The 111,407-nt window shown below is 57.7% G+C and carries 98 protein-coding genes, 1 tRNA gene and 2 pseudogenes; 42 read left to right on the forward strand and 59 right to left on the reverse strand.

Features of this window, described 5'->3' with window-relative positions; translation table 11 throughout:
• A partial coding sequence (locus ACR0J8_RS17935) for a DUF3604 domain-containing protein (RefSeq protein ID WP_480523828.1) occupies positions 1-98 on the forward strand: 98 nt, incomplete at its 5' end.
• Positions 99-404: 306 nt separating this feature from the next.
• Here ACR0J8_RS17935 and ACR0J8_RS17940 read toward each other — a convergent pair.
• Complete coding sequence (locus ACR0J8_RS17940) at positions 405-1,439, reverse strand: LacI family DNA-binding transcriptional regulator (protein ID WP_480891488.1); 1,035 nt, start codon at positions 1,437-1,439, stop codon at positions 405-407.
• Positions 1,440-1,544: 105 nt separating this feature from the next.
• On the opposite strand from ACR0J8_RS17940, the gene ACR0J8_RS17945 reads away from it, so the two are divergent.
• The 5 genes from ACR0J8_RS17945 (at position 1,545) to ACR0J8_RS17965 (ending at position 9,605) form a co-directional block, all read left to right on the forward strand.
• Complete coding sequence (locus ACR0J8_RS17945) at positions 1,545-3,869, forward strand: DUF1989 domain-containing protein (RefSeq protein WP_480523817.1); 2,325 nt, start codon at positions 1,545-1,547, stop codon at positions 3,867-3,869.
• A gap of 35 nt (positions 3,870-3,904) precedes the next feature.
• Complete coding sequence (locus ACR0J8_RS17950) at positions 3,905-4,876, forward strand: ABC transporter substrate-binding protein (protein ID WP_480523815.1); 972 nt, start codon at positions 3,905-3,907, stop codon at positions 4,874-4,876.
• Between the two features lie 65 nt (positions 4,877-4,941).
• On the forward strand, positions 4,942-5,991 hold the full coding sequence (locus ACR0J8_RS17955) for a quaternary amine ABC transporter ATP-binding protein (protein WP_170806960.1): 1,050 nt from the start codon (positions 4,942-4,944) through the stop codon (positions 5,989-5,991).
• A 10-nt stretch (positions 5,992-6,001) separates the two neighbouring features.
• The gene (locus ACR0J8_RS17960) at positions 6,002-7,519 is read left to right on the forward strand and encodes an ABC transporter permease (protein ID WP_480523813.1); all 1,518 of its coding nucleotides are present in this window, start codon (positions 6,002-6,004) and stop codon (positions 7,517-7,519) included.
• A 331-nt stretch (positions 7,520-7,850) separates the two neighbouring features.
• Entirely contained in the window at positions 7,851-9,605 is a 1,755-nt protein-coding gene (locus tag ACR0J8_RS17965; RefSeq protein ID WP_480891493.1) for a caspase family protein, read from the forward strand.
• Between the two features lie 121 nt (positions 9,606-9,726).
• Here the strand turns inward: ACR0J8_RS17965 and ACR0J8_RS17970 are convergent, their stop codons facing one another.
• The 8 genes from ACR0J8_RS17970 to ACR0J8_RS18005 form a co-directional block, all read right to left on the reverse strand.
• Positions 9,727-10,347 (reverse strand): 2OG-Fe(II) oxygenase family protein, encoded by a 621-nt coding sequence (locus ACR0J8_RS17970; RefSeq protein ID WP_480523809.1) that lies wholly within the window; start codon positions 10,345-10,347, stop codon positions 9,727-9,729.
• Positions 10,348-10,398: 51 nt separating this feature from the next.
• The gene (locus ACR0J8_RS17975; RefSeq protein ID WP_480523807.1) at positions 10,399-10,947 is read right to left on the reverse strand and encodes an amino acid synthesis family protein; all 549 of its coding nucleotides are present in this window, start codon (positions 10,945-10,947) and stop codon (positions 10,399-10,401) included.
• Between the two features lie 159 nt (positions 10,948-11,106).
• Complete coding sequence (rplP, locus tag ACR0J8_RS17980) at positions 11,107-11,520, reverse strand: 50S ribosomal protein L16 (protein ID WP_170615802.1); 414 nt, start codon at positions 11,518-11,520, stop codon at positions 11,107-11,109.
• 12 nt (positions 11,521-11,532) lie between these two features.
• The gene (gene rpsC, locus ACR0J8_RS17985; protein WP_008758042.1) at positions 11,533-12,243 is read right to left on the reverse strand and encodes a 30S ribosomal protein S3; all 711 of its coding nucleotides are present in this window, start codon (positions 12,241-12,243) and stop codon (positions 11,533-11,535) included.
• Positions 12,243-12,623, reverse strand: a complete 381-nt coding sequence (rplV, locus tag ACR0J8_RS17990) for a 50S ribosomal protein L22 (protein ID WP_039538267.1) — start codon at positions 12,621-12,623, stop codon at positions 12,243-12,245. The genes rpsC and rplV overlap by 1 nt, the downstream gene beginning before the upstream one ends.
• A gap of 3 nt (positions 12,624-12,626) precedes the next feature.
• Positions 12,627-12,905, reverse strand: coding sequence for a 30S ribosomal protein S19 (rpsS, locus tag ACR0J8_RS17995; protein WP_005980699.1), 279 nt, complete (start codon positions 12,903-12,905; stop codon positions 12,627-12,629).
• Between the two features lie 3 nt (positions 12,906-12,908).
• Entirely contained in the window at positions 12,909-13,751 is an 843-nt protein-coding gene (rplB, locus tag ACR0J8_RS18000) for a 50S ribosomal protein L2 (protein WP_008757664.1), read from the reverse strand.
• A gap of 277 nt (positions 13,752-14,028) precedes the next feature.
• Positions 14,029-14,529 (reverse strand): DUF6647 family protein, encoded by a 501-nt coding sequence (locus tag ACR0J8_RS18005; RefSeq protein WP_480523805.1) that lies wholly within the window; start codon positions 14,527-14,529, stop codon positions 14,029-14,031.
• A gap of 103 nt (positions 14,530-14,632) precedes the next feature.
• Here ACR0J8_RS18005 and ACR0J8_RS18010 point away from each other — a divergent pair, with 103 nt between their 5' ends.
• The gene (locus ACR0J8_RS18010; RefSeq protein ID WP_480523803.1) at positions 14,633-15,550 is read left to right on the forward strand and encodes a LysR substrate-binding domain-containing protein; all 918 of its coding nucleotides are present in this window, start codon (positions 14,633-14,635) and stop codon (positions 15,548-15,550) included.
• A 254-nt stretch (positions 15,551-15,804) separates the two neighbouring features.
• On the opposite strand, the gene ACR0J8_RS18015 is transcribed toward ACR0J8_RS18010, so the two are convergent.
• From ACR0J8_RS18015 to rpsJ, 5 genes are all read right to left on the reverse strand, one after another.
• The gene (locus ACR0J8_RS18015) at positions 15,805-16,839 is read right to left on the reverse strand and encodes a fatty acid desaturase (protein WP_480523801.1); all 1,035 of its coding nucleotides are present in this window, start codon (positions 16,837-16,839) and stop codon (positions 15,805-15,807) included.
• A gap of 170 nt (positions 16,840-17,009) precedes the next feature.
• Entirely contained in the window at positions 17,010-17,306 is a 297-nt protein-coding gene (locus tag ACR0J8_RS18020) for a 50S ribosomal protein L23 (RefSeq protein WP_170806952.1), read from the reverse strand.
• Complete coding sequence (rplD, locus tag ACR0J8_RS18025) at positions 17,303-17,920, reverse strand: 50S ribosomal protein L4 (RefSeq protein ID WP_155148664.1); 618 nt, start codon at positions 17,918-17,920, stop codon at positions 17,303-17,305. The genes ACR0J8_RS18020 and rplD overlap by 4 nt, the downstream gene beginning before the upstream one ends.
• Positions 17,917-18,642, reverse strand: coding sequence for a 50S ribosomal protein L3 (gene rplC, locus ACR0J8_RS18030; RefSeq protein ID WP_170351686.1), 726 nt, complete (start codon positions 18,640-18,642; stop codon positions 17,917-17,919). Before rplC ends, rplD begins: the two co-directional genes overlap by 4 nt.
• 15 nt (positions 18,643-18,657) lie before the next feature.
• Positions 18,658-18,972 carry a 30S ribosomal protein S10 gene (gene rpsJ / locus ACR0J8_RS18035; protein ID WP_008756422.1) on the reverse strand — a complete coding sequence of 105 codons (315 nt, stop codon included), beginning with the start codon at positions 18,970-18,972 and terminating at the stop codon, positions 18,658-18,660.
• Positions 18,973-19,250: 278 nt separating this feature from the next.
• Between rpsJ and ACR0J8_RS18040 the strand changes: the two genes are divergently transcribed.
• Positions 19,251-20,972 carry an amidohydrolase gene (locus ACR0J8_RS18040; RefSeq protein WP_480891498.1) on the forward strand — a complete coding sequence of 574 codons (1,722 nt, stop codon included), beginning with the start codon at positions 19,251-19,253 and terminating at the stop codon, positions 20,970-20,972.
• A gap of 196 nt (positions 20,973-21,168) precedes the next feature.
• Here ACR0J8_RS18040 and ACR0J8_RS18045 read toward each other — a convergent pair whose 3' ends face one another.
• Positions 21,169-21,831: a hypothetical protein gene (locus tag ACR0J8_RS18045; protein ID WP_480523797.1), complete on the reverse strand. Its 663-nt coding sequence runs from the start codon at positions 21,829-21,831 to the stop codon at positions 21,169-21,171.
• A gap of 204 nt (positions 21,832-22,035) precedes the next feature.
• On the opposite strand from ACR0J8_RS18045, the gene ACR0J8_RS18050 reads away from it, so the two are divergent.
• Entirely contained in the window at positions 22,036-22,899 is an 864-nt protein-coding gene (locus ACR0J8_RS18050) for a hypothetical protein (protein ID WP_480891501.1), read from the forward strand.
• On the opposite strand, the gene ACR0J8_RS18055 is transcribed toward ACR0J8_RS18050, so the two are convergent.
• The 9 genes from ACR0J8_RS18055 to ACR0J8_RS18095 are packed head-to-tail and all read right to left on the reverse strand — an operon-like array spanning position 22,900 to position 37,585.
• The gene (locus ACR0J8_RS18055; RefSeq protein WP_480891503.1) at positions 22,900-24,102 is read right to left on the reverse strand and encodes an ABC transporter permease family protein; all 1,203 of its coding nucleotides are present in this window, start codon (positions 24,100-24,102) and stop codon (positions 22,900-22,902) included.
• Complete coding sequence (locus ACR0J8_RS18060) at positions 24,099-24,851, reverse strand: ATP-binding cassette domain-containing protein (RefSeq protein ID WP_480891505.1); 753 nt, start codon at positions 24,849-24,851, stop codon at positions 24,099-24,101. The genes ACR0J8_RS18055 and ACR0J8_RS18060 overlap by 4 nt, the downstream gene beginning before the upstream one ends.
• A gap of 3 nt (positions 24,852-24,854) precedes the next feature.
• Positions 24,855-26,810: a vWA domain-containing protein gene (locus ACR0J8_RS18065; protein ID WP_480523789.1), complete on the reverse strand. Its 1,956-nt coding sequence runs from the start codon at positions 26,808-26,810 to the stop codon at positions 24,855-24,857.
• Positions 26,807-27,871: a hypothetical protein gene (locus ACR0J8_RS18070; RefSeq protein WP_480523787.1), complete on the reverse strand. Its 1,065-nt coding sequence runs from the start codon at positions 27,869-27,871 to the stop codon at positions 26,807-26,809. The genes ACR0J8_RS18065 and ACR0J8_RS18070 overlap by 4 nt, the downstream gene beginning before the upstream one ends.
• Complete coding sequence (locus ACR0J8_RS18075; protein ID WP_480523785.1) at positions 27,868-30,591, reverse strand: virulence factor SrfC family protein; 2,724 nt, start codon at positions 30,589-30,591, stop codon at positions 27,868-27,870. Before ACR0J8_RS18075 ends, ACR0J8_RS18070 begins: the two co-directional genes overlap by 4 nt.
• A 27-nt stretch (positions 30,592-30,618) precedes the next feature.
• Positions 30,619-33,771: a virulence factor SrfB gene (locus ACR0J8_RS18080; protein ID WP_480523784.1), complete on the reverse strand. Its 3,153-nt coding sequence runs from the start codon at positions 33,769-33,771 to the stop codon at positions 30,619-30,621.
• Positions 33,771-35,057, reverse strand: a complete 1,287-nt coding sequence (locus ACR0J8_RS18085; RefSeq protein WP_480523782.1) for a hypothetical protein — start codon at positions 35,055-35,057, stop codon at positions 33,771-33,773. Before ACR0J8_RS18085 ends, ACR0J8_RS18080 begins: the two co-directional genes overlap by 1 nt.
• A 9-nt stretch (positions 35,058-35,066) precedes the next feature.
• On the reverse strand, positions 35,067-36,929 hold the full coding sequence (locus tag ACR0J8_RS18090; protein ID WP_480523780.1) for a S1C family serine protease: 1,863 nt from the start codon (positions 36,927-36,929) through the stop codon (positions 35,067-35,069).
• Positions 36,929-37,585 carry a hypothetical protein gene (locus tag ACR0J8_RS18095; protein ID WP_480523779.1) on the reverse strand — a complete coding sequence of 219 codons (657 nt, stop codon included), beginning with the start codon at positions 37,583-37,585 and terminating at the stop codon, positions 36,929-36,931. Before ACR0J8_RS18095 ends, ACR0J8_RS18090 begins: the two co-directional genes overlap by 1 nt.
• 228 nt (positions 37,586-37,813) lie before the next feature.
• Between ACR0J8_RS18095 and ACR0J8_RS18100 the strand changes: the two genes are divergently transcribed.
• From ACR0J8_RS18100 to ACR0J8_RS18130, 7 genes are read left to right on the forward strand one after another with little or no spacing between them, the layout of a single operon-like run.
• Complete coding sequence (locus tag ACR0J8_RS18100; protein WP_480523777.1) at positions 37,814-38,863, forward strand: patatin-like phospholipase family protein; 1,050 nt, start codon at positions 37,814-37,816, stop codon at positions 38,861-38,863.
• Between the two features lie 55 nt (positions 38,864-38,918).
• The gene (locus tag ACR0J8_RS18105; RefSeq protein WP_170615836.1) at positions 38,919-39,986 is read left to right on the forward strand and encodes a response regulator transcription factor; all 1,068 of its coding nucleotides are present in this window, start codon (positions 38,919-38,921) and stop codon (positions 39,984-39,986) included.
• The gene (locus ACR0J8_RS18110; protein WP_480523775.1) at positions 39,983-41,392 is read left to right on the forward strand and encodes a sensor histidine kinase; all 1,410 of its coding nucleotides are present in this window, start codon (positions 39,983-39,985) and stop codon (positions 41,390-41,392) included. Before ACR0J8_RS18105 ends, ACR0J8_RS18110 begins: the two co-directional genes overlap by 4 nt.
• Before the next feature lie 3 nt (positions 41,393-41,395).
• Entirely contained in the window at positions 41,396-41,953 is a 558-nt protein-coding gene (locus tag ACR0J8_RS18115) for a hypothetical protein (protein WP_480523774.1), read from the forward strand.
• On the forward strand, positions 41,950-44,061 hold the full coding sequence (locus ACR0J8_RS18120; RefSeq protein WP_480523772.1) for a caspase family protein: 2,112 nt from the start codon (positions 41,950-41,952) through the stop codon (positions 44,059-44,061). Before ACR0J8_RS18115 ends, ACR0J8_RS18120 begins: the two co-directional genes overlap by 4 nt.
• Positions 44,051-44,689, forward strand: coding sequence for a hypothetical protein (locus ACR0J8_RS18125; RefSeq protein ID WP_480891510.1), 639 nt, complete (start codon positions 44,051-44,053; stop codon positions 44,687-44,689). Before ACR0J8_RS18120 ends, ACR0J8_RS18125 begins: the two co-directional genes overlap by 11 nt.
• Positions 44,686-48,060, forward strand: coding sequence for a CHAT domain-containing tetratricopeptide repeat protein (locus tag ACR0J8_RS18130; protein WP_480891513.1), 3,375 nt, complete (start codon positions 44,686-44,688; stop codon positions 48,058-48,060). Before ACR0J8_RS18125 ends, ACR0J8_RS18130 begins: the two co-directional genes overlap by 4 nt.
• 74 nt (positions 48,061-48,134) lie before the next feature.
• On the opposite strand, the gene ACR0J8_RS18135 is transcribed toward ACR0J8_RS18130, so the two are convergent.
• From ACR0J8_RS18135 to ACR0J8_RS18145, 3 genes are all read right to left on the reverse strand, one after another.
• Positions 48,135-49,583 carry a peptidoglycan-binding domain-containing protein gene (locus tag ACR0J8_RS18135; RefSeq protein ID WP_480523768.1) on the reverse strand — a complete coding sequence of 483 codons (1,449 nt, stop codon included), beginning with the start codon at positions 49,581-49,583 and terminating at the stop codon, positions 48,135-48,137.
• A 214-nt stretch (positions 49,584-49,797) separates the two neighbouring features.
• Entirely contained in the window at positions 49,798-51,087 is a 1,290-nt protein-coding gene (locus ACR0J8_RS18140; protein ID WP_480523766.1) for a peptidoglycan-binding domain-containing protein, read from the reverse strand.
• Positions 51,088-51,391: 304 nt separating this feature from the next.
• Positions 51,392-52,927: a formylglycine-generating enzyme family protein gene (locus ACR0J8_RS18145; protein WP_480523764.1), complete on the reverse strand. Its 1,536-nt coding sequence runs from the start codon at positions 52,925-52,927 to the stop codon at positions 51,392-51,394.
• A gap of 239 nt (positions 52,928-53,166) precedes the next feature.
• On the opposite strand from ACR0J8_RS18145, the gene rfbC reads away from it, so the two are divergent.
• From rfbC to rfbA, 4 genes are read left to right on the forward strand one after another with little or no spacing between them, the layout of a single operon-like run.
• Positions 53,167-53,733, forward strand: a complete 567-nt coding sequence (rfbC, locus tag ACR0J8_RS18150; protein ID WP_480523762.1) for a dTDP-4-dehydrorhamnose 3,5-epimerase — start codon at positions 53,167-53,169, stop codon at positions 53,731-53,733.
• Entirely contained in the window at positions 53,730-54,779 is a 1,050-nt protein-coding gene (gene rfbB / locus ACR0J8_RS18155; protein WP_480523760.1) for a dTDP-glucose 4,6-dehydratase, read from the forward strand. Before rfbC ends, rfbB begins: the two co-directional genes overlap by 4 nt.
• Complete coding sequence (gene rfbD / locus ACR0J8_RS18160; protein ID WP_480523758.1) at positions 54,776-55,630, forward strand: dTDP-4-dehydrorhamnose reductase; 855 nt, start codon at positions 54,776-54,778, stop codon at positions 55,628-55,630. Before rfbB ends, rfbD begins: the two co-directional genes overlap by 4 nt.
• On the forward strand, positions 55,627-56,499 hold the full coding sequence (rfbA, locus tag ACR0J8_RS18165; protein ID WP_480523756.1) for a glucose-1-phosphate thymidylyltransferase RfbA: 873 nt from the start codon (positions 55,627-55,629) through the stop codon (positions 56,497-56,499). The genes rfbD and rfbA overlap by 4 nt, the downstream gene beginning before the upstream one ends.
• Before the next feature lie 59 nt (positions 56,500-56,558).
• Here the strand turns inward: rfbA and ACR0J8_RS18170 are convergent, their stop codons facing one another.
• On the reverse strand, positions 56,559-57,419 hold the full coding sequence (locus ACR0J8_RS18170; RefSeq protein ID WP_480891519.1) for a DUF5672 family protein: 861 nt from the start codon (positions 57,417-57,419) through the stop codon (positions 56,559-56,561).
• A gap of 536 nt (positions 57,420-57,955) precedes the next feature.
• Entirely contained in the window at positions 57,956-58,630 is a 675-nt protein-coding gene (gph, locus tag ACR0J8_RS18175) for a phosphoglycolate phosphatase (RefSeq protein ID WP_480523752.1), read from the reverse strand.
• A 223-nt stretch (positions 58,631-58,853) separates the two neighbouring features.
• Here gph and hemP point away from each other — a divergent pair, with 223 nt between their 5' ends.
• On the forward strand, positions 58,854-59,021 hold the full coding sequence (gene hemP / locus ACR0J8_RS18180) for a hemin uptake protein HemP (RefSeq protein WP_170615874.1): 168 nt from the start codon (positions 58,854-58,856) through the stop codon (positions 59,019-59,021).
• Positions 59,018-59,434 (forward strand): hypothetical protein, encoded by a 417-nt coding sequence (locus tag ACR0J8_RS18185; protein ID WP_480891521.1) that lies wholly within the window; start codon positions 59,018-59,020, stop codon positions 59,432-59,434. The genes hemP and ACR0J8_RS18185 overlap by 4 nt, the downstream gene beginning before the upstream one ends.
• 112 nt (positions 59,435-59,546) lie before the next feature.
• Here ACR0J8_RS18185 and ACR0J8_RS18190 read toward each other — a convergent pair whose 3' ends face one another.
• The 8 genes from ACR0J8_RS18190 to ACR0J8_RS18225 form a co-directional block, all read right to left on the reverse strand.
• The gene (locus ACR0J8_RS18190) at positions 59,547-62,609 is read right to left on the reverse strand and encodes an aminotransferase class III-fold pyridoxal phosphate-dependent enzyme (protein ID WP_480891524.1); all 3,063 of its coding nucleotides are present in this window, start codon (positions 62,607-62,609) and stop codon (positions 59,547-59,549) included.
• A gap of 99 nt (positions 62,610-62,708) precedes the next feature.
• The gene (locus ACR0J8_RS18195; RefSeq protein WP_480523826.1) at positions 62,709-63,581 is read right to left on the reverse strand and encodes an NAD(P)-dependent oxidoreductase; all 873 of its coding nucleotides are present in this window, start codon (positions 63,579-63,581) and stop codon (positions 62,709-62,711) included.
• Between the two features lie 100 nt (positions 63,582-63,681).
• Positions 63,682-64,071 (reverse strand): Cu(I)-responsive transcriptional regulator, encoded by a 390-nt coding sequence (gene cueR / locus ACR0J8_RS18200; protein ID WP_480523746.1) that lies wholly within the window; start codon positions 64,069-64,071, stop codon positions 63,682-63,684.
• Positions 64,068-66,548, reverse strand: a complete 2,481-nt coding sequence (locus ACR0J8_RS18205; RefSeq protein ID WP_480891528.1) for a heavy metal translocating P-type ATPase — start codon at positions 66,546-66,548, stop codon at positions 64,068-64,070. The genes cueR and ACR0J8_RS18205 overlap by 4 nt, the downstream gene beginning before the upstream one ends.
• 88 nt (positions 66,549-66,636) lie before the next feature.
• A complete protein-coding gene (locus ACR0J8_RS18210) occupies positions 66,637-67,395 on the reverse strand; it encodes an SDR family NAD(P)-dependent oxidoreductase (protein ID WP_480523742.1) in 759 nt (252 codons plus the stop codon).
• Positions 67,392-68,324 (reverse strand): SDR family oxidoreductase, encoded by a 933-nt coding sequence (locus ACR0J8_RS18215; RefSeq protein ID WP_480523740.1) that lies wholly within the window; start codon positions 68,322-68,324, stop codon positions 67,392-67,394. The genes ACR0J8_RS18210 and ACR0J8_RS18215 overlap by 4 nt, the downstream gene beginning before the upstream one ends.
• Positions 68,321-69,223 carry a bile acid:sodium symporter family protein gene (locus tag ACR0J8_RS18220; protein ID WP_480523738.1) on the reverse strand — a complete coding sequence of 301 codons (903 nt, stop codon included), beginning with the start codon at positions 69,221-69,223 and terminating at the stop codon, positions 68,321-68,323. The genes ACR0J8_RS18215 and ACR0J8_RS18220 overlap by 4 nt, the downstream gene beginning before the upstream one ends.
• Positions 69,220-70,536, reverse strand: coding sequence for a flavin-containing monooxygenase (locus tag ACR0J8_RS18225; protein ID WP_480891532.1), 1,317 nt, complete (start codon positions 70,534-70,536; stop codon positions 69,220-69,222). Before ACR0J8_RS18225 ends, ACR0J8_RS18220 begins: the two co-directional genes overlap by 4 nt.
• Positions 70,537-70,600: 64 nt before the next feature.
• On the opposite strand from ACR0J8_RS18225, the gene ACR0J8_RS18230 reads away from it, so the two are divergent.
• Complete coding sequence (locus ACR0J8_RS18230; protein WP_480523734.1) at positions 70,601-71,263, forward strand: TetR/AcrR family transcriptional regulator; 663 nt, start codon at positions 70,601-70,603, stop codon at positions 71,261-71,263.
• A gap of 226 nt (positions 71,264-71,489) precedes the next feature.
• Here the strand turns inward: ACR0J8_RS18230 and ACR0J8_RS18235 are convergent, their stop codons facing one another.
• Both ACR0J8_RS18235 and ACR0J8_RS18240 read right to left on the reverse strand, forming a co-directional pair.
• Positions 71,490-72,110: a pyridoxamine 5'-phosphate oxidase family protein gene (locus ACR0J8_RS18235; protein WP_480523732.1), complete on the reverse strand. Its 621-nt coding sequence runs from the start codon at positions 72,108-72,110 to the stop codon at positions 71,490-71,492.
• An 11-nt stretch (positions 72,111-72,121) separates the two neighbouring features.
• Complete coding sequence (locus ACR0J8_RS18240) at positions 72,122-72,586, reverse strand: nuclear transport factor 2 family protein (RefSeq protein ID WP_480523731.1); 465 nt, start codon at positions 72,584-72,586, stop codon at positions 72,122-72,124.
• 300 nt (positions 72,587-72,886) lie between these two features.
• On the opposite strand from ACR0J8_RS18240, the gene ACR0J8_RS18245 reads away from it, so the two are divergent.
• Together ACR0J8_RS18245 and ACR0J8_RS18250 are read left to right on the forward strand one after the other, a co-directional pair.
• Positions 72,887-73,450: a TetR family transcriptional regulator gene (locus ACR0J8_RS18245; protein WP_170682180.1), complete on the forward strand. Its 564-nt coding sequence runs from the start codon at positions 72,887-72,889 to the stop codon at positions 73,448-73,450.
• 139 nt (positions 73,451-73,589) lie between these two features.
• The gene (locus ACR0J8_RS18250; protein WP_170682179.1) at positions 73,590-74,747 is read left to right on the forward strand and encodes an acyl-CoA dehydrogenase family protein; all 1,158 of its coding nucleotides are present in this window, start codon (positions 73,590-73,592) and stop codon (positions 74,745-74,747) included.
• A 103-nt stretch (positions 74,748-74,850) separates the two neighbouring features.
• On the opposite strand, the gene ACR0J8_RS18255 is transcribed toward ACR0J8_RS18250, so the two are convergent.
• Together ACR0J8_RS18255 and ACR0J8_RS18260 are read right to left on the reverse strand one after the other, a co-directional pair.
• On the reverse strand, positions 74,851-75,375 hold the full coding sequence (locus ACR0J8_RS18255; protein ID WP_480523728.1) for a GNAT family N-acetyltransferase: 525 nt from the start codon (positions 75,373-75,375) through the stop codon (positions 74,851-74,853).
• Between the two features lie 30 nt (positions 75,376-75,405).
• Positions 75,406-76,302, reverse strand: coding sequence for a LysR substrate-binding domain-containing protein (locus ACR0J8_RS18260; RefSeq protein ID WP_480523726.1), 897 nt, complete (start codon positions 76,300-76,302; stop codon positions 75,406-75,408).
• A 97-nt stretch (positions 76,303-76,399) separates the two neighbouring features.
• Between ACR0J8_RS18260 and ACR0J8_RS18265 the strand changes: the two genes are divergently transcribed.
• The 4 genes from ACR0J8_RS18265 to ACR0J8_RS18280 are packed head-to-tail and all read left to right on the forward strand — an operon-like array spanning position 76,400 to position 82,123.
• Entirely contained in the window at positions 76,400-77,566 is a 1,167-nt protein-coding gene (locus ACR0J8_RS18265) for a pyridoxal phosphate-dependent aminotransferase (protein ID WP_480523724.1), read from the forward strand.
• 22 nt (positions 77,567-77,588) lie between these two features.
• A complete protein-coding gene (locus ACR0J8_RS18270) occupies positions 77,589-79,781 on the forward strand; it encodes a dehydrogenase E1 component subunit alpha/beta (protein WP_480523723.1) in 2,193 nt (730 codons plus the stop codon).
• Positions 79,778-80,812: an ACP S-malonyltransferase gene (locus tag ACR0J8_RS18275; RefSeq protein ID WP_480891540.1), complete on the forward strand. Its 1,035-nt coding sequence runs from the start codon at positions 79,778-79,780 to the stop codon at positions 80,810-80,812. The genes ACR0J8_RS18270 and ACR0J8_RS18275 overlap by 4 nt, the downstream gene beginning before the upstream one ends.
• Before the next feature lie 39 nt (positions 80,813-80,851).
• Complete coding sequence (locus ACR0J8_RS18280; protein WP_480891543.1) at positions 80,852-82,123, forward strand: NAD(P)/FAD-dependent oxidoreductase; 1,272 nt, start codon at positions 80,852-80,854, stop codon at positions 82,121-82,123.
• A 2-nt stretch (positions 82,124-82,125) separates the two neighbouring features.
• Here ACR0J8_RS18280 and ACR0J8_RS18285 read toward each other — a convergent pair whose 3' ends face one another.
• A complete protein-coding gene (locus ACR0J8_RS18285; protein WP_170824707.1) occupies positions 82,126-82,827 on the reverse strand; it encodes an SDR family oxidoreductase in 702 nt (233 codons plus the stop codon).
• A gap of 105 nt (positions 82,828-82,932) precedes the next feature.
• On the opposite strand from ACR0J8_RS18285, the gene ACR0J8_RS18290 reads away from it, so the two are divergent.
• Positions 82,933-83,784 carry a LysR substrate-binding domain-containing protein gene (locus ACR0J8_RS18290; protein ID WP_480523717.1) on the forward strand — a complete coding sequence of 284 codons (852 nt, stop codon included), beginning with the start codon at positions 82,933-82,935 and terminating at the stop codon, positions 83,782-83,784.
• Here ACR0J8_RS18290 and ACR0J8_RS18295 read toward each other — a convergent pair.
• Entirely contained in the window at positions 83,775-84,677 is a 903-nt protein-coding gene (locus tag ACR0J8_RS18295; protein WP_480523715.1) for a LysR family transcriptional regulator, read from the reverse strand. The two genes, ACR0J8_RS18290 and ACR0J8_RS18295, sit on opposite strands and share 10 nt — an antisense overlap.
• 73 nt (positions 84,678-84,750) lie before the next feature.
• On the opposite strand from ACR0J8_RS18295, the gene ACR0J8_RS18300 reads away from it, so the two are divergent.
• The 5 genes from ACR0J8_RS18300 (at position 84,751) to ACR0J8_RS18320 (ending at position 91,927) form a co-directional block, all read left to right on the forward strand.
• Entirely contained in the window at positions 84,751-87,963 is a 3,213-nt protein-coding gene (locus ACR0J8_RS18300; RefSeq protein WP_480891548.1) for a reductive dehalogenase, read from the forward strand.
• 128 nt (positions 87,964-88,091) lie between these two features.
• Positions 88,092-88,958 (forward strand): FAD binding domain-containing protein, encoded by an 867-nt coding sequence (locus tag ACR0J8_RS18305; RefSeq protein ID WP_170682170.1) that lies wholly within the window; start codon positions 88,092-88,094, stop codon positions 88,956-88,958.
• Positions 88,955-89,434, forward strand: coding sequence for a (2Fe-2S)-binding protein (locus ACR0J8_RS18310; RefSeq protein ID WP_170615926.1), 480 nt, complete (start codon positions 88,955-88,957; stop codon positions 89,432-89,434). Before ACR0J8_RS18305 ends, ACR0J8_RS18310 begins: the two co-directional genes overlap by 4 nt.
• Positions 89,434-91,689 carry a xanthine dehydrogenase family protein molybdopterin-binding subunit gene (locus tag ACR0J8_RS18315; RefSeq protein ID WP_480523708.1) on the forward strand — a complete coding sequence of 752 codons (2,256 nt, stop codon included), beginning with the start codon at positions 89,434-89,436 and terminating at the stop codon, positions 91,687-91,689. Before ACR0J8_RS18310 ends, ACR0J8_RS18315 begins: the two co-directional genes overlap by 1 nt.
• Entirely contained in the window at positions 91,682-91,927 is a 246-nt protein-coding gene (locus ACR0J8_RS18320; protein WP_480523706.1) for a MoaD/ThiS family protein, read from the forward strand. Before ACR0J8_RS18315 ends, ACR0J8_RS18320 begins: the two co-directional genes overlap by 8 nt.
• Positions 91,928-91,954: 27 nt before the next feature.
• Here the strand turns inward: ACR0J8_RS18320 and ACR0J8_RS18325 are convergent, their stop codons facing one another.
• The 4 genes from ACR0J8_RS18325 to ACR0J8_RS18340 all read right to left on the reverse strand — a co-directional run bounded on the left by ACR0J8_RS18325 (position 91,955) and on the right by ACR0J8_RS18340 (position 94,881).
• Positions 91,955-92,491, reverse strand: a complete 537-nt coding sequence (locus tag ACR0J8_RS18325) for a hypothetical protein (RefSeq protein ID WP_480523705.1) — start codon at positions 92,489-92,491, stop codon at positions 91,955-91,957.
• Positions 92,492-92,752, reverse strand: a complete 261-nt coding sequence (locus tag ACR0J8_RS18330) for a hypothetical protein (RefSeq protein ID WP_480523703.1) — start codon at positions 92,750-92,752, stop codon at positions 92,492-92,494.
• Positions 92,749-93,864, reverse strand: coding sequence for a hypothetical protein (locus tag ACR0J8_RS18335; RefSeq protein ID WP_480891552.1), 1,116 nt, complete (start codon positions 93,862-93,864; stop codon positions 92,749-92,751). The genes ACR0J8_RS18330 and ACR0J8_RS18335 overlap by 4 nt, the downstream gene beginning before the upstream one ends.
• A 318-nt stretch (positions 93,865-94,182) precedes the next feature.
• On the reverse strand, positions 94,183-94,881 hold the full coding sequence (locus tag ACR0J8_RS18340) for a lysophospholipid acyltransferase family protein (protein ID WP_480523699.1): 699 nt from the start codon (positions 94,879-94,881) through the stop codon (positions 94,183-94,185).
• A 143-nt stretch (positions 94,882-95,024) separates the two neighbouring features.
• Here ACR0J8_RS18340 and ACR0J8_RS18345 point away from each other — a divergent pair.
• Positions 95,025-95,100, forward strand: a tRNA-Trp gene (locus tag ACR0J8_RS18345).
• Between the two features lie 224 nt (positions 95,101-95,324).
• Here ACR0J8_RS18345 and ACR0J8_RS18350 read toward each other — a convergent pair.
• Together ACR0J8_RS18350 and ACR0J8_RS18355 are read right to left on the reverse strand one after the other, a co-directional pair.
• Positions 95,325-96,560: a hypothetical protein gene (locus tag ACR0J8_RS18350; RefSeq protein WP_480891555.1), complete on the reverse strand. Its 1,236-nt coding sequence runs from the start codon at positions 96,558-96,560 to the stop codon at positions 95,325-95,327.
• Entirely contained in the window at positions 96,557-96,964 is a 408-nt protein-coding gene (locus ACR0J8_RS18355) for a plasmid mobilization protein (protein WP_480891558.1), read from the reverse strand. Before ACR0J8_RS18355 ends, ACR0J8_RS18350 begins: the two co-directional genes overlap by 4 nt.
• Before the next feature lie 224 nt (positions 96,965-97,188).
• Here ACR0J8_RS18355 and ACR0J8_RS18360 point away from each other — a divergent pair, with 224 nt between their 5' ends.
• The 3 genes and pseudogenes from ACR0J8_RS18360 to ACR0J8_RS18370 form a co-directional block, all read left to right on the forward strand.
• On the forward strand, positions 97,189-97,587 hold the full coding sequence (locus tag ACR0J8_RS18360) for a hypothetical protein (protein ID WP_480891561.1): 399 nt from the start codon (positions 97,189-97,191) through the stop codon (positions 97,585-97,587).
• 1 nt (position 97,588) lies between these two features.
• Entirely contained in the window at positions 97,589-98,638 is a 1,050-nt protein-coding gene (locus ACR0J8_RS18365) for a hypothetical protein (protein ID WP_480891563.1), read from the forward strand.
• 87 nt (positions 98,639-98,725) lie between these two features.
• Positions 98,726-99,198: pseudogene (locus tag ACR0J8_RS18370) on the forward strand (transposase); the annotation flags it as partial.
• A 368-nt stretch (positions 99,199-99,566) separates the two neighbouring features.
• On the opposite strand, the gene ACR0J8_RS18375 reads toward ACR0J8_RS18370, so the two are convergent.
• From ACR0J8_RS18375 to ACR0J8_RS18405, 7 genes are all read right to left on the reverse strand, one after another.
• Positions 99,567-100,586 (reverse strand): hypothetical protein, encoded by a 1,020-nt coding sequence (locus ACR0J8_RS18375; RefSeq protein ID WP_480891566.1) that lies wholly within the window; start codon positions 100,584-100,586, stop codon positions 99,567-99,569.
• Between the two features lie 8 nt (positions 100,587-100,594).
• Positions 100,595-101,812, reverse strand: coding sequence for a radical SAM protein (locus ACR0J8_RS18380; protein ID WP_480891569.1), 1,218 nt, complete (start codon positions 101,810-101,812; stop codon positions 100,595-100,597).
• Between the two features lie 635 nt (positions 101,813-102,447).
• On the reverse strand, positions 102,448-102,639 hold the full coding sequence (locus ACR0J8_RS18385) for a hypothetical protein (RefSeq protein ID WP_480891572.1): 192 nt from the start codon (positions 102,637-102,639) through the stop codon (positions 102,448-102,450).
• A 275-nt stretch (positions 102,640-102,914) separates the two neighbouring features.
• Entirely contained in the window at positions 102,915-103,199 is a 285-nt protein-coding gene (locus ACR0J8_RS18390; RefSeq protein ID WP_480891574.1) for a hypothetical protein, read from the reverse strand.
• Between the two features lie 19 nt (positions 103,200-103,218).
• On the reverse strand, positions 103,219-104,079 hold the full coding sequence (locus ACR0J8_RS18395) for a DUF6895 family protein (protein ID WP_480891576.1): 861 nt from the start codon (positions 104,077-104,079) through the stop codon (positions 103,219-103,221).
• A gap of 43 nt (positions 104,080-104,122) precedes the next feature.
• Entirely contained in the window at positions 104,123-104,683 is a 561-nt protein-coding gene (locus tag ACR0J8_RS18400; RefSeq protein WP_480891579.1) for a hypothetical protein, read from the reverse strand.
• Positions 104,684-105,136: 453 nt separating this feature from the next.
• Complete coding sequence (locus tag ACR0J8_RS18405) at positions 105,137-105,571, reverse strand: hypothetical protein (RefSeq protein WP_480891581.1); 435 nt, start codon at positions 105,569-105,571, stop codon at positions 105,137-105,139.
• Positions 105,572-105,610: 39 nt separating this feature from the next.
• Here ACR0J8_RS18405 and ACR0J8_RS18410 point away from each other — a divergent pair.
• Both ACR0J8_RS18410 and lptF read left to right on the forward strand, forming a co-directional pair.
• A pseudogene (locus ACR0J8_RS18410) lies at positions 105,611-105,883 on the forward strand (integrase core domain-containing protein); the annotation flags it as partial.
• A gap of 695 nt (positions 105,884-106,578) precedes the next feature.
• The gene (gene lptF, locus ACR0J8_RS18415; protein WP_480523697.1) at positions 106,579-107,721 is read left to right on the forward strand and encodes an LPS export ABC transporter permease LptF; all 1,143 of its coding nucleotides are present in this window, start codon (positions 106,579-106,581) and stop codon (positions 107,719-107,721) included.
• A 2-nt stretch (positions 107,722-107,723) separates the two neighbouring features.
• Here lptF and ACR0J8_RS18420 read toward each other — a convergent pair whose 3' ends face one another.
• A complete protein-coding gene (locus tag ACR0J8_RS18420) occupies positions 107,724-108,557 on the reverse strand; it encodes a LysR family transcriptional regulator (RefSeq protein WP_480523696.1) in 834 nt (277 codons plus the stop codon).
• 99 nt (positions 108,558-108,656) lie between these two features.
• Here ACR0J8_RS18420 and ACR0J8_RS18425 point away from each other — a divergent pair, with 99 nt between their 5' ends.
• Positions 108,657-109,259: an HD domain-containing protein gene (locus ACR0J8_RS18425; RefSeq protein ID WP_170806902.1), complete on the forward strand. Its 603-nt coding sequence runs from the start codon at positions 108,657-108,659 to the stop codon at positions 109,257-109,259.
• 40 nt (positions 109,260-109,299) lie between these two features.
• On the opposite strand, the gene speB is transcribed toward ACR0J8_RS18425, so the two are convergent.
• Both speB and nspC read right to left on the reverse strand, forming a co-directional pair.
• A complete protein-coding gene (speB, locus tag ACR0J8_RS18430; RefSeq protein ID WP_480523694.1) occupies positions 109,300-110,142 on the reverse strand; it encodes an agmatinase in 843 nt (280 codons plus the stop codon).
• Positions 110,139-111,308 (reverse strand): carboxynorspermidine decarboxylase, encoded by a 1,170-nt coding sequence (gene nspC / locus ACR0J8_RS18435; RefSeq protein WP_480891587.1) that lies wholly within the window; start codon positions 111,306-111,308, stop codon positions 110,139-110,141. Before nspC ends, speB begins: the two co-directional genes overlap by 4 nt.
• Positions 111,309-111,407: the final 99 nt, after the last annotated feature.

Genomic DNA, 111,407 nt, shown 5'->3' on the forward strand with positions numbered 1-111,407 from the left:
ATGCCGTTCGGTTCGGGGACGAACTGCCCGCAGATGTGCCTACCTCAACACAGGAGCGCGCTTACACTTCGCCAATCTGGTATACTCCAGAGGGCTGAGATGTCCGGCAGCCGAGTTTGACTGTGACCGAAGCCCCCTAGCTCCTAAGGCAGCGTCACAAAGCGAAATCCGTCCTTTCAGGCGGTTACTTGGGGCTCGAAGTTGATTGTGGATTGAGCTGCTTTCGGCCAAGACGGTCAGACACAAAGACCGGAGGTGCGAGAAAGGCTCAATCAGCCTCTCTCGGTGGATTGTATCGCTTGTAGGAATAAGTCCAATGCCACCAACCTCGAACTTCGTCAGGTTTCGTATTTAGAGCGTTGCGGAGGCCAGCGAATGGGTATTCGCGGACGGTTTTTCGAAAGTCAGCCGTATTCGTCGAAAGCGCCCTTTCGAATGGTCGAACTTCTTTCAACCAGGTCTGCCTCTAACCTTTCAGGCTCAGGTCTCTCTTGAGTGGAAATCCAACGCGCCAATGCGATCGCTGCCCTTTCACCCATTGTTGAAACTGGAAGATGAACTGTTGTGATGGAAGGTACAGCCACGGCAGAGCTCGGCAGGTCATCCAGGCCCATTAGAGACACCTCGTCCGGGACACTGATGCCGTTGGATTGAAGACCAAACAAAACCCCTAGTGCCACAACGTCCGACAGACACAGGATCGCATCTGGTTTGACCGACATGTTGACGATGCGTGCAGTAGCCTCGGCGCCGCCCCGGAGGCTTATTTCGGTTTCGGCTGTCGTTATCTCGCCATCCCAATTCAGCTCGTGCAGCCCGGAAAGTCGGGCCTGTGTTCGGTCATTGTTGTGAACAGGGCCGTGAACAACTGCAATCCGCCGGTGTCCAAGCTTAATCAGATGCCGTAGGGCCAATTGTGCCGCGGCCTTGTTATCGTACCCAATCGTTGGAAAAGGGTTGGAGACGTCAAAGTATGATGTGACGATCGTGGGGATTCTTGTGCGCTCGATCAGGTCGTGAAATTCAGCGGCGTGTGTTGCGCCAGTAATGATCAGCCCTTCAGCCCCGATATCAACCAGCCCCTTCGCCTTTTCGGCTTCAACCTCCAGGTCTGACTCAGTTGTGGCTACGATCAGTGAAAGCCCATCTTGGGACAGTCTGCGTTCGAGCGCGGCAAGAAACCGAGCGAAAATGGCATTGTCCAACGTTGGTACCAGCGCACCCACGAAACGGGTCCGACCAGAGTTGATTGCTCTGGCGGCCGCGCTGGGGACGAATCGAAGATCCGCAATTGCTTTCTGAACTTTCTCCAGAGTTTCCTTTTTCACAACACCCGGTTCGTTCAGCACCCGGGATACGGTTGCGACCGATACGCCCGCTGCTTTCGCAACATCTCTGAGATTTGCGCGTTTTTTCAACGTCGGGTCTTTTTGTGTCACGTGGTATCGCGCCTATTTTTTCTACCTTCAACGAAAGTATTGACATATGTAACCAGTTTCATCAACCTCTGTAACTAGTTTCATAAATGAGAATCCTACGGCAACATGCATGGTTCAGCTGTCCTACACGAGTTCACGAATGCCGGGTTTGTTGGCCCGGGACGCAGATTCCCGGGCTTTCCGAAGGCCTCGGGTGTCCGAGAATATGTGCTGGCACCACGCGACGCGCACCGTGTTGAAGCCGCCGAGGGCGACCTGCTGTCATTTGAGGCGACATCGCAGGGTTATCCGCTGGACATTGTTGCGTTTGCCGATGGGAGGCCTGCGCTTGCTCGACTGAAACTGCAAGCGAACGGAACGGTTGATCAAGGTGCATTCAACAGCGACCCTTTTACAGGTTGGATTGGTGCAAATGGCGGAGATCCAAGGCAGGAAGTCGCGTGTTTCAGGCTAATGGCCTCATCAGAACCGCTGGTGTTGCGTGTCGAAAAACGCGTGACATTTTGGTTGATCAGGCCAACGCTCATTTCTGGCTTGGTTGAGGGAACCGATACCGGATGCGTTACGGTCTCCCATCAATGTGCAGTCTCGGACCAGCCTCAGCTGCCGCCACTTCTGGGAGATGTCCGGGACGAGTTTACTGTACCGCGAGGAACGGCGCTGGCTTACGAATTGAAAGCGGGCGAATTCGTTCAGATCATCGACGTGGAAGGGCAGCAGTGCTCGGACTTCATGGTGCTTCGTTCCGATGAGCTGAAACATGGAGTCGAATGGATGATCGACTCGACGGCGACGCGATCAATGGTGCGACGCGCCTATCCTGGCCCGGGGTTGCTGGACAAGTTCTACGATCGTGAGATGCGACCACTTCTCAATGTGGTGCAGGACACCTGTGGGCGCCACGACACTTTCGGTCTGGCTTGCACCGCCCGAGGTTATGAAGAGCGCGGCTTTCCCGGCCACGTGAACTGTTCCGATAACATGTCCAATGCGCTGGCGCCTTACGGTGTCGCGCGTCGTTCGGCCTGGCCCGCGATCAATTTTTTCTGGAACACATGGGTTGATCCGGCGACGCATCACATTCTGACCGAGGAGTCCTATTCCCGCCCCGGTGACTATGTCGCCATGCGCGCTATGGAGGACCTGGTGTGCGTTTCGACCGCTTGCCCGGACGATATTGACCCGATCAATGGCTGGAACCCGACGGATGTTCACGTCCGCATCTACCGCCCAGAAACGCCGATCCGCCGTGCGGTTGCCTATCGTGAAAAGGAAGATGCCCCGATGTCGATCAGTCAGGAATCCGCATTTCATGATCGGCTGGCCCCGTTGACCCAACAATTCGCGCCTGCACGTGATCTATGGGCACCAGTCAGCTTTCCGGCGCACGGCACCTTGGGTGAATACTGGGCCTGTCGTGAGGCCGTGACAGTTCAGGACATGAGCGGGTTGCGCAAATTCGATATTGTTGGCCCGGACGCCGAGAAACTGCTGCAGCAGGCAACAACTCGCAACGTGGCGAAGCTGCCGGTCTGGCGTGGGTCCTACACGTTGATGTGTGACGAAAGCGGCTCGGTTATCGATGACGGCACGCTTTTCCGTCTTGCGCCCGAAATCTTCCGTTGGTGCTGCGGATCCGAGGAAAGTGGTCGTTCGCTGCAGGCATTGGCGATGGATATGGGCCTGCAGGTTCGGGTGCACGCGATGCGGAACGCGATGCCAAACCTTGCCATTCAGGGGCCAAAATCCCGCGACTTGCTGCGCAAGATTGCCTTCACTCAGCCACATGTGCCTTCGCTGGATCACCTGAAGTGGTTCGGGGTCACAATTGCCCGGCTCAATGATCGCGATGGTGCGCCATTCATGCTCTCACGCTCGGGTTATACCGGGGAACTGGGTTACGAAGTCTTCTGTTCCAAGACCGACGCGCTAGCGATCTGGGATGCGGTGATGGAGGCGGGTGAAGAGTTTGGGATCACACCCATGGGCTCGGCTGCGCTGGACATCATCCGGATCGAAGCCGGATTGGCCGCGGCAAATGCCGAGTTTGCGCCGGGCGTCGACGCGTTCGAGGCCGGTTTGGACTTCGCGGTCGATCTGAACAAGGCGAGCTTTACGGGCAAATCTGCGCTTGAGCGAAACGCGCGAGAGCCGCGCCGCGTGCTCAAGGGATTGTTGATCGGGTGCGATGATGTGCCTGCTCATGGCGCTTCGGTCTTTGCTGGCGAACGGCAGGTGGGCGTGGTCACTTCGGCCATCCGATCACCGATGCTTGAACACGCGATCGCCATGGCGCGGCTGTCGGTCGAGCATGCCGAGAACGGCACGCAACTTGAAATTGGGCAACTCGACGGGCGGATGAAACGCCTGGGGGCAACGGTATCGGACATTCCATTCATAGACCCGCAACGCAAGCGGGCGCGCGTCTGATGCGCATCCAACACAACGCAACGGGAGAATTTGATATGAAGAAACTGACAACACTTACGGCAACACTGGCTTTCGCCTTGGGTGCTACTTCAGCGTTGGCGCAAGACAAGGTCATGGTGGGCGAACCCAGCTGGCCCGGCGCCAAAATCATGAGCCGCGTCATCGGGCAGGTTATCGAAACGCGTTTGGGCGGAGAGGTGGGCTATGCGCCGGGCGCCAACGCCGTGATTTTTGCCGCAATGGATGGCGGGCGAGGGGACATTGATGTGCACCCCGATGTCTGGTTGCCGAACCAGTCTTCCTTCACCGATGAATACGTCGACCAGAAAGGCACCGTCGCGCTGTCTTCAAGCAGCTACGAGGGCCGGGCCGGGATTTGCGTTCCCAACTACATGGTCGATGATCACAGCATCAAGTCGATCTATGATCTGGCCACGCCTATGGCCCAGGAATTGTTCGACTCTGACGGCGATGGCATGGGCGAAGTTTGGGTCGGCGCGTCGGGCTGGGCCTCAACCAACACCTTTAAGGTGCGTGTGCGCGACTATGGTATCGAAACGTTCCTGACTCCGACAACCGAAGATGAGACGGTGTTCTATTCCCGTCTCAAAGATCAAATCGACCAGAAAAAAGGCGCCGCTTTCTACTGCTACGCGCCGCATTATGTGCACGCGCTGTATGATGTGACAATCCTTGAAGAACCCGCACACGACGCGGCCACATACAAGATGGTTCAGCCGGATCAGGACGCGGATTGGTACAACAAATCGCATGTCAGCACAGGCGAGCCTGTGAAAACCGTGACGGTTGCCCACTCCAAATCTTTGGAGCAGCGCAATCCGGCCGCAGCTTCTTTCCTGAGCAACATCAACATGAATGCTGATCAACTCAGCGGCCTAACCTACGAAGTTGTCGTTAAAGGGCGCGAAACGGATGAAGTTGTGGCCGAATGGATCGCCGCGAACGGCGATACCGTCGACGGCTGGCTGGGCCTGAAAACCAACTGATACCCAGTGCCCCCGGCCAGGTTGTCGGGGGCACATTCTGAAAGCTAGACCAAGGTGGGGCCAGTATGACAGCGGATATCGCAATCGATGCACGCGGCGTGTGGAAAGTGTTCGGAGCACGCGCGCGGGACGCACTGAAAGCCATTCACAGTGAAGGGTTGAGCAAGGCCGAGGTGCTGGAGCAGTTCAACTGTGTTGTCGGCGTCGCTGATGCCAGCTTTGAGATCGAGCGCGGCGAGCTGTTTTGCGTCATGGGCCTTTCCGGGTCGGGTAAATCGACCCTAGTGCGCCACGTGAATCGCCTGCTGGAACCCACCGATGGCCACATCTACCTGGACGGCGATGACGTGATGGGTCTGAACGATGACGGGCTTCGCGATTTGCGGAACCGCCGCGTCGCCATGGTGTTCCAGAACTTCGGCCTGATGCCCCACCGCACTGTCCGCGACAACGTGGCCATGCCTCTGGAAATTCGCGGCACCGGCAAGGCGCGTCGCTGGGAAGAGGCAGATCGCGTTCTCGAACTGGTAGAGCTCAATGGCTGGGAAGACAAATATGCACATGAGTTGTCCGGCGGCATGCAGCAGCGTGTCGGCCTTGCCCGGGCGATCGCTGCAGACCCTGAAATCCTGCTGATGGACGAACCATTCTCGGCCCTCGATCCGCTGATCAGGAAGCAATTGCAAGACCAGTTCATGGAACTCAGCCACAAGCTCAACAAGACCACGATGTTTATCACCCATGACCTTGATGAGGCGATCCGTATCGGCCACCGCATCGCGATCATGAAGGATGGGCGCATCGTTCAGATCGGCACGCCGGAAGAAATCATCCTCAATCCCGCCGACGATTATGTCGCCGATTTCGTCGCCGGGATTTCCAAGCTCAACATGATCTTTGCGCACTCGGTGATGAAACCGGTCGACGAATTCGAGGCCCATCACGGCGAAGTTCCCAATGACGCCAAAGAGGCCCATCCCGACATGGATCTGTCCGACCTGATGAACCTTTGTGTCGAAGGGCACGGAGTGGTCGCAGTCACCCAAGACGGCAAGACCGTGGGCGTGATCAACCGCGCAGGGCTTATCCGCGCCATTCAGAACAGTCAGGCCTAAGGGGACAACGATGAAACACGTTGATGCGCAGCAGGTCAAACCCGAAACTGCCGACCGTCTGGAAGGTTTGATCGCTGATTTTGTCGGGCAAAGCCAAGCATATTATCAAAAGACCTTTGCCTATATGATGCAGGCGCCGGGTTATCGGTTCACCCTGAACAAGGCTGCCGCCGTTCTCGGCCCGATCTGGTTCGGCGCGCGAGGTCTCTGGTCCTGGTTCCTGGGCTTTCTGGTGCTTGAAACACTCGCTTACATTCAGATCGGCTTGGGTCTTTTCGGTGATCTGGGTCGGGAGTTTCGCGAACGGGCCGATCAGATCGAACAAACTCTGGCGCTGCGTCGACAGCAGATCGAGGCGGCGGAACAATCCGGCGCTGCGTCGCTGGAGTCCCTAAAACGCGCGGCAGAGTCGCTGGAAGGCGCCCTGGCCGGAGCGCAGGAAGCCGCACAGAGCGCAGACTCTACCGGTATCACCTATCTGGCGGTCGGGCTTTTCCTGCTGCTAGCCGTCAAACTCCTCGCGGCGTCGTTGGCCAACTGGACGCTGGAAGGTCAGTTCGCGCGCTGGCGATCGGATTCCAGCGTGGCTAATGGATGGTCCGTGACCCGGATGGTCGTTGCGTCCCTGCTGACCGTAGTTGTTGTTGTTCTTTCTGCCATCAAGTTTGCGCAACCTGATGCACTGTCTGTTCTAAAGACCTTTCCGACAAACCGGGATTGGCGGCTCAACGTGGGTGACGGCGTACAGGCCGTATTCGAGTGGACCAAAACAGCCGGACGCGGTTTCTTCGATGGGTTGACCTACGGAATGCGCACCCTTCTGGACTGGATCGAAGTGGTTCTGGTCGACACCCCGTGGCCGGTCGTGGGGCTGGTCATAATCATGCTGGCTTATCTTTCCGCTGGCCCGCGCGTGGCAATTTTCACCGGCGCGGCATTGGCTTATCTCGGCCTGCTGGATTTCTGGGAGAAGGCGATGACAACTATTGCCCTGCTGGGGGCCGCTGCGCTGATCTCGATCACGCTGGGTATTCCGCTTGGCATTTACTGTGCACGCCGCCCCCGAGCGTTTGCCATCGTGCGGCCAATCCTGGACTTCATGCAATCGATGCCGTCCTTCGTGTATCTAATCCCAGTTGTCGCCTTCATCGGGTCCGGCAAACCCGCCGGAGTCGTCGCGACAATGATCTTTGGAAGCCCACCGGTGATCCGCTTTACCGTCCTGGGTCTGCAGCAAGTGCCGGAAACCGTGCGCGAGGCTGCCCTCGCATTTGGCGCAACGCCGCGCTATCTGTTGTGGAAAGTAGATCTGCCGCTGGCGCACAAGACCATCATGGCTGGCGTCAACCAGACCATACTTATGTCACTTGCCATGGTCGTTGTTGCATCACTGATTGGTGCGAAAGGTCTGGGCGAAGATGTGCTGGAGGCTCTGCAATATGCTGCCGCTGGGCAAGGCATACTGGCGGGTCTGGCAATCCTCTTCTGTGCTCTCATTCTGGACCGCATTGTGGCAGGCAAGAAATGACCACGGCTTTCCGGTAGCACCGGTTTGGCTGCTTCCAGTTTTCGGATCTGGTGGTTCGGCATGTAGGAACAGTGATCGGTTCAGGCATTTACGGCAAGATGCTTGGTCATGTGAAAACGGACCGGTCACCGATGAGCGGCAAAATATTGGTTTGTCGTTGATATTTTCTGTTCTTCGTCAAAACCAGAAGCCGTGAAATCCTTCTAAGTACCGCGTGCGCCAGCTTGACGTCGCGGGGCAGGCCAGGGTGTGATAGAGTATACTCAGGTTAAAAAATCTGCTGCTACTTATGCTTAGATGCCAAACTCATCAATTCCGTCGCGGCTTGCGGATGGGTCTTTGCTTTTTCTGGGGCCTGGCACTTTGCCTGAGTATTGCGACATCAGCCGAGGCAAAGCGTGTGGCGCTTGTAATCGGCAACGCACAGTATGACCACGTTTCGGACATTCCCAACTCGGCCAACGACGCCAGGGACGTAGCCGCCGCGCTTGGGCGGATCGGGTTTGTTGTCACCGAAAAATACAACCTCGATTACCGAGACATGCGGCTTACCCTTCGGGATTTTTCCGAGGAAACAGACGACGCAGATATGGTGCTGGTCTACTTTGCGGGCCACGGAATCGAAATCGACAATACAAACTATCTGATACCCACAAACGCGGAACTCAGAAGTGACAAGGATGTAGAGTTCGAGGCCATCCGGTTGGAGACAATGCTGAATTCAGTTTCAACGGCCAAGGGCCTGAAACTGGTTCTTGTGGACGCCTGCCGGAACAATCCGTTCGTGTCGCAAATGGTCCGAACCACGGCGACCCGGTCGATTGGCCGGGGATTGGGACGTATCGACCCGGGCGGCGTACTTGTCGGGTATTCCGCGCGCAGTGGGACGCTGGCATTGGATGGCGTGGGCCGCAACAGCCCTTACGCGCAGGCTTTGCTGGAGCATATCGAAGTGCCCGGTCTGGAATTGGGAAAGCTTTTCCGCAAAGTGCGGGACACAGTTTTTGACCTGACTGAGGGCTATCAGGAGCCGTTCACCTATGGCTCACTGCCCGGGCGCGACATCTTCCTTGTTCCTGCAGCAATCAAGGCTCCTTCAACCGAATTAGACCAAAACTCTGCAACCGCAGAACCCCTCCCTGCTGACGAACGCGAAGACGCGGCTCAACGCGTCCTGCGCGAAGCACTGAAGCTGGAAGATGACAGTGTGAAGAAGGGCGCATTGGAAATGATCGCGCAACTCTATCCGAACACAAGGGCCGGACAGTACGCTGGCGAGGTCGCTGGCGCGATTGGCAATCAGGCTCAGCCAAAAACGAAGGCCTCGGATGACCAAAGGAATGCAGGCGACCTGTCCTTGATTTCGAAGAATACAGCCGACCAGGGGGGTCGGGAGAATGCGCAACAAGACATGGCGCTGGAAACCGAAACTGCGTTGAACTTAAGCCGAAGCGACTATCGAAGTATTCAGCGCGGTCTGAATGCTCTGGGCTATTCCGCCGGGCCAGTTGACGGGATATTCGGTGCGCGGTCTCGCGCGGCCTTGCGTCGATTTCAGGGGCAAAGCGGTTCAGAGGGAACCGGATACCTGACCGAGAAAAGCTATGCTGTTCTGAAAAACATCGCGAAACCCGAACCGCCACTTGATAGCAATGTGCAGCCTGACAGCCGCGTTTCAGTGGCGTTGCCAAATCCCCGTGCCGATGCGTCCAGCCCGCTATATGGGGATTATGTCATCGATATCAGCCGACGGGCGAACCCCAATGGCAAAGACGCGGGTTCAGGCACAAAGCTGGTCTTGCGATTACACTACCGCAAGTCCGCCAACGGGTTTCAGTTGATCAGTGCTCAGGAATTCGCCAAGGGCGGAGCGTCGCGGCCCAAGAGCTATAGCGCATCGCTTTCTGATAGCGGTCAATTGCGCGTGTCCGGCCGCACGAATTACTTGTTCAAGAGTTCGATTGTTGTCGGATTCTCGATAAGTCAGAACCTGCCACCTGATTTTTCGGCGGGAAGGTCGCTGACCAGCACGCAGGGCAGATTTGACAAAAACTGGTTTGTGGACGTCAGGATTACGAAAAGATAACGCTCATCATGGCTGGTCGACTTTATTTTCAGGCCTCACGGCCTGCACTGTCGGAAGACGTATGCAACCGCAGTTGATACGCGGACGGGAAGGCTTTGGTGCCCCGCTATGACCAGGTTTGTTAATCCCAACGGTAATTGAAGCTGACGCTGATCCGTTCGTCCTCGGCCATGTTCATCGGAACCTCATGGCGCAGCCAGCTTTCCCACAGCAACACGTCCCCCACCTTCGGCTTTACATAGATGAACGGCTGCAAGTTACGCCGACCACCCTTGAGGCGCGTGGGCGCGGCCATCATGCGGCCGGACCGAGGGTCTTCCAGTTTCAGCGCGCTGGCGCCTTCTGGCATCGCGACGTAAGTTGTGCCTGAGATCACGCTGTGAGGGTGCAGGTGGCTGGAATGCATCCCGCCTTCGGGCAGGATGTTGATCCACAGATCCTCAAGCTTCAGTTCTCCTTCGCCCAGGTCAAACTCAAGATCCGTGGCAAACGCGGCCACGTGCTGATCCAGAACCTTGACCAGATCGGCAAATATTGGGAACCGCCACGGCAGATCGGTCAGAGAGGCGTAGCTGGTATAACCGGGATAACCGTTTTCCTCACACCAGTCCTGTCCGGCCTCATCATCCTCGGCGATGACGATGCATGAATTTTCCAGCTCTTCCGGGTCGATCTTCGGATCGAATTCAGAAAGGGCAGCGCGGTAGAGGCGGGTGACGAAGAGTGAATCAATCTGTGGCATGGGCCGGGCATAACCCAGCCCTTGCACCAAGGCCAGTTAATGTTTCCAGGGTTAGGTCTTAAGGGGTCCTTTGCCACAGCGCGGGATAGGGCGGCCACCATCCGCATAGGCAAGGCACAATACAATCTCGTCCGGTTTCGGCGCATCGGGTACATTCAGTGTCATAGTGTCGAAATGATCGAAGGACCACGGGTTGTCCTTGTGTCCCAGCGGCAGATCAATTGTGCAACCCGGCGCACCCAGTTTTGCATTTGATGGGATCACAGCCTCACCCCCGCCGGCCGCCGCGCGCATCGGGGCACCAAGCTTGGGATGGATCACAGCCCCGCCTTGTTCAAGATCTCCGTTTATACCGACGATGGCCGCCTTGCCGTATGAAACCGGATCTCCGTCCAGCTGCTCAATTGCCTCGTCAGCCAGATCGGCACCAAGCGCTCCGCCGATCTCGAACAAGTCCGATAAGTCTTCTGTAAACTTGCCTGCCAGTGGGTTTTGAAAGACGGCCATAGCTGCCACGCGAACGATGGGTGGGCATGGCTGGCCCAGTTGATCAGTGGTGATCACTTCTTTGATAAGCACTTTCTTGCGCAACTGAACCATGGGAACCTCCGGCTAACTGACTGACAGCCTAGGGCTGCCTTCGTATTTCGTCGAATCCAATCACGCGACCGCGAATGCAGCGCATCGTTGAAACAGAAAACCCCCGCCGGTGTCCCGGCGGGGGTCTTTTCAGTCACGAACGGGGTTGCCCCCTATCGCTTACCAGTCTTCGCGAACCACGACGCGGGTCTTGATTGGCAGCTTCATCGCGGCCAGGCGCAGGGCCTCGCGGGCGATGTCGTCATTGACGCCGTCGATCTCGAACATCACGCGACCGGGCTTGACCTTGCAAACCCAACGGTCAACGGAACCTTTACCTTTACCCATACGAACTTCGATCGGCTTTGCAGTGACCGGAGTGTCGGGGAAGATGCGGATCCAGACACGACCCTGACGCTTCATGTGGCGGGTCATGGCACGACGCGCAGCTTCGATCTGACGTGCAGTCACACGCTCAGGCTCGATGGCTTTCAGGCCGTAGGTGCCAAAGTTCAGATCAGAGCCGCCCTTGGCTTCGCCCTTGATCCGGCCTTTGTGCATCTTGCGGAATTTTGTACGCTTTGGTTGAAGCATATCTTTCCCTCCTTAGCGACGACCGCCACCAGCACCACGAGGTGCAGGGCCGTCCTGGAGTTCCTGTGCTTTACGGTCACGTGCCTGCGGATCGTGCTCCATGATCTCACCTTTGAAGATCCAGACCTTGATCCCGATGATCCCGTAGGGGGTCATCGCTTCGGCATGTGCGTAATCGATGTCGGCACGCAGGGTGTGCAGAGGCACGCGGCCTTCGCGGTACCACTCGGTCCGTGCGATTTCGGCGCCGCCCAGACGACCAGCGACGTTCACCCGGATACCCAGGGCGCCCATGCGCATGGCGTTCTGAACCGACCGCTTCATCGCGCGACGGAACGAGACGCGGCGCTCCAGCTGCTGAGCGATGGACTCGGCAACCAACTGCGCGTCAAGCTCGGGCTTGCGCACTTCGACGATGTTCAGGTGCAGTTCGCTGTCGGTCATGCGAGCAAGCTTTTTGCGCAGAACTTCGATGTCTGCACCTTTCTTGCCGATGATGACACCGGGGCGTGCAGTGTGGATCGTGACGCGGCACTTCTTGTGCGGACGTTCGATGATCACACGGGCAACACCGGCCTGCTTGCACTCTTTGTTGATGAACTCACGGATTTTGAGGTCTTCCAGCAGAAGATCACCGTAGTCCTTGGTGTCGGCGTACCAGCGGCTATCCCAGGTGCGGTTGACCTGCAGGCGCATGCCGATCGGATTTACTTTATGACCCATTAGGCTTGCTCCTCAACTTGACGCACCTTGATGGTGATCTCCGAGAACGGCTTCATGATCTTGCCGAAACGGCCACGGGCACGCGGACGACCGCGCTTCATGACCAGGTTCTTGCCAACCCATGCTTCGGCGACGATCAGTTCGTCAACGTCCAGGTTGTGGTTGTTTTCGGCATTCGCGATTGCGGACTGCAGGCACTTCTTGACATCCTGCGCGACGCGCTTGTTCGAGAAAGTCAGGTCGGTCAGAGCCTTCTCAACTTTCTTGCCGCGGATCATTTGCGCAACCAGGTTCAGTTTCTGCGGGCTGGTGCGAAGCATGCGCGTTTTCGCCATTGCTTCGTTTTCAGCCACGCGGCGGGGGTTCTTTTCCTTGCCCATGACTTACTTCCGCTTCGCTTTTTTGTCTGCGGCGTGGCCATAATAGGTACGGGTCGGCGAGTATTCACCGAACTTCTGACCGATCATGTCTTCCGAGACGTTTACCGGGATATGCTTCTGGCCGTTGTACACACCAAAGGTCAGACCCACGAACTGGGGCAGAATGGTGGAACGACGCGACCAGATTTTGATGACTTCGTTGCGGCCCGACTCGCGCGCTGCTTCGGCTTTTTTCAGCACGTAAGCATCGACGAAAGGACCCTTCCAAACAGAGCGAGACATGGATTAACGTCCCTTCTTCTTGGCGTGCCGCGAGCGGATGATCAGCTTCTGGGACGCTTTGTTCTTGTTGCGGGTACGCTTACCCTTGGTGTCCTTACCCCACGGAGTAACCGGCGTACGGCCACCCGAGGTACGACCTTCACCACCACCATGCGGGTGATCGATCGGGTTCATTGCAACACCACGAACCGAGGGACGAACGCCCTTGTGGCGCATACGACCGGCTTTACCGAGGTTCTGGTTGCTGTTGTCGGGGTTGGACACGGCACCAACGGTGGCCATGCATTCCTGACGGACCATGCGCAGCTCGCCCGAGCTCAGACGGATCTGAGCGTAGCCGCCATCGCGACCAACGAACTGAGCGTAAGTACCAGCCGCACGTGCGATCTGACCGCCTTTGCCAGGCTTCATCTCGATGTTGTGGACGATGGTACCAATGGGCATGCCCGAGAACGGCATTGCGTTGCCCGGCTTGATGTCAGCCTTGGCGGATGCCACGACTTTGTCACCAACAGCCAGACGCTGCGGAGCCAGGATATATGCCTGCTCGCCGTCTTCGTATTTTACCAGTGCGATGAATGCGGTCCGGTTCGGGTCATATTCGATCCGCTCGACGGTTGCCGCGACATCAAATTTGTTCCGTTTGAAGTCAACGATCCGGTAGAGACGCTTTGCGCCACCGCCGCGGCGGCGTGAAGTGATCCGTCCGGTGTTGTTCCGGCCGCCCGATTTGGTCAAACCCTCAGTGAGAGACTTGACCGGACGTCCTTTCCAAAGCTCCGAACGGTCGATCAGCACCAGCCCGCGCTGGCCCGGCGTCGTCGGCTTGTACGACTTAAGTGCCATGCTTTCTGTCTTCCGTTTAGCAAGTGCAGGGGATTTCCCTGCTATGTGATAGGCCCCCGTAGGTGCCAAGGGTATAGGGCCCCGAAGGTCCCCGGTTACAAATATCAGAGGCCCCGGAACGAATCCGAGGCCGTAAGATTGGGTGCATGTAGCAGTGTTGGGGGTAGGTGTCTATAGGGCCCTGCTGATTTTCTGGCACTCAAATTCGGAACCAACTCAGCAGTCAGGGGGCACAGTAAAAACGACGCCGTTGTTTCGCGAGACCAACAATCTCTCATTATGGATGAATGTCGCGTGCCGTACAACTTGAAGCCAGGACAACCGCGATCCAATTGACGTCCAGCGAAAGGTCGCGCTCGGCCAGCCAGGCCTGCTGCAAACCATAGGCGACCTGTTCCTTGGCGGCCTCACAGTAATAATGCTTACCCTCCTGACGATGATGAATAAGTTCGTGCAGCAGGACAGAAATGTCCTGCGGGTCTTCTGCGCTCCAAGGAAGGACCAGCGTTATCCTCTTCGTTTCAGGATCATAGATCCCGCGGGGCGTGCCGCCAATCATCGAAGCCATCTCACTCGGTTCAGCCAAATCCTTGGTATCAGCAAAAAAGATGCTTGCTGGTGAAGGCGCCCTTGGGAGGTCCGTGGCAGTATCTATCCAGCGGTGAAGCTCTTCCGTCAAATCGTCTGGAACCGTCGGGGTCTCTGCCGCGACCGCGAAGGAAAAGGCAAAAAGAAACTGTGCGGCCACGGCGAGCGTGACACGTCTGAGGAACAGCATTGTTCCCTCCTTCCGAAAGATGAGGAATTGCCCCGAGCCTAGCCGACAGGTATTATTGACCGCAAAAGATCGTTTTTCATTGCTTGATGAGGGAAATTCACGCGTGAAGAAACGGCAATTACCCCCGTTCTCGGCCGTGAAAGCATTTGAGGCCGCAGCCCGGCATCTGAGCTTCAAAGATGCTGCGGACGAACTTTGCTTAAGCCCTTCAGCAATTTCGCACCAAATCCGCGCATTGGAGGATTATCTCGCAACCGCTCTTTTTCGCCGGGAAGGTAACAGGATCAGTTTGACCGGCACCGGTCGAGACTACGCAGGCCGACTGACGCAACTGCTGGACAACCTCGAAGACGGCACCAGCGCGGCGAAGGCTGACGCACATGGTCAAACATTGCGGGTATTGTCCACTCCGGGATTTGCCGCCCGATGGCTTGTGCCAAGGATGGGGCGATTTGAGCACGCGAAAGCGATCAGGCTGCGCATTGCCGAGGGCGCGCCCTCAACAGATTTTGCAACCAACGATGCCGATGTTGTAATCAAGTGGCGCGATGACCCCGAGGTAGGGGTCGATGTCGTGCCATTCCTGAACTCGGCGCGTTATCCGGTCGCTTCACCATCGCTGTTGGAACGCGAAAACATCTCTCATCCAAGGGACCTGTTGCGCTTGACGCTGTTTCGTGACGAAGTTGACGATCAATGGGCTGAATGGTTCCGTGCCGCAGGCGTTGTTGCCGAGCTTCCGTGTGGTGACCCGATTTATCCAAACTGCGAATATGCTTCCACTGCGGCAGAGGCTGGTCTTGGGGTATCGCTTGCCTATGAAGCCGTCATAGGCAGTTCGGTCAACGATGGTCGCCTCGTACGATTGTTCGGGGCCACAACGATTCCATTCACCATCTATGCTATTGCAACGCAAAAAGAAAAACGCGACGACCCACTCGTCAACAGTTTCCGCGAATGGCTGCTCTCTGAGGCCAGGGAAAACGTCGCAAGATCACAACCGATCGAAGCTGCTGAGTAAGAATCCGAGCTCAAGACTTTTTCATTTATTCAGCGTTTTGCCCCATTGTGCAAATTCACAAAGATGACTGCAGCTCTGCAAACTTCCCGTAAACCAGAAAACAATACCTCCGCTTTGGCGGGGGCTTTCACCTCTCTCCAAAAACCGGTTCGATCAGAGACCGGAGGGCACGACGATGGTGTTACCTATTACCAGGGTCACACAGGCTATCTTAAGTCTTTCCGCTTGCCCAACTGTCCGCGGTAACTACCCGCTCACCCATACAGCGCCCGCGCCTCGGCAAAGGACAACAGGCGACGGCTTTGCTCGTCCCACAAATGCAAGCGCGCGTTGGCGAGGCTCTCACGGATGGTCATCCGGTTGCTATTTGCCAGTTCATCATGGTCGCGCAGCACTTCGGTCAGGCGGTAGAACGGGATGCGGCTGTACAGGTGGTGGACGTGGTGGATGCCAATATTGGCCGTGAACCACTGCAATATGGATGGCAGGATGTAATGCGAACTGCCGTGCAGGGCGGCCTCGTGCAATTGCCAGTCCTTGTCGGGATCCCATTGCGTCTCTTCAAACTGGTGCTGAACGTAAAATAGCCAAACGCCAGCCGCAGCGGCAACCAGCGTTGACGGCAGAAAGATCAGCACCATCGGCATCAGGCCACCAAAATAGTAGATCGCCCCCAGCACGGTCAGAATGGCAAGGTTTGTCACCATCGCGCTGACCCAGAATTTCGGAATTCCTGTCAGGCCTAGCGGCAGGCGGTTCTGCAACAGGAACAAATAGCCAGGACCAAAGCCAAACAGGGTGATCGGATGACGATACACGCGGTACCAAAACTGGCTCATCGGCTTCAGTGCGCGGTATTCGTCCACCGTCAGCGTATGGACGTCGCCCATCCCGCGCTTGTCCAGATTACCGGAAGAGTTGTGATGCGTGGAATGCGTACGACGCCAGACGTCATAGGGTGTCAGGGTCAGCACGCCGATCCCCCGCCCGACCCAGTCACTGACCGTCCGGTTCGTGAAAAACGCCCCGTGCCCGCAATCATGCTGTATGGCAAACAGGCGTAGCAGGAACGCCGCATTTATAACCGAGATTGCAAAAGCCAGCCAATAGCTGACCGACAAAGACGCCCACGCCAACGCCCAAAGCGCGATGAAAGGGATTATGGTGGCTCCAAGCTCGAACCAACTGCGCGGCTGGCTCGGCTCCCGATATTTTGCCAGCGTCGACACCCAATCCCGCGCAACGGTCATATCCGGGTTGGCCCGGGTCGAGAAAGAGGATTGGGTCATGCGCCTGCCATATCTTTTGTTTGTTGCATCCCAGATAGACGACCCTACCGGCATAGCAATCCATTTCTTGTCGAGGCGCTGGGTATGGCGCTCAATTTTTGGTGTCGCCACCTAAAGAAAAACCCCCGCTTTCGCGGGGGTCTTATTGGTTTGTCCAAAGACAGTTCCGATCAGAGACCGGTAGAGATGTCGATGGTGTTGCCCTCTTCCAGGGTCACGTATGCTTTCTTGACGTCTTTCCGACGGCCCAACTGGCCGCGGAACCGCTTGACCTTGCCTTTGGTCACGGTGGTGTTCACCGCCTTGACCTTCACACCAAACAGCGCCTCGACGGCCTCTTTGATCTGCGGCTTGTTGCTGTCGATCGCCACTTCAAAGACAACCGCGCCGTTTTCGGACGCCATGGTCGACTTTTCGGTGATGATCGGCTTGCGGATCACGTCGTAGTGTTCTGCCTTCGCGCTCATTTCAGACGAGCCTCCAGTGCTTCGACAGCCGCTTTGGTGAGCACCAGGGTGTCACGCTTGAGGATGTCATAAACGTTTGCACCCATCGACGGCAGAATATCCAGACCTTCGATGTTGCGCGACGCCTTCAGGAACCCTTCGTTCACGGTCGCGCCGTCGATGACCAGAGCGCGTTTCCAGCCCAGGTTTGCAACCTGTTTGGCCAGAGCGGCGGTCTTGCCTTCGGCTTCGGCGTTCTCGATCACAACCAGTTCACCTGCCTTGGCTTTTGCCGACAAAGCGTGGCGCAGGCCAAGCTTGCGGAACTTCTTCGGCAGGTCGTGGCCGTGCGAACGAGGGGTCGGGCCCTTGTAGATACCACCCTTGCGGAAGATCGGCGCGTTACGGTCACCATGGCGTGCGCCACCGGTGCCCTTCTGGCGATAGATCTTCTTGGTCGAGTAGCTGGTTTCCGAGCGGGTCTTCACCTTGTGGGTGCCGGCCTGCGCGTTGTTGCGCTGCCAACGGACCACACGGTGCAGGATGTCCGCACGTGGCTCGAGACCGAACAGATCGGCGTTCAGCTCGATGTCGCCGGCTTTGCCGCCGTCCAGTTTGATTACATCAAGTTTCATGCTTCACCACCTTCCGCGGGAGCTTCTTCCGCGGGTGCTTCGGTTGCAGCCGATTTCACAGCAGCCGGGAAAGGCAGGCCTTCCGGAGCTTTCTTCTTCACGGCGTCCTTGACGGTGACCCAGCCCGATTTCGGTCCGGGAACGGCGCCTTTGATGAAGACCAGACCACGGTCGGCGTCAGTTTTGACGACTTCCAGGTTCTGGGTGGTAACACGAGCAGCACCCATGTGACCGGCCATCTTCTTGCCTTTGAAAACCTTGCCCGGGTCCTGACACTGACCGGTCGAGCCGTGCGAACGGTGGCTGATCGAAACACCGTGCGAGGCGCGAAGACCACCGAAGTTGTGGCGCTTCATTGCACCGGCAAAGCCTTTACCGATCGAGGTACCCGAAACGTCAACTTTCTGACCTTCCAGGAAGTGTTCTGCCGAAATCTCGGCGCCCACTTCGATCAGGCCATCTTCGGAGACGCGGAACTCGGCCAGCTTACGCTTGGGCTCAACCTTTGCAGCGGCATAGTGACCGCGCATGGCCTTCGAGGTTCGTTTTGCCTTGGCAGCACCTGCGCCCAGCTGAACGGCGGTGTAGCCGTCTTTGTCAGCGGTACGCTGTGCAACGACCTGCAGGTTGTCCAGGTGAAGAACGGTCACAGGGATCTGCTTGCCGTCTTCCATGAACAGGCGGGTCATGCCAACTTTTTTTGCGATAATACCAGAGCGCATTCTCATACCCTCCGATTACGACTGCAGCTTGATCTCGACGTCCACACCAGCAGCGAGGTCGAGCTTCATCAGCGCGTCCACGGTCTGGGGGGTCGGATCAACGATGTCCAAGAGACGCTTGTGCGTGCGGATCTCGAACTGGTCGCGGGATTTCTTGTCAACGTGAGGGCCACGGAGAACCGTGAACTTCTCAATCTTGTTCGGCAGCGGGATCGGGCCGCGCACGTTCGCGCCGGTCCGCTTGGCAGTGTTGACGATCTCTTGCGTGCTGGCATCCAGAACGCGATAGTCAAATGCCTTCAGCCGAATACGGATGTTTTGGCTTTGCATATTAACAGCCTTTTATCAGGCGTTGAGGTTGAGAGGAGGACAGACGCGCATCGCCAACCCTCATCGAACCCAAAAGGCGGGAATCACCCCGCCTTGATGTTCTTGTCGAGAACTCGCGCGATCTACAGGGGTGTGAGGAGTTTGGCAAGGGTGAATTGATATCGGCTTGGATTTGGCCTTGCCTACTTCGTCGCACGACTAGCAATCAGCCGTAAAGGTCGTTTTTTGGGATTGGTACACTATGATCATATTCGAATTATTCGTTTGGAGAGGTTGCAATGACTAAACTACTTGTTTCGGCTATCGCCATTTTTGCCAGTACATCCCCCGCATTCGCGCAGTCCAATCGAAGTAACCCAACTGCTGATTACGCTCTGATCAACGGAGAGATCCATACGATGGACGCAGGCAGAAGCGTTGCAACCGCCGTGGGAATAGAAGGCGATGAAATCGTCTATGTGGGCGATGCGGCCGGTTTGAAGGACGTCATCGGCATCGGTACCGAAGTCATCGACCTCAAAGGTAGAATGGCCCTTCCGGGTTTTGTTGATGGGCATATACATGCGGCCGCAGGCGGGTTGATCATGCTTGGCGTGGATCTGCAGACAGATGACAAGGACGAGCTGTTTTCCCGTATCCGCCAGGAAGCCGAAACCAACGACAATGACATAATTCTGGGCTACGGGGTCCGTTTCAACCCATGGACGGACGGAAATCCGACGGCCGCCATGCTCGATGAAATTGAACCTGACCGACCTGTGTTTTTGTGGGCAATCGACGGCCACGCGGCTTGGGTGAATTCCAAGGCGTTGGAAATGGCCGGTGTCGACAAGGACACGCCTGACACAGCGCCGGGTTTTTCCTTTTTTGAACGTGACACCGACGGCAACCCGACCGGGTGGGTCGTCGAGGTGCCAGCCCAGATGCAGGTTCTGACTTCGCTGATAGACATCAACCCCGAGTTCTTGGCGGATGGTGTTTCGAACTGGCTACAGCGTTTCGCTGCTGCCGGGATCACCGCAGTTCATGACCACGGCATTCAGGGGATGAGCCAGGAAGAAGGCTTTCAGATGATGGCCGATTTCGAGAAAAACGGAGATCTGCCAATACGCTTCATCGGCTCATTCTACTGGAACGACGGGGCGATTGACCCCCTTCCCGGCACTCAGGAGCTCAGCGACAAGTTCGACTCTGAATTAGTCAAGGCTCGCTATCTGAAGATCAATATTGATGGTGGGGACGACAAATGGAATGCGCTCTACGTGGATCCATATGCCGACAAACCCGAACTTGAGGTCGACCCGATTATTCCGATCAGATTGGTCAAAGACGCGGTGATCCGCGCCGATGCCTCAGGCTTCAACGTCACGTGTCACTGCTTCGGGGATCTGGCGGTAAGAACTCTTCTGGACGCCATTGAGGCCGCAATCGAAGTGAACCCTGACCGCAAACGTGCGCACAAGATAACGCATGGCACCCTGGTTCATCCCGACGATTACGCCCGGTTCGGAGAGCTGGGCGTCATATATGACACAACCGGCGCGTGGATGACCTTTGACCCGCTCATGCAGTCCATTTCAACGTCCAGACTGGGTGAAGAGCGCGTGCAGGCGATGTTTCCGGTGAACAGGGTCGCGGACGAGGGTGGTATATTCTCATTCGGTTCGGACTGGCCTGTGTCCGGGTACGTATCCGAGTATCGTCCGCTTGCAGCCATTGAGGCAGGGGTAACACGCCAGTTGCGCGGTCGCGCGGATGTTCCGCCGCTGGGTGGAGAAGAGGCCAAAATACCGCTGCAAATGGCATTGGAAGCACATACGATCAACGCCGCTAAAGGTATGGCAATGGACGGCGAGATCGGGAGCATCGAAGTCGGAAAGAAGGCCGATATTGTAGTGCTTGGGGAAAACCTGTTCGAAGTCGAACCATCAGCCATCTCGGATGTCGAAGTTGTCTACACGATCATGGGTGGCGCACTGACGCACCAGAAATCGGATTGAACCGGAGACTTCCTGAACTGCCCGAATTTCGGCGACACGTAGCGGGCCGCCCCATTTGGGGCGGATGCTTCAGCTTGACGATGTGCCGAGTTCAAGCCCGGACTGTCTTTGGTCTTCGGAGAAATTCTGCCAAACGCGGGTGCCGACAGCGTGACCCTCATCGCGCTTGGCGACGCACGAAAACTATCCTCAAACTTCAAGCCGGCGCACGTTCGAACCCGACCGTGGCCTCGCCTCCGGTTTCGGGCTGCAAGGTCTCGCAACTCGCCTTGCCGTTTTCCGCCAGGGCGCAACTGATCTGGCGCTGATGGATGTAGCCGTTGTCCTGGCAGGCAAGATTTCCAGGCTCGATCAGGTTCAGCTGACCTTGCGCGAATTGCGCCTGAACCCTGCCTTCGCATGTGATCCCATCGTTCGACCGCATGACCTGCTTGCCGTTGCCATTGGTGTCGAAACACATCTGCCAGTCCCGATAGGTGCGGATTTCACCGGAATCGACGTCACGGGTGCGATAGGTGGTGTCCAGCGACCAGCAGCCGTAAAGCATTTCCAGATCCGCCTCGTTCCACCCCTCATCGTGCAGCGGTCCGGTGGCATCGGGTGGGGCCTTGACGCATTGCAGCGCGGCCAGTTCTCTCTCCAACTGAAAGATACGGCGTTCCAGCTCCAGACCGGCTGCTTTCGACACACTCAGTTGCTCCTGCGCGACCAGTTGCGTTTGCGGCTTACAGCCTGTCAGGTCCCGCAGTATCGGGATCTGCAACGCACATGCCTGCAGGATCAGTGCCGCAGAAACACCGGCGAGGCCGACGATGCCGACACTGGCAATCATGACTGGCAGGGTTGATCTGACCGGCATATTCCTTAGCGATACCTAATAATTATCTCAAAAACTTCTCTGGCAGAGTTGCGGATATTAGGCCGTTGGTCAATCCGCCCCTTGCCCGAGCAGAATGACAGTTTTCGTTATTTTGCGGGGCGGGGAAGTCGGATAAACTGAAACCTGTATTGGTGGAGTTGGGTCGTGACTGTTTTGAGCCGTCTATTTCGAATTTGGTTTGTCTTGTATCTTTTTGCCGGCACACTGGCCCACGCCCAGCATCAGGGGCACAACACAACCCGCAGCGTATTGTGGTTCAACGCGATGCCCGATTACAGCCCCGAGGTTGTATCGCGGCACCGTCAGCAAATGGCCCAGTTCCTCGATCAGTATCGCGAAGGCAAGGATTTCAATGTCACATACGAACGGAACCTGCAGGGTGGTGGCCTGGCGGCGGCTTTGCGGGGCGGGCAATACGATATTCTGATTCTGGACACAGCTAATCAACGCAAACGGATGAATGCTGAAGACGTGCAGGCCCTGCAGCAGTTTTACGGGGCAGGGCGCCGAACGCTGATGCTGGACGGTTCTTTCGCGATCCGGAACATCAATCATAACCCGACCACGAAGTTTCCGGGCCGGAACGGATCAAGCGGGGCCATTCTGGTCAATCAGCTGTCGGCGCTGGCCGAGCGAGGCGGCGGCGTTCTGATCGGGACGGACCATAATATCTGGCAGGTCAACGCCAACGCGGCGCTGGGCGCACTGGTGCCAGGCGCGCGCTTCAAGGGGACCACCAACCCGTCAACGGACGGCGACTTCATCGGCACAACGCTGATCGGTGGGCGCGAGTCCGTGAAGGCACTGGATTTGCTGCGGCATTGGGAATCCGTGCCCAATCAGGGTGAGGCCCCGGTCGGCACGTTTCAGGATTTCAGTGGGCAGCAGATCGTGTTGTATTCGCTTGTCGAAACAGCTGACAAACCCGGTGGCGGGCGCAAGCGGCCTTATATCTCGGCCAGCTATTACCCCGGCGACAACCGTATCCCGATCGACAGCGACGAAGAGATTTTCGACAATCTGCCTACACACAAAAGCGGCAGTTGATCAGGTCGCCCCTTCGCGCAGCACTTCAGCGGGGTCCACACGCGCAGCACTGCGAGCCGCAAAAAAGGCGGCGGCCATCACAAACACCAGTGTCAGAACGATGATGACCAGGCTTTGAAGCAACCCCAGAACGACAAGACCGTTTTCTTCGGTCAGGCCGCTGTCAAACAAGCGCTCGGCCAGATTGCCGGCGATCCAGAACAGTACGAAACTGACCAGCAAGCCGATCAATCCGCTGACAAATGCCTGAACGACGGGAAACATCCACAGCCTGCGCGGGCCGATCCCCAACAAGGCCAACGAGGCGAGCGTCTGACGCTTGCGCGCGACCTCACCCCAGAACCCGAAGACCAGCGCGGCGGCCAGACCCAGACTGGCAACCCCGGCTGTCAGCAGCAGTGCCAGATTCAGATTGCGTCCCAGGCTGAGGACGCCGCTGACCTCCGCCGTGCGGGCTTCGGTCTGCACGCCAAACCGCTGTTCCAGCCTTGATTGCAGGGCCGCCAGTTCGGTGATGTCGCGGGCAAAGACGCGCATCCCTTCGAATTCAGGCTTGCGTGCGGCGATGTCGCGCCCTTCGGTTATTCCATGATCGGGCAGGGCGTATTCGTCATAAAAGGCTTCGACCAGATCCAGCACCTCGATATTGGCCAGAACGGACCGGCCGGACAGCGCGGAATCCGGAAGGATCACGACAAGTTCCAGCGGCAGCATCAGTTGCCGTTTTCGTTCTGTAGCCTGCGTGAAAATCTGCACGATGTCGCCAACGGAGAACTCGAGCTGACGTGCCAGACTGGCGCTGAGGACCACCTGGTCTGCGCCCAGTTCAAGGTCCTTTGGCAAGGTCGGGTCACCTGTGCCCGACGGAACCAGAACAGCGTCTCGCTTAGCGACCGCCCCTTCCTTTCGGACATTGACGAAATCAAAGATCGACCGGGTTTTTGCCGTGGCAAAGGCCGTCTGTTCCCAGCCCGCCACCTCGGCTACGTCGCTTTCAACAAACGCGCTGTTTCCGGTGGTTTCGATCCGCAAGGTCGCCGGGTCGTTCAACAGCCGCCCGATCAGCGCGTCATAAACCCCGTTCTTGACGCCGAAGATCACCATGAGCGGCACCAGGACCCCGGCAAGAATTGCGACATTGCAGATCAGATGTACGCGTTGGCGCAACAGGTCGCGCAAGGCCAGCTCGATCATCAGCCTCATGCCGCGTCCCCCGCTGTCGCCACTCCGGTCTGGCCGTGTAGTTGGCTGATGACGTTGGACTGGTTCGCCGGATCCACCAGTCCAAGGGCGATCCGGCGGAGCGAAAACTGGTCCAGAAGGTCCAGATCATGGGACGAGATGATTACACCGGCCCCGCCCGAAATGGCCATATCGATCAGCAACCCCATCGCGGTCGAGGCTGCCCCGGGGTCCAGCGCTGCGGTGGGTTCGTCCGCGATCACAAAGGCGGGGCGATGCGCCAGCGCACGGCAGATGGCAACACGCTGACGCTGACCGATGGACAACGCGCCGGGATACAGCGCGGAAATTTCCGAGATCTCCAATCGCCGCAGCAACTCGCTGCACCATCCCGGATCATCCATACCGACAATCTTTTGCGACAGCGCAACATTGTCGGCCACGGTCAGAAAAGGCAAAAGGCCGCCGCTTTGTGGAACGAACCCAAACATCGTCCCGCGAATTTCAGCGGGCGACGTGCTGTGATTGTTCCAGATGCCGCCAAAATCCAGCCCATCCTCATCAACCCCGATCAGAAATTTCTTCGCCGTTGATGGACGCCGCAGCAACCCGAGTGTCTCAAGCAACAGGGTCTTGCCCGTGCCGCTGGGGCCGGTCAGGCCTATCGCTTCTCCTGAAGTCAGGCTTAGGCCCGGAACATCCAGCGTAAACCGACGTTCCAGATCGCTCAGGCTGACCGATACACCTTCAAGAAGCAGCTGAGCCGACACGGGTCAGGGCAACACGTCAAAGGGCATGGCAAAGACATGCTCGCCGTCAGGCGCGCCCTCGTAAAGTGCAGTCCAGACGGTGCTGTCAAACAGCCACTTCCGATATTGGGTCAGTTTCTGGCGCATGCCATCGATCACGCTGCGGCGGAACATGGCGCTTTCGGCCCAGCGTTGCTCGCTCATGCCCAGAACCTGGCTTTGATAGGGCAGACGGTCCAGAAACTCCATCGCGCCGCCCAGCGTGTCGGCGTTTGCGTTGACCAGCAGGTCCGGGTTCTGCGCCATATCCGCGATCAGACCCCGAACCTGCGAGAAGAAATCAAGCGACTGTTCCGAGCTTTGCGCGGTTTCGCCAAAGCGCACCAAATTGTCCAGAAACTCGGCCATGCTGGCCATCTCGTTCTTGGTCACCAGCAGGCGCGGTTCGATGGCAAGCCGGTCGGGTGCTTCGACAGCGCGATTGGGCAGCCAGCCCTTGATCACGTCAGGGGCTTGCGTGCCTTTTTGTTCACCCAGCCAGGCCAGTTGCATGGCGCGGCCCAGTTCGACCAGGCCTTCGCCAGCCTCTTCCGGGTTGAGCACCGTTTTTTCGCCCCGGACGATACGGACATGGTCGGTCAGTGCGGTCACCAGCCGGGTGACGACGCCTTCAAATGCCTGTTCCGAGCCGCCTTCGATGGGGAAATAGTACTCCCGCCCGGCAAAGCGCGAAAGCTCACGGTATTTGGCGGCGGCATAGGCGTGATTGCCCTGCCCGTTGGGGGTTTTGAGGTGCAGCGTCATGACGACGATATTGCGGCCTTCGGCGTCTTTCTGCAGTTCGACGGTTCCGATCTCGGACCGCGCGTTCGGATCCCGCGGGTCTTTCGGCCCAGCGTCGGTCACCAGAATGACATAGCGCGCATCGATCTTGTCACCGTCACCCTTGGACAGTTCCCAATCAATCGTATCGATCGCATCCTCGACGCCAGCAAGGCTGTCTTCGTTGAAACCGGGCGAATTGGCGCGGGCCACATAGGTTGCCTCGCCAATCGCAGACAGAACCGGGCTTTGATCCTGACGCCGTTCCACATCCATCAGAGTTTTGGTGCGGTATTCCAGCTCTGGCACAGCTTCGGTGTTGTCGCGAAATCCGATCACTCCGAAATTGACCAGCTTTCCGATTTCGGTGCCCTCAATCTGGCGCACTGTGTTCTGAAGAACGCGCTGTGTGGCAGCGATGTAAGGCTCCATCGACTGCGTCGTGTCCAGAACAAAGACGATGCCCACATCAAAGGCTGCCGGATCGCCCTGAAGTTCCTGTGCGCCTGCCGTATCCTCTTGTTTCGGGACCGAGGCCACCTGCATCAGCAGGACCTCGTCATATGTCAACGGATGCAACGCCTCGGTGAAATCGAGGATCGGCATCAGATACAGTTCGTCGCGGATATTGACGAATTCCTGTGGTTCGACCGAGACGACACCATTCTGACCGTCAACAACACCGGCCGAGGCTTCGGCGACCAGACGTTCCTGCACATCGCGCAGCGCTTCGTGGTTCATCAGCCAATCTAGGTTCTGCTGCGTGTCGAACAGCAGTTGACGGCTGCGACCGGCGGAATTGGTAAAGGCACCGACGATGTTCTGCTTCCATGGTACGGTACCGGGCTCCTGCACCCAGCCTTCGGGCGCCATATTCGGGCTTGGGCCGACCTCAAGCCAACCGTCTTGCCGTGCAAAGACATAAAGCGGCTGAAAGGCCGGATAGGTCGATTGCGCAGGGCCGTTTGCCGACGGGTGAAGCGTGGTGCCGGGGCGGGTCAGGACCCGTTCATAGATTGTTTGGGTTCCTTCAAGCAGCAGGGGTTTGCGTTGCTGTGCGTCCGCACCAGCCGCCCCAAACGCCCAGAGCAATGCAAAGACGGCAACGAACCGGAGTATCAGGGCAGGGTGCATGGTTTTCAGGGTCCTCTGGGTCACTGGCAATAATCTTCAAACGCGCTTTTCGACAGGGAATCGGACTTGATCCGCAGACGTGTACAGACCGCTGCCAGGCGATCCGCTGCTTCCTGGGACCCGGCCTTGACGGCCCTGTCGTAATACTCCGCCGCCAGGGACGGCTTATCAGGGAATGTCAGGCCGATCTGACCTTCGATAACGTCATCCGTGACGCCGCTGTCGTAAATTGAACCGAACATGGCAAGCGCCTGGGCATCTCCGGCAAGGGCCGCTTTTTCGACAAGACCCAGTGCGTCATCGGCCGACAAACTGCCACCGCATTCGCGCATTTTGCCTGCCACCGCGTCGAAACCTTGCGACGAGAGTTCGGCAAGCTGAGACATGGCGCAGGCATTCTGTACCGGGTCCGGTTCAGGTTCGGGCGCGGGTTCCGGCTCAGTCACTTCGACCGGGTCATCTTCCGGCGTGGTGCCCGGCATCAGGAACAGATAGGCAAGCGCGGCAAGGACCGCTGCCACCACGACCCCGCCGATAATCAATCCGGACTTGCTGGATTTTCCTTCGGATTCTTCCTCTGACGTATCTGACGGGGCGACGCTGCCCTTGCCTTCCAGATTGCTTTCAGGTGACTTTGCGTCCCCATCATCGCCCACGTCGACACCACTTTCGGCATCGTCTGTCTGCGGTTGCGCCACCATTACGGTTGGTGCTTTGACTTCAGGTGCCGTGCCGGTGCCGCCGATGCCACCAATGACGGCCTCGTCCGGGCCTGCATTGATATCGTCAGGCCAATAGGTGTCCCAACTGCCGCCGCCCACTTCGATCCGAACGGGTGTATCTTCTTCGATGTGGTTTACAACCTCGGGTCCGACGACCAGTCGCAGCGAGTCGCCGCCCTGTTCGGCGGTGCGCGCCGGGATACTCGCTCGGTTCGGCTGCCAGCCATCCGCGCCCAGCCATTTCTGCTGATAGCTGTTGAACACCGCAACGCTGACCGGATCATCATCGGCGGTCGCACCGGATATGGTGATTTCGGCAAAGCCACCGCGAGGATGTTTGGGATCTGGTTTGATCTCGATCACGAGGGTTGCTCCGCGTTGACTGTTAGCTCGTTGAGGACGCCGCCCAGTTTGATGTTCTGTTCAATATTCACCGTGCCGGCATCACCATCCTTGGCGTTTTCTACAAACAGCGCGTCCAATGCGAATACCCAATCCGTCCAGGTATCTGTCGCGGCTGCGCGGGGCACTTCAGGCAGGCTTTCGGCAGTATCAGCGCCCTTGTGTTTTTCGAACGCTTTCCTGCTTGCTCCTTCGCCAAGATCAATGTCCAGACCCTGTCCATTAAACATGTCGCGGGCGCCAAGCGTAGTGACAAAATTATTAATTCGTTCCGAGCAGACAATGGCGGCAGACGGCGCCTGCTTGTCGACGGTCAGGCTGTAAGAAATGCTTCGCAGCAGTTCCATAATGCCGCTCTGGACATTGGTGCGCGAGAAACCGTGCACCATTTCATTGACCAGATCGCCGGCTTTTTCCGGCGTCAGTTGGAAGATGGCCAGCCGTTCTTCATCCTCACGGAACCGGTTCAGGCCCTCGACCCAGACGGAAATCGCGGTATCTGCCTGAAAGGTCTCGGGCGTCATGGTGCGGATTGATTTTGTCTTTGGCTTGTCATCCTCGGCCTCGGGCGTTTCAGGCGGAGCTGCATTGGCCTGCGAGGTCGGGGCCGATGGTCTGGCCGGTGCGCCGGGACGTAACGGTGCGCCGGGGCGCGCCGGGCTTGGTGCGCTGGTCGCGGCGGCCGGCGTTACTGCGGCAGGTTTGTGCGCTTCATTTGCAACCGCGTTCGTGATGCGGATTGACGAAGGCACCCGCGAAATCCGGTCCTGCACCGCATCCTGATCCACCGACAACGCATTCAGGAAGGCACCGAACCGGTGGTTGGACAAGGTCAGTTCAAGACTGTCGATGATACCGGCGGCGGCAAGTCTCTTTTCCTCGATCCGTTTTTCGACGTCATCGGAGATGTAGAACTGGGCCAGTTCCTGATACAGATTGGCGGCGACCGCTTCGACCTGATTGCTGATCTGGCGCAGTTTGCTTTCGGGTTTGCAGACTTTCGTCAGTTCTTCGATCAGATAGCTGACACCACCATCGTTCAGGCCAAGCGCAGCTTCCCATGCCCGTTCGGGATCCTTGAAGTGCTTTTGCACCGGTTCCGCCTGAAGACAGCCCGCCTTGAGCTCGGCCAGGCGGTTGACCTTGTCGGGGATGATCTCGACCTCGCGTTCATCCTCGTATTTGATCAGCGCTTCGATCGGATAATAGGGGTTTCGCAACCAGTAGCAGTTGGTGAACGGTTCGGTCCCGGCCCATTTGTGAACCCATGACGTTGGCACCTTGCCGAACCCTTTCAGCAAGGACGCATCCATGCGCCGCTCGAACCGCTCGTAATCCTCGGCGCCCGAGGCGCTGTCGATCAGGTGTTTGTCGAACTTGGTCATCACGAAGAACAGAATACAGTCGTTCTTGGCCCGTTCATCCGGGGTCGCGCCATGGGTCAGCTCGATCCACTGCTCGACCAGTCCCGGCAAGCTGAGCGTTTCCATGTTGCTGTCGGGCACACACAGCAGCATCGAGGTGATTTCCTGGTTCGAAACGTAGCGATCGAACAGATAGGCCACCTTGCCGCGCAATAGCATGTTGGTTACGGCTTCTTCGGGATTGCGAAGGGTGACTGACAGAGGTGCCTCAAACCGGTTGCGGGCACCGGGAAAGTCCAGCAGATCGGTTTCGGCAAACAGGGGTGATGGCTGTTCTTCCATCGGAAAGACCAGTTCCGCCGCCAGCGCGGTTGTCACCGCACGGTTCAGCTGACCGTTCTGCCCGGCGGCGGTCTGGATATTCAGCATGTCCTCGCCCTCCGGTCCAAACAGACCCGACAGGGTGTTGACGTCGATGATTGAGGTCTCGCGCGGCTGCAGCGAACCCAGCGAAGCGTAGATCACCTCGGCATGGTTGATCGTCGCCAGCGCTTTGGACAGTTTGATGTACAGGTTGGTCAGCGGTTCGTACCCGCCCCACAGGATCGACAGAAACTGCCCGCGATCTTCGGGTGTCAGGCGCGGAGCTAGTTCGGCCGCTTCGTCCCAGAACCCGCCCAGATTGAAGGCATAGGACGATTTGCTGACCCACTTTTGGACGTAATCAGCAATCTCGTAGACTTCTTCATAGTCTATCCCGCCGGTGGGTGCTGCCTGCGCCTTGCCTGAATGAGCCGAAAAATGAGCCCCCAGCGATTCCGGTGTCGGCGGCTCTTCGGACAGGTCGCCATCCTCGTAAAAGCTGTTGATCAGCGTGCGCGCGATGTCAGCCTCGGTCAGCAGGTTGAGCTGGATCGGGTACCCGTCCGGCGTCGGGGCCTTGGTCATGGTGAACCGCGTCACCAGCCCGGTGGACTCGCCGTCACCTGCCGGATTCACCTGGCTGATATAGTCAAGCTTGCCGCCCGGGCCGTTGAAATCGGCCACCAGACGCCCCTCGTTCGGGCGGGCCAGAACCGAGACCAGAAAGGACTTGCCGGCCTGCGAGGGACCGAAGACACTGACGCTCATCTTGGTTTGCGAAGCGCGCCCCAGTCGTTCGGCCCGCCTTGCAGCTTTGCGCAGAACTTTGGGCAGATGGGCGACGCGGCCCTCGACGGTCTGCGCGTTCTCGGGATCACTGATCCATTCCAGCGCGGCGCGGGACAAGCGGGCGACATCGGTGCAGCGGTTGGTAAGGGCGTCTTGTTGGCTCATATCATCGTCTCACATCTTCAAACCGGTTCAGACCTGGAACACGCCAGTGTCGATCCAGTATTCATCTTCGAACCCAAGGGTGTGCAGGCGCAAAATGACATCACTTGATTTCATCGCGCCGCCTTCGCCGTCTTCTACCTGATCGATCTCGAACGCCTCGCGCATGGATTCGCGGCGCAGCTTGTCTTCGCTGGTTTCCCCATCGCTGTCGTCAAAGTCGGTCTTGCGCAGTTCGACCCGGATCGGCAGCGGGCGTGACTGGTTGCCGGTATCCGCAAAATCCAGCCGGAACAGCGGCGTAGTTGTCCAGCGGTCCAACGGTAACTGCCGCGATCCGATATAGACTGGCGAATAGAGGTTCACGGTCGCGGTGTCATTGCTGGACCCATCCGTGTCCAGATCGACATCCGAGAACAGGATGCGTTCGTCCGGGATCTGGCCGTTGATGTCCATCTCACCGACAAACCGCGCGGTCGAGCGCATCTGGAACGCGCCGGTCGTGACCTTGAAATTCGGGATACGGTTTTCCGACAGCGCGATCAGCATACCGCCGACCGCAACGGTCGATTTCGGATCGCCGATCTTTTGCGAAACAGGATCCCGGAATGGGTACCAGCGCCCGGTCTTGTACTGGTGCATCGATATCAGCCGGTGCGGTGACACAACCAGCATTTCCTCGACGATCGAGCGGATGGCCGGCAGGCGCGAGGGCCGTCCGGTCAGCAGCACGACATCAACGCCCAGATGGTCGATCACCTCGCACATGTTGCCCAGAACGCGCTGGAATACCTCGCGGCTGATCGCATCGACATCTTCGCGCGAGCTGGTCAGGACCAGATCGGCCAGCCTCCAGTCGCGTGCACCAAGGGCAGCCGCCGCGTCTTCGACATATGACAGGATGTCAGAGCCGACTTCGCGGCCGCCATTCGCATCGGGTGTCGGTTCGGTCGTTGGTGCTTCTGCTACCTCTTCTTCACCTTCAGGCCGATCTTCGGGATCAACCGGCTCGGGCATGCCCAGAATGCGCGCCACGGGCAGGTCGAACCGGTCGAACTCTTCCGAGGTTTCGCAGTGGGCCAGAGTTGCCTCGGCCAGGGGCACAAGCACGCGCAGCGAGAATTGCCGGCGTCGCTGAACGGCCTGCTGATCCTGCCCGCCGATGTCGCCGCCGAACAGCTCGCGCAGCTTCTCGGCCACGTAGACGCCGCCTGCGGCTTCGATGGATTCCTGAATGCGCGGAATGATGATGGCGCTGACCACTCGGTGAACCAGGTCATCACCCGCGATGCGGAACCCCTCGCGGAACGTCTGTTCGGGGTGCAGAACCCGGTTGGCTTCATTCCGGTAGGTGGTGATCATCAGGTCGGTTGTGCCACCACCCACATCAATGCTGGCCAGCCTCAACGACGGTTCCTCGGCCCCCGACGGGGACATGCGGGGCTTGCCCTTGAGGTTGATGAACGTATCGATGCGCCCGTCGAATTTCTGTGTCAGCTCGCTGTAGAGGTAGACAAGCTGGGTACACGACGCTTCGTCCCAGTCCACCATCACCTCGGGCTTGGTCGAATAGGGCTTCTGAGCGCTGTCCAAACCCAATTGCTGCCAGATCAGGCCAAGCGCGCCTTGCGTGCGCGAACGGATGATGGCCTGTTCCTTGATCGGCGTGGCGGTTGGCAGGCTCAGGATGATGCGGTTCAGACGGCGTGGCAGATCCGATTGCGCCCGGCGCGATCGCCCGGCAGGATCGTTGATCTGGATCAGCGCGTGCGCAATGATCTCGCCCATCATGAACCCGAACAGCGAACTGCGCGAGAAGCGTGGCCGGATGGCCGGAGTGCTGGGTGTTTCACCCCGGCGGCGCAGGCGTTGTTCTTCCTCATACCGGACCTGCTTCATCACATCGCCTGCCTCATTGAGGTGGCGCATGGCAGATCGCACCGCCTTGGGCAGGTTGTTTGGGTCCATGTGATTGTGGAACCGCCAGTCCTGCTGCACGGCGGCGCTGTCCCATAGGTATCGTTTCGGTGACGACAGACCGGACAGGGTTTCGGTCCCTTCCTCGCCCTGAACCAGCCGCACCGCTTCGGGGCCGATGCGCACAAAGCTGGGCCACAGGAACGCGTTGCGCCGTCCCGAACGACTGGCATAGCGATCATCGCCGAACCGGACATCGGAAAACTCGACCCGGCTGGGGAACAGACCGCTGTAGTAGAATTCCGGTTTGCTGAGATCGCGGATTTCCAGCGGGAAGGACCGCGCCAGATCGACACGTGTTTCACCCGGAAACTGCTCGATCAGAATGCCGCAGGTCCGGCTGTTGCCGACGTCCAGAACCAGATCGACATTCACCGGTGTAACAGCGTCCCGCTCGCTGACGGTATTGGCAAAACGCACGGTCGGCGGGTTCGCGGTATTCTGTACGACCTGCAGATAAGCCAGGTATCGTGCCCAATGTTCGAACCGGTGCGGCAGGTCCTCTTCCGCGAAACGGCGTCCGGGTCGTTCAGCGCGCTTGAAGTTGATGAACAGCTCTTTCAGCCACTCCGACACCCAGCGCTGATGATCCAGCATGTTGCCGTCTTCGTCCGTTTCGGGACGGCGCAGGAACCATCTCATGTCGTTGGGTTCGGTCACCAGTTTGAAATCGCGGGCCTTTTCGGCATCCGATTTCTCAGGCGCGACGTAATTCATGTCCTGCTGATGATCCACCAACGTGGTGTCCAGCGCGATCTGGATCCTGTGGGTATGCCCGGTTTCGGCGTCCGGTTCGGCCAGTTCGACGGTTCGCATACGCGCCCAGCTGGACGGGCCAGGGTCGAACTGCAATTCACCGGCATGGCCGCGCTGGCTTTTCTGACGCAGGAAAGGCACCGGCACCCATTTGTCCAGAAACGGGTCCAGCGCCGCAGTTGGCCGAACCGAATATTCGTCGTCATCGTCGCGCCGCGCGTCCAGGATTTCGGCGTCGCGCGTGTCATCGCCGGACAGCGGGAACAGGGTCAGAATGTTCTCACCATCCTGCTCGCCCGTGACCCGTTCGATATATCGCAGAGGGCGCATTTCGAGCTTGGAAATGTCAAAGCCGAAATCCAGCATTTGAATTCCCGAGAACGGAATCAGAGTGATTTCTTCGCGCAAATTCGCGAGTTTGCGAATTTGTGGTTTCCGATCCCTGAGCATCAGTTTCCCTTTCCAACTTCGTATTGTTTGGTCCACGCGGGTTGGCCGCTTGTGACTGAACCATTGAATATTTTGGTCTCGACCCCGTCCTTGATACGCAATCGGAAGGATTGCGTGGTGCTTTGGCCGTGGGGGTCAAACAATGAGACTGCGATATTGTACGGTCCATTGGCCGGGGCGTCGAAATACATGCTTTCGATTGCGTTGGGCACGGCCGTACGAATGTCGTGATTGCCGCCGATATCCAGGTTGCCACCGCAAGCCGCGCGATTGTCGTAATTGATGATCTGATTGCCCGGGCACCGCACATCCAGATGTAAGTCCGCAACCGAGTCCCACAGCAACGAAATCGTCAGTTTTCCTTCGCGTGCACCGCGTTCAGCCAGTCTTTCGCTGTCGATATCCGGAACCAGTTGCGCCCGGTCTTTCGGGTCGGGGATCGGCGCTGTTGCCTTGTCAGGCTGACAGGCGCGGTCGGCAATGCCGATGTCTTTCTCGAGGCTGGCGATCCGGTCGCGCAGCCAAAGTGTTCTGCGTTCTTCTTCGGATGCCTCCACGCCCGGCGGCGGGCAGTAACCGGGCAAGCCCGGAATGCGCAGGGCGCAGGCTTCGACCATCAGATACAGGATGGCTGCGATCATCAGCATCAGCAGCAGCCAGCCAAACCACATCAGCCACCAGAGGTTTAACGGACCACGATCAGCCGCCGTGGCCTGCGCTTCTCCGGCGGATGCCGGTGCCGCTGCAGCAGTGGCCGCAGCAACCGCTGCCGCCTTTTCCGTGGCTTTCTTCTGTGCTCTTGCAGCCCCCTCCTTGCCACTCAGGTCGCCTGCAACCGCGGCCTGATTGTCCGAGACCCAGGCCCAGTTCAACAGCACGGGCTGACGTGTTTCGCCATCCGTCAGTACGTAGATGCAACCATCATCGGGATAACGTGTTGCGTTGGACAGGGCTTCGCCAAGCCGCTGCTGGTCCGGGTCGTTGCTGTCCAGCAGGGATTGGCCCAATTCGCGGATGTCCGACAACAGGCCCTGAAGGTCCGCGTCGATGGCGGCGCGCTCCTCCTCTTCGAATGTGTCCAGCCTGTGGGGTTTGCCGCCCGTCACGGCATACCAGTCGAACCGATCCCCGTACTGGGTCGCCACTGGTTCGGCAAACAGGGCGGCGTGACGTTCGCCCAATTTGTCCCGAATCGTGCCCGAGATCAGTTCGAATGACCGCTGCGGTGCCGTTCCCAGCGGGGAAAGCCCTTGCGTCGAAGTATTTGCGAGGAAAGCTTCAAACATCGTTGCGGCTCACTCGGATTTGGGCGTCAGCGCCGGCAGTTTCGGAAGCGCGTTGGTTTCCGGGGCGGGGCTTTCAGGTGCCGCCCCCGACGCCTGTGCGGTTTCCGGCGGCAGCGGGCGCTGAACCTGCGGGGCGCAGGTTTGTGTCACAACGGCGGGAAGCGCGCCTGTGTCGGCAAGAAAACGCATCAGGTCGCCGGTGGACAGCGCGAAATTCAGGCTGCGCATCGGGCCGACTTTGACAAAGGTATTCACGCCAACCAACCGGCCGCACATATCAACCAGCGGACCGCCCGAATTGCCTTTCGATATCGGCGCTGAATGCACAACCACTTTGGTTTGCGGTGGCAGTGTCTGTTCGGCCGATATAGTGCCGTCTGTGACTGCCAATTCCGGAACGGCGGTTCTGTCACCGGACCGGAGTTGTTGGAAATTCGCGTCACTTTGCAGCAGATCACCCGGGTAGCCCGCGGCGATAACGGATTGCAGGCGCAGCGATTCCGCGGAATCCAGCACGTTGAACGAAGGCTGTTGTGCGCCTTGAACACGCAGCAGCGCAAAATCGCCACCCGTGGACTGGAACGGGCCAAATGTCTTGAGAACCTGCGCTTCTCTCAATGAACCGAGCGCATTGTTGGTTACATAAATCGTCGCACCCGGCGACGCGATAACGTGGTGATTGGTGACCAGAAGGTCCGGGCCCACAAAGAAACCTGTCCCGCTGCCCAACCCTTCGGGCGACGGGGCGAGGACCATGGCAGTCCGCTCCTCGATATAGGCAAGCAACGATTTGGTGTCCTTGGGGTTATCGGAATCCTGAATTTTCACGCGCTCCGGATTGGGGGGAAGAATAGAGGTTCTGTCAGCGGGGCGCACTGCGCCGGGTATGTCGGCGCGGTCATTCGGATCGGGCGGCAGCAACCCTTCGATCGTGCGACCGTTGGGCATCAGCAAGGTGCCATCCGCTTCGCAAACCGCGCCATCCAGCGCAAACTGCAGGTCTGCCAGACGCTGTTCCAGCGATTTGTTGGTGCTAAGAACCGCCGCAAGTGCCGCCTCGTCAGTGACCGCGCGGTCTTTGGCAAGGTCCGGGAAAATGCGATTTCCGGGGATCAGCAGCCAGATCAGGGCGCCGCCGGCCAGCAGAAGCAGCAACAGCAACGGCAGCCAGGCCCAAAGCGGCACCCGCTGCGGTGTTGCCGGTGCCTGAGAAGGCGGAGGCGGCGGTGTTGGATCGGCCGTTGCGGCTGCTGCTGCGACCGGAGCCGCCGTGGCTGCTGCTGCCGTTGCCGCCGCGGCTGGTGCCGGGGGCGCCGGGGCAGCAGCCTGTTTCTGCGCGGCCAGTTCCTGCGCTTCGCCTGACGACAAAGGCGGTGCAGAAGGCAGGGGAAGAAAACGCCCCAGAGTTTGCGCATAGTGTTTCGCGCGGGTCTCGGTCTGGCGGCTGGCTCCGGCGGGCAACATGCCCCAGTTGATGATGACCGGTGTTCCGTCCACGGACCAGACATCGTTCATGTCAGGGATATGAAGGGCGCTGCCAATCAGGCTTCCGGTCTGCTCGTTGCCCAAGGCGGCCTGAAGTGGCGCCAGCCTGCGGGTCAGCTCCTGCCCCAGCGCGTTCTGCGCGGCGTCATCCAGACGATTGAACGGCGTCGCATTTCCCTTGATGTCGGTATACCACGACACCGACGGAGCCACCTGATCGTTTCCCCGGCTGAGCAGCGGTTCGGCAAATAGATGCGCCGTTTCCTCACCCCCATGCGCGGTGAGCGCGTCCAGCAGAGCCGGATAGGCCTCAATCGCAAGCTCGTCTCCAGCCTCAAGGCACTGGCCCAAATCGATTTGCGTCTTGGTCAGAAAGTGTTCAGCCATCAGTTGCCCCTTGCGGGTCGGCGGAATTCGACGGTTGTCGAACTGCCGACTTCTGGTTGCGTCACGACACAGCTGGCCGTGCCGGATTCATTCAGTTTACAGCTGCTGCTCAGGCGGTAGATGTATCCGCCGTCGCTGCATTGCAGGTTGCCGGGTTCGTCGATAATCAGCGATCCATCAGCTGCGAACGCGCCGGTCACCGGTCCGGCGCAGCTGTTGCCGTTATCGGCACGCATTTCTTCGCGCCCATTGCCACTGGCGTCGAAACACATGGTCCACTGGTTGTAATCAGTCTTCACGCCGGTCCGTCTGTTGGTGGTCACAAACCGGGAATCCAGTTCCCAGCACCCTTCCAGCAATCCGATACGCTGATTGTCCCAGTCCTGAGGGTCGATCTTGTCGGGTATGGGGGCCAAATCGGGCAGCGTGGCCTGTTGCGGTGCCTTGGGCTCACACTGCAACAATGCAAGCTCGCGTTCGTGCCGCAAAATGCGATCGACCAGTTCCTGGTTTTGTCGTTCGAGTGCCGCCAGCCTCTGTTCAGCCTGCTCGGCCTTGTTGACCGGGCACCAATCCAACCAGGTTCCTGCGACCCGATCATTTGCGCCGCATGCAGGAACAAGCGCAGCGGCAGACCAGGCAACAATCGCGATCAACACACCAGTCGTCAAAAATGCCAACACAGCCCGAAACAAAAGAAAAATAGCCCCCTACAAATTGAAGATAAGTAAACGTGACTCATAACTCATGGTCAACGCAAATCTCAGAATTTGACCAGTTACAGAACTTGTCACACAGCCGCGCTTACAAAAGCTGTCATTTCAAACTTCTAACCGCAGAGCCTACCATTTTAGGCAATGGTAAAATCGTCCGGAGAGTTCGAGATGTTTGACTTTGAAAACACAGCAGGACCAGTTACCGAAAGTTCACTGTTGTCCGTTTCCGGAGGCGGTTTGCTGGGCGTTATCCCGGCTGCCATGTTGCTGCGTATCGAGGCCCTGGGGAAAGAGAAATATGGCCCCCATTATCGCCTGTCCGACAGCTTCGATTCCGTGTCCGGATCCTCGACTGGGGCAGTGATTGCCGCCGGCATCGCGCTGGGCCTTTCCGCTCAGGATATCGCGGATTTTTATTTGCAGGATGTGCCGCGCGGTTTCAAACGGCGCAAGCGGGCTGTACCGCTCTTGCAGGACATCTTCGACGGCGATCTGCTGCACAGCTTCTTCGAACAGCGCACGCAGGGGCGGCTGCTGGACCGCAACGATCTGGAATGCGACCTGACATTGCTGGCCAAAGACCTGCAGCGCGGGAATTCGATCGCGTTTACAACGATTGACTACGGTGTGGACCGCGTATTGTCCGCCGAAATCCGATGCGAAAAACTGCCTCTGTCCGACCTCTTGCGCGCCAGCACTGCAGCCCCCGGTCTGTTCTCGCCGGTGTCCATGACATTGCGCGGCGTGGGCGAGACCCGTCTGGTGGATGGCGGCTTTAGCCTGTTCAATGATCCGTCTTACCTGCTGACCCGTCTGACCCGGGCTCGTGGTGTGCAGCGCATTGCGCTGACCTCGCTGGGTACGGGCAGTTCGCGCCCTGTTTATTCGGGCAATTCCCTGACAGACAAAGTGTCAGTCTTCAGGGCCTTCCGTGGCCTCTTCGGCCTGATCAAGGATGGTGAGGCGCTGTCTCGGGAGCTGATGCGTGATATGGCAGACATGTTAGGTTCGGGATTGCAGCACACCCATTACGACATGAGCCTGACCCGCGACACCTTCGATGCGCTTGGTTTTGAACTTGAGCCCGGTGAACTGCGTAACATGCGTAAAATCGCGGATTTTTCGGGGAAGGAAAGGCTATTTGAAGCAGCGCAACTGTTGGCCGAAGCAACGATTGTTGAGCCTCTGCCGTTGGTTGGAAACCTGCAGGCGGCCTAGGGAATTGACAGTTCAAATCATATCGTCCCCAATCGGAGAAAACGGATAGTACATCATGAATACTGTAGATGTTTCATATTTGGACGGTGTTCCGGAAAAGAAAGCTTCACGCATTGCCATTCTGGATGCGCAAAAGCTGATCATCGGCGACGAGGGTGCGACAGTCACTGTTCTGGACGTTGAAACCCTGACGGATGACCAGGCGAATGAGCGTCTGACACAGGTTGCACAGAACGCGGCACGGGTTCTGGTTCTTTTTTCTCTGTCCCACGGGGTCAGTTTTCGCAATCGCCGGGACGAGCTGATCGCGCTTGGCGCGGACGACGTCATGTCGGCCACCGGGGCGGATGATGAGTTCCTGACACGGGTGCAGGCGCTTCGGCATCAGGCGCAGCCTCCGCGCGTACTGATTGTGGAAGATGAAGAGGAAATCGGAGACTGGGCGGTGGATGTCCTGCGCGAGGCCGGTATGGACGCCATGCGTGTACGCACCCTGAAGGATGCGCAGAACAGGTTCGAAGCCGGACCGGTTGACGCGCTGGTCGTGGACCGCGGCCTGCCGGATGGGGACGGGCTGACCTTCATCTCGCGTTTGCGTGACCTCGGCATCCGAATTCCGGCCCTGTTGTTCACCGCACTGGATTCCATCGAGGAACGTATCCGCGGGCTCGAGACCGCGCGGGCAGATGACTACATCTGCAAACCGGTTCACGAGGGCGAGTTGCGCGCGCGCGTTCAGGTGCTTTTGCGTCCCTTGGTTTCGGAAGAAACGATGGTGTTTGGCCCGCTTGAGATCAGCCGCAAGGACAGGATCGTCCGGTGGCGCGGCGCGCGTGTCGAACTGCGGCCGAAAGAATGCGAAATGCTGATCTACCTGGCCGAGCGCGACGGCCTGCCGATCCCCAAGCGGATGATCTATCTGGACGTTTGGCAAAAGACGTTCATGGATGTCGGCTCGAACCCGGTGACGGCGGCCCGGCACCGGCTGGTGCGCGATTTCAAGTCCGCTCTGGATTCGCGCGGCGAGACGTACCCGGAATTCCTGGAAACCGATGGGGATGCCTATGTTTTCCGGTCCGAAGCATTGCTGCGCATTCCCGCTGATGAAAGCCCGGATCAGTGATCCACCTGATCGGAGAAAACCCGAAACTGTCCCGCATGGTAACGGGACAAGGGCTGTTTTACGCGGCGCTTGGTGTTTTCCTGACATTGGCGGCAATTTTCTGTCTGTCCGTATTCTCGGCGGCAGACAGGGCGGACCGGCAGACCCTAAAAAGCGTCGAAGCGCAGATGCTGCGTATTCTCGAAGACAGTGGCGTAAGTGGGCTGGCCACCGCGTTCGATCGGTCACGCAACATAGTTCTGCCGGGCACCGACCGGCTGGAACTGGCGATCTGGCAGATCAGCGGAGATCGCAGGCGCGTTCTGCTGGAAACAACACCGGGCGCAGCCAGCGCCCTTGAGCACGGGCAGGGACATGCGTCGCTGGATGGGGCCGATTTTGAAACCAGATCGGTTGATGTTGCTGCGGCCTCACAGGACTGGGCGCTGCCCGTTGGGGATGTGGCGCTTGTCTTTGGAATTGAATCGCCCAGTTTCGAAACCCAACGCGCACGTTGGCTGGCGCTTGCCATTGCCGGTGTCTCACTTGTCGTGTGCGGTTTGATGATCCTGTTGCAGATCGCGCATTGGCAACGGTACCGACGCAGTCTGCAACGGGTGAACCGGTTGCTTGAGCGGTATTCTTCGGGCGAGACCGGCATTCGGTTTGAAGATGAAACGCCCGCGCCGGAATTGCGCGAGCTGGGTCGCCAGTTGAACGAAGCGCTGCCCAAGATTGACGGGCTGTTCGCTGATTTGCGTGCCCTGTCCGCCCATCTGGCGCATGAGTTGCGGACACCGCTTCAGAATATTCGCAGCGGCATGCGGAAGCTGCTGAATGCACAAAACGCGCAGGACAGGCAGATTCACGCACAGCGTATCGACATGGGAATAGATGCCGCTGACGCCCGCCTGCAATCCATCATGCAATTGTTCCGGCTTCAGGCCGATGCAGATACCCGGCTGGAACCAGACGTCCCGCTGGGGGATTTGCTGGAAGACCTTGTTTACGATTTCGAAGAAGACCTGCAGGTAAACGGGCGAAGTCTGGTTCAGCACATAGACAAGTCGCTACGTGTCACCGGCAACTCGCATCTTCTGGAACTCATGCTGTCGAACCTCTTGTCCAACGCCGCAAAATACGCTGCCGCAAACAGCGAAATCCGGGTCGAGTTGACCGGGGATGCGACACGGTTCGACCTGAAAATTTCCAATGCCGGGGCCTTGTCGCAAGGCTTTACCGAACACGCGTTCGAGCGTTTCGCGCAAGGTGCCGAGCATTCCGGTATTACCGGGTATGGGTTGGGTCTGGGGTTGGTGAAGGCGATTGTGCAGAAACATGGTTTTTCGGCCAGCCTGGTGGAAGATGCAGACGGCGGGCGGGTCGTTGCATCGGTATCCGGCGCGGCATCGGGCGGGGGAGGGTAGGCCATGATGAAGGCAAAAGTGCTTTCAGTCTTTCTTGTGATCGTCCTGCCAACGGGAATGCAGGCACAACCAGACAGTGCGGCAGCCCGGGTCTCTGCCGGTCTGGTTCTTGCCGACTGGGCCGTATCAACTGAAAACGCGCCGCTGTTGCTAGCCGCGCTCGAGATTGTTTCCGCACACGCCCCCAAAGGCGAAACCGCAACGCAACTGCAAAACCGCTATCAGGCCGAGGCGCGGTTTTTGATGCGAGGGGACAAAGAGCTTGGTGAGCGGTTTGATCGTTTGATTAGCAAAACCTCGCCTGAATCTTTGCGAAACACGGTTTGGATTGTCCCAGGCGGCAGCCGGTTCGAACCGCCACAGGGGCAGGGTGTTGCATCTTTTGCATCCGCCAAAGGCGTGTCAGCGCGGCAAGTGTTTGGTCCGTCGGGGGCGTCCTGCCGACGTGAGGCGCAGAACTGGGACTGTGTGCCTGCAGACCTGCAAGGTCAGCTACAAATCAATCACGTGCCGGGTGGTCCTAACTGGGTCGTTATTGAGACCCGGCCTGTAGAGCCATGATCCGCGTTTTTCTGATAGTAGCCTGCCTTCTGTCGGCAGGTGCCTCCGCAGCTGGGCCTGATCGCAAAGCACTGTTGATTGGCGTGATGAATTACACTGCTGATCTGGCCCGTCTGGGTGGGGCCCTGACCGGACCGGGCCCGGACGTGGCGCTGATGACGCAGGTTTTTGCTGGCAAGGGTGTTCCAATAGAAAAGATTTCAGTGCTGTCGGATTCTCCGGAACTGATTGAAACCGAAGGTGTTTCAATAGGCGCTCCAACACGCGCCAATATTCTGGCCGCGCTGGATCGGTTGGCGGCAGAGGCGCAGGCGGGCGACAAGATAGCGATCTACATGGCGGGCCACGGTGCGCAGATTGCGTCCGGTTCGGACGCATCCGAGGTGGACGGGCTGGATGAGGTATTCTTGCCCTCGGATTTTGCCTTTGATGTCGATGGCGCGCCGGTCAATGTTGTTCGGGATGATGAGATTGGGGCCAGAATAGACCGGATGATCGCCGCCGGGGCGAATGTGTGGCTGATTGCGGATACCTGTCATTCCGGCAGCTTTCGGCGGGGTGAGACAGCCGTTGCGCGCTTAGTCGATCTGAGGCCCGACACGACAGTCAGCCCGGTTGCCGAACCACTGGTGGACCTGTCGAAAGCCAGTACCCTCGCACCCGGTCACTTTACAGGATTCTATGCGGCTGAGGCCGGATCATTGGCCTACGAGTTGAAACCGCCGGGTTCGCCAACGGTTCATGGTCTGATGACATGGGCGCTGGCCAGTGCGTTGCGAAGTGCCGAAGCCCCCACATATTCAGAACTGGCCAGACAGGTTTCCGCGACGCTCTGGGATATTGGCTGGGGGCGTGCAGATCCGCGGTTTGAGGGGGCTTTGGGTACAAAGCCCATGTTTTCTGAGGGTACCGGAGTGTCGGACCGGTTTGCCGTCTCCATTTCGGACCTCGTTGTTGTCGAGGCTGGTGTCATCGATGGCGTTACGACAGATACGGTGTTTTCAGTCGAGGACAGCGATGGCGCCCTACTGTTCGATGTGTCGCCAACGGAAGTGACGCTGACCCAAGCCACCGCCCCGCTTCCAGAAACCACCCGCGCCACACTTGATGAGAAGATCAAAGCCGAGGGTCTGGAACTCGAACAGTTCCGAATGCGCTGGCTTCAGCACCGCGCGCCCCGCCTGGCCGCAAAGGTTTCTTCGCGCCCGACAGATCTTTCGCTGGCAGTGGGGCTGTCGCTGCAATCTGCTGACTCGCAATTTGAGGAGCGGATTGCTCAGATGATCTCGGACCTGCAGCCACGGTTGCGCCTTGATCAGAACGATCCGGACATTCAAATCGTAGCCGATAAGGACCGGTTGGTGCTGCACCCCGTTCCCGACGGTGCGCGCGATGCGTTGTCTGTTCCGTTTGACGCGACCCAATTGCCTCTGCTGGAGCAGATGTTGCAGCGGGCCGCAAAGTCGCGCGCGCTGACCTCGGTTGCGGCGACATTGCAGACCAGCCCCTTGTCGCAAGGGATCACCGCCAGTGCCCGTCGCATCCCCGGTGAAGCAGACGAAGAATTTGTATGTCAGGAGGCTTTGGCGGTTCAGGTTGAGCCTCAGTTCGTACCCCAGGGCATCCTGCAGGTTGGCCACTGTGACACAGTGTTGGTCTCCGTTCACAATCGCAATCCGTGGCCGGTTGATCTGACGCCCCTTTATGTCGCGCCGGACAATCAGGTGTATTTCCTGTCGGGATACAGGGATGCCGAAAAAGGCGGCTGGCGCATAGGGGCAGGAGAGACCGATGCCCTGCGCTATACCGAAGCCACGCGTGGGCCGGATGGGGCAGTGCTGGCTACTGGTCAGATGCGTGTTTTGCTCTTGGCCGAACGCGGCATGCCCGGGTCGGACCCGGTCGATTTTCGTTATTTACAAGACGAACGCGCGCCGCCCGCAACACGGTCTGTGCCTGCCAACTCGTTATCCTCGCTTTTGACCGAAGCCGGATTCGGGCTGGCCAAAACCCGTTCCGTCGGTGAAACTGTTATCAAGCAAAGCGGTGCCGTTATTATTCCGCTGAAAACCGTTGCAGAGGTGGGGGCCGAACGCGGTGCGCAGTAAAGTCAACATTGCGGTTCTGGCTGTTCTGAGCCTGATGTTCCTTGGTCAGGGTGGATCGGCCGTGGCGGCCGACCTGCGCAAAAGCGCCCTGGTTGTGGCAGAATGGGCCGTTGAGGCAAACGAACCGCAGGCCCTTGCCAGCAGTCTGGCTGTGTTGCTTGAGGAAGGCGGCACTCTGGACCCGGAGGATCCGTTCTCGGTCTTGCCTTTGGCCGACGCGCTGCGCGACATGCCCGGAGGAGCGGATTTGATGGACGCGGTTCTCGAAACCGGATCCCGGGGTCAGCTTGGTGGCGCCGCCCGTCTGGACCTGTTGCTTGCGCCCGGACAAACTCATGAAACGGACGTTTTTCTTGTCGGCTCGGAAGTAACGTGGATCGAGGCTCGCTTGTGGCGCGGGTCAGGTGGGGCTGATATCGACGTTGAACTCGTGGGCTCGGACGGAACCAGCATCGCCGCAGACATCAGCCCGCAGACCGGCATCGAAGGGATTGCGGCGCTGGTGGATGTCTGGATCGACAGTTGCGTCAACGCGACGTTGCGGATCACGAATGCCGGCGGCAGTCAGGGGCGCGTCGCGTTGTTTGTTCCACAGTCGCCCCATCAGGATTGCGAGGCGCCGGGTTGACTGGCATCCGCCTGCCCGGCGCTGTCTTCGCGCTTTTGCTGGCTCTGGCCCTGCCGGTCGTCGCCCAGAACCAGAACTCTGCCGAATTGGAAGCGCTGCAAAACAGAGCCGGTCAGGCCTTCGTTGCACAGGATCATGCCACGGTCCGGGAACTTGTCAGGCAGATGGAACCCATGATCGACCGGGGCCTGCGTACCGAAGGGCGGAACGGGGTCGCGCAATATGGGATACTAGGAGAAATCCTGTTCGGCATCGGCGACAGGGAAGACGCATTGCGCGCCTACACCAAATCGGTCGACGCAGCCCGGATTGAGGGTCTGTGGCTTCAGCGAGACGGGCTGTATGTCCGCTATGAATACGGAAGTCTTCTGCAACTGCTCGGACACCACGAAAAAGCGCTGAGTGTCAGCTCAGAGCTGCTGCGGGATCTTGAACAACTGGGTTTCTTAAACAGCGCTGCGGGATTGGATACCGGTATTCTGGTTGGCGCAATTCTTCTGGATACAAACCAGCTGGATGGCGCCCGGCAAATGTTTGAAAACATGGTCGGGATCGCGCGGGAACACGACACGGAAGGCCGCAAGCTGCAAGTGGCATTGAACGGTTTGGCCAATACCCTGAACGCGATGGAAGCCTATGAAGCAGCGCTTGAACCCACACGTGAAGCGTCTGAACTGGGCAAAAGATTAAACGCGGTTGACAGCGAGTCCCACCTTTACGCGCGGCTGCGATACGGAATTGCGCTGGAGCGTGTTGGCAGACTGGATGAGGCGCGATCCGTTACTGAGGACGTTCTTGCCTCGGCGCAGGGCAAACTGCCTCAGGGGCACGAGATTATTCAATGGGCGCGCCGAACGCTGGAGGATATCGAACGCGCGGAGGGGCGGAAGTTCGCAGCCCGCGAGTTGAACCGGCAAATTTCGGATGATGCCTTGTCCAGCGAGGATCCTGCTCAGCGTCTTGCTGCGCTGCTGGCGCTGGCCGGACATGATTTGGCGAATCTCGAGTTCGAGAGTTATGAGGCCAAAATGATGGCGGCGCTTGAACTGATCGTCTCGGACCCGGGTGCGGTCCCTGAAAGACAAAAGGCCCAAGTCTACTTCGCAGTGGCCGATCACCTGGTGAATTTCCGCCAGAACTTCAAAGGGGCCAAGCCGCTATATGCCCGATCCATCGATATCCTGACGCGTGAACTGGGACCGGATCACCGCGAAACCCTGCAAGTCCGGGCCCGCAGGTTGCAGGCCAAGGACAAGGAAATTCAGGCCAACGTCGCATTGGACCGGCCCAAGGAGGAGCTTGCGTTCTGGGATGGAACAGAGGCGGGAAAGGCACCCACGGCCTCGGATCTGGAAATGCTGCGCCGACTGGCCGCCGCAGAGGAGGCGCAAGGCACGCGGCTTGAGGCTTATGCATCAGAACTCAACTATGCCTTTTTCCTGCAAGAAGCCGGACAAATTGAAACCGCGCTGGCAGTCATAAGAAACCAGATCGAAAAGCGGGAAGGAGAACAGCGGACGGGTTCCATACCCGATCTGGACATCAACTACCGATTGGTGGACGCGCATGGGTCGGCACTGCTCAAAGGCGGGCAATTCTCTGCTGCGGCAGCCGTCTTCCAAAATGGAACAGTCGACCTGTTGAACTATCTGCGCGGGTTTCAATGGCTGGAAGGGATAGCGGGCGGGGCAAAAGTATACCTGATTGGCCAGGTGTATGGTGAGTTGTTCGCCTCATCAGCGCTCAAGGCTGCCGAAACCGGCAGTGAGCAGGAGAAGAACCGCTATGTTCAGATGGCCTTTGAGGCCATGCAACTGGCGGGTTACGGCCCCGCCTCTGTCGCTGTGGCCCGTGCGGCGATCCGGGACAAGGCGCAAAACCCCGATCTGGTGCAACTTGCGGCGCAATGGCAGAATGCGACTTTGGCCCAGCGGGTCGGGAACGATGTTCAGAATTCGGATCTGGACCGTCTGCGGTCCCGGATGTCGGCGCAGTTTTCCGAATACTTCGAATGGCAAATCCCTGCGCCGCTGACGATGAGCCATATCCAGCGCGAGGTAATCGCGCCGGATGAGGCTGTGATCATGATCCTGACAGCCACAACCCAGAGCGCGCTTAAGAAAGGGATCAAAGGGCTGGTTCTTGCCGTGACCCGGGACGGCGCGGCGATGGTTGAATTGCCTCAGAAGTGGAACGTTCTGGTGCAGGACATACTTGATCTCCAGCGTACGCTTGACCCGAAGTCGCCAGAGCAGATGGCCCAATTGCGGGCGCCGCTTGCCAACGTGCAGGGCGCGTCGGGCGCCGAAGCGACGCGGTATGCCGCCCCGTTTGCTTTCGATGCCGCAGAACGACTGCACAAGACGTTTTTCGGATCGCCGGAAATAGCTGATCTGATTGGTTCCAAGTCGACCTGGACGTTGGTCCCCTACGGTGAAACGCTGAGCATACCTTTCGCGGCCCTGATCGTGGATGACCCGGGCCGACATTTGCAGGACCGTCGCACCGCAGGGGACCTGCGCGAAATCCGCTGGTTGGGGCATGAGCGCGCGCTGCGGGTTGTGCCGTCCGTCGCGGCCCTTGAAAACCTGCGAAAACGTCCCCGGGTCCCCGAGCAACCAGCCTCCAGGCTGGCATATGTCGGATTTGGCGACCCTGCGTTTCAGGGGGCGGAACTGGCGGCCTTGCCTCAGACAGACGTCGTTATGCGCGGATCGGTCTCGCAACGAGCAACCGCAGTACGCGCGCTTCCGCGTTTGCCGGGCACCCGGCGCGAAGTTGAAACGCTGGCAGGGTTGTTCGGAGAGACCCGCAGCGACATTCGGTTGGGTTCCTCAGCAAGCGAAGCGGAAATCGTTGCGCTCAACAACCAAGGCAAACTGGCGCAGGCGCAAATTCTGCATTTTGCAACGCATGGGTTGTTGTCGGGCGCGTTCGAAGGGTTGGCCGAACCCGCATTGGCGCTGACGCCAGACGCGACTGCCCCGGCGCAAGGAAGTTTCACTGGCGATGGCCTGTTGACCGCCTCCGAGGCCGCGCAGCTCGATATTGGCGCTGACTGGGTCATTCTGTCGGCCTGCGACACAGCAGGGGAAGATTCCATCGGCGGCGAAAGTCTGGGGGGGTTGGTTCAGGGCTTTTTCTCGGCTGGCGCGCGCAATATGCTTGTCTCGCATTGGCGCGTAGATGATCGCGCCGCCGAGGCGCTGATTACTCGCACCGTGACCGCCTCGGAAAATCAGACCAGCAAGGCCGAGTCGCTGAGGCAGGCGATGCAAGCTCTTTTTGACGACACGAGCCGCGATCAGACCCAACTGCCCAATTCCCACCCGTCGATCTGGGCCCCGTTCCTGATGATTGGCGCAGGCTGACAGATGACCTGCGCCACAAAAGAGAACGGGCCACCTGATCAGGCGGCCCATTTGCTTTTTCTGGCAGTTGTAGCTTAGTCCTTGGGCGTCAGCAGCGGCAGCGTATTTGCAACCGGAACCACCCTGGGCAAGCTTTGCCCGTTGTTTCCTGCACGCTGGTTCTGTACCTGCAGTGCAGAACGGATGACCTGAACCCGTTCGGTTGTCGTGCTGGGGACGAAAACAGGCGTTGCACCGCTTTCCAGTGAGTCCATCGCGTTCACATACCACGGAACCGCTGCCGCGGGAGTCGCAGGTACACCGAACCCTTCACGCAGGTGGTGCCCAATCAGCTCTCCGTAAGGAGCCTGACCCGCAGCCATCATCGTCAATGCGCCAGCCAGGGCCATCTCGGCATCATCCAGACGATAACCGATGCCCAAGCAGATCTGGCCATAGACACCCATTGTTGCGGCATCGCTCAGGCCCAGTTGGGTGGCGGTCGATTGAACCGCCGGCATGACCTGTGCCTGATCCGTTGAGGGCAGACCGGACATGACGTCGGAATACCCGCCTGCAATCTGGCTGCACAGCTCCGTCATCTCGTTTTCGGAAACCGCGTATTGCGACGCGAGGGATCCACCTTGCGTAATGGCAAACCCACGTGCTTCGCAGAACTTTTCGCTGAGCGCCTGGTTCGGATCTGTCATGTTCGACGCTTGAACCACACCGCCCTGAATGCGCGTTGTCTGATCAACCAGTTCACACCGCGCAGCGGCGGATACAGTGGGCTGACCAACCGGCTTCAGGGGCTTGAGCTTTGGCACCGTGCTGCCATTGCCGATAACCTGACCGCCACCCTGCTGGGGCTGGTCGGGAATGACCGCCTGCGGGACCTGCTGGCGTGGTACCTGGTTCAGGGGCTGCGCCGCTGCGGCCTGAGTGCCGTTGTTGGCCCACGGGTCAACAATGCCGTTGTTGTTGGTGCCATAATTGGGAGTATTTGCACCGTAGTTCGGCCCGGCATTGTCGCCATAACGTGCGGCATAATTGGGGTCACGACCGATGTTCAGCAATCCGCGCGGGCCTTCGGCAGCCATCGTGCGTGGATAGGCGCCACCGGCACCTGACTGATACTGCCGCCATCCATTGACCAGGTTCTGACGTTCCCAATCCGAAAGCTGGCCGGTCTGGGGGTATCCCATGTAACCTTGATAGTCACGGATCGCAGCACGGCTGCGGTTTCCCATCACGCCGTCGACCGTTCCCGCGTTCCAGCCGAAGCCGTTGAGCGCGCTCTGAACCTCACGGTTTTGCTGCCGCTGGGCAGAATTCACCGTCGAGCGGCGCGTTGTCGTCGTTTGGCTGCGTTTTTTGTTTTTGTTGCAGTTGATTGCGCCTGTAGCGCACCCAAGGATCACAGCGGCACCGCCGCCGATAATCACATCTGCCAAATCTGCACTTGCGCGGCTGACGCCCGTGGTAATCATCAGGGAGACCAGCAATGCGCCGCCGACGGATTTATTTAAAATATGACGTGGCATCTTTAAGTCACCTCCTTACCCAAAATCTATATCGTTATTCTTACTTAAACATGTGATTCAGTGCATGTTACAAAAAATGTCACCTGTTTGCACCCATGCAATTGAGCATTGAAAACAAATAATTTTAGGACGCCGAGGGTGGGTATGGCGCCCTAAAACTTCGACAATTCAGGCGTAATGACCCTTAATGTCGAAACAGTATCTCGATAAATCGTCAATTACCTGCCGACCATCGGGCATTTACGGGAACACCGTGAAGTGCAGCCTGCGTTTCCGCGATTTGCATTGCCTTGCGGATTACGCTGATGCGATCCTGTGTGGCGCTGGCCATGAAAACGGCAGGCGCACCATTTTCCAGTGCCGTCATCGCGTTCGCGTACCACTCGACCGACGCCTTCGGAGCTTCGGCGGTGCCGAAACCTTCTCGCAGGTGGTGGCCAACCAGTTCGCCATATGCAGCGTGGCCGGATGCGGTCAGTGAAAGGGCACCGGCCAGCGCCATCTCGGCGTCGTCCATGCGATACCCCATTCCTGTGCAGATCTCGCCATAGTCCCGGGCAATCTGGGGCATATTCAGCCCAAGCGTAGCATTCGCATTCCGCGCGCTGTCCAGGGTGGACTGCACCGGCGTTCCGGGAAGAGCACTGATTGTGCCCGAGAATGTGGCTTTGATGTGATTGCAGATTTCCGTCATTTCGGTTTCGGAAACTGCGAAATGGGACTGCGAGGACTGTCCCAAAGTAATGACAAGCCCGCGTGCCTCGCACAGTTTTTCACTCAGCGCCTGATGGTGATCGGTCACATTGTCCGCGTGGATCAGTCCGCCCTGAATTTTCGAGGTGGCATCCACCAGTTCGCAGCGCCCGGCCACAGATTTGACGGGTGTTCCTATGCGTTTGGGCAGTTCGCCGATGATGGGTGGCGGGGACGATTTGTTCGGAGCGACAATGTGGCCGTCTTTGGGTTGTGGCGATGGGTATGGCTGCGGCTGCTGCCCGTCGCCATAATGCCCGGCATAGCCGGGGTTGCGTTCAACCTTCAGCAGGCCACTTGGGCCTTCGGCGGCCATCAGTCGTGGATATGCGTTGCCCGCGCCAGCCTGATACTTGCGCCATGCGTTGATCAACGTATCCCGTTCCCACTGGGAAAGGCGTCCGTTGGCGGGATCGCCCATGAAGTACTGATAGTCGCGGATGGCTGCGCGGCTCCGGCGGCCCAATACACCGTCAGCGTTTCCGACCGGAAAGCCGAATGTGTTCAAGGCGTTCTGCACGTCGCGGTTTTGTTGACGTTCTTCCTCGCTTAGAACGGGCGTTGGGACCGGCTTTCTGCCGGGAGGTCTTGGTTTGTTTCTTGGGCAGATGTTTGGATTGGCGAGACATAACAGCATCGCTGTACCGATCACTTCCTTGGCGCCTGCGTTTGCGCGTTCAACCGATGCTGTCATCATCATGGATGCGGCCAATGCGCCGCCCAGCGTGTGTTTGAAAATACTGCGTGCCATTGTCGACCCCCTAAGCAAAAAACTATCTGGGACCAACGCTAGCCAGTGCCGTTCAAAATAGCCCGTTACAAAAAATGTTATCGCTCAGGATCGGGGGGAAGTTCGAGTTTTGCGTTTTCTTTTCAAGGAGTTGGCTTTAGTCTTCGGTTTTTTTGGCCTCAAGACTGACCCATAGCGCAAACATGCATTAGGGCACCAAGGGACGGAGCGTGCCCGGATTTTTGCCCGAAATAGCTTTTGGTCATTAAGATTTGCGGGGGCTGCTCAGTCAAATGAATGGGTCCACAAACCGCACAGGTTCACCCTACTGAATAGCGATCAGCAGCAGTTGATCTTTCTCCATGTCCGGTTCTTCAAGATAAAGCCCCATATCCGTCCAGAACCGGTTGAGCATTGTCAAAAGCTGCGCCTGTTCCGCCTGGGCCAGATCCTGCGCCAGCCCTTCATAGGCGCGTTCACGGATTTCTGCTTCGACGTCGGAACCCAAGGTCTCAAGCGTTGCCCGGTAAGACAGCAAGTACGTATCCCGGCTTGCCCGCAAGGCATCCAGCCGGTCGAGGTTCAGGTTCAATGTCTGCATTAGTTGGGTTCGTTGATTGCCGACCGTGACCTTGATCGTGTCCAGCAGGCGCAGGCTGTCCCGTTCCAGTTGCTGAATTTCGCGGCTGCCTTCGATCAAGGTCTCCACGAAAGCTGCCCCGCTCAGAAGCGTGGATTTTGCGGCTTGAAACAGGGATTCCGCCGCCTGTTCCCGCGCGATGCGAAATTCCAGCTGAAGATCGCCCAAGGCAGATTTGCGGCGGGGGTCCACTTCCTCTTCCAGCAGCGCGTTCAGGGTCGCCAGTGGGTCAGATTGCTCTTCCGAGGACCGATCAGCCTCTTGCGTCCAGCCATCCCGGATCGCGTCATAGCGGTCTTCGGATACCACGGCGGCACTGATGACCAGCCTGACGCCAAAATACTCGCCGGCCAGAGCCTGACCATTCAGGCTGCTGTACATCGGGTATTCATTACGGCGCGCGGTGTAGATTTGCGCGTCTTCCTGATCGACCGAACCGCCACGCGTGACCAGTCCGCCAGACTGGCCGTGACTGCGCCCGATGGCATTCAGGCGGAACGGTTCAAGCATCAACTCCTCAACATTGCCATAGATATCCAGAAGGCCCAGCGGGTTGGGTTTGCGCCGCGCTCCGATGATGCTGAGCTTGGTGCTGCCGCTGCCAGGCGCCAGATAGGCGGCGTAATCGGACAACGTCCCTTCGGAAAAGAACCTGCGGGCGGCAAATACCGAGGCGTCGGCTTTTGCGCCACCACGGGCGGCATATTCCCATTCAGGTTCGGTCGGCAGCCGCAGAAAGCCGGTGCGGTCACCCTGCCGGGGCAGGCTGTCGCGGGCGTTCTGCATCAGCCATTCGGAATAGGCGCGCGAGAGATCAATGGCTTCGAACCAACTTAATCCGCCTTTGGCCCGGGCTTCGACCGGTTTGAAGCCGCCGTCGCAATTCATGTTGATGGCGCGGTACTGAGCCTCATTCAATTCGTACCGGGCAATATAATAGTAGCTGACACTGTTTTCGGGGTCGTCGAATGCCCCGCGCAGATAGGTGGGCTTGAGGTAGTCCGAAAAAGCGGTATCGGCATCAGACTGCCCCATACGAAAGGGTCGGTCCGACAACGGGCGGGCGATATCGACCGGCACGTTGACTTTCTGAAAGGCCATGCCACCGCCACAAGGCATCGGTAAGATCAGATCTGCGGGACCGTGCTCCTGGCTGGACGGGTCGATCAGAATTGGGGGCCAAGGGGCGTCGCTTGCCCAAGCCGAAGACAGCCAAGCCATGAAAAAACACAGGCTCAGTCGAGCAGATACGGGCAAAATCGGAACTCCCCAAAATTCTGTAACCACCCGGCATCGGGCAGGAGACAGTTTTGCACAGATGAAACAGATTGCAACTGATGCAGTCCGGCGGTTCTTGCCGGAATCGCGTTCGCGTGGTGGTAATTCCACATCAGGCGGGTTAGAGGGTGGGCAACCGACAAACCGAGCATTTGCGATTGAAACGGCAGGAAGTTTTCTCAATGCAGATAGAAGATACTTCAATAGAGGGTGTGAAAATCCTTACACCAGCACGCTTTAGCGATAATCGTGGGTTCTTTTCCGAAAGCTGGAGTAGGAGGCGCATGGAGGATGCGGGGCTGAACTTTGACTTTGTACAAGACAATCATTCGGTATCTGCAACTGTGGGAACGCTGCGCGGGCTGCATATGCAAACTCCGCCTCATGCGCAGGATAAGCTGGTGCGCTGTGGACGTGGGCGGTTGTTGGATGTGGTCGTCGATATTCGCAAGGGCAGCCCGACCTACGGAAAATGGGTGGGTGTCGAATTGAGCGCCGAAAATGGCAAACAGATGCTAATTCCAGCTGGGTTCTTGCATGGTTTCGTCACCCGTGAGCCGGACACCGAGATCGTCTACAAGTGTTCGGACTACTACGCCCCGGACTGCGACCGCTCGGTCCGGTTCGACGATGCCGATATCGGTATCGACTGGGAGCTGGAAATTGATCCTGTGCTGAGCGCCAAGGATGAAGCGGCCGTGACACTGGCGGCTTTGGACAATCCGTTTGTATATGAAGGTCAGAAATGAAAATTCTCGTGACCGGCGGGGCCGGGTTCATTGGATCCGCGGTAGTACGTCAGGCTATTCGTGACGGCCACAGCGTGGTCAACCTGGATGCGCTGACATACGCGGCGTGTCTTGAAAACGTGGCCAGTGTGACCAACCACCCTAACTACGGTTTTGTACAGGCCGATATTCGAGACCGCGCAGCCCTGGACAAGGTGTTTGCAGAACATGAGCCGGACGCGGTCATGCATCTGGCGGCGGAAAGCCATGTTGACCGGTCGATCGACGGGCCGGGCGATTTTATCGAAACCAACATCACGGGCACCTATCAGATGCTCGAAGCTGCAAGAGCATACTGGACACACATGGGTCAGCCCGAGGCGTTCCGGTTTCACCACATCTCGACGGATGAGGTTTATGGCTCGCTACCTGCTGACCCGCAGGTTCAGTTCACCGAGGAGACGTCCTACGACCCCCGCTCGCCCTATTCCGCTTCGAAAGCGGCAAGCGATCACCTTGTTCGCGCCTGGGCCGAAACATACGGCCTGCCGGTCGTGCTGACCAATTGTTCTAACAATTACGGGCCGTTCCATTTTCCTGAAAAGTTGATCCCCGTGATCATCCTCAATGCTCTGGCGGGCAAGCCACTGCCGATCTACGGGGATGGTTCTAACATCCGTGACTGGCTGTACGTGGAAGATCACGCGGATGCGCTTCTATTGGTGGTGCAAAAGGGGCAGGTGGGCCGCACCTATAACATCGGCGGCGAAAACGAGCGCACCAATCTGGAACTGGTCAAAACCCTTTGCGAAATCCTTGACCGCAAACGTCCAAAAGACAGCGGGTCTTACGCAGACCAGATCACCTTTGTAACCGATCGCCCCGGCCATGACGCACGGTATGCCATAGACCCGACCCGCATTCGCAATGAGTTGGGTTGGAGCCCGTCCGTAACCGTCGAGGAAGGGCTGGAAAAAACCGTCCAGTGGTATCTGGACAACGAAGACTGGTGGCGCGCGCTGCAAAACCGCGACGGCGTTGGCCAGCGACTGGGGACGGGAAAATGATCCTTGTCTTTGGAAAAACCGGGCAGGTCGCCCAGGAAATCGCCCTGAATGCGGGCCAGCGCGAGATCGTGTTTCTTGGCCGCGATGCAGCGGATTTGACCAACCCGGAACAGTGCCAGGCCGCCATCGAAACGCACCGGTCGCAAGCGGTGATCAATGCCGCAGCCTATACCGCTGTGGATCGGGCTGAGGATGAGGCCGAGACGGCAATGGCCGTCAATGGCACGACGGTTGGGGCCATTGCCCAGACCTGTGCAGCGCTGGGTGTTCCGTTGGTGCATATCTCGACCGATTACGTTTTTGACGGCTCGGGTGAGGCACCACACCAACCGGAAGATGCCACGAATCCAATCAACACCTACGGCCGCACCAAGCTGGCTGGTGAAACAGCGATCCGGGCCAGCACCTGCCGTCACGCCATATTGCGCACCTCGTGGGTGTTCTCGGCCCATGGCAACAACTTTGTCAAAACCATGCTGCGCCTATCTGAAACCCGGGATGCGCTGAACGTTGTAGACGATCAGATTGGCGGCCCGACCCCGGCTGCGGACATCGCGCGGGCCTGCCTGCGTCTGGCCGACTGCCTGATGGCTGGTGAGATGGACAGCGCAACCCTGCATTTTGGCGGTGCACCGGACGTCAGCTGGGCCGGATTTGCGCGCGAGATTTTCTCGCAGGCCGGTCGGTCCGTGACTGTTACTGGTATTCCGACCTCTGACTATCCTACTCCGGCCAAACGGCCCCTGAATTCGCGAATGGACTGCAGCAGCCTGTCTGCCTGCGGTCTGGAACGCCCCGATTGGCGGGCCGGCCTGCGCGACGTATTGAACAGCAAAGAGATTTCATCATGACGAACCGTAAAGGTATCATTCTGGCCGGCGGCTCGGGCACCCGTCTGTACCCGATCACGATGGGTGTGTCCAAACAGCTTCTGCCGATCTATGACAAGCCGATGATCTATTATCCGCTGTCGGTACTGATGCTGACGGGAATCCGCGAGATCTGCATCATCACCACGCCCCAGGATCAGGACCAGTTTCAGCGCACGCTGGGGGATGGCAGCCAGTGGGGTCTGGAACTGACCTACATCACCCAGCCGTCGCCGGACGGTCTGGCGCAAGCCTATCTGCTGGCCGAAGAATTTCTGAACGGCGCGCCGTCGGCGATGGTGCTGGGGGACAACATCTTCTTTGGCCATGGTCTGCCGACCCAACTGCAAAAGGCCGATGCGCAAAGCACAGGCGGAACCGTTTTTGGCTATCGCGTGGCCGACCCGGAACGTTATGGCGTGGTTGGCTTTGATGCGACCGGCGCAGTGCAGAGCATCATTGAAAAGCCCAAAGTGCCGCCGTCGAACTATGCCGTGACGGGCCTGTATTTTCTGGACGGTACCGCGCCAGAGCGCGCGCGGCAGGTCAAGCCGTCGGAACGCGGAGAGCTTGAGATTACGTCTCTGCTTGAGACGTACCTAGACGACGGAACATTGCGCGTCAGGCAGATGGGGCGCGGTTATGCCTGGCTGGACACCGGCACACATGCGTCATTGCTTGAGGCCGGAAACTTCGTGCACACGTTGTCGAACCGACAAGGTCAGCAGGTCGGGTGCCCGGAAGAGATTGCGTTCGAACACGGCTGGATTTCGCAGGAGCAGCTTCTGAAACGCGCGAAACTATTTCGGAAAACGGCATACGGAAGATACCTGCGCAACCTAGTGGACTAGTCCCACCGGGTTCCGATCCGCGGTTTTTTTTGAGACTGGTGAATATTGCGCGGGCCGGATTACCGGTCGGCGCTGAAATACTCGTCCGGGAAATATTTGCGCCAGAACGTGCTGCCGTATCTTTGGAAGGCGTGGCAGCCAAATGGCAGCTTCCCGTCGTTGCATTCCAGCAGGTATTCCGGGGCCGCCTCAAACGCGAACCGCGACGCCTGAATCGGAGTGGGAATTGTAAACCCGCTGAAATAGCGCGGCACCAGGTTTGTCCAGATCACATCCTCGTTCACGCTGGGTTTTACGGGAATAATTGTTTTTCCGAACAGACGAAGCACTAGGTTTGCCAGGGCCACGGCACCAACCTTGTTGGCTATTCTGACGGCACCTGCGCAAGTCAGGAAAAGCGCCTCATGCGTCACCCTACGGCAATCGCTGATTTTGCGAAGGGACAATCCACCGTTCAGTTCACCCGTGAAGTCATACGGCAGGTTTGGTTGGCTGTACCCGTCAAAAACCGGCGCTCCGACAAAGGAATATCCATGCGCGGTCCAGGAATCGAGATGATCCTGAATGATCAGACAATCGACCTGACAAATCAGGATGTAAGAATAATCAGCAAATTTGTCATAAAACTCCTGACTGATCATCAGTCGGTTGTACGAGTCGATGCTGACAAAATGGGAATCGGACAGGCAAAGAGTCCGCGCTGTTCCTTCCGTTTCCCGCAGGACGTTTTTTGTGACCGTGTTGTCAAGGTAATCGCACAGAGCGTCTGGCCCCAGAATGGTGACATCGTGCGATTTCAGAATCCTGACATTGTGCAGAAGGGCCGCCATTTCCGTGTCCGTCAGTTCCCGGTGAACGGGCACGACAACATTGCAGCAGCCAGAAGTGTTTCCTGCGTCTGAACTGTGCGGCACTTTCATGAATTCGCCCCTTCATAGGCCAACTATTTGTAATCTTGCAATATTAGTGGGTCGATACACGATTCAGCCAAACTGTCAGGTTGAGCGAAATTTTCTTCGTTTCTGCTCTCAATCTAACAGCACCGCAATTGATTGCCAACGATACTCGGCGCTTGTCCTGCCGTGACAGGTGATGCTGACGCCATGACCCTCAGGTTGTCTTGTAACCCCGTCGCACATTCATGATTTGGGCTGAGGTGTCAATCCGATCTTTGCCCGCGGGGCGCATCCAGCCAATCCAGTGGGGTAATCCAGGCCAGATTCACTCAAGTACGTGCGGCTTTGCCTACCAATTGTCGGGCCGTATTCTGTCAGGAAAATCGGCGTTCATGGGCGTGAAAACTGGGTCCTACGGGAATCCCCCAATATCGCTGTCAGCCGCGAATCGTTAATTATGTATTTCAGATACCGGGTCTAAACAGACCAAACCACTTTTCCCCCAAGAAGGGGCTGGCTACTTACCCCCTCGGCCGGCCCCTTACCCCTTTTAGGAAAGTTTACAGATCTCCGGCCTGACCAGTCGCCAACCGCGCGACAAGCGCGGGCAGTTCCAATGCATCGTTGTACACCACATCATGGTGAATGTCCGAAATGGCCGATTTCCGGTAACCATTGGTGAAAAGCAAAAAAGGCACCTGCGCGCGGCGCGCCGTTTCAGCGTCAACTTCGCTGTCTCCGACAAACAGCCGCGGTCCTGTGTCGGGCAGGGCTTCGAAGCAGGCATTAAGATGGGCCGGATTGGGCTTGCGTATGTTCAAGGTATCGCCGCCGATAACAGCATCAAAGAAACCTGACATTCCCTGCGCTTCCAGGATGTGCCGGGCGGGCCGTTCGGGTTTGTTGGTGCATACACCCATCGCACAGCCCATTTCGCTGAGCGCATGCAGCGCCTGGATCATGCCGGGATACGCAACGGTGTGGACGCTGCTGGCGGCGTTGTAGTGGGCCAGAGTTCTCTGTGTCAGGTCCGAGTGCTGTTCAAGGGGAAGGCCGCAATGATGGATGACCCGCTCGACCAGTTTGGGAAGGCCGTTTCCAACGAATTGCCGGATAGTGTTCTGTTCCAACGGTGGATGACCGACATCATCCAGCATTCGGTTTGCCGCCGCCGCAATGTCGGCGAGGCTGTCGAGCAGGGTTCCATCCAGATCGAATACAAGGGTTGCAGTCACAGAAATGTCCACCGGTATCAATGCGTTCCAAGACCTACCCGGTGTCCCGGCCCGACGCAATCAAACAGTTATTCGGAAATGTGAAGGCACATGCTTGACAAACCTGAGTAAAATAATCAGATTAAGGCGTAGACAGTCAGCCAACCCGGCTCCGGGTCAGCCAGATCGTTGAAAAACGCAATCAGATCAAGGCGATTTGCCAAAACCTATCCGGAGTTGCCCGATGAACATGCAGAACCCGAATCCAAGCCAGGCCTATGCCGTTTCCATGTTGCCTGCTCATAAGGCGGAAGACCTGACCAAGGGTGGAAATCTGGCTCATATCGAGTTGGGGGACCAGCTTTACACGCTGCGCATCACCCGTGCCGGCAAGCTGATCCTCACGAAATGAGCGCGCAGTCCTCGCGCGGCGGGGCAACGGTTGGACATTTGGCAGATCTGAGCCCGGTTGAGGCAGGAGCCGTCATGTATCTCCGGCTGTGGGGAAACGGTGCCAACGGCCGCGCTGATGCCGCAAGCGATTTTGAAATCGCTTTGGGTAATGATCACGGTCGCGCCGCAATGCTGACCTTGGACAGGTTGTGCTCGCTTTGCGCCAACCATGGGCGCCGACCTCTGATACGTCACGGCCTGAACTGCGCATGCCTGGGTGCGGACGAAAACTGCTTTGCGCAGATGATTGCTGCCGCATCCGAAGGGGCGCGAGAGGATGCGATGATGATGGCCTCGCTTATCATCAGGCCGGATTTGCACCGGCGCTTGTCTGTCTGTCCGAAGAATTTGGGCTGGCGCTGCGCCGAATGACCATCTCGGCTCCGTTGCCCAACACGGGGCATCATACCCCGGCAGCTATTTTACATTGAAAGAGACCGAATGATGAGAGAACCCCGCGCTGCGCAGTGGGGTTCTTCTGAATTCAGCAGCAACTGCAACCAACATGGTGGTCGTGATCGCAGACTGGGGTGGGTGCATAATCACCCACTTCGCTCAGAACGCTTCTCAAGGCCCAAAGGATCATGTCCACGTCTTCAGCCTTGATCGTCAGCGGCGGGCGAATCTTCAGGATATTGTCCTTTGGACCCTCGCTTCCGATCAGAATGCGATGATCCCGCATCCGGTTCTTGACGAACTTGCAGATCTCGGTTCCTTCCGATCCGTCAGGGTTGATCAGTTCGACGCCCAGAAACAGACCCATCCCGCGTACATCTCCGACGCAGCCAAAATCAGCCTCAATCCCGCGCAGGCCGTCCATCAGGCGTACACCCATATTCCGGGCATTGTCCTGCAATCCCTCGTCATCGACGATGTCCAGCACCTCTTTCCCAATCCGGCAGGACAGGGTCGAACCGCCGAAAGTCGAAAAGAACTCGATGCCATTGTCGAAGCTGTTCGCGATTTCCTTGGTCGTGACCAGAACGCCCAGCGGATGGCCATTGCCGATGGGTTTGCCCATGACAACGATGTCGGGCAGTGCCCCCTGATGTTCAAAGCCGAAATAATACTCGCCCAGCCGGCCAAGGCCGGTCTGCACTTCGTCCGCAATGCAAACGCCACCTGCGGCCCGAATTTTTTCGTAAACGGCCGGAAGATAGCCCTTGGGTGGAATGATCTGGCCGCCGACCGATGGGAAGGTTTCCGCGATGAAGCCAGCAACCCCATGTCCTTTGGCCTGCAATGCGGCAATTGCGGGGTCCACCAAGTCTGCGAACTTCGCGGCACGGTCGGAATCGTCACGTCGGAATGAACCGCGATAGTCGTCGGCCACTTCGACCAGTTCGACCCAATCCGCCTGCCCCACGCCGCCGGGCTTGTTGAACTTGTAGGCCGAGATCGCCACAGCCGCATTGGTGTTGCCGTGGTAGCCGTGATCCGGCGTTACGATCCCCTTTGCCCCTGTGCGCGCTCGCGCCAGCCGAAGGGCCAGTTCGTTCGCCTCGGTCCCCGAGTTCACGAAGAAGCAGACCTCGAGGTGATCCGGCAACTTCGACAGAATCTTGTCGGCAAATGCCGTTTGGGCCGGGTGCAGATAGCGCGTGTTCGAGTTCATCCGCTTCAGTTGGTCCGCTGCGACCGCCTGAATGCGGGGATGTGCATGGCCCACGTGGGGGACGTTGTTATAGGCGTCCAGATAGGGGCGGCCCCACTCGTCGAACAGATGATGCTTCCAGCCGCGAACCAGCATGACCGGATCGTCATAGGTCAGCGACAGGTTGCCACCAAAATGGTCCTGGCGCCCGCGCAGGATCGCCTGTTTGTCGGTCGGGCGATAAAACACCTTGTCGTCCGGCAGGTTCAGTATTGCCGCAGGGTTCGGGCATACTGCGTGCCACAGATACATCTCGTCCGGGTCGCCGACACCGGGCCAGTCCGCCTGCATCCCGGCGGTGGTCAGGGCCAACTGGAAATGCACATGAGGGGCCCAGCCTCCATTCTGACTGGCATCCCCTAGGCGGGCAAAGGCCGCGCCCTGTGCGACGGGATCGCCCGGCTTGAGCCGCGCGCAGACCTCGGGGTCCAGGTGACCATATAAGGTATAGAACGGATCGCCTTCAGGGGTTTCATGATGCAGGATCACAACGCCGCCGTAATCCAGATGGGCATCGCGGTTCTCGACCACTTCAACACGTCCGCTCATCGGAGCATACAGCACGGCTCCGGCGGGCGCGAAGACATCAACGGCCAGATGAACAGTCCGCCGGTCCGAGGCCTTCCAAGACCCCTTACGGAAACCGGGCTCGGCATAAATCAGGCGCGGCTCGTTGTAATACCCCAGCCACAGGCCATCGCCGAACTCGGCGCCCACGCGGGCGGCCTCTTCCAGAGGCATGTGGAACGGGTTCTGCGGCCATGTCGAATTTTCAACCGAAAGCGATCCCATCGGCACATCCGCCAGATTCTGCCCGAACATCTGCGCAAACTGGCCGCGGTGGTCGGACAGATAGGCGTGGATACGCTCGGCCCCGTCCGTGACCGGCAGCCCGCAGGCCGCGCGCAGGCGGGCGGGCATCAGACCGCCATTGACGGATGTGTTCTCTAGGAACCGCCAGGCCGGAGCCTGCGAGATGGTGACATAGGGATCATCCGGGTTTTCAGCCGCCATCAGAGTCGAATTCACGACGGACACCGCCAGACGCATCCGCAGCAACGGCCAGATCAGGTCGACTTCGTCGGTGCGCAGCGGGTTGGCGGCGTGATAGCCACGCACCAGCGCCGTCAGGGCGCGTTCAGGCCTGGGATGATCCAGAACAATATAGGCCCCGGCAATTGCGAGGTCACAGATACGCGGCGCTGCACACATGTCGCCCAGATCAATCAGGCCCGAGATCTTCTGGCGTTGTCCAAGCTCACCCTCAACAAGAATGTTGTAATCGTTTGCGTCATTGTGGATGGCCTGCCTGGGCATCGCAGCCAACCTGCCGGATACCTCATGGAACCCATCACAGATTTCGGTCAGCAACGCGCGTCGGTTGGGATCCGAAACAACCTCAAGCCTGCCGGAAATCCACCCGGCCTGTGTCAGATCCCATTTGAAATTGTCCCTGCTCAGCCCTGAATGATCGAACTTTTCCAGAGCTCGATCCGTCGCTCCAAGAACACGGCCCAACTTCATGATCAGCTCGTCGGTTTTGGGCGCGGCCTTGGCGTAGCACTGGCCCGGCAGACGCTCCAACAACCAAGCAAGTCTCGGCTGCCCCTGATCGTCAGGGATTTCGGGCAGCAATCCACCGGTCAGGTCCGGGATGACCGCCGGCATCGGCAGGCCGGGGGCCTCGGATGAGATATGGCGCAATGCCTGAACCTGCAGGTCCACAAACTCGGCCTCACACCCGGCCCGCATCACCTTGAGAACGTAGTCCCGTCCGTTGGTGGCTTCGGCCAGGAAGTTCAGATCGTATTCGCCGTCCAGCCGGGTCAGCCTCGCTTCGATCCCCCAGGTCGCTCGCAGCGCGTCCGCCCAGAATTGCGTCAGATCATTCATGCGCTTTGTGTCCTTTCCCAAAGCCGATCTCTTCTTTTGTGCCCAAATATCTCGGGGGTGAACTGCCGCTTACGGCAAAACGGGGCAGCCGCCTTGCCTTCAGTCCAGCGCGCGCAAGCGTTTGATCAAGGAAGAGGTGTCCCAGCGCCCGCCGCCCAGTTTCTGAACGTCCTTGTAGAACTGATCAACCAATGCCGTCAGCGGCAGCGACGCGCCGTTCCTGTTTGCCTCGTCCAGACAAATACCCAGATCTTTCCGCATCCAGTCCACCGCGAACCCGTAGTCGAAATGATCGTCCAGCATCGTTTCGTGCCGGTTTTCCATCTGCCAGCTTCCGGCAGCACCCTGACTGATCACTTCGATCACGGCACGGCCATCCAACCCGGCTTTCTCGGCAAAGTGCAGGGCTTCGCTCAGCCCCTGCACAACACCGGCGATGGCGATCTGGTTGCTCATCTTCGTCAACTGGCCCGCGCCGCTGTCGCCGATGCGGCGGCATATCTTCGAATAGACCTGCATGACCGGCTCGGCCTTGTCATAGGCGTTTTGCGCACCGCCGCACATGATGGACAGAACGCCGTTCTCTGCGCCCGACTGGCCACCCGAAATGGGCGCGTCCACAAAGGCAAATCCCCTATCATCCGCAACCGAGGCAAGCTCTTGCGTCACTTTGGCGGATACCGTGGTGTGATCGACAAAGACGGCACCTTGCGACATGCCATCAAAAGCGCCGTTCTCGCCGGTGCAGATCGCGCGCAGGTCGTCATCATTGCCCACACAGGCAAAGACCAGTTCCGCGCCTTGCGCAGCCTCCGCCGGGGTTTCCGCCATTGCGCCGCCGTGCTGATCAACCCAGGCCTCGGCCCGTTTTGCGGTGCGGTTGTAAACGGTGACGTCATGCCCTGCTGCCTGCAGGTGGCCAGCCATGGGATAACCCATGACTCCAAGACCTAGGAACGCGAGTTTTGCCATCAGGTGATCCTCCCAGCTGTCCGGCCCTGCATCCGTCTGGTGGCGGGCCGGAATGTTCAGCAGAGACAAAGCAAAGCTGCGGGCAAAGGGCAACCCCGTGTCAGCTTTTGCGGCTCAGATCGCTGAGGATTGGACAGTCGGGCCGATTGTCTCCGGCGCAGGCATCAATCAGGTGGCTTAGCGTGTCACGCATGGCGTTGAGATCCGCAATCTTGATTTCGATCTGCGCCAGGTGATCGCGCGCGACCTTTTTGACATCAGCACTGGCGCGGGTCTCATCTTCGTAAAGGGCCAGCAGCGTCCTGCAATCGCCGATCGTAAAGCCCAATGCACGGGCGCGACCAAGAAAGATCAGCTTGTGCACGTCCTGTTCGCGAAACCTGCGATAGCCGTTGTCATCACGCATGGGCCTGATCAGTCCGATATCCTCGTAGTACCGGATGGTTTTGGCGGGCAGACCGGTCTGGCTGGCAATGTCTCCGATATTCATGGTGTCACCGATTGGGCTGTTGGGATTGCAGAGGGTACGGGCGCGCTGACGCTCACCCGCCGCAAACGCAGTGCGTTGGTCACAACAAAGACGCTGGACAAGGCCATCGCCCCCGCCGCGAGCGCAGGGGACAGCAGCGGCCCGCCAAACGGAAACAAAACACCCGCGGCGACGGGGATCAGCAGCGTGTTGTAGCCAAAGGCCCAGCCGAGGTTCTGGCGGATGTTGCGCATAGTCCGGCGGCTGATTTCCAAGGCGTTCACGACGCCCCGCAGATCGCCGGAAATCAAAACGACGTCTGCCGTCTCGATTGCCACATCCGTTCCCGTACCAATGGCAAGGCCGATATCTGCAGCAGCCAGCGCCGGCGCATCGTTGATCCCGTCGCCAACAAAGGCCACCACGCCAAGACTGTCCTGCAGTTCGGTGATCGCGGAAAGTTTACCATCGGGCAGAACATCGGCCACGACATGGTCAATGCCCAACTCATCGGCCAGCGCCTGCGCGGTGCGGGCGTTGTCGCCTGTGATCATTGCAAGGTTCAGCCCCATATCGCGAAGCTGCGCCAACGCTTCTTTTGTTCCCGGCTTGACCGGATCGGATACGGCAAGCATGGCCGCTGCCGCGCCGTCAATGGCAACATACAAGGGCGTGGCCCCCGATGCCGCGCGCCTGTCCGCCTCGGCCCTCAGATCGTCAATGTCTATTCCGTTTTGCATCATCAGCTTCGCTGAGCCGATCATGACGTCCTGTCCTTCGACCTCGGCGCGTACGCCAAGCCCGGTCATCGATTCAAACCCGGACAGCTCAGGCAAATCCGATGGACCGGCCCTTGTGATCGCGGTGGCAATTGGATGTTCGGACCGTGCCTCAAGCGCGGCGGCAAGGCGCAGCATTTTTTTCGGGTCAAATCCGTTGGCCGGGATAATGCCGTCAAGCTCGGGCCGGCCCAACGTCAAGGTTCCGGTTTTGTCAAAAGCGATGACCTGCGCCTGCTGCAATTGCTGCAGAGCATCACCTTTGCGGAACAGAACACCCAATTCGGCCGCGCGCCCGGTGCCGACCTTGATTGAGGTCGGCGTTGCCAGCCCCATCGCGCAGGGGCAGGCTATGATCAGCACCGAAACGCCCGCAACCAGCGCCAGGGGCAGTGCGGGTTCGGGGCCGAAAACAAGCCATAGCATGATTGTCAGAACTGCCACCGCAATGACCACAGGAACGAAATAATAGGTTATGCGGTCGACAAGACCCTGAATCGGCAGTTTCGCGCCCTGCGCCTTTTCAACCATCTGTATGACCTGGGCCAGCACGGTGTCCGCCCCCACGCGTATGGCGCGGACGCGCAGCGCACCGGTGCCGTTGACCGTGCCGCCCACCACGGTGTCTCCGGCGGATTTCCCGACCGGCACCGGTTCGCCGGTGATCATGCTTTCGTCCAGATACGACGTGCCGTCCAGCACTTCGGCGTCCACCGGAACGCGCTCGCCCGGGCGGATTTGCAGGATGTCGTCCACCACAATGTCTGCGACGGGCAGGTCTGCGACCATGCCGTCCCTTTCAACCCGCGCCGTTTTGGGCTGCAATCCAATCAGCCTGCGGATCGCGGCACCTGTTCGACCCTTGGCGCGCGCTTCCAGCAGGCGTCCCAAAAGGATCAGCACGATGATGACGGCGGCCGCTTCGAAATAAACATTCGCCGTTCCTTGCGGCAGTATTCCGGGCGCAAAGGTGGCGATGACTGAATAAAGAAAAGCCGCGCCTGTGCCGAGAGCGACCAGCGCATTCATATCGGGCGCGCCACGTAGCAGGGATGGGACGCCTTTTGCATAAAAGACACGACCGGGGCCAACCAGCAGAACCGCGGTCAGAAGAAACTGGATCATGTGGCTGGTTTGCGCGCCGATATTTGCCTGCACCCAATGATGGAAGGCAGGGACCATGTGCCCGCCCATCTCAAGCACAAAAACCGGTAATGCCAGAACCGCCGCCAGCAGGGTCGAGCGAAGGAGGACGTTCAACTCGTCCGATTTATCGGCGGGCTTGGGATCAGGCGCATTCCCCTGGTCGACATGCGCGGTATACCCGATTCCGTCCGACACCTGCGCCAGTGCCTCGGGGGTCGTCGTCCCTTCGAGGTACGAGACCAGTGCTGTCTGGGTCGCCAGGTTGACCTGCGCATCAATGACACCGGGGCTGGCCAGTAAGGCCCGTTCAATCCGGGACACGCATGAAGCGCAACTCATCCCCTCGATTCTCAGCGTCGCTTGCTGGGTTGCCGCAGGGTATCCAACGCTAACCAACGCCTGAACCAGCGGTGCCAAGGGGCCTTCGATTGAAACCTGTGCCGTTTCCGTTGCGAAATTGACAGAAGCGTCAGTGACGCCGGAAACACCCCGCAGCGCCGCTTCCACACGTCCGACACAGGAAGCGCATCCCATGCCCGTGATCCTGAGTTGCAGTGTTTTCAGTTCAGCCATCAGACTCGTCCCGACATAAGTTCTTCCCTGCACATGGGGGTTCCAGTCACGGGAAGGTCAAGGGGTTCGACTGGTTTTTTGTCCGAATTCAGGATCCGCGTATGTTCCGTTCCATCAGTCGCTGATACAGGCGCGGCGACAAACTGTTGAGCCACCACGCAATGCGCGCAACACGCCCGACCGGGATCATGGGCTTGGACCTGTCCAACCCCCGCAGGATGACCTCGGCGGCTTTTTCGGGGCTCATGGCGTCCATTTCATCGGATGCCGAGCCGGGACGTGCCATTCCATCTGCCTGCGTTTCGGCATTGCCGGGATTGGTGGAAACAAAGGACGGCGCGGCAATATGCACTCTGACGCGGTGCGGCCCCTCTTCGGATCGAAGCGATTTGAAAAACCCTTCAAGCGCATGTTTCGAGGCAGCATAGGCCGTCCGGTGATAAAGCGGCGCGAAGCCTGCGACCGACGAGATCGCCAGATGCGTGCCCTGCGTTCTGCGAAGCTCCGGAAGAAACGCGCGCGCCATTGCGACGGCGGCGAAATAGTTGATCTCGAACAGTTTGCGATGGCTGGTGTCGTCGGAAACGTCAAACCCGCGAATCTGGGTGACACCAGCATTGTAGATGACCAGATCGATGCCATCGCTGGATGTGATGGTCTCGAGGACCGCTTCCTGCAACTGCTCGGGTTTCGTCAGGTCGCACCCGATCGGAAGCTGTGTTGGGGTCGCCGTAAGATCTGACACATTCAGATCCAACAGGACAACACGCCAGCCCCGCCGCTGAAGCCCCGCCGACAAGGCCCGGCCCAGCCCACCTGCGCCGCCGGATATCACCGCCGTTTTCATAGCCCCGCCCATCCTTTCCACAGCGCGAATACCTCGGCGCTGGACTTTTCCGGGGTGTATCCGAAATTGGTTTTCAGCGCAGTGTTGTCCAGCACCGGCCGGTATTGCAGAAATCGCACCTGTTCCGGTCCGTATCGCGACAGGCCAAGGGGGCGGGCAAGGCTCAGGGCTGATCGGATCACCCACGCAGGCAGGCGCAAAACAGGTTTGTTCATGAGGTGCGCCAGTTCCGTTATTCCCAGCGCTCCGTCGCCGGCCACGTTGAAGATACCGGCCGGTCCATCTGTCGCCGCACGTTTCAGTATACGCGCCAGATCGCGGGTCCAGATGAAGACAAAGGGACTGTCGCTGCCGGAAACCGCCAGCAGTCGTGGTTTGTGAAACAGCGCCGTAATCTGATTGTCCGTGCCTTCCCCCAGTACAGTGCCCACGCGCAGGACCACCTGCTCAAGCTGCGGCGCACGTTGACGGGCCTCGGCCAGCATCTCCTCGACCTGCCGTTTGTGGTCGGCATAGGGAAATTCGGCATTGCCACGCAGCGGATCCTTTTCGCGTAGCGGGACGCGGTTGTCCGGGTGATAGCCGTAGGCAGCGCCCGACGACGTGACGACCAGCCGCCGAACGCCATTGGAAATTGCAGCGTTCAACACGTTTCTTGTGCCGGTGACATCCACCTCAAACGCTTTCTGGCGGCCCAGTCCGGGCGGTGGTGTCACAATCGAGGCCAGGTGAACGATGACTTCCGGCTTCACCTTCGCGATCACACGGGCCGCTTCGTCAGTGGTCACGTCCAGATGCAGAAACGCGATGTCTTCGGGCAGGTCGGACGGTCGGTTCAGGTCTGTGGCAAATACAGCAAAGTCTTTGACTTCGGCCAGAAGGGCGCGCCCGACTGTTCCGGCAGCGCCGGTAATTAGGATGCGGGTCATCGCGCTGCCTCGGTCCGAGCCATTGCCGTTGCCAGCGCAATCCCCGAGATCGCGTGCCAGATGCCCCAGAAGGCTGCCACAACGGCCATGCCGCCCAATCCGTTGAAGAACGCGAATATCAGGACCAGCCCGAGGCCGGAATTCTGAATACCGGTTTCGATCGTTATGGCACGGCGGTCATAGGGGGACAGCCGGGTCAGAGTGGCCACAACCCAACCGCCCCCCAAAGCCAGCGCGTTGTGAATGATCACAAGCCCGGCGACGGCTCCGGCAAAGCCCAGGAAAAAGTCCCAGTTGGCCGCCAGAGCAAGAATGATGAACGCAACGAAGATGCCCATGGACAGGTACTGCAGCGGTGTCCGCAACCGCGCGGTCAGATCCGGCCGGCGCTGGTTCAGCACCATGCCAAGCACCAGAGGCAGGATCAGCATCAGCCCCACGATGATCGCAATCTGCCAGGGGTCGATTGCCGTTCTTTGAAGGATTTCCCGGGTCGGTGGATAAAGCCCGCCCCAAAACGCAATGTTGAACGGGGTCATTGCGATTGCCCCGATCGTGGCGAATGCAGTCATCGATACGGACAGGGCGGCATTGCCGCCAGCACGATGCGTTATGAAGTTAGAAATATTGCCGCCGGGGCAGGCTGCGACAAGGATCAACCCCAGAGCAATCGAAGGACGCGGGGCCGCCAGCCAGACCAGTACAAACGTCAGCGCAGGCAGCACTACGAATTGAGAGGTCAGCCCCACGATCACGGGCTTGGGCGCCCGGCGCAGGCGGTTGAAATCCTGCGGGGTCAGGTCGATGGCAATCGAAAACATCACGATCGCAAGAATGCCGTTCAGCAATGTCAGTGAGGCCGGGGTGAAGTTCAGGGTGATCTCATCGATGCCGGTCATGGGGCGGCTTTCCTAAACTTGTCAATCCAGCCGGTGACCGCTTTGCGGTAGGTCGCCTTGTCCACGTAATACGCCATGCGGGCGAGGTTGAGGTAGTTCATGCCCCCGGTGGCGCGCTCATAGGATTTTTGTTTTGTGGCCTTCAGTTCGGCCGCCGCGGTGCAGCCGCTCTGAATACCTTTTATATAGCGCGCCACCATCTCGGCTTGCTCGTGGCGTCCCTGCCAGCCCAGACCGGTCGCTTCGATCATCCCCAGAACAAACAGGTCGTCGCGGTCCGGGTGCATGGAGTTGAGGAAAAGATGCGGCGCATCGCCCTGCCAGTTCAGCAGATCTGGGTCGATGAACGGGTAATGCAGTTTGTACCCGGTCGCGGCGAGGATCATATCATAGTCTTCGCTGCCGCCATCTGTGAAATGCACCGTTTTACCGTCGACCTGCTGAATGTCGGGCCGAACGCGCAGATCTCCGTGACCCGCGTGGTACAGCACCAGTGAGTTCACGATAGGATGGCTCTCGTACAGTCTGTAGTCCGGTTTGGGAAAGCCGTATTTCTGCGGATCCCCGATGAACCACCCAAGGATCAGGCTGTCGATATTGCGCTTCAGCCACATGGGCAGGCGGATCATTCCGCCCATCGTATCAGCTGGCTTCCCAAACACGTATTTTGGAACGAAATAGTACCCGCGCCGCATCGACAGATCGCAGCGCACGGCATGGTGAATGGCGTCCACCGCAATGTCGCAACCCGAGTTTCCTGCGCCCACGATCAGCACGCGTTTGCCATCGAACTGTTTGGGATACCGGTATTGCGAGGCGTGGATCAGTTCACCTTCAAAAGTGCCTGCGAACTGCGGCATGTTAGGTTCGGACAGGGTGCCGTTGGCGATCAGAACACCGGCAAACTCGGCCTCATGTTCCCCGTCCTGATCCCGCCAGCAAACGCGCCAGCCATCGCCGGGTGCGCCCAACGGCCTGGCTTTCGTTACCTCGGCATTGAATGTGAAGAACTTGCGCAGATCGAAGTGATCAGCAAAGGCGCGAAAATAATCCCGCATTGCCCGATGCGACGGATATTCGGCGACCCCATCCTCCATTGGGAAGTCGGTGAATTCCGTCATCCGTTTTGACGAGATCAGGTGGGCAGTCTCATACATGGTTGATCTGGGGGCATCAATGTCCCACAGACCACCGACATCCGAATGCAGCTCGAACCCCTGAAATGGAATACCTTGCTCCTTTAGCACCTTGGCCGCAGCCAGCCCCATCGGGCCCGCCCCGATGAGGGCGAATGCCTCGCGCTTTTCTGACATGAACTCTCCCCTGTTCGCACGGCTTAAGTTGAACGATCGTACAAAATAAGGCAAGATGATTTTCATGACCGCCAAAGTGACTGAAATAAAACGACAAAGAGCACCATCGAAACGATCGCTGCAGACCCGGGCGCGCATTCTGGACGCGGCCGAGGCGCTGTTTGCCGATCGCGGATTCGAAGGGGCGTCGATCAGGGACATCGCGGCCAAAGCCGGTGTGCAAGTCGGGTTGGTGCATCACCACGGGGGCGGCAAGGAAGAGTTGTTTCACAAGACCGTTGCGCGTCGCGCGGATGAACTGGCCCAGATCCGGCTGGACGCCCTGAACGCGTTGAAAGAAGCTGGTCAGCCAACACTGCGCGGTGTTCTGGACTGCTTCATTCGCCCTTACATTACGTTAGCCGAAACGGGCGGAGCGGGATGGATGGCCTATGGGCGTCTGGTGGCACATGTGTCTGTGGACCCGCGCTGGCGCGCCATCGCGGCGGAATGCTTCGACCCAACGGCGCGGCGTTTCATTGCGGAAATCGCGGCGCTGTACCCGAAGGTCGATGCCGCTTTGCTGGCCAGCGGGCAGGTGTATTCGGTGTCCGCAGTTCTGGCGCATCTCAACAGTGCATGGCGGGTGGATGCCTTGTCAGAAGGCGGACAACTTGCCGGGACCGACGAACTGATCGATTTTTGCGCGGCAGGGATCGAAGCGCTTGTTCGATCCGCAAACCCCTAGACGGTTTGGCATTACCTGGTTTCAAACTGTATCAGCAGAAGCGAATTATACGCCGCGGGCGGAGACGTTCGAACCGCTTCGGGCGAGGCAAAGAACCCAAACGAAATCACTGCCAGTGAAAAAACGATGCCAGCTAACAGCGCGCTGGCTAAATTCATTGTTGATCGCATCATTCGGGTAATTCCTTGTTCTAATTCAAGGGTAAGGAGCGTTGTTGACGCCGTGTTCAGGATCGCCCTGCCAATTGCTGCCTGAGCTTTTCGTTTTCGGCCTGAAGCTGCGCCAGTTGCTGGCCAAGCGAATTCAGGTGAGGCCGAAGCTCGGCCTCGGTGAAACGAGGGGTGATGTGGCGGGGGCAGTTCCAGTCCAAGGCCTCGACCTTGATGATCACTGCGCGCTCGGCGGGGGCTTCGGCGTTGTCAGGGTAAAGCCTGGCGGCTGCGGCTTCGCCTTCGGTGAATTCGACCCGTCCCAGAATCTTCAGACGGCGCTGATTGGCATAATCCATCAGGATCAGGGCAATCCGGTCGTTGCCGTCCAAATTCCCGCGTGAAATGTACTGTTTGTTGCCTGAAAAATCAGCGTATCCAAGGGTTTGCGGCCCAAGCACTTTCAGGAACCCGACCGGACCGCCGCGGAATTGAACATAGGGCCAACCGGTCTCGGATACAGTGGACTGATAAAAGCTGTCGCGGGCCTGAATGAATGCCTTTTCAGCCTCTCCGATCAGGTGTCCTTTTTGCGGACCGCCGTCCAGGAACTTGGCATAGCTTCGCGCCGAACCCATCCTCTCCTGATGGGCGCGAACGGCGGGGGTGAAGGTCAGTTCGGAAAACGCGCGTGGCATGGGCTGTCCTTTCAAAGACCCAGATCAGACAGGCCGGGATGGTCGTCGGGGCGCTGTCCTGCGGGCCAGTGGAACATGCGTTGTTCTGCGGTGATCGGCAGATCATTCAGCGACGTGTGGCGCGAAGCCATTCGGCCGTCTTCAGCAAATTCCCAGTTTTCGTTGCCATATGACCGGAACCACTGACCGCTGTCGTTTTGCCATTCATAAGCATACCGTACGGCGATGCGATTGTCGCGATAGGCCCATAATTCCTTGATCAAGCGGTAATCAAGCTCCTTGGCCCATTTTCGTGTCAGAAACGCGTGAATCTCGGCGTGCCCGCTCAGGAACTCGGCGCGGTTTCTCCAGCGGCTGTCTTCCGTGTAGGCGGGCGTTACGACGTCCGGGTCGCGGCTGTTCCAGGCGTTTTCCGCCATGCGCACTTTCCGGGTGGCCGTTTCATGCGTGAAGGGCGGCGAAGGGGGGCGGTTCATATTTCAGGCTTTCAGGTTAAGGCGGCAGTGATCAGCGCCAGAGTCAGAAGAAACGGAACGTATTGCGGTGAAAATAGACTGGCACGACGTCGCATCGGTAAATTCCTTTAGTGTACAGATCGGTAAATCTTGATGATAAGATGTACAGATCGGTACACTTTTTCAAGTCCTTTTTTCGAGAATATTCGATGTCATTCTCCTGACTTGAAAAATAGCATTATAAAACAATGCAGTAATTGTTATCATTGAAGGTGCTTTGAAAAGTGTATATGTACTGATCAGTACAATCCGGAGCTAAGAATGCGCCCCAACAAACGTGATGAGCTTGTCCGCAAGGCCTTGGAGGTTTTCTACAGGGACGGTTTTCATGCCACCGGAATGGACAAGCTGGTGGTTGAAACAGGCGTATCCAAAACATCGATGTACAAGCATTTCCGCACCAAGGAGGAGTTGATCCTTGCGGCATTGCGCCTGCGAGATGAAAACTTCCGAAACTGGTTCGTCCGAAGGATTGAAGACCTTTCCGAAACGCCCGCCGGTCAGCTGATCGCCAGTTTCGATGTGCTGAAGGAATGGTTCGAGGAAGACAAGTACCGCGGCTGCATGTTCATCAAGGCCGGGGCTGAGTACCAGGAAAAAGACCACCCGATCCACGTTCAGGCGGCCGAGCACAAGCGGTTGCTTCTGGACTACATGACCGATCTGTGCCGCAAGGCCGGGGTTCGTGATCCTGAAAGTCTGGGGTGCCAGCTGCTGCTTTTGCAGGAGGGCGCGATTGTGACGGCGGTTCTTCTGAAAAAATGCGACCCTGCGCAGGATGCAAAGGAGGCGGCGCAGGTTCTGCTGGACCACGCGCTGACATGACCGGATTTGATGAGAAGGTCAGACACCAGACCGCGCAAAGGAACGTCGCGTAGCAAGGGTTGAGAACGCGGCGTCACCCGGATTGGAAGAATCCGGGGCCGGGGATAGCATCGGACTATCAAAGACCGGAGAATACGATATGTCGCTTTTCACTTCGACCGCCGCATGGGTCACCGACGAACACCGGATGTTTGCCGAAATGGCCGGCCGGTTCATGGATGACGAGCTTGTCCCGAGCATTGATCGCTGGGTCGATCAGGGGATCGTTGATCGCGCGTTCTGGACGAAAGCGGGCGAAACCGGTTTGATGGCGGGCTCGATTGACGAGGCTTACGGCGGCGTCGGCGGCGGCATGGGGTTCGACTCGGTCACGCTGTACGAACAGGCTTCACGAGGCGATGCCGGATGGGGATTTGGGATTCAGTCCATCGTAACCCATTACATCACCACCTATGGCAGCGAAGATCAGAAACAGAAATGGCTGCCAAAACTGGCCAGCGGCGAGATGGTCGGCGCCATTGCCATGACCGAGCCGGGAACCGGGTCAGACCTGCAGGCAGTGCGAACCACGGCCGAGAAGGATGGTAATTCCTACCGGATCAACGGATCCAAGATATTCATCACCAATGGCCAGACCGCCGATCTTGTCATTGTGGTGGCCAAGACCGACAAATCGCAGGGGTCCAAGGGGGTGTCCCTGATTGCTGTCGAAACCGACGGCGCGGAAGGGTTTCGTCGGGGCCGCAACCTGAAGAAACTGGGTATGAAGGCGAACGACACGGCCGAGCTGTTTTTTGAAGACGTCAAGGTTCCGATGACGAACCTGATCGGCCCGGAAGAGGGGCAGGGCTTTTATCAGTTGATGAAGCAGCTGCCCTGGGAGCGTCTGACCATTGGCATCATGGCACTGGGCGCGATCGACTTCGCCATCGCAGAAACGGTGAAATACACGCAGGAACGAAAAGCCTTTGGCCAGCGCGTGATGGATTTTCAGAACACGCGATTCAAGCTGGCCGAATGCAAGACCAAGGCCGAAGTTCTGCGCAGCTTTGTGAATGACTGTATCGGAAAGCTTGAAGCGAGCGAACTGGATGCGGCCACGGCGTCAATGGTGAAGTACTGGGGCTCCGAGGTTCAGAACGAGGTCATGCATGAATGCCTGCAACTGTTCGGTGGATACGGGTTTATGATGGAGTATCCGATTGCCCGCCTTTATGCGGATGCGCGGGTTCAGATGATCTACGGCGGGACAAATGAGGTGATGAAGGAACTCATCGCCCGTTCACTGGACGTCTGAATCCGGAACGCTCCCGCCAGTCGTCAATGTTCCTTGCGGAACACCTCCTCCTGTTGGGCCGCGCAGCGCGCCGGGGCGCGCTGCGTTCGTGACAGCAGATGGGTCAGCCCCACAAAGTGGGGTTCATCCACGGATCTGGCAGGCGCAGAACGCCAGACGCCTTTGTCTGGTTCCGGTTGATGTGCAGGGACTGCCACGCCGGGGCCCATTCCGTTGGAATGGGATAGGGCGTGGATACCCGGTCTTCCGCAAGAAACCCAAAACGGCTGTAATACTGCGGATCACCAAGCACATAGACCTGCAGATGCCCGAGTGTCTGAAGCTTGCTGATGCCTGCGTTGACCAGCCGTGTGCCGATCCCCTGTCGCTGAAGGTCCGATGAAACGGCAAGCGGCCCCAATAGGGCCCCCGGTGTCGGGTCGTTCTCCGTCCGGCAGGTGGTGAAAAGGACATGGGCCACCAGCCGATCACCGGTAAATCCACCCAATGACAGGATATCCTGTTCCAGCGTCAGAAGTTCCGCGACCAGCAGTGTCAGATCTTCGTCCGGGAACGCATCAGGGTACAATTCCAGAATTTGCGCCCGATCCGATGCGCCCGTTTCGCGAATGGTGATCTTGTCGTCCAATTCGGCCTCCTTTGACAGCGGTCCAGCCGCTTAATCCGGTGGTGTTGCGACCTGCCCCTCAAGCCAGGCGCGGAAAGAAACAAGCGGTGTTGCGGCAGGTCGGTGCTGCGGCCACACCAGGTAATAGTCACCCAGGCTGACCGGCGGACCCTGCCAGGCCAGCGACAGCCTGCCTTTCCTGAGATCCTCGGCAACCAGATAGCTGGGAAGCAGTGCGACACCCAGCCTGTGGATTGTGGCCTGAATCATGGTTGAGAACTGATCGAACATCATTCCGGTCAGGCCTTTGACGGGGTGTCCCTGTATTGCGAACCATTGCTCCCACGCGTCGGGGCGGGTTTCGATATGCAGCAATGGGGCCGACGTCAGCCATTCTATACTGTCCTGACTCTTCGGCAGAAGATCCGGGGCGCAGACAGGCAGAATATCTTCCCGCATGATGGGCAGGTAATTGACGCCGGGCCAGTCACGTTGTCCGAAATGGATGGCGGCATCGAAATGCTCGGTCTGGAAGTCAAACGGTCTGAGGCGGGTATTCAGGTTCACGGTCACTTCGGGGTGGCGGCGTGCAAAATCCTGAAGCCGGGGGGCCAGCCAATGCATGCCAAACGCAGGCAGAATGGACAGGCTCAGCGATCCGCCTGTCGGGTTTGCCTTGAGTTTGAGAGAGGCCTGCGCAAGCTGGTGCAGTGCGGTTCGGGCAATCTGGACATATTCCTTTGCCGCCGGTGTCAGATGCAGGCGCATCTGGGTGCGCTGGATCAGTTCGACCCCCAGCTGCTCCTCCATGGTCTTGAGCTGACGGCTGATCGCACTTTGCGTCAGAGACAGTTCCTCGGCCGCTGCCGAGGCGCTGCCGAGACGATCAACCGCTTCCAGCGCCAGCAACGACGGGATCGAAGGCAGAAAGCGTCGGGGCGCAATCATATAACGAATCCTCATACCTTTCGGATGGAATATCACTGGCATTGCGAAGGCGCTAGCCCGATACAGGGCAGGCTGATGGGTAACGGGATTCTGGCATATGGGCAGTCTAGAAACAGTGGCCGAGTTTAACCGGGCCGAGCGGCTCGACGGGATAGAGCTTTCGGAAATCGTTCAGGTCTCCGAACATGCGGCGCGTCTTCGGGCCGAGGGCGTGGATGTGATCGCGCTCAGCACCGGAGAACCCGACTTTCCAACGCCGCCGCACGTGGTCGAGGCCGCGCATCTTGCTGCTGTTCAGGGTCAGACGCGATACCCGGCCACGGGGGGAACACCGGCCCTGCGTGCGGCGATTGCAGGCCAAGCGGGGGTCGGGCCCGCGAATGTCATCGTGTCGACAGGTGCCAAGCAGGTTTTGTCCGGAGCGCTGATGGCGACCCTGAACCCGGGCGACGAAGTTATCACCGCGGCCCCGTTCTGGACCAGCTATGCAGACATGGTCAGGCTGGCGAGCGGTGTGCCTGTGGTGCTGGAGTGCCCGAAACAGCAAGATTTCAAACTCTTGCCCGCACAGTTGGAGGCGGCGATCACGCCGCGCACGCGCTGGCTGCTGCTCAATACGCCGTCAAACCCGACGGGAGCAGTCTATTCCAAGGCGGAATTGCAGGCTTTGGGGGCGGTGTTGCAACGTCATCCGCAGGTCTGGGTCATTGCTGACGAGATTTATCAGCATCTGTCCTATGTGCCGTTTTCCCCGTTTGTCGAGGCCTTGCCCGAGCTTGCGCACCGGACGCTGACTGTAAACGGCGTGTCCAAAGCCTATTCGATGACCGGTTGGAGGATCGGTTGGGGTATTGGGCCTGAACCCTTGATCAAGGCGATGATCGCGGTGCAGGGGCAGATCACTTCGGGTGCGTGTTCGGTCGCGCAGGCTGCGGCTTTGGCTGCGATTACCGGACCGCAGGACCTGTTGGCGGACCGGCGCACCGAAATGCAGGCGCGTCGTGATCTGGTGGTCCGTGGTCTGAATGCGGCGGGGATGAAATGTGCGGTACCGGACGGGGCGTTTTATGTGTTCCCCGAAACTCCAAGCAAAATGCCGGTCGATCACGAGTTTTGCCGTTACCTGCTGGAGGAAGTGGGTGTGGCGCTGGTGCCGGGGCGGGCCTTCGGGATGCCGGGGCATCTGCGGCTTTCTTTTGCTTATGCCACCGAAAGCCTGCAACAAGGGCTAAGCCGCATTGCGGCCGCCGTCGAAAAGCTTTGAATTCAAAGACCGGGGAATTGCAATGGACCGCGCCCAGATCGTTCACGACAACTTCCTGACCCGCGTCGCCCGCCGCGACTTGCCCGAAGGCGCGCCGCCCCGTCCGGGGCTGAGCGGGCCCGAGGCTGTCTTGCTCTACCGATCGCAGGTTCTCAGCCGTGCGCTGGACCGGACAAGCCGGGCGATGCAGAAGGCCGGCCAAGGGTTTTATACCATCGGTTCTTCAGGGCACGAAGGCATGGCGGCCGTGGCCCACGCGCTTCGGCCGACCGACATTGCCTTTCTGCACTACCGCGATGCCGCGTTTCAGATTGCGCGGGCTGAACAGGTTCCGGGTCAGCAGATCGCCTGGGATATGCTTCTCAGCTTTGCCTGCTCGAAAGAGGATCCGACGTCAGGCGGCCGGCACAAGGTGCTGGGATCCCGGGCGCTGATGATACCGCCGCAGACCTCGACCATTGCCAGTCATTTGCCCAAGGCCGTGGGAACGGCCTATTCGCTGGGCGCCGCCCGGCGTCATGACCCCGAGCATCGGGACCTTCCCGCAGACGGGATCGCCATGTGTTCCTTCGGTGACGCGTCGGCCAATCACTCGACTGCACAGGGTGCAATCAATACGGCCGGCTGGACCAGCGTGCAGTCAACGCCGCTGCCATTGTTGTTTGTCTGCGAGGACAACGGCATCGGTATTTCAGTGAAGACGCCAAAGGGCTGGATTCAGGCCTCGATGGAGCATCGGCCGGGCATCAAGTACTTTCAGGCCAACGGGCTGGATATATTCGAAACCTATGCCGTGGCACAGGAAGCCGCCGAATATGTCCGGACGCGCCGCAAGCCCGCTTTCCTGCATCTGAAAACGGTTCGTCTTTATGGCCATGCGGGGGCGGATGTGCCGACAACCTATCTCAGCAAATCCGAGGTCGAGGCGGATGAAGCCAACGATCCCTTGCTGCATACCGTTCGCCTGCTGGATCAGGCCGGGGCCATGACGCCGGACGAGGCATTGAAAATCTATAACCAGACCTGCGCCCGTACTGACCGGATCGCCGCCGAGGCCGCGACCCGCCCGCATCTGGCCAGCGCCGAAGACGTTGTGGCCAGCCTGGTCCCACCAAAACGCGTCTGCAAACCCACAAACGGCCCCAGCGCCGGGGCCCGATCCACGACGTTTGGCGGAGATATGCGGGCAATGGATGAACCGCAACCAATGAGCCGCCTGATCAACTGGGCACTGACCGATCTGATGCTGGAACATCGCGAGATCGTCTGCATGGGCGAAGATGTCGGGCGCAAGGGCGGTGTCTATGGCGTGACACAGAAGCTGCAGCAACGGTTCGGACCGGATCGGGTCATCGACACCCTTCTGGACGAGCAATCCATCCTGGGGCTGGCGATCGGAATGGGGCACAACGGGTTCATTCCGATCCCGGAAATTCAGTTCCTCGCCTATCTGCACAACGCCGAGGATCAGATCCGGGGCGAGGCGGCGACTCTGCCGTTTTTCTCGAACGGGCAGTTCTCGAACCCGATGGTTCTGCGGATTGCGGGCCTTGGATACCAGAAAGGCTTTGGGGGGCATTTCCACAACGACAACTCGCTGGCCGTGTTGCGGGACATACCGGGTGTGATCATTGCCTGCCCGTCGAACGGAGCGGATGCGGCGAAAATGTTGCGCGAGTGCGCCCGTCTGGCCCGGGAAGAGCAACGGGTGGTGGTGTTCCTGGAACCCATCGCGCTGTATCCGATGCGGGATCTGCATGCACCGCAGGATGGCGGTTGGATGACGACATATCCTTCGCCTGACCAGAGAATTGCATTGGGGGACGTGGGCGTGCATGGCGAAGGAACCGATCTTGCGATCGTGACCTATGGCAACGGATATTACCTGTCGAGGCAGGCTTTGCCGGATCTGGAGGCCGCAGGGCTGAGCGTGCGTGTCATCGATATGCGCTGGCTGGCCCCCCTGCCGGAAGACGCGTTGCGGCAGGCTACCAAATCGTGCCGGCATGTGTTGATCGTGGATGAATGCCGCAGGACTGGCAGCCAGTCCGAGGCGCTGATGACGTTTTTCCGCGAAGAAAGTGACGCGATACCAACCGCCCGCGTCGTGGCCGAAGATTGTTTCATAGCGACGGGCCCCGCCTATGCCGCGCCGCTGCCGTCCAAAGATGGTATCGTCGCCTCTGCACTGAAGCTGACCGGAGTGCAGCCATGACCCGAACCGCCGTAGTGATTTGCCCCGGACGGGGTACCTATAACAAGCCCGAACTGGGTTATCTGCAGCGACACCATTCGGATCGGATGAACATGTTCGCCGCGTTTGATGCCATTCGCGCCGAAGCGGGCCAGGAAGGTGTCACGGCGCTGGATGGCGCTCAGCGCTATACGGTCGGCAAGTACTCCAGAGGCGATGTGGCCTCACCCCTGATTTATGCGGCGTCGCTTGCGGATGCTCAGTCGCTTTCGGACGATATCGAAATTGTGGCCGTTACCGGCAATTCGATGGGGTGGTATATCGCACTGGCCGCCGCGCGCGCGTTGAGTACGCAAGATGGGTTCCGGGTGGTTAACACGATGGGAACCCTCATGCAGGAACAGCTGATTGGTGGTCAGCTGGTGTATCCGTTTGTGGGTGACGATTGGGTGAACGATCCTGCGCGGAAGGCTGAGTTGCTGGCGGATGTGGCGCGAATTGATGCGTTGAACGGCCACGATCTGGCACTCTCCATTGATCTGGGGGGAATGCTTGTGCTGGCGGGCAACGAAAACGGGCTGAAAGCGTTTGAGCAGTCGCAGCCGGTGGTGCAGGAACGGTTTCCCATGCGACTGGCAAATCACGCGGCGTTCCATACCGGGCTTCAGGCACCGGTTGCAGCCAGGGGCCGTGCCCTGCTTGGCCAGGAACTGTTCGCTCAGCCGGATCTGCCGCTGATCGACGGACGCGGCAAGATCTGGTGGCCCGGTGCAACCGACACAAAGGCGCTTTGGGACTACACGCTGGGGCATCAGGTCACGGAAACCTATGACTTTTCACGTGCAGTGCAGACCGCCGCGCGCGAGTTTGCCCCCGATCTGTTCATTGTCACCGGGCCGGGCGCAACGCTTGGTGGCGCGGTCGCGCAATCACTGGTTCTGGCAAATTGGCAGGGCATGGCCGACAAGGCTGCGTTTCAGGCCCGACAGGAGGCAGAGCCCCTTTTGATTGCCATGGGTCGCGACGATCAGAGAATGCTGGTAACCGGCTGATACACCGATGAGGACTGGTGCGAATCCGAGGGCGTCGAGTTGAGCGATCATGAAAAGCCATTGTGGCTGAATACCAGCCGCGAGCATGTGGACAGCACCCGGCTGACTGCCGATCTGACCGTGGATCTGGCGATAATCGGCGGGGGTTACACCGGCTGTTCCGCTGCCCTGACGGCCGCCAAAGCAGGCGCATCGGTCTGTCTGCTCGAGGCGCAGGAGATCGGGCACGGCGGATCGGGGCGCAATGTGGGGCTGGCCAATGCGGGCCTATGGCTGCCCCCTGACGACATCCGCGCGCATCTCGGTAAGGCCGAAGGCGACCGACTGATTGACCTGTTGGCCGGGGCTCCGGACGAAGTCTTTCGCCTGATCGGGCAACACGGAATTGACTGTGCGCCGGTCAGGAACGGGACATTGCATTGCGCACATTCCCCGGCAGGCAATCAGGACCTTGCGAAACGCCATGCGCAGCTCCGCGCATCCGGCGCTCCGGTCGAGCTGTTGACTGCCGAGGAAACCAGCAGACGTACCGGCAGTTCCGCGTTTCACGGTGCGCTTTTTGATCCCCGGGCGGGAACCATCCAGCCGCTGTCTTATGTTCAGGGGCTTGCCCGGGCCGCAATCGCGGCCGGGGCGCGAATGTTCACGAACAGCCCCGTGCGTTCCGTGACACAGAACGAGGGCGGCTGGTCACTGATCACGGAAGGCGGAGTTGTTCGGGCCAAGGCGCTCATTCAGGCGACAAACGCCTATCACTGCGACCTGCAGGAAACCGCGCCTGCCTACGTGCCGGTCTACTACTTCCAATATGCAACGCAGCCTTTGCCGGATGATGTGCGCGAAAGCATCCTTGCGGGCGGCGAAGGGTGCTGGGACACCGGCCTGATCATGACATCCTTCAGAATGGATGCCGATGGGCGCTTTATCATCGGCGCGATGGGGGATCTGGGCCACGCCGGGCGGTGGGCCCATTCCGGGTGGGTGCGCCGCAAGATGGCCGAGCTTTATCCGCAACTGGCGGACCAGCCGCTGACAGATGGCTGGCATGGGCGAATTGCAATGACATCGGATCACATCCCGAAAATCACTCGGCTTGGACCGCGCGCCTTGTCCGCGCACGGCTTTTCCGGGCGTGGCATCGGGCCGGGAACCGTGTTTGGGCGTCTCATGGCCGAAAGCCTTCTGGTGGATGATCCGTCAGTGCTGCCAGTACAGCCCGTGGCTGCGCATCGTGAAGGCTGGACAGGATTGCGCCGCGCCTTTTTTGAAACAGGCGCGGCATTGACGCATCTGGTGAAGGCACGGTTCTGAGGTCAGACGGATCGTGTGATGCCACCGTCCACGCGAATGTTCTGACCCGTGATGTATCCGCCCCCTTCGGATGCCAGCAGGGCAACGACGGACGCGATCTCATCATAGCTGCGACCGTACCTTCCCATGGGTATGCGCGCCCGGAATTCCTCTTTCTCGGGCAGGCTGTCGATAAAGCCGGGCAGGACGTTGTTCATGCGGATATTGTCTGCTGCGTATTTGTCCGAGAACAGTTTTGTAAAGGCCGCCAGACCAGCCCGAAACACGCCGGAGGTCGGAAACACCGGATCCGGTTCGAATGCGGCGAAGGTCGAGATGTTGATGATCGATCCACCGCCCTGCGTCTGCATGATTGGTGTGACCAGCCGTGTCGGGCGGACGGCATTCATGAAATAGACGTCCATTCCGGTGTGCCAGTCCTCGTCCGTCAGTTCCAGAACAGGCGCGCGCGGTCCGTGTCCGGCGGAATTGACCAGCACGTCAATGCGGCCCCATTGCGCCATGGACGTATCAACCAGCCTTTGCAGATCTTCATTGGACTGGTTCGATCCGGTAACGCCGACGCCGCCCAACTCATCCGCCAGCGCCTCGCCCTTCCCGGATGAGGACAGGATGCCGACCTTGAAGCCATCCGCCGCCAGCCGCCGAGCCGCATCCGCGCCCATGCCGCTGCCGCCAGCCGTGATCAGAGCCACTTTTGCCATTTCTTCTCTCCGATTGAATGTCTGGATTGAATGTGGAGGTTGCGGCCGGGTTTGACCAATCAGTTCTTCTGCCATAAAACAGTAGGAAATCTACTGGTTTATGCGATGGCCGCTCTACCTCCGTTGAATGCATTGCGGGCTTTTGAAGCTTCGGCACGACACCTGAACTTTCGACGCGCCGCTGATGAACTGGGCGTTACACAAGGCGCGGTCGCGCAGCAGGTGCGCGGGTTGGAGGCGCGGCTGGCGGAAAAACTGTTCGACCGCATGCCACGCGGGTTGCGCCTTACCGAAGCGGGGCGGCGGTTTCACGCACCGCTGCAACGGGCCTTCCAGCTTATCGAAGAGGCCGTCGATGACCTGGCCGGCACAAGACAGATCACCATTTCGGTTACACCCAGTTTCGCGTCGAAATGGCTGGTCCCGCGCCTGAACACATTCACGGACCTGCACCCCGACATCTCGGTTCAGGTAGACGCCCGAGAGCGGCTGGCAGACTTCCGGGCCGACAATGTAGATATCGCCGTCAGGCAGGGTCGCGCACCTTTCGGGCCCGGGCTGATCGTAACACCCCTGTTTTCGACCGAGTTCGTTGCCGTTTGCAGTCCGGACCTGGCAGGGAATGTGCGGGCTGCGCGTGATCTTCTGGGCCAGGTCCTGCTGAACGATACGCACGGACTCTGGCCGCTTTTTCTTGAGCGTGTCGGAGTAACCGGCAAACCCCGGATGATGAGTTTCAGCCAGACCAGCCTTGCCATCGATGCGGCGATGTCGGGGCAGGGGATCGCGCTGGCAAACGCACCGCTGGTAGAGAGGGAACTTGAATCCGGTCGTCTGGTGCAACCCCTGCCGGATGTTCTGATCGGGGATCTGGGGTTTCACGTCGTGGCACCTGCCAATCCACGACAGCCAGAACTGGTCGGGTTGGTTCGCGACTGGCTGTTGTCTCAGACCTGAAGCCTTGCGGCAACCGCTTCGATCCGGTTTCGCAGCCACCGATGCGCGGGGTCGTTGGTCGATCGTTGGTGCCAGACCATGTAGATCGAAACCGGGTCGCAGTTGAACGGAAGCGGCGCGCAATCAAGCGAAGACAACGGCCCCTGTTTCATCAGCGCCGTGTCGGTCGAAATCAGATCGCTGCCTTTCACGAAAGATGGAATAGCGTTGAAATGCGGCAGGGCCACGGTGGGTGGCCTGATCTGCGACTGATCCACGCCGCGCATCACCGCGCGCGAACTGCGTCCATCGGCAAACCGCACTTCGACATGTTCCGCCTGACAATAGCTGGACCAGCTGTCCGGGGGCGTTCGCATCGCGCCGTCATAGAAAATCATCAGCGGGCTGGTGATCAACAGCTTCTGAATGATGTCCGGCCCGTCCGGCGGCAGCGGCGTCAGCATCAGTTGGCACCTGTCACCGCGCAGCAGGTCGGGGTCGGGTACACCTGACGGAATAAAACCAAGTTCAACGCGAATGCCGTCCGCGCGGCTTGCGCGCAGCAGCTCGGGAAAGATCAGCTCGCGCGGCATGTCGTTGGTGGCGATCCCGAACGCCATTTCTTCGGACAAGGGATCGAATGGGCGCTCGTGGGTCAGGGCCCGCATATCGTCGAGCAGCGTCTGAACCGGCTCTTTCAGGGACAAGGCGCGCTCGGTCGGGGTCAGGCCCTGACCTGAACGAATGAACAGCGGATCGTTCAACACCAGTCTCAGCTTCGCCAGTGTATGACTGATTGCAGATTGCGTAACGCCAAGCCGGTCGGCCGCCTTCGAGACCGAGCTTTCCTCGAGTATCGTCAGGAAGATGCGCAGCACCTTGCCATCCAAATCAGTAAAATCAGTTTTGCTCATACAATCTATGATTATTCATGAATGGATTTGCTGTCCACGGCAGGATAGGCAGCTTTCAGATCAGGAGGCGCGAATGGGAATACGCTTTTTCTCGGACAAGAACCGACCCGTCCACATGGGGGCTTACCCAATGGAGCGGTTGGCTCGGCAGGACAACCTTCCGGATCTGTCGCTTGTGCCGCCGATGAAAGAGCTCAGCTTTCACCGCCCCGACCAGCCTGAAAGCATCGTAAACGCGATGGGCGAATTTCAGGCCATGATGGATGCTATTCGTGACGGGTTCGTGAACCCCGCGATGGCTGGAATCCCGAACAGCCCGTCGGAGCGTGCCAATCATCTGAAGGCGTTTGGTTATTTCAATGATGCCTCGATGATCGGATGCGGACCGCTGCCGGCTGAGGCGCTGTTGCCCGAACCCCGGAGAAATCGCGACATCGACCGGCTGGCCCACGCCCTGAGAACGCGCCAGACCAAGACGCTGGCCTCGGGCATCGATGTGATCATGGCGGATCTGAAGGAAAGCATGGAGGCGGAGACCGGCTCGATAGACGCCCACCGACACGCGATTGTTTTCCTGTACGAACATCATCGCGACCCGGACGCGGATGAGCCGGGGACAGAGTGGATCAGGGATGCACAGGACCATCGTGCCTGCCTTTTGGCGACCGAAAACGCGGTGGTGATTGCCAACTATATCCGATTGCTCGGGTTCGATGCGCGGGCGCATACGGTCATGTCGTCCGAGGTGGATCTGAACAGGCTGGCCGTTGCCGCGGGGCTGGTCACGGCCGAGGGCGGCGCGCTTGTCGCCCCCTGGCTTGGCAAACGGTTCGGGTTGGCCGCAATCACCGCCGAGATGGAGATCGCCCATGACAAGCCCCTGAAGCCCATGGCGCAGCAGCCGTGGTTCAAAACTCAGGGTCCCGCGTGGTGGCTGGGGGCAGGTTTCGCCAAAAGTGCGCTGAACCGTGACCTCTATGCCAAGCGGCGCTATGTGGATGGCGCGCATCCGTTCGAAAAGCTGACGCGTGTCGACGATCCAACCACATACATTGACGAGGAAAACGTGGCCCGTGTGCCGAAACGGGCGGACATGTTTGCCCGCGCGCAATTCGGAGATATGGGCAAGCCCCTTCAAGACGCGGCCAAAGGCGGGCACTACGTCCGCAAATCCGCGCCCAGCTTCGCACAAAGGCGCGCGCTGGGTGCCTTCGTTCTGCTGCAGGATGGCGACAGCGCCGACGGGTTCAAGCCAACAGATGCGCAGCGGAACGCGGCGAACATCAAGGCGGCGTCCTACTTTCTGGGGGTCGATGCGGTCGGTCTCAGCCGGTGCCCGGACTGGGCCTGGTATTCCCACGACGCAACCGGCGAAGCCATCGACCCGCCCCATGATCAAGCCGTCAGCATGATCATTGATCAGGGGTATGAGACGATGGAAGGCGCCAGCGGTGACGATTGGATCAGCGTCGCCCAGTCCATGCGCGCGTATCTGAGATTTTCCTTACTGGGCGGGGTGATTGCCCAGCAAATCCGCAATCTGGGCTACAAGGCCAAGGCGCATACGGTCATGGATGGCGAAGTGCTGCAGCCACCACTGCTGTTGCTGTCTGGGTTGGGCGAAGTCAGCCGCATTGGCGAGGTGATCCTGAACCCCTATCTCGGGCCGCGTCTGAAATCGGGCGTGGTAACGACAGATATGCCGATGAGCCACGACAAGCCCATCGACTTTGGCCTGCAAAGCTTTTGCGAGTCCTGTAACAAATGCGCGCGCGAGTGCCCCTCGGGGGCGATCACTGCCGGACCGAAACTGATGTTCAACGGCTATGAAATCTGGAAGTCCGACAGCCAGAAATGCGCCACCTATCGGATCACGACACCGGGCGGGTCCATGTGCGGGCGGTGCATGAAAACCTGCCCTTGGAACCTTGAAGGCCTGTTCAGCGAACGCCCTTTCCGCTGGGCAGCGATGAACATCCCATCCGCCGCACCCGTGTTGGCGCAATTGGACGACGCGCTCGGAAATGGCGGTTTGAACGACACCAAGAAATGGTGGTGGGATATCGAGTTGCAGGCGGACGGGGCCTATCGCCCTTCGACCCATCCCCTGAACCGGCGTGACCTGCAAAAGGATCTGGACCTGAAATACGAGGATCAGACGCTGGCCGTCTACCCGGCTTACCTGGCCCCGCACCCATGGCCCTATCCTTTCGCGATGGACCGCGAGGCCGGGATTGCCGCCTATGAGGCTCTGGTTTCGGCAGACGAGTACAAGGCGCGCAAAGCCGCCGGGGATATGAGCGTGGTTCACCGCTATCAGATCGCCGGAGACGCACCGGTGATGCGGGTTGAACTGACCAGGGTCGACAAGATGTCTTCTGATGTCACGAAATACGAATTCTCGGCCATGGATGGTGCGCCGTTGCCGGACTGGACTGCCGGCGCACATTTGGATGTATTGGTCGCCCCGGAATTTCTGCGTCAGTATTCCATGTCGGGCGATCCTGCTGACCGGACTACGTATCAGATCGGCGTCCTGCGCGAAGATGAAGGGCGCGGCGGTTCGGCGCTGTTGCACCGTATCTTCGGCAAGGGGCGCAAGGTATTCATTTCAAAACCCATCAATCACTTTGAACTGGATGAGACTGCCAGCAAGACGTTCCTGATGGGCGGCGGTATCGGCATCACCCCGATGATTGCCTTTGCGCACAGGCTTCACGCGCTGGGCAGAGACTTCGAGCTGCACTATTCCGCCAGTACGCGGGCGGACGCTGGTTACCTGCAGGACCTTGCCGCAGCGCCCTGGGGCGATCATGTGCACTACCATTTTTCAGACGAAAACACCCGGGCCGATCTGGATGTCATCCTGTCTGATTATCAGGAAGGATGGCACGTTTATACCTGCGGTCCGGATCGATATATGGACGGCGTGATACAAGCGGCAGAACGACAGGGTTTTCCCGAAGACGCCCGGCATCTGGAGTATTTCTCGGTTCCCGAGCAACCCGAATACGAAAACCATCCGTTCATTCTGAAGCTAGCAAAGTCAGGCAGGGAGCTGACCGTCCCATCGGACAAGGATGCCGCGCAGGTTCTGAATGAGGCGGGAATTCATGTGGATGTGAAATGCGCCGACGGCATTTGCGGGGTCTGCAAATGCGGGGTTATCTCGGGCGAAATTGAGCATCGTGATTTTGTGTTGTCGAACCGGCAGCGCGAAGGAGCTATCATTTTATGCCAAAGCCGCGCCGCGACTGCGGATGGCGTGATCGAGATTGACCTCTGACAATTGCTCAAAAACGACTTTGGGAAACCTAAATTTTGGTCGTTCCGGCCATGGACGCCACTTGGTTGCTGCACTAACGTCCCGTTCAAACCCCAGTTAATCCTGATCCACAGGTGCGAGGTAAACAAATGGACTATCACAGCCCCAACAGTTTCGAAGAAGCTTCGGCGCTGGCAGCGAATGCAACGGGCACGACCCGGTTTCTTGCAGGCGGCACCGACGTTCTGGTGCAATTGCGTTCGGAACTGGTGACCCCCGATACACTGATCGACGTGAAAAAAATCAATGGGGTGCGGGACATCACCCGAAACGCCGATGGCAGCTGGACCCTTGGCGTCGCCGCCACCGGTGCCGAAATGAGCGAGCACCCCGAACTTGGCCGCGACTGGCCCGGCGTGGTCGAGGCAATGGATCTGATCGGCTCCACCCAGGTTCAGGGACGCGCGACTTTGACGGGCAACCTGTGCAATGGCTCGCCTGCGGCTGATTCCGTGCCGGCCATGGTAGCGGCCGGTGTCACGGTGACCGTGACCGGTCCTGGCGGCACGCGGGAGGTCGCGGTCGAAGATATTCCTGTCGGCCCCGGAAAGACCTCGCTGACCAAGGGCGAGTTGATTTCCGCAGTGCACATTCCGGCGCGGGGAGACAACGGTGGAGACGCATATCTGCGCTTCATTCCACGTACCGAGATGGACATCGCCGTCGTCGGCGTCGGCGTGAACCTGCGCCTGGATGGTGATAAGATCACCGAGGCGCGTGTTTCGCTGGGTGCGGTGGCCCCGACCGTTCTGCTGGTCGAAGACTGCGCCAGGGCCATCATCGGCACCACTCTGGACGACGCCGCGCTTGATGCACTGGCTGCGGCTGCATCCGCAGCCTGTAATCCGATCAACGACAAACGCGGCACAATCGAATTCCGCACCGAAGTTTCGGGTGTTCTGGCAAAGCGCGCCGCAAAAATCGCCTATGCCCGCGCGAAGGGAGAGCAAGCATGAGCAAGTTACACGTATCCACCACCGTGAACGGTGACGCGGTTGAATACCTGTGTGATCCCCGCGAAACCTTGCTGGACTGCCTGCGAGACAAGCTGAACCTGACCGGCGCCAAAGAAGGCTGCGGCACCGGCGATTGCGGCGCGTGCTCGGTCACGGTTGATGGCCGTCTGGTATGCTCGTGCCTGATGCTGGGTGTCGAGGCGGAGGGAAAGCAGATCGAAACCGTCGAAGGTATCGCGGATGGCGATGTTCTGCACCCGCTGCAGAAGAAATTCATCGAATACGCCGCCCTGCAATGTGGCATCTGCACGCCGGGTATTCTGGTTGCGGCGAAGTCCCTGCTGGAAAAGAACCCGAACCCGACCGAGGAGGAGACCCGGTACTGGCTGGCGGGCAACCTGTGCCGCTGCACGGGATATGACAAGATCATTCGTGCCGTGATGGATACGGCAGCTGAGATGCGGGAGGCTTCGTAATGGCACTCGACGATCGGAAATCCGAATTCAATTTCGTGGGTACCCGTCCTGACCGGCCGGATGGTCTGGACAAGGTGACGGGCCGGGCCCGGTTTGGCGCCGATGCTTATGCGCCCGGTATGCTGCATGGTGCGATCCTGCGTTCCCCTCATGCGCACGCGCGGATCGTGAAGATCGACGCATCGAAGGCCGAGGCGCTGAAGGACGTCAAAGCCGTTGTGACCCGGGCCGATTTCGCGGATGTGCCCTTCAAGCCCGGTTTGGAAGGCGAATTCTGGAGCGTGCTGGAAAATGTCATGGCGGGTGAAAAGGCCCTCTATGACGGTCACGCTGTTGCGGCGGTTGCGGCCACGTCGGCTTTGGCTGCGCGCGATGCGCTCAAGCTGATCGAGGTCGAGTACGAAGTGCTGCCCCACGTCACGGATGTGGACAAGGCTATGGCCCCTGATGCGCCGGTAATCCGCGAAGGGGCTGCGGACTATTCCGTGCCCGAAGGGATGCACCCCAACGTCGTGCGTTATCACGAAAGCGGCCATGGCGACGTCGAGGCCGGGTTTGCCGAGGCGGATTTGATCCTGGAAGACAGTTTTGTGACCGAGGCAACGCATCAGGGCTATATCGAACCGCACGCCTGCCTTGGATCTCTGGGCAGTGACGGCAAGGGTGAGCTGTGGTGCTGCACGCAAGGCCATTGGTACGCGCAGAAATACTGCGCCACGCTGGTAGGCATTGAAACGGCGCAGCTGCGGGTGACCGCCTCGGAAATCGGTGGTGGCTTTGGTGGCAAGACCACCGTGTTCATCGAACCGGTTGCACTGGCGCTGAGCCGCAAGGCCAACCGGCCTGTTAAGATCGTAATGAGCCGCTCTGAGGTGTTCCGAGCTACCGGCCCGACCTCGTCCGCGTCGATGGATATCAAAATCGGCATGAAGAAAGACGGCACGATCACGGCGGCCGAAGGTATCTTCCGACTGCAGGGCGGTGCTTTTCCGGGAGCGCCCGGGGATATGACCGCCATGTGCGCTTTTGCGCCCTACAACCTGACCAATGTTCGTCAGGTCGGCTATGACGTTCTGGCCAACCGTCCGAAACAGGCCGCCTATCGCGCCCCCGGCGCACCCATGGGGGCGTTCGCAGTGGAATCCGTGCTGGATGAGCTGTGCAAAAAGCTGGGGCTGGATCCGGTGGACGTGCGTCTGAAGAACGCGGCGCACGAAGGCACCAAAGCCAGTTATGGCCCGACTTACGAACGTATCGGTCTGGTCGAAACGCTTGAGGCGGCCAAGGCCCATCCCCACTATTCGGCGCCGCTGAAACCGGGGCAGGGGCGCGGCATTTCGTGCGGGTTCTGGTTCAATCACGGTGGTGAAACCAGCGTCTCGCTTGCGCTGTCCGAGGACGGCTCGGCCCAGGTTATGGTCGGCACACCCGACATCGGTGGCTCGCGTGCGTCGATGGCCCTGATGGCGGCCGAAGTGCTGGGTATCCCATACGAGAACATTCGTGTCACCGTCGCGGATACGGCGACGCTGGGCTACAACGACGTAAGCCACGGCTCGCGCGTGACTTATGCCAGCGGTTTGGCGACCATCAAGGCAGCCAGAAACGCTGTGGAACGTCTGTGCGAACGCGCGGCGGCCAAATGGGGTATCCCGGTCGATGCGGTTAAATGGGAAAACGGCTGTGCCGTGCCTTCGGGTCCGAACGCAGGCGATTTCGATCCAATGCCGCTGGCCGATATCACCGCCGATATGGGTGCGACCGGTGGTCCGATCTCGGGGCATTTCGAAGCCACTCCGGAAGGGGCGGGTGTGTCATTCGGCACCCATATCGTCGATGCCGAGGTCGATCCGGAAACCGGCAAAACCGCGATCACCCGCTATACGGTCATTCAGGATGCCGGTAAGGCCATCCACCCGACTTACGTGGAAGGTCAGTATCAGGGCGGTGCCGCGCAAGGCATCGGCTGGGCGCTGAACGAGGAGTATATCTACGGCGAAGATGGCAGGCTGCAGAACTCGATTTTCCTCGACTATCGCATTCCTGTGGCCAGTGACCTGCCGATGATCGACACGGTGATTGTCGAAGTGCCCAACCCCGGTCACCCGTTCGGTGTGCGCGGCGTGGGCGAGACCGGCATCGTGCCGCCGCTGGCGGCCATCGCCAACGCTGTCTCCAATGCGGCGGGCGTGCGGATGAAGCAACTGCCAATGTCGCCGCCCCGCATTCTGGCGGCGCTCAAGGACAATGGTTGAGGTCCATCTCTGGTCCGGCCTCCGGTCTCTGACCGGGGGCCGGCAGGTGGTCGAGGTGCAGGCCAAAACCACCGGCGAGTTGCTGCGCGAACTTGTTCGCGCGCATCCGCAATTGCAGGCACCGATTGATGCCGGGGTATCAATCGCCATCGACGGCCGCGTCATCGCCTCGGGTTTGACCGAACCGATCCCGGAAGGCAGCGAGATTTACCTGATGCAACGCCTGCGTGGCGGCTGAGCGAGGTTGACCCCGAAGGGGCAACGATCAGTTCACTAAGTCTTCGGCTATTTGATCCACGGCGGTTTGCAGAGAGTCGCGTCGATATTGCGTGCTGTCGGCGAAGGCGTCGAAACGGGCCGAGGCCGTCAGAATTTGAACGCCGTCCCGTGGGGTGATATCGAAACTGATCGAAGAGATAATGCAGTTTCCCAGCAAGGCGCGGATTTCAGTACAGATTCTGCGTGCATTTTCGAACACCTCTGCGCGGTTGCCCAGAGTGTTGTGAAGATCGCGGCCACCAATCAGCCGCACCCGGGCCGAGATGAGTTCGCCGTTCTTTACGACTGACGGATCGCCGGTTTCGTAATCCGGGACATATTGCAGGTTTCCGATGATCCTGACGGTTCCATCCCGTGAAAGCGTGGCGTTGGATTTGGAAACATCACATTTTGTTCCCAGGTTGCCCAGTACTTCAAAACAGTATCCCGCAAGAGTTTGCGGCGCGCGTGCATGGGCATAAAGTTCCTGAAAATCCGGCTCTGGCAGGGTTTCTCCGGGCTTCAGCAAAGCCTCAAACGGCATTTACAGCTTGTATGACACATAGCGACCTGTGGTCAGGTCCGTGGGGTTGAATGCTGCGTTCAGCTTCTTGTTGTTGCGCAGCCAGGCAACTAGTGGTTGGCCTTCGGCAAGTTCACCCACGGTTTCAAACGCCGCGTCGTCGCCGGACTGCGCCCGGGATACCGCGTGGCTGATTTGATAGCCCCAGTACTTCGTCGGCAGATACCACACCGCAAGTAACGCCAGGATTGAAAGAGTCAGGGCCGTACCTATCAGTTTCATTGCCGGGACACCTCCTGCGGCGCCGGATCAAGCAACGCAAGGTCACCACCGACCGCAGCGGTCAGCAGCATGATACGCGTGTCCTCAAACGTGTCATCTCCGATCAGCGTAAAGTCGTTTTCCGAGACATAGACATCACGTCCTGCCATGCTGCGATATTCGATTGGCTGGTCCGGCAGGTCGCCCACCAGGACATGGGCCGCACTGTTGGGGGCTGTTACATTGGTGTCCGCAGGCACACCCATGAGCTGCCGGTACCATGCGTCAAACGCGCGATAGCCGGTGTTGAAGCTGTAAATTTGGTTCGTGTACAGATCATTTCCGTTATCCGCCTTGGTCTGCGCGGGCCAATGCGCCTGTGGCCTTCGCCATGGTGCAACCATGCAAGGCCCCGGGTCATCATTCGCGCCAAATTCAAAGTTCGTTACAAAGTCGCTGATCCGGATTGCCTCGAACGGCACGTCCTGTTCAGGCGCCACAAGACCCGAGTTCTCGCCGATCATCGCGACATGCGACAAGGAGACTCCCTTGGCCAGTTGCAGGTTCCAGATCACGTTCTGTCGGAAGCTTTGCAGCACCAGGTAGACGGGTGCCGACGTGTCGGTGACAAACACGTCCACGGCAAACATCCGTCCCTGCGCCTGGGATCCGGTCTGATAGTGTTTTTCCGAAACCTGCAAACCCTTGATATGGTCGATCAGTGCATTTGCGATGGCCCGGTTCGAGAACACATGGGTCGTTGTCGGCAGCGTGCCGGTCTCCATGCGCACGTTATAGACAACATCATTCGGCTGCGGTCTTTTGAAGGTGCATTCGGAGTTAACGGCAAAAGGGATCAGCACGTTGGGCGGGGCGTCCTGCCCTGCCGGATCAAAGCCCGTCGCCACATCCAGAACGGTTAATTGTTCCCGGTCCGCAGTTGCCAGACCCGGGCTGGGAATGCTCCAGCCTTGATCGGTGATCTGGCGAACGTCCTGCACAGGCTTGGGTTGTGGCTGTGGGGCCGGCTGGTTGTCCGGGGCCGCCGCTTGCGACAGTTTCCACTCGTCGAACATCATCAGGCCGTAGAACCCGCCAATTCCGGCCATGGCCGCCAATATGGCCCAGATCATCGCGTTGCGGAGATTATGACCTTTCGGTACCGGTTCACTGGGTGGAGCTTCTGTTTGGACTTGCGGTGGCGGAGGGGTGCCGTGTTTCTGCTGAATGCGTTGTATTCGTTCTGAAAAATCTTGCTTTTGCTTTGAATCGGTCATGGCGTCGTATCTCGTGATTCGGCATCGACGTTAATTGAAAATTTCAACCGCTGCGAGAATGCGTGGCGGCGAAACATGCCGTTCGAAATGACTGTTGCAGGAAGACATAGCAACTGCACCTTGTTTGAAGCAGTTAAAGTCCGGATGTTTTTACTGGATTTGATGCTTGGCTTGTTAACCCTGCCAGGGTTCACGCCCGACCATCCGGTCCGCTTCTGCCGTGATATCGTTCATGTGGTGCTCAAGGCTTTGCCTGAGCGTTTCGATCTGTTCTTCACTGGCCTTGCGGGGGACGGTTTCGGTCCATTCCCGGCACAGGAAAACGCCCTGATTGCGCCAGGGGCGGGGCAGCAGCATGCGGTCCCACGTTCCGGCCTCGCGCCCGTAGCGGGTAGAAAAGGTAATGCCAAACACCCGTTTGCCCGAGGTGCGGGCCCAAACCAGCGGCACGGTCGACAACACCCGTTCGGGCCCACGCGGACCGTCGGCGGCAATGCCAATCGAAATGCCCTGCTTGATCATCCCCAGCACCTCGCGCGACAAGGCGACGTGGCGTTTCCGGCTGGTCATGGCGATCGAGTCCAATCCGAACAGCTTTTGCACCCGGCCCACCATGCTGCCGGCGCGCGCGGCCGACGTGATGGTACAAACCCGTCCCTTATCCAATGGAAAGAGATAGGGCGATAGCGTCAGCCGCTGGTGCCACATCACAACGATCACCGGCTCACCCTGTTCCACCAGTTTGTCCATTTCCTCAAACCCGAGGCGCTGCCAGCTCGTGTTGCGATGAACCATCCGGATGTAGCTGGCGATCCGCCGCGCCGCCCAGTTGAGAACGGCTTCGCTGTCTGCGATTTTCTTGCGGAGGCTCACGTATTGTATCCCTGTACTGACCAGACCTTGTCTTAAAGAACTGCGCGTCCGGTGCAACTTGTTTGTCCCCGGGATGATCTGACGATGAATCGCAAAAAGCCTCTTGAGTCCGCCGCGCGGCTGGCATATCTGGGTCGCACCACAGGGGTATAGCTCAGTTGGTAGAGCGACGGTCTCCAAAACCGTAGGTCGCGGGTTCGAACCCTGCTGCCCCTGCCATTAAAATCAACCACTTAGATGCAGATATGCTTGCCAGCGCAAAAATTTTTGTGCGATTTTTTGTGCGTTATTCAAAAAAACCCAGAACCTGATTCCATTGTGTCCAGCCGCATGAAACGGTTTGCAGCTTGGGTACGCAGTTCTTCCGGCGCTAGTTTAATACGTACACAGATAGAATCATCTAGTGCGTGAGCACAGGTATCTCGGCATGCTTCCAAGATCCCTTACATATCAGCAGCAGTATTACGAAACGCGAGAGACACAACAGCGTTGGTCTTAGCCATCTGGCGCTTCAGCATTGCCGCCAGTTTCTTCAGTATATAGGGGTCATTGATATCAGGCGGTGCATCCAGATCGGCGGCAGTCAGATCACTACACCTGTTGGCTGCAAACTGTCGGGTTTCCGATTTTAGAAATTTAGCGGCAAACGCCAGCTCGACCGCTTCGCTGGTTAGCTCTTGGTTATCGCCGCCAGCACCTTCAACAGTGCGTTTTGGCGACGGATCATTTCTTGGTTGCTCTGGTGAATCTGTTCCTGTCCCGCGATGATCACCGAGAGTAGATCCCGAAGCGGGGTCTCGCTCGATTGCGAGATATGGATCTGTGTTGGATCTGAGATCATGCAAATTTTCCCTTGTTTCCTCAATGAATGCGGCCACGTCTGCGGCACAAATTTCTAGTGTTCGATTGCAATTGTAGTCCTTTAGATCACCGGGCAATTCCAGGCTGATGCGGCTGCGGCCTCGGCCTTCCGTGATCGCGTCTCGCAGCTCCAATCCTTCGCGGTCGATCAACTCCGCCAGTTTCTTGGGCTGCTGTTCACGCTCCAGCTTGGCAATCTCTTGGAACTGATGTCTTAGCTTGGGCAGATCGAAGCCGTTTCGCTTCGCTTGTTGGTGCTCATTCTGGTTGAAAGATGACCAGCTCACGGCCACCATCTCGGCCACGCGGTCGGCGTAGTCATGGCGGCCGAGTTCAAGCAGGCGTTTCTGGGCAAAACTGTTATGCCTTCCGCTAATCAGTTTGTGGCCGAATTCGAGTTCCAGAAAACGACAAACGGCCTCGTCCCTGCATTTAGACTGGAAAAGCTTATAGCTTTTGCCTGTCTCTGAATCTGCCGCTGGCCTGACAAGGTGATAGTGTTTCTGGATCGATCCATCACCGCGCTTACTTTCATGCATTGAAAGCGTTTCCGGATCGGCGGGGTTGTATCCAAATTCTGAGCGGATCGCCTTCAAGGTTTGTTTCAGCTCGTCGGGGGTCAGTTCTTCGCCGGGGCTGATGATCGTATGAGTAAGGCCAGATTTTCGGCCTTTAAGCTGGGCGAATTGATCGGCCACCATGAGCGGAGCGTTGTTGTCCTTCAGGACCTGCACGACCTCATTGTCACCACGACTGACTACATAGCCGGTGATCCGGGCACCATCACCCGCCGATACGCTGCCAGTCTTGATAATCATGCGGTTGGCTTCAGCTTGGCAAATTCAGCCATAAGCTCAGCAAGAGGTTCGCCCCATGCTGCCAAACCATCGGTTAGGGCTTTGTGCATGGCGGCGAACTGCTTTGAATTCAGGTCGCCTGATTTCTCAGCGCGATTGATAGAGCCTTGGCACTGATTGATGTTGTTTGCGATGCCTGCCAGTTTGCTGGCGATGTCTTCCAGTTTACTTGCATCGGGCAGGGCATAATAGGTCTTTCCGATGATGCGGAAGCGGCCAAATTCAGACTGGCTAATCTCGTGCCGGTGGGCTTCGGTTTTCACTTGTGCGGCATCTTCTGGATACAAGTGAATTTTCAGAGATTTGGTTTTCCGGGGCGCCGGGTCAACAGGGGCCGTTGGAGTCTCTGGCGCAACTGGGTCCATGATAAAAATCCTTTTTTGTCCAGCGCTGAGGGGGGCAAGGGGGATGGCGTAGCCTCCCCTTTGCAAGTTCCGCGTTTCCCACTTGGGGTAACGCGGTCCCACTTGCTCAACCTATTCGAGCACTTGTTCTGTAAATTGCAGTGAAACCCAAAAAAGCAAATTTTCCAGAATGATGGCGGGGTAACTTCCTCATAGAGTTTGCGTAGAAAGGTAGGGCTAAACCCATGTTGACCGGTGCCATGCAATGCATAAAATTCAGATTACGTGACTTGGCAAACCCTCAATTTCTGGGAAACTACGGAAGAAGGTCGCGTGAAAAACCCGTCGCGGACGAAAAGAGAGGTCTTTGTTTCATGAAACTCAAGATCAATGTTGAAGAAAGTTTTCAGAAGCAGTTCGATGAACTTTTGAAAGAAAATGGGATTACCCCTGAAATGATAGTCGAATCTGAAGGCTTCGACGGGATCGCGATTTGGAAATACATACTCGAATACGGACCCGATACATTCAAACTGCTTACTGCTATCGTCGCGTTCTGGAATGAGATTCAAAAATCTCACAAAAAAGGAGAAAATAAAAAAATCGAAATTATCTTAGAAACAGACGGTGAGCCGAAAGAATAGAATGAGCCGGACGATCACTGAAAGACTAGTGTTGGAGTTCTACCCAAGAGCCCAGATTTTATCCCAAGATCAAGCTATGTTGTATTCTGAGTATTACCGCGAGTTTTTGAGGTTCATGTTTGAATCGGAGATATTGAATCAATCAGACAGCAGCCCTGAAATCGTTTTTTTGCGCGGGGACGTACTTGGTCCACGATGCCTAAACTTCAAAAACGCACCGGGTTTGCCGAACAATACTTCCGTTATCGTCATCAACCTAACCTTATTGGAATTTCTTACCCAGACGCTAATCTCAATTACCTTCAAAACCATTAAGGAGCACGGCCAAGAAGGGTTTCTAAAGGACTCTATGGCCCGCGTTTGTCAGTTCTCTTGGCCTGAGAAATTTGAGGATTTTCATGTTGCGAACGAGTTCCTTCGAGAGTGTCAAGAGTTCCATGACCTAACTATTGAGGGCGATGTACTGAGTTTAGTTCAAAACATGAGCTCAAAGATAACTAATTCGCTCAGGAAAGAATCCGAAGATATCGGCGGCTTCGAACCAACTTGGCATGATACAATATCCAATCAGTATTTTTCGATCATCTTCCATATGGTTCTTGCCCATGAATATGGGCACCACGTTGCTAGCAGAAAAGATCTACAAGGACCCGGCTTTTGTCGAGTTTCGGCTAAGGCACGCATGGCACTCGATGAGAGAGAAACGTTCGACGCAAGACTCTATGAGGAGGTTACCTGCGATTTTATTGGGTACGAGAATTTGCTTTTTCAGCAAGGTGTTTTCCGGATAGCAGATTGGAGAATAGCTCTTGCAACAACTTGGTTGGAAGTGCTTTCGGCGACGGCCGGCCTAATATTCAGAAATCGTTCGTTCGGTTCACAATCAGATAGACTGAACTTCAAAATTCATTTTTTTCGAACTGGCGCTAAGCCCAGTTTGGTGTCGAAATGCCTGCGTGTGCACAAGGACTTGAGCGGGCTATTGCTTTACGTGTTCTTGCCAAAAGTCGCGCCCCTACAGCGGCTGTTGCAACAAGCATCCAAGGTTTGAGCTGTTGGGATGGGGAGCATTGATTTCCGACGCGCCGCATGATTGACGGCTCAAAAAGCTGGACGGTGACATGAGCGAACTTATTGGCTGACCGGCGTGCAGATTGCGCGTCTCATAACCTTCTTTCCTAAGCCGCATGGTAAGTTTCGGGTTGATGACAAGCGAGATTTGAGCGGGATTATCTTCATCAAACGCAATGGGTTAAGATGACGTGGTGCCCCTGCAGCCTATGGTCCGCACAAAACGCTCTACAGTCGCTGGAAGCGATAGAGCGAAAAAGGTATCTTCGCAGAGATAATTGCCGGTCTGGCCGCCGAGCACGGCGAACAGAAGACCGTGGTGATTCGACGCGACTTATCCGAAGGCGCATCGAATGGCTACCAGCATGGCCGCCACAATTTGGAGTACGGTCGCCTGATCGACCAAACCAAAGGCGGCATGAACACCAAACTGCACGCTATCTGCGACGCCAGGGGTGCCCGCTCGACCTGTTCGTCACCGCCGGTCAGGTCAGCGACTGCATCGGCGCGCGGACTTTACTCAGCAGCCCGCCAAATGTCTAATGGCTGCTCGGGGATCGCGGCTATGACGCCGACTGGTTTTGAGAATCGTTAAAAGACTAAGGGATACGCGCCTCAGAAATAAGATATGTAACGATATTGCAAGCCTGTACGAAAAATAAGTGATTAACGGCCACCGTTTGGTGCAGTCACTATGAATAGAAATTAACTAAATGCATCAGCCCTTCTTCAGTTGAAGAAACTCGTTGTTTTCCAAGGCCTCAGCATATTGGCTGGGTCACGTGTTAACCCATAAACCTTTGAAAATTACGCATCGGACAAGCACTGAAACCAATCTCCAAAAACAAACTCTACAGTAAAAAGAGCCCGCTCATCGTTGGTGTTAGGGTCGTGCCAGAGGATCAGATTTATTTTTCAGCGACAGCACGACTTTTGGCGCCTGTGAAGCAAGTTACCCTTTCCTTATACAGTCTTTCTATGGAATTCGCTAATCTGACAGCGTGATCGGAAGTGCCGAGGTCGTCGCGCGGTTTAGCTAAGGAGAGTTTAAGCAGGTTGCGCGCCACAATCAGTGTACACGAAGGCAAAGTAGCAAACGCGCAAGACCAGTCTTCAGCTTTCAAGTCGTCGCAACTATGCCAACGCCCAGAAACCGCCACTTGAAGATACGAAACAAAGACCCTCGAAAATCCATTTGCGCTCCAGCCTATGCGCCTATCCGCCCAAAGGTTCTCGCGGAGTATTCCGGACTTTCTAGAGTTCGACCATTCGGGTCGCGAAGTCCATTGATCATATCGGACTAAAGCCTCGGCAATCGATCCTTTTACCAATAAAACTTCATCCTCCAAGCACGCAGCTTGAACATCACGTTGTGCTTTCAAAGAATGAAGCTTCGCAACCAGAGAATCAGCTCTTCTTAGGCTCAAGTCTACGGCCGTTTCATATCGTTCCGATTTGAACATTACCTCGATATAGTTTTGGCAAGTTTGGTATCTATGCAAAGACATCGATCCCAGACCTTCCTTTCGGACGAGTATATTGTCGTTCATCTGACTTCTTCTAAGCAGCCGGCAGGCTAAATATGGTTGCCGCTCTTTCCAATGGAACAACGCGTCCGCAGCATCAAAAAACGAGCAAACTAAACGTTTTGTGTTTTCAGGTCCGACAAATCCCTTACACTCAGCGAGCATAAAGCTACGGTGTTCCACCAATTCTTCAGTTATGGTGCGGGCTCGCTTCAAGTCTGAAACAAATCGGCTAAGACTATCAAAAAATTTGTTAATTCTGCGTGTTGTAGGATCGTCCCAAGTATTGCTTATCTCGGACTTTAGGAGCTTGGCAAATAACGGAGACGCTGCAGATAAGTCTTCAAATGACTCTTCATGAACTTGTCGTAGTACCGACTCCAAATTTAGATACCACTCCAAGGTTTGCCTCAACTCTGCAAATGCAAACCAGCCAAAGTAAGGCGTTCAGTGATATTAGCTTTGTGCGGAGGGCAGGGCGCATGCCCCTCTGCCCACTGCTTCGGACAACCGCCACCACATATAGGAAGGATAGCACATGTGGCACAAGGAACCTCGCCCTTTGATATCGTTTTATTGAATTCGCCCAAGATACCACGTCTAGCTTCGTCCGTACCTGACTGTAGCGTGCCGATTTGATACTTGTTGGTGTATCCTTCTTCTACAGAGTCTTTGTCTTCGTATGTAGGTACGAGTGAAACTTCGCTGCAGTTAAAAATATTGCCAAACGGGTCAATAAGCTCAGAGTCCTTTTTTAGCGCGAGACAGGTTATTTTTTTTCGGCGCGGAATGACGCTTGTCTTTATGCCTTTTCCAAGCAGGTACTTTACCAGTTCTAGCTCCCAAGCTGCAAATTCCTGAAAACTCAATTCGTTTCTGTTTCCTGCATCGTTACCCCAATTGAAAATGAGGCAGGGATAAATTGCTGCAAGCTTGTCCGCGAAACCGTCTGCATCAATTCGCTCTACCAACCGCACAAAGCTGTCTCGGTTATTGGCATCTACATTGCACCTGACAGACACGCTAGGGGCTATATCATCCCTTTTTGATAGATGCATAAGATTCTGATAAATGATCGAAAAAGATCCGGCCCCTCCTTTGTGTGGTCTAGCAGAGTCGTGTGTATCAGCATCCCCATCCAACGTGATCTCATAGCTGACCACCTTAAGATCCTCATACAGCTCTTTAGCGACATTCGGATACAAACGAACGCCATTGGTTGTCATGGATGCACTATACCGCAAGCCGTTTTCATCGGCGAAAGGAATCAAGGCGCGCGAAATCTTCCTAATAGCTTCCATCGCCAGCAACGGTTCGCCGCCAAACCAGCGAATGGTTAAACTGTCATGCGTCGCTGGATCAGCTTTCTGTTTTATCCTATCAATTGTCGCTAGGATTTTTTCTTCGTCTAGATCGTCTGCGGTATGTTTCTGTCCGCAATAGTGACATCCTAACTGACACAAAGCGGTTGGTTGAATCACTATTGCTAGGTCACGATTTTCACGAATACCTTCTTCATTTTCAAGAAGGATATCAACAATTTCATCGGACGCGCTATCTACTAAGAGCTTCTTGCTGTAGAGCTCATTTAGGCTTTGTTCCGGAACTATTGAGAAATCGCCTGTCAATACTGTATGCCAGACTTTCCCGTCGACTTCGTAAATACATCCATCCCGCGATAGAACAGTGTAGTTTATCGGTCCATTAGCATTGTGACGGTATGGCTTTGACGAACTTACAAATCTCGAAAGCTTGAAACGCCTAGACAAATGACCACCTCGCTTCGCCCGAAGGTTAGGAAAAGTCTTACAAAGATTGTCCTCTAGTCACACTTCTGCGACTATTATGATTTTAACGCTTGACGCACTGCTCGAACTTGCTCCCCATAACCACGCGCAAAGCCCCGAATGAACCGAGTTATTGACCTAGCCTCGATTGATGTCTCTTGGGCGGCGCGATCCTCATCCTTCCAATCTGAAATTGGTATCACGATGTGAGCCTCACCTATGGTCGAACGTAGGTGCACAATACGAGGGACGTCGTCCCTGTCGTAGGTCGGAGAGACTACATGCAAAGTCTCGTTATCGTCCATGTGCACAACTATTTGTACACCGGCAGGAACATCAACAGATATCTCGGATAGAGCAGCCCGAGGATCCTCGGAGAGCTTAGATTTGAATGATTCGTCGCGCCAAGCCTCCTCGATTATTCTTGCATAGTCGGCTCTAGTCGGTTTCCACACTTTCGGCATGGCAGCGCATCCCTAGGTAGGATTGCAGCTAGTATCGCATGCGATCATAGCGTTCTGAACGTTCGCAGAAGATCGACCAGCTACTTTGATTTCTTTGGCAACTTCCACTGTGGTTTCTGGAATAGTTGGCTTGGATTCTACGAGCTCTTTTTCATCAACAACTTTGTCGCTCAGCATCTTATCAAAATCAGAATAATCAAGCATTTCTTCTCCTCTCAAATTCTAAACAGTTCAACTAAAGGGTACATCCGTTATTCGGTCTGTCAACAAAAACGAGTGCACAACGCATCAAAGGCTGCTTCTGCTAGCTTTTTACGCGGCAATATCTGTGTCAGTGAGCAACTCACTAGTAACCAAGCAACGCGCATCGTTCTTCACCTGTTCTTTGCAACCAAATCAATGCTACTGATTGTAAAGAGGTCAGCTTCAATGGCATCACACCATCGCAATTGACGCTGTACTTAATAGTGCGGCAGAACTTACGAGCTTTCTTCGTCCAACCAGATTGGTTTGAAGCCCTCCGAAGTTTCGTCAGGTGCCTGAAAACAAATGTCTGGAATATCTGTAAAACAGATCTCGGCGACTTGGCTACCGTCCACGTCTGCTTTCCTCCTAACGCCATCCAGCAGCGAGCGCGTCTCGGGACTCATGCTGCCATAGTCCCAGCCACATTGGTTTGCGGCAGTAAGTGCAAGGCGCAGGTCGTCAGAACACGGCAAACCGTCAATTACACTCTGGCGACCTTCAAAATCTAAGTCGACCATCGAAGGGCGATTTCCATAATTAGTCAAAACTCTTTCTCCCCTTAAAGTACTGTGAAATTAGAATTAAGCTTACCAAGGTCGTATGATAGCAATTCCGAAACCCAATCTCAACGCGTGAGTGTTCGCGCAAAGGGGGCTGGCGATCCGATGCAGAAAAAGATCCGTCGGGGTTCTGAAGGGCACAGAACTGTCCAACGAGGCTGTCCGTTTTGGATACTTCCCCACAAATCACAGCTACCAACAGCAGCTCGGCAACGATATCCCACTTCTTTTCTTTGGTGAAATAGTCCAGCCAGGTAGGAACCCAGAGACGCAGATAGTCTCGTTCATTTGTCAACAAGAGTTCCGGACTGGCCCCAAAATCAGTTACGTAAAACACCTCATGAGTGATTGCATAGGCAGTCGCTTCAGACACTAGCCAAGGTGCGATCATCCTGTTGATATAAATGTCGTTTCGATTCGCGAGGTTTTTGCATTCTATTCCGAGTCGACTGAGCGCATGAGATAACCCCAATCGCTGCCAAGCCGGTGTATCTTGTAGGAAATCAGTCCAGCCATCTGCAAGATCTCGCAGATTCTCCTCTATTCGATAGTTTTTTTTCCCTAGCTCCGAAAAGGTTGCATATGTTTGGGAGACCATCAGTAAATCTGGGTTGCCTACAATAATTCGATTGAGGGTTTCGCCATTCTCCAACTTCTCCCAAATCTGTGACACGACAGCGTTCCAAATCGACACATCCAATCCACTGCGCTTCATGCAAAGTATGCATAGTAAGAATTCGCTTACAGGTTTCAACTTGTCCTTTACGTCGCCGGCGTGCCGAACGCAGGACAGCTTTAAGAAGGCCTTTGAATTGCCTTCGAGCCACTTCAGTGCCATTTCCCAAGCGTGGTAAACAGCCTCGTTAAAAGAAGCGCTATTGTTAAGCACGACTATTCATCAAGGTAATCTCCCATAACAACTGAGGTGAGAGTTTCAAATTTTGGTAACACTTCATTTGCAACGATGCTTGTTGTAGGAAACGTTGAAACGCTGGAACTTTCTTTTGCTCGATTTGGCCAAGTTCATGGACGAACGTCAATAATTGTGGTGCTCGAATAAGGTCGTTTTTTCGTAGACATTCGTTCAGAACGATCAGCAACTCTGACAAGGAATCTTGGCTTGTTCTGGGTGCAAGAAGCAATGCTGCCCGAGCATGGAGCAGAAGGTTTCTCTCAATACATCTCGGGGTACATTTAGCGACTTCGGCCACTTGTTCATGTCGTCTTCCCAATGAAAAAAGAGCGGAGACAAACGAGCAGTAGCGGCCCGTTTTTTTGTGCTCTTGGCTCAACCTTTGCAGCGTACCTGTTGCGTCAGGTGAAATATTGGCGCCACAGTGCTCAACCAGTGTAAGCATCTCTGCTGTCATGTGTGGGTTTGGATGTAAGGCGGCGATTTCGGTCAAGCCCTGCCCTACAACGCCTGTTGTCTTAGCATACATGATCGCAGCGTATAATGTGTCAAGAGAGGTATCAGCCAACGTTGAACCTTAAGACTGCCTTAGAATTCATGGCGAGATTTGTTGCTGTTTCTCGGTAAACGCCGAAAATATATTGCATGATGGAAAGACACCAAGAAAGTAAAAAAGAGTGGACTACCAAATTTATTGACGGCTTAGACTTGGGCTAACCTGCATACTTCTTTTGACGTTGTTGTTTTTTCACATTGTCTTGCTTCTTCGTCGGCCAGTATTGTCGATAACTCGGAACAGAAGACTTTTTTGTTGGTTCGCTTGTTGAGAATAGCCTTTGTTGCTTACCGTAATCTCAAAAAGCTTGGTCTTCACCACCACGCGATCAGCGACGTTACAGTCTTGAGCACTTGTTGAAGATTGAAGGAAACCGCCCAATTCCCCTACCGCAAATGCCAAGAAGACCCAAGCAATGCTGGCCAGCTAGCCTAGTCGGTCGAGTATTGATTTTTCCGCAAGCCCAACGACAAAGCCAACAGAGAGCCAACGTTCGGCATGTGGTAACTCATGCGGACTAGGAGTTTCGCCAAACCCTGCGACGCCGACTAGGATCGCGGTCAGTGAAATGATGCAAAGGACAACTGCGTATCCGACTTCGTAATAAGTAGAGCGACTGAAAAACTTGTCTGACGTGATCGCTTCAGGATCGGCGGCCCTGACCTTGTGGATTCCCAAGAAGCCCCAGGTCAATGAGAACCCAACTATGAAGACGCCGAGTGCACCCAAGAAAGCGAAGAGGTAGTTCAATCGGACATCGTTTGGCTCATCAAAAACGTTCCACCATCTGTAATTTGCTGCACAATTCCACACAAAGTAAAGAAAAACTCCAATTGCAAACAGTGAGATAGTTTTTGCCAATATCTCTCCGAACAAGCTTGATCTGCGTACAATTGCAGCTCGGTTCGCGACTGGATTGCGGCTGTCGGAGCCAAGACGGCCTACATTGAGCCAGGCTCGCCTTGCGAGAATGGATATTGCGAAAGCTTCAGCGGTCGAATGAGGGATGAGCTGTTGAACGGGGGAATCTTCTACTCGCTTAGGGAAGCTCAAATCATCATCGAAGACTGGAGGAAAGACTACAATACTAAGAGACCACACAGTGCATTGGGTTATCGCCCACCAGCGCCCGAAACCATCATCCCGATGGAACACAGGACGATCATGCACTAACAATCACATTGGACCCGTCAAATACGGCTGCTCACGCGCGGCTAACGTCCGATTCATGCGAACACTAATGGTTGCCCATTCATATTAGGATTAGGCGGCAATGTTATTGGGAAAGGTGCGGTAATCAGGTGGGAATATGCACCGAGTTTCGGAATGAATGATGACGATTTAGAACGGTCTTTTTTATCAATAGTATATATGAAATTTCCTGAGTGGGCAAAACAGGTCTGACAGCGCGGTGCGTCCGCCAGTGAACGACTATAAGCAGCCCCCCAGCTGCACGCTATCTTGAAAGAGATTTCAAGGGGTTTCTTTTTTGGTTTTCGGAGCTTCCAAGTTATCAGGTTTCGGAAAGGTTAATGCGTGCTTGCGCAGCGCCTCGTGTTGCGCACATGAATTGCAGGCAACAGGAGGCTGAAATGATTAACAAATCAAACGTTTACGTAAAGTCAATGAAAAACAGATGCTTAAATATGGGTAAGTACTTGGGGATAGGTCGTGGCGACGGTCTCCAAAACCGTAGGTCGCGGGTTCGAACCCTGCTGCCCCTGCCATTTCCTTCCATGTTGTAGACGAAGCCCAGGTTGGGGATACCCTTCCTTGTGCGGGTTCAGTTTCACGGGCAATCGCTGTTCCCTCCGGCGAATGAATGGCCTATTGTCACGTGCAGACAGAACGCACCGGGATGGGGATACATGTCGCGTTTCGATGGTTACTTCCTGCGGCAGTTGCTGGTGCTGTTCGGATTTTTCACTCTGGTTCTGGTTGGCGTCTTCTGGATTACCCGATCAGTCAGCCTGTTTGACCGGGTAATCAGCGGTGGTCAGTCGGCTATGGTGTTTCTTGAATTTACGGCCCTGACACTGCCGACGCTGATCCGCACGGTGATGCCAATGGCCGTATTCGCCGCCGCAGTCTACGCCACCAACCGGCTGAGTCGCGAAAGCGAGATGACGGTGATGCTGGCCACCGGTTCAAGCCCGTGGAGGCTGGCGCGCGGAGTATTGGTTTTTGGTGTCATTGCTGGGCTGATGATGGCGGTCATAAGCATATTCCTGCGCCCCGCATCCGTCGATCAGCTTGAGCAGCGGCAGGCCGAAGTCGCCGGGGACGTCACCGCGCAACTGTTGAACGAGGGTGAATTTCTGCACCCGGCCGCTTCGGTGACGGTCTATATCGGCAGCATTGATCTGGACGGTACTTTGCACGAAGTGTTTGTTTCCGATCGTCGCGACAAACTGAACTCGGCCAGCTATTCCAGCAAGACGGCGTATCTGGTCAACAATGATGCGGGTCTGCATCTTGTGATGCTGGACGGGATCGCGCTGCGCCTGGACCGTGAAGGCCGGACGTTGTCTTCGACCCTGTTTCAGGACGCGTCTTACGACATATCCGGGTTGACCAGTTCGCGCGGCATGAACGACCGCAGCCTCGAAGCGGTTCCGACAATCGAGTTGCTCAATGACCGGGACGCAATCTCGGAAGCGGAAGGATTCAGTCAGGGTGAGATGATCGAGGAGTTACACCAGCGGTTCTCCTGGATCGCGATCTGTATTGCTGTCGCGATGGCGGGGTATTCCACCCTGATGCTGGGCAGTTTCTCGCGGTTTGGCCTTTGGCCACAGATATTCGGGGCTTTCACTATCCTTATTCTGCTGGAGGGTGTTCGCGGATTTATCTCTCCCATTGTCATCGCCGATCCTGCCCTGTGGCCGATGCTGTATCTGCCGGCCTTCGGGGGCATCCTGATTTCCTGCATGTTCCTGTTTGTTGCGGGCCGGCCGATTGTCGTGATGCGGCGAACCGAAAACCAGGCAATGCCGCAGGCAGGTACCTGAGTTCAGCCGCGAAGATCGGCAAGGCAGCTCAGGATATCGTCGATGCCCGCGCCATCACGGCGGGTCACCAGATAGAGCGGCAGTAACAGGTCACGTGCCCCCTCGATCGGGATCAGTTCCTGCGATCGCAGGTGGTCTTCGATGACGTAGCGCGGGAAATACCCGGTTCCGCCTCGGCGCAACACATAGCGCAGCGCCATCATGCAATTGCCAAGAAAAATCGTCTGCCCCGGCGCCTGTCGGGCCACGGATCTCACGTGGTCCTGATAGACTTCACCTAATTCCAAATTGACAAATACCAGATCCTGGCCGGTGTCGGCCGTGCCCCGGGTTCGGACAAGTATCAGGCGCTCGGTGCCCAAGTCGTGAAACACCACGCGCGGATCGGCCGGTTTTTCATGGGTCAGGGCGGCATCCAGAACATGCGTCGCGACAGCGTCGACCATGTTCAGATCGTGGTCATAGTTCAGCGTCAGCAACAGTTTTCCGGACTGCCGTTCGAACCGCACGGCCAGATCAACCAGCAACGGATCCCAGATGCTCAGCTGTGCGCCAAGCCGCAAGGCGATGCGGTTCTGGGATTGAGACGGCAGGTCGTGTGAAGCAAAGGACCAAAGCGACAGCATCTGTTCAGCGTAAGGGCGGAATTGCCGCCCGAAATCAGTCAGTGTGGTGCCACCCGCGCCCCGATTGAACAGTTGCTTTCCCGTTTCATCTTCAATCGCGCGGATACGCGCACTGACGGCAGTCTGGGTCACGTTCAGCTTGCGGGCCGCGGCGTGAAAGCCTCCGACCTCGGCAACGCACAGAAATGTTTCGAGCGCTTTGATCTGCATGCCGAAAGTATTTTTTGATCGAACCGATAAAATCAATTCATTTTTTTGGCCACAGGGATTGCACTATCATGATGCGCAACTTCAGCCAAAGGACGCGCCATGCTGGACAAAAGCCACAAACCCACCTGGACCAGTTTCGAAAACGCCACCAAGGAAGATTTTCTGGCGGTAATGGACTACGAAGACGCCTATAACGCGGCTCTGCCGGATCGCATTCTGGATGCAATCCGTTCGCTCGATGAAGAGTGGACGCCCTATCCTGTAAACCGTTATCAACACAGCCTGCAGGCCGCGACCCGTGCCTATAACGACGGGGCCGACGAAGAGATCGTCATCGCTGCATTGGTGCATGATACAGGCGATATCCTGTCCCCCTACAACCATGGTGAGCTGTCAGCGGCGATGATGAAGCCCTATGTCAGCGAAAAAACCTACTGGATTCTCAAGCATCACTGCGTGTTTCAGGGGTATTATTACAATCACTTCCTGGGTGGCGACCGCAACGCCCGCGACAAGTATCGTGACAGCCCGTACTGGGAAGACTGCCGGTATTTCTGCCACGAATACGACCAGTGCGCCTTCGACCCCGACTACCCGACCAAACCGCTGGAGTTTTTTGAGCCCATGCTGCGCCGGGTTCTGAACAAGGGAGAAGGCCACATGGAATTGAACGAGACGGCGGACGACGGCAAGACTGATTAAGAAAAATGACAGGCGGGCCTGAGTGGCCCGCCTGAACCGATCAGCAGCTTGCCATCAGACGATAGACGATCTGCGCGGCGGTAAAATCCCATGCGGCATCGCCATCGGGGGCCAGTTCGACCACATCAAGGCCGACGCATTTTCGCCCCTTCAACGCGTGTTCCACCAGATGCAGCGCCTGGTAATAGGCCAGCCCACCGGGTACAGGGGTGCCGGTGGCCGGCATGATCGCCGGGTCCAATCCATCCACATCAAAGCTGACATAAACCAGTTCCGGGAAGTCTTCGGGCAGGTCAATGGCGTGGATGTTGTCGGTCACCAGTTCTTCGGCATCGACGTGAAAAACGTTGTTTTGTACACGGCTCTGCGCCTCTTCCTTACAAAACGCACGAACGCCGAACTGGGCCAGTCGGATGCCTTCCTCGGCCAGAAGATGCATGACCGAGGCGTGGGAGTGTTTTTCGCCCTGATAGGCGTTGCGCAGGTCGGCATGCGCGTCGACTTGCACGATGCCAACCGGCTGCCCCAGCGCACGGGCGACGCCCATGACTGCACCGTAGCTGAGCGAATGCTCGCCACCCAGCGTCACCGGCACCTTACCCGCGCGCACTGCGGCTTCGGTACGTTGGGCCAGGCGTTCCATGATTTCCGGCAGCGAGGCATCGCAATCCAATGGCGGTTCGGTGAAGATGCCCTGCAGGCAGGGTTCAGCACCGCCCACGATCCGCTCCAGCTCATTTGAGGCCTCGACAATTGCTTCGGGCCCTTTGGCCGTGCCCGAGCCATAGGACACCGTGCGCTCCAGCGGCACCGGGATCACGTGGAACCGCGCGTCCTCGGTGCGCTCGGAAGCGGTCAGTTCACTGTCGAGGAAAATGCTCATGAGAGTCTGTCCTTAAAGTCTTCATAGCCGAACTTTTTGATGATTTTCAGTTCATCCGTTTGGCTGTTCCAAAGCGCGATGGTAGGCAGCGGCACGCCATTGAATGTGTTTGTCTTGACCATCGAGTAATGGGCTTGGTCCAGGAAGGCGAAGCGCTGCCCGATCTCCAGCGGCTTGTCCCATGTGTAGTCGCCGATCACGTCACCCGCCAGACAGGACGGGCCGCCCAGACGGTAGGTGTGGCCAGCCTCGGCTTCATCCATCAAAGCCGGACGATAGGGGGCTTCGATCACGTCGGGCATGTGGCAGGTGGCCGAGATGTCAGTGATCGCAAGGTTCATGCCATTGGTGGGCAGGTCGAGGATTTCCCCGACCAAAATACCGGCGTCCAAGGCGACCGCCTCACCGGGTTCCAGATAGACATCGATGCCGTAGGTTTTGCGGATGGTCTTGATGAAGGCCACCAGCCCGTCGCGGTCATAGTCGTCGCGGGTGATGTGGTGGCCGCCGCCGAAGTTCAGCCATTTGAGTTGCCCCATGAACGGCGTGAGTTTCGGTTCGACGGCGTCCCACGTGCGCTGCAGCGGCTCGAATCCCTGTTCGCAGAGCGTGTGCATGTGCAGGCCATCAACCCCGGTCAGGATTTCCTTGGTGAGCTGGCTGACGGGCGTTCCCAGCCGAGAACAGGGGGCGCAGGGATCGTACTTCGGAATTTCACCTTCGGAGTGTTCCGGGTTGATGCGAAGACCGACCTGAACGCCGGCGGCCTGGGCTTTGTCGAGGAAGCGGTCTTTTTGCGCCGGAGAGTTGAAGATGATGTGGTCGGACAGGGACAGGATTTCGTCGATATCGGCGTCCTTGTATCCGGCACAGAAAGTTGCGACCTCACCGCCATATTCCTCGCGGCCCAGCCGAGCCTCAAAGATGCCGCTGGCGCAGGTGCCACTGAGATGTTTGCGTACCAGGGGGGCAAGCGAGAACATCGAGAAGGCTTTCAGAGCACTCAGCACATGTGCGCCCGAGCGGGTGCCGATATCGGCGAGGATGCTCAGGTTCCGTTCGACGGCTTTTTCGTCGACCACAAAGCACGGCGTGGGAACGCGGCTGAGATCGAAGTTGCGGAAGGCTCCGGCATCCCCGGCTTGTGTGGTCATCATGTCGGACATAACCGGCGTCTCCTTGGTGTGGAGAGGCCGGGGATTAGGCGGGCTGGCGGCGGCAGGTCCCCGGGCGCCGCGGAACAGGCATGAGCCGAGAGAGCGAAA

It is taken from the genome of Ruegeria sp. N11, assembly GCF_056531525.1.

Bases quoted from the DNA above. Each gene is read 5' to 3' on its own strand.
- ACR0J8_RS17945 (WP_480523817.1), top strand. From the start codon at position 1,545: ATGCATGGTTCAGCTGTCCTACACGAGTTCACGAATGCCGGGTTTGTT.
- ACR0J8_RS17950 (WP_480523815.1), top strand. From the start codon at position 3,905: ATGAAGAAACTGACAACACTTACGGCAACACTGGCTTTCGCCTTGGGT.
- ACR0J8_RS17955 (WP_170806960.1), top strand. From the start codon at position 4,942: ATGACAGCGGATATCGCAATCGATGCACGCGGCGTGTGGAAAGTGTTC.
- ACR0J8_RS17960 (WP_480523813.1), top strand. From the start codon at position 6,002: ATGAAACACGTTGATGCGCAGCAGGTCAAACCCGAAACTGCCGACCGT.
- ACR0J8_RS17965 (WP_480891493.1), top strand. From the start codon at position 7,851: ATGGGTCTTTGCTTTTTCTGGGGCCTGGCACTTTGCCTGAGTATTGCG.
- ACR0J8_RS17970 (WP_480523809.1), bottom strand. From the start codon at position 10,347: ATGCCACAGATTGATTCACTCTTCGTCACCCGCCTCTACCGCGCTGCC.
- ACR0J8_RS17975 (WP_480523807.1), bottom strand. From the start codon at position 10,947: ATGGTTCAGTTGCGCAAGAAAGTGCTTATCAAAGAAGTGATCACCACT.
- rplP (WP_170615802.1), bottom strand. From the start codon at position 11,520: ATGCTTCAACCAAAGCGTACAAAATTCCGCAAGATGCACAAAGGCCGG.
- rpsC (WP_008758042.1), bottom strand. From the start codon at position 12,243: ATGGGTCATAAAGTAAATCCGATCGGCATGCGCCTGCAGGTCAACCGC.
- rplV (WP_039538267.1), bottom strand. From the start codon at position 12,623: ATGGGCAAGGAAAAGAACCCCCGCCGCGTGGCTGAAAACGAAGCAATG.
- rpsS (WP_005980699.1), bottom strand. From the start codon at position 12,905: ATGTCTCGCTCTGTTTGGAAGGGTCCTTTCGTCGATGCTTACGTGCTG.
- rplB (WP_008757664.1), bottom strand. From the start codon at position 13,751: ATGGCACTTAAGTCGTACAAGCCGACGACGCCGGGCCAGCGCGGGCTG.
- ACR0J8_RS18005 (WP_480523805.1), bottom strand. From the start codon at position 14,529: ATGCTGTTCCTCAGACGTGTCACGCTCGCCGTGGCCGCACAGTTTCTT.
- ACR0J8_RS18015 (WP_480523801.1), bottom strand. From the start codon at position 16,839: ATGACCCAATCCTCTTTCTCGACCCGGGCCAACCCGGATATGACCGTT.
- ACR0J8_RS18020 (WP_170806952.1), bottom strand. From the start codon at position 17,306: ATGAGCGCGAAGGCAGAACACTACGACGTGATCCGCAAGCCGATCATC.
- rplD (WP_155148664.1), bottom strand. From the start codon at position 17,920: ATGAAACTTGATGTAATCAAACTGGACGGCGGCAAAGCCGGCGACATC.
- rplC (WP_170351686.1), bottom strand. From the start codon at position 18,642: ATGCGCTCTGGTATTATCGCAAAAAAAGTTGGCATGACCCGCCTGTTC.
- rpsJ (WP_008756422.1), bottom strand. From the start codon at position 18,972: ATGCAAAGCCAAAACATCCGTATTCGGCTGAAGGCATTTGACTATCGC.
- ACR0J8_RS18040 (WP_480891498.1), top strand. From the start codon at position 19,251: ATGACTAAACTACTTGTTTCGGCTATCGCCATTTTTGCCAGTACATCC.
- ACR0J8_RS18045 (WP_480523797.1), bottom strand. From the start codon at position 21,831: ATGCCGGTCAGATCAACCCTGCCAGTCATGATTGCCAGTGTCGGCATC.
- ACR0J8_RS18055 (WP_480891503.1), bottom strand. From the start codon at position 24,102: ATGAGGCTGATGATCGAGCTGGCCTTGCGCGACCTGTTGCGCCAACGC.
- ACR0J8_RS18075 (WP_480523785.1), bottom strand. From the start codon at position 30,591: ATGAGCCAACAAGACGCCCTTACCAACCGCTGCACCGATGTCGCCCGC.
- ACR0J8_RS18080 (WP_480523784.1), bottom strand. From the start codon at position 33,771: ATGCTCAGGGATCGGAAACCACAAATTCGCAAACTCGCGAATTTGCGC.
- ACR0J8_RS18085 (WP_480523782.1), bottom strand. From the start codon at position 35,057: ATGTTTGAAGCTTTCCTCGCAAATACTTCGACGCAAGGGCTTTCCCCG.
- ACR0J8_RS18090 (WP_480523780.1), bottom strand. From the start codon at position 36,929: ATGGCTGAACACTTTCTGACCAAGACGCAAATCGATTTGGGCCAGTGC.
- ACR0J8_RS18100 (WP_480523777.1), top strand. From the start codon at position 37,814: ATGTTTGACTTTGAAAACACAGCAGGACCAGTTACCGAAAGTTCACTG.
- ACR0J8_RS18105 (WP_170615836.1), top strand. From the start codon at position 38,919: ATGAATACTGTAGATGTTTCATATTTGGACGGTGTTCCGGAAAAGAAA.
- ACR0J8_RS18115 (WP_480523774.1), top strand. From the start codon at position 41,396: ATGATGAAGGCAAAAGTGCTTTCAGTCTTTCTTGTGATCGTCCTGCCA.
- ACR0J8_RS18120 (WP_480523772.1), top strand. From the start codon at position 41,950: ATGATCCGCGTTTTTCTGATAGTAGCCTGCCTTCTGTCGGCAGGTGCC.
- ACR0J8_RS18135 (WP_480523768.1), bottom strand. From the start codon at position 49,583: ATGCCACGTCATATTTTAAATAAATCCGTCGGCGGCGCATTGCTGGTC.
- ACR0J8_RS18140 (WP_480523766.1), bottom strand. From the start codon at position 51,087: ATGGCACGCAGTATTTTCAAACACACGCTGGGCGGCGCATTGGCCGCA.
- ACR0J8_RS18145 (WP_480523764.1), bottom strand. From the start codon at position 52,927: ATGGCTTGGCTGTCTTCGGCTTGGGCAAGCGACGCCCCTTGGCCCCCA.
- rfbC (WP_480523762.1), top strand. From the start codon at position 53,167: ATGCAGATAGAAGATACTTCAATAGAGGGTGTGAAAATCCTTACACCA.
- rfbB (WP_480523760.1), top strand. From the start codon at position 53,730: ATGAAAATTCTCGTGACCGGCGGGGCCGGGTTCATTGGATCCGCGGTA.
- rfbD (WP_480523758.1), top strand. From the start codon at position 54,776: ATGATCCTTGTCTTTGGAAAAACCGGGCAGGTCGCCCAGGAAATCGCC.
- rfbA (WP_480523756.1), top strand. From the start codon at position 55,627: ATGACGAACCGTAAAGGTATCATTCTGGCCGGCGGCTCGGGCACCCGT.
- ACR0J8_RS18170 (WP_480891519.1), bottom strand. From the start codon at position 57,419: ATGAAAGTGCCGCACAGTTCAGACGCAGGAAACACTTCTGGCTGCTGC.
- hemP (WP_170615874.1), top strand. From the start codon at position 58,854: ATGAACATGCAGAACCCGAATCCAAGCCAGGCCTATGCCGTTTCCATG.
- ACR0J8_RS18185 (WP_480891521.1), top strand. From the start codon at position 59,018: ATGAGCGCGCAGTCCTCGCGCGGCGGGGCAACGGTTGGACATTTGGCA.
- ACR0J8_RS18190 (WP_480891524.1), bottom strand. From the start codon at position 62,609: ATGAATGATCTGACGCAATTCTGGGCGGACGCGCTGCGAGCGACCTGG.
- ACR0J8_RS18195 (WP_480523826.1), bottom strand. From the start codon at position 63,581: ATGGCAAAACTCGCGTTCCTAGGTCTTGGAGTCATGGGTTATCCCATG.
- cueR (WP_480523746.1), bottom strand. From the start codon at position 64,071: ATGAATATCGGAGACATTGCCAGCCAGACCGGTCTGCCCGCCAAAACC.
- ACR0J8_RS18205 (WP_480891528.1), bottom strand. From the start codon at position 66,548: ATGGCTGAACTGAAAACACTGCAACTCAGGATCACGGGCATGGGATGC.
- ACR0J8_RS18210 (WP_480523742.1), bottom strand. From the start codon at position 67,395: ATGAAAACGGCGGTGATATCCGGCGGCGCAGGTGGGCTGGGCCGGGCC.
- ACR0J8_RS18215 (WP_480523740.1), bottom strand. From the start codon at position 68,324: ATGACCCGCATCCTAATTACCGGCGCTGCCGGAACAGTCGGGCGCGCC.
- ACR0J8_RS18220 (WP_480523738.1), bottom strand. From the start codon at position 69,223: ATGACCGGCATCGATGAGATCACCCTGAACTTCACCCCGGCCTCACTG.
- ACR0J8_RS18225 (WP_480891532.1), bottom strand. From the start codon at position 70,536: ATGTCAGAAAAGCGCGAGGCATTCGCCCTCATCGGGGCGGGCCCGATG.
- ACR0J8_RS18230 (WP_480523734.1), top strand. From the start codon at position 70,601: ATGACCGCCAAAGTGACTGAAATAAAACGACAAAGAGCACCATCGAAA.
- ACR0J8_RS18235 (WP_480523732.1), bottom strand. From the start codon at position 72,110: ATGCCACGCGCGTTTTCCGAACTGACCTTCACCCCCGCCGTTCGCGCC.
- ACR0J8_RS18240 (WP_480523731.1), bottom strand. From the start codon at position 72,586: ATGAACCGCCCCCCTTCGCCGCCCTTCACGCATGAAACGGCCACCCGG.
- ACR0J8_RS18245 (WP_170682180.1), top strand. From the start codon at position 72,887: ATGCGCCCCAACAAACGTGATGAGCTTGTCCGCAAGGCCTTGGAGGTT.
- ACR0J8_RS18250 (WP_170682179.1), top strand. From the start codon at position 73,590: ATGTCGCTTTTCACTTCGACCGCCGCATGGGTCACCGACGAACACCGG.
- ACR0J8_RS18260 (WP_480523726.1), bottom strand. From the start codon at position 76,302: ATGATTGCGCCCCGACGCTTTCTGCCTTCGATCCCGTCGTTGCTGGCG.
- ACR0J8_RS18265 (WP_480523724.1), top strand. From the start codon at position 76,400: ATGGGCAGTCTAGAAACAGTGGCCGAGTTTAACCGGGCCGAGCGGCTC.
- ACR0J8_RS18270 (WP_480523723.1), top strand. From the start codon at position 77,589: ATGGACCGCGCCCAGATCGTTCACGACAACTTCCTGACCCGCGTCGCC.
- ACR0J8_RS18275 (WP_480891540.1), top strand. From the start codon at position 79,778: ATGACCCGAACCGCCGTAGTGATTTGCCCCGGACGGGGTACCTATAAC.
- ACR0J8_RS18285 (WP_170824707.1), bottom strand. From the start codon at position 82,827: ATGGCAAAAGTGGCTCTGATCACGGCTGGCGGCAGCGGCATGGGCGCG.
- ACR0J8_RS18290 (WP_480523717.1), top strand. From the start codon at position 82,933: ATGGCCGCTCTACCTCCGTTGAATGCATTGCGGGCTTTTGAAGCTTCG.
- ACR0J8_RS18295 (WP_480523715.1), bottom strand. From the start codon at position 84,677: ATGAGCAAAACTGATTTTACTGATTTGGATGGCAAGGTGCTGCGCATC.
- ACR0J8_RS18300 (WP_480891548.1), top strand. From the start codon at position 84,751: ATGGGAATACGCTTTTTCTCGGACAAGAACCGACCCGTCCACATGGGG.
- ACR0J8_RS18305 (WP_170682170.1), top strand. From the start codon at position 88,092: ATGGACTATCACAGCCCCAACAGTTTCGAAGAAGCTTCGGCGCTGGCA.
- ACR0J8_RS18310 (WP_170615926.1), top strand. From the start codon at position 88,955: ATGAGCAAGTTACACGTATCCACCACCGTGAACGGTGACGCGGTTGAA.
- ACR0J8_RS18315 (WP_480523708.1), top strand. From the start codon at position 89,434: ATGGCACTCGACGATCGGAAATCCGAATTCAATTTCGTGGGTACCCGT.
- ACR0J8_RS18320 (WP_480523706.1), top strand. From the start codon at position 91,682: ATGGTTGAGGTCCATCTCTGGTCCGGCCTCCGGTCTCTGACCGGGGGC.
- ACR0J8_RS18325 (WP_480523705.1), bottom strand. From the start codon at position 92,491: ATGCCGTTTGAGGCTTTGCTGAAGCCCGGAGAAACCCTGCCAGAGCCG.
- ACR0J8_RS18330 (WP_480523703.1), bottom strand. From the start codon at position 92,752: ATGAAACTGATAGGTACGGCCCTGACTCTTTCAATCCTGGCGTTACTT.
- ACR0J8_RS18335 (WP_480891552.1), bottom strand. From the start codon at position 93,864: ATGATCTGGGCCATATTGGCGGCCATGGCCGGAATTGGCGGGTTCTAC.
- ACR0J8_RS18350 (WP_480891555.1), bottom strand. From the start codon at position 96,560: ATGATTATCAAGACTGGCAGCGTATCGGCGGGTGATGGTGCCCGGATC.
- ACR0J8_RS18355 (WP_480891558.1), bottom strand. From the start codon at position 96,964: ATGGACCCAGTTGCGCCAGAGACTCCAACGGCCCCTGTTGACCCGGCG.
- ACR0J8_RS18360 (WP_480891561.1), top strand. From the start codon at position 97,189: ATGTTGACCGGTGCCATGCAATGCATAAAATTCAGATTACGTGACTTG.
- ACR0J8_RS18365 (WP_480891563.1), top strand. From the start codon at position 97,589: ATGAGCCGGACGATCACTGAAAGACTAGTGTTGGAGTTCTACCCAAGA.
- ACR0J8_RS18385 (WP_480891572.1), bottom strand. From the start codon at position 102,639: ATGCTTGATTATTCTGATTTTGATAAGATGCTGAGCGACAAAGTTGTT.
- ACR0J8_RS18390 (WP_480891574.1), bottom strand. From the start codon at position 103,199: ATGGTCGACTTAGATTTTGAAGGTCGCCAGAGTGTAATTGACGGTTTG.
- ACR0J8_RS18395 (WP_480891576.1), bottom strand. From the start codon at position 104,079: ATGGCACTGAAGTGGCTCGAAGGCAATTCAAAGGCCTTCTTAAAGCTG.
- ACR0J8_RS18400 (WP_480891579.1), bottom strand. From the start codon at position 104,683: ATGTATGCTAAGACAACAGGCGTTGTAGGGCAGGGCTTGACCGAAATC.
- lptF (WP_480523697.1), top strand. From the start codon at position 106,579: ATGTCGCGTTTCGATGGTTACTTCCTGCGGCAGTTGCTGGTGCTGTTC.
- ACR0J8_RS18420 (WP_480523696.1), bottom strand. From the start codon at position 108,557: ATGCAGATCAAAGCGCTCGAAACATTTCTGTGCGTTGCCGAGGTCGGA.
- ACR0J8_RS18425 (WP_170806902.1), top strand. From the start codon at position 108,657: ATGCTGGACAAAAGCCACAAACCCACCTGGACCAGTTTCGAAAACGCC.
- speB (WP_480523694.1), bottom strand. From the start codon at position 110,142: ATGAGCATTTTCCTCGACAGTGAACTGACCGCTTCCGAGCGCACCGAG.
- nspC (WP_480891587.1), bottom strand. From the start codon at position 111,308: ATGTCCGACATGATGACCACACAAGCCGGGGATGCCGGAGCCTTCCGC.